The sequence below is a fragment of the Emticicia fontis genome (genome assembly GCF_054779675.1).
Map to the genome: position 1 here is coordinate 1 of NZ_BAAGXU010000001.1, position 115,343 is coordinate 115,343.

At 38.5% G+C, this 115,343-nt stretch carries 88 protein-coding genes (1 of these 88 running past the window's edge); 37 read left to right on the forward strand and 51 right to left on the reverse strand.

The window, feature by feature from the left end:
• Positions 1 to 30 precede the first annotated feature (30 nt).
• Positions 31 to 1,515 carry a DUF3500 domain-containing protein gene (locus tag ACYVFA_RS00005; protein WP_460469722.1) on the reverse strand — a complete coding sequence of 495 codons (1,485 nt, stop codon included), beginning with the start codon at positions 1,513 to 1,515 and terminating at the stop codon, positions 31 to 33.
• A 247-nt stretch (positions 1,516 to 1,762) separates the two neighbouring features.
• On the opposite strand from ACYVFA_RS00005, the gene ACYVFA_RS00010 reads away from it, so the two are divergent.
• The 6 genes from ACYVFA_RS00010 (at position 1,763) to ACYVFA_RS00035 (ending at position 9,991) form a co-directional block, all read left to right on the forward strand.
• On the forward strand, positions 1,763 to 3,100 hold the full coding sequence (locus ACYVFA_RS00010) for a Gfo/Idh/MocA family protein (protein ID WP_460469723.1): 1,338 nt from the start codon (positions 1,763 to 1,765) through the stop codon (positions 3,098 to 3,100).
• A gap of 289 nt (positions 3,101 to 3,389) precedes the next feature.
• Positions 3,390 to 3,782, forward strand: coding sequence for a response regulator (locus ACYVFA_RS00015; RefSeq protein WP_460469724.1), 393 nt, complete (start codon positions 3,390 to 3,392; stop codon positions 3,780 to 3,782).
• Positions 3,783 to 3,793: 11 nt separating this feature from the next.
• Positions 3,794 to 7,927, forward strand: coding sequence for an ATP-binding protein (locus ACYVFA_RS00020; protein WP_460469725.1), 4,134 nt, complete (start codon positions 3,794 to 3,796; stop codon positions 7,925 to 7,927).
• Between the two features lie 104 nt (positions 7,928 to 8,031).
• On the forward strand, positions 8,032 to 8,634 hold the full coding sequence (locus ACYVFA_RS00025; protein ID WP_460469726.1) for a hypothetical protein: 603 nt from the start codon (positions 8,032 to 8,034) through the stop codon (positions 8,632 to 8,634).
• A 42-nt stretch (positions 8,635 to 8,676) separates the two neighbouring features.
• Entirely contained in the window at positions 8,677 to 9,312 is a 636-nt protein-coding gene (locus tag ACYVFA_RS00030; RefSeq protein ID WP_460469727.1) for an NUDIX hydrolase, read from the forward strand.
• Between the two features lie 79 nt (positions 9,313 to 9,391).
• Positions 9,392 to 9,991: a hypothetical protein gene (locus ACYVFA_RS00035; RefSeq protein ID WP_460469728.1), complete on the forward strand. Its 600-nt coding sequence runs from the start codon at positions 9,392 to 9,394 to the stop codon at positions 9,989 to 9,991.
• A 74-nt stretch (positions 9,992 to 10,065) separates the two neighbouring features.
• Here the strand turns inward: ACYVFA_RS00035 and ACYVFA_RS00040 are convergent, their stop codons facing one another.
• The 4 genes from ACYVFA_RS00040 to ACYVFA_RS00055 all read right to left on the reverse strand — a co-directional run bounded on the left by ACYVFA_RS00040 (position 10,066) and on the right by ACYVFA_RS00055 (position 18,534).
• Positions 10,066 to 12,705, reverse strand: coding sequence for an FtsX-like permease family protein (locus ACYVFA_RS00040; RefSeq protein WP_460469729.1), 2,640 nt, complete (start codon positions 12,703 to 12,705; stop codon positions 10,066 to 10,068).
• An 82-nt stretch (positions 12,706 to 12,787) separates the two neighbouring features.
• Complete coding sequence (locus tag ACYVFA_RS00045; protein ID WP_460469730.1) at positions 12,788 to 15,433, reverse strand: ABC transporter permease; 2,646 nt, start codon at positions 15,431 to 15,433, stop codon at positions 12,788 to 12,790.
• 81 nt (positions 15,434 to 15,514) lie between these two features.
• Positions 15,515 to 18,199, reverse strand: coding sequence for an ABC transporter permease (locus ACYVFA_RS00050; RefSeq protein ID WP_460469731.1), 2,685 nt, complete (start codon positions 18,197 to 18,199; stop codon positions 15,515 to 15,517).
• Positions 18,196 to 18,534 (reverse strand): PadR family transcriptional regulator, encoded by a 339-nt coding sequence (locus ACYVFA_RS00055; protein ID WP_460469732.1) that lies wholly within the window; start codon positions 18,532 to 18,534, stop codon positions 18,196 to 18,198. Before ACYVFA_RS00055 ends, ACYVFA_RS00050 begins: the two co-directional genes overlap by 4 nt.
• A 202-nt stretch (positions 18,535 to 18,736) precedes the next feature.
• Here ACYVFA_RS00055 and ACYVFA_RS00060 point away from each other — a divergent pair, with 202 nt between their 5' ends.
• Positions 18,737 to 19,231 (forward strand): GyrI-like domain-containing protein, encoded by a 495-nt coding sequence (locus ACYVFA_RS00060; protein ID WP_460469733.1) that lies wholly within the window; start codon positions 18,737 to 18,739, stop codon positions 19,229 to 19,231.
• A 251-nt stretch (positions 19,232 to 19,482) separates the two neighbouring features.
• Entirely contained in the window at positions 19,483 to 26,517 is a 7,035-nt protein-coding gene (locus ACYVFA_RS00065) for a beta strand repeat-containing protein (RefSeq protein WP_460469734.1), read from the forward strand.
• Between the two features lie 165 nt (positions 26,518 to 26,682).
• On the opposite strand, the gene ACYVFA_RS00070 is transcribed toward ACYVFA_RS00065, so the two are convergent.
• A complete protein-coding gene (locus tag ACYVFA_RS00070) occupies positions 26,683 to 27,615 on the reverse strand; it encodes a helix-turn-helix domain-containing protein (RefSeq protein ID WP_460469735.1) in 933 nt (310 codons plus the stop codon).
• A gap of 74 nt (positions 27,616 to 27,689) precedes the next feature.
• Positions 27,690 to 28,454, reverse strand: a complete 765-nt coding sequence (locus ACYVFA_RS00075; RefSeq protein ID WP_460469736.1) for a class I SAM-dependent methyltransferase — start codon at positions 28,452 to 28,454, stop codon at positions 27,690 to 27,692.
• 280 nt (positions 28,455 to 28,734) lie between these two features.
• On the opposite strand from ACYVFA_RS00075, the gene ACYVFA_RS00080 reads away from it, so the two are divergent.
• On the forward strand, positions 28,735 to 32,487 hold the full coding sequence (locus tag ACYVFA_RS00080) for a CheR family methyltransferase (protein WP_460469737.1): 3,753 nt from the start codon (positions 28,735 to 28,737) through the stop codon (positions 32,485 to 32,487).
• A gap of 27 nt (positions 32,488 to 32,514) precedes the next feature.
• On the forward strand, positions 32,515 to 32,907 hold the full coding sequence (locus ACYVFA_RS00085) for a hypothetical protein (RefSeq protein WP_460469738.1): 393 nt from the start codon (positions 32,515 to 32,517) through the stop codon (positions 32,905 to 32,907).
• On the opposite strand, the gene ACYVFA_RS00090 is transcribed toward ACYVFA_RS00085, so the two are convergent.
• Positions 32,908 to 33,192: an osmoprotectant transporter permease gene (locus ACYVFA_RS00090; RefSeq protein ID WP_460469739.1), complete on the reverse strand. Its 285-nt coding sequence runs from the start codon at positions 33,190 to 33,192 to the stop codon at positions 32,908 to 32,910. It abuts the gene before it with no gap.
• 243 nt (positions 33,193 to 33,435) lie between these two features.
• Positions 33,436 to 34,554 (reverse strand): hypothetical protein, encoded by a 1,119-nt coding sequence (locus ACYVFA_RS00095; RefSeq protein ID WP_460469740.1) that lies wholly within the window; start codon positions 34,552 to 34,554, stop codon positions 33,436 to 33,438.
• A gap of 278 nt (positions 34,555 to 34,832) precedes the next feature.
• Between ACYVFA_RS00095 and ACYVFA_RS00100 the strand changes: the two genes are divergently transcribed.
• Complete coding sequence (locus tag ACYVFA_RS00100) at positions 34,833 to 35,231, forward strand: hypothetical protein (RefSeq protein WP_460469741.1); 399 nt, start codon at positions 34,833 to 34,835, stop codon at positions 35,229 to 35,231.
• Positions 35,232 to 35,314: 83 nt separating this feature from the next.
• Here the strand turns inward: ACYVFA_RS00100 and ACYVFA_RS00105 are convergent, their stop codons facing one another.
• The 13 genes from ACYVFA_RS00105 to ACYVFA_RS00165 form a co-directional block, all read right to left on the reverse strand.
• The gene (locus tag ACYVFA_RS00105; protein ID WP_460469742.1) at positions 35,315 to 35,842 is read right to left on the reverse strand and encodes a YciE/YciF ferroxidase family protein; all 528 of its coding nucleotides are present in this window, start codon (positions 35,840 to 35,842) and stop codon (positions 35,315 to 35,317) included.
• Between the two features lie 127 nt (positions 35,843 to 35,969).
• Entirely contained in the window at positions 35,970 to 36,239 is a 270-nt protein-coding gene (locus ACYVFA_RS00110) for a hypothetical protein (protein WP_460469743.1), read from the reverse strand.
• 54 nt (positions 36,240 to 36,293) lie between these two features.
• Positions 36,294 to 37,427, reverse strand: coding sequence for a DUF4932 domain-containing protein (locus ACYVFA_RS00115; RefSeq protein ID WP_460469744.1), 1,134 nt, complete (start codon positions 37,425 to 37,427; stop codon positions 36,294 to 36,296).
• Positions 37,428 to 37,764: 337 nt separating this feature from the next.
• Positions 37,765 to 38,943 carry a hypothetical protein gene (locus tag ACYVFA_RS00120; protein ID WP_460469745.1) on the reverse strand — a complete coding sequence of 393 codons (1,179 nt, stop codon included), beginning with the start codon at positions 38,941 to 38,943 and terminating at the stop codon, positions 37,765 to 37,767.
• An 18-nt stretch (positions 38,944 to 38,961) separates the two neighbouring features.
• The gene (locus tag ACYVFA_RS00125; RefSeq protein WP_460469746.1) at positions 38,962 to 40,572 is read right to left on the reverse strand and encodes a hypothetical protein; all 1,611 of its coding nucleotides are present in this window, start codon (positions 40,570 to 40,572) and stop codon (positions 38,962 to 38,964) included.
• Positions 40,573 to 40,924: 352 nt separating this feature from the next.
• On the reverse strand, positions 40,925 to 41,374 hold the full coding sequence (locus ACYVFA_RS00130) for a hypothetical protein (protein ID WP_460469747.1): 450 nt from the start codon (positions 41,372 to 41,374) through the stop codon (positions 40,925 to 40,927).
• 503 nt (positions 41,375 to 41,877) lie between these two features.
• Positions 41,878 to 42,093, reverse strand: a complete 216-nt coding sequence (locus tag ACYVFA_RS00135; protein WP_460469748.1) for a hypothetical protein — start codon at positions 42,091 to 42,093, stop codon at positions 41,878 to 41,880.
• 119 nt (positions 42,094 to 42,212) lie between these two features.
• On the reverse strand, positions 42,213 to 43,940 hold the full coding sequence (locus ACYVFA_RS00140) for a CocE/NonD family hydrolase (protein ID WP_460469749.1): 1,728 nt from the start codon (positions 43,938 to 43,940) through the stop codon (positions 42,213 to 42,215).
• Positions 43,941 to 44,327: 387 nt separating this feature from the next.
• Positions 44,328 to 45,179 carry an isocitrate lyase/PEP mutase family protein gene (locus ACYVFA_RS00145; protein ID WP_460469750.1) on the reverse strand — a complete coding sequence of 284 codons (852 nt, stop codon included), beginning with the start codon at positions 45,177 to 45,179 and terminating at the stop codon, positions 44,328 to 44,330.
• 4 nt (positions 45,180 to 45,183) lie between these two features.
• The gene (locus ACYVFA_RS00150; protein ID WP_460469751.1) at positions 45,184 to 45,561 is read right to left on the reverse strand and encodes a nuclear transport factor 2-like protein; all 378 of its coding nucleotides are present in this window, start codon (positions 45,559 to 45,561) and stop codon (positions 45,184 to 45,186) included.
• Positions 45,562 to 45,675: 114 nt separating this feature from the next.
• Positions 45,676 to 46,494: a VanW family protein gene (locus tag ACYVFA_RS00155; RefSeq protein WP_460469752.1), complete on the reverse strand. Its 819-nt coding sequence runs from the start codon at positions 46,492 to 46,494 to the stop codon at positions 45,676 to 45,678.
• 21 nt (positions 46,495 to 46,515) lie between these two features.
• The gene (locus tag ACYVFA_RS00160) at positions 46,516 to 48,459 is read right to left on the reverse strand and encodes a WG repeat-containing protein (RefSeq protein WP_460469753.1); all 1,944 of its coding nucleotides are present in this window, start codon (positions 48,457 to 48,459) and stop codon (positions 46,516 to 46,518) included.
• Between the two features lie 146 nt (positions 48,460 to 48,605).
• A complete protein-coding gene (locus ACYVFA_RS00165) occupies positions 48,606 to 50,687 on the reverse strand; it encodes a helix-hairpin-helix domain-containing protein (RefSeq protein WP_460469754.1) in 2,082 nt (693 codons plus the stop codon).
• A gap of 184 nt (positions 50,688 to 50,871) precedes the next feature.
• On the opposite strand from ACYVFA_RS00165, the gene ACYVFA_RS00170 reads away from it, so the two are divergent.
• The 4 genes from ACYVFA_RS00170 to ACYVFA_RS00185 all read left to right on the forward strand — a co-directional run bounded on the left by ACYVFA_RS00170 (position 50,872) and on the right by ACYVFA_RS00185 (position 55,701).
• A complete protein-coding gene (locus ACYVFA_RS00170) occupies positions 50,872 to 52,674 on the forward strand; it encodes an alpha-amylase family glycosyl hydrolase (RefSeq protein ID WP_460469755.1) in 1,803 nt (600 codons plus the stop codon).
• A 62-nt stretch (positions 52,675 to 52,736) separates the two neighbouring features.
• A complete protein-coding gene (locus tag ACYVFA_RS00175; protein ID WP_460469756.1) occupies positions 52,737 to 54,452 on the forward strand; it encodes a hypothetical protein in 1,716 nt (571 codons plus the stop codon).
• Between the two features lie 87 nt (positions 54,453 to 54,539).
• A complete protein-coding gene (locus ACYVFA_RS00180) occupies positions 54,540 to 55,124 on the forward strand; it encodes a Crp/Fnr family transcriptional regulator (RefSeq protein WP_460469757.1) in 585 nt (194 codons plus the stop codon).
• 61 nt (positions 55,125 to 55,185) lie between these two features.
• Positions 55,186 to 55,701 (forward strand): DinB family protein, encoded by a 516-nt coding sequence (locus ACYVFA_RS00185; protein WP_460469758.1) that lies wholly within the window; start codon positions 55,186 to 55,188, stop codon positions 55,699 to 55,701.
• A 23-nt stretch (positions 55,702 to 55,724) separates the two neighbouring features.
• Here the strand turns inward: ACYVFA_RS00185 and ACYVFA_RS00190 are convergent, their stop codons facing one another.
• Positions 55,725 to 56,954, reverse strand: coding sequence for a hypothetical protein (locus tag ACYVFA_RS00190; protein ID WP_460469759.1), 1,230 nt, complete (start codon positions 56,952 to 56,954; stop codon positions 55,725 to 55,727).
• A 141-nt stretch (positions 56,955 to 57,095) separates the two neighbouring features.
• On the opposite strand from ACYVFA_RS00190, the gene ACYVFA_RS00195 reads away from it, so the two are divergent.
• On the forward strand, positions 57,096 to 57,614 hold the full coding sequence (locus ACYVFA_RS00195; protein WP_460469760.1) for a DUF4385 domain-containing protein: 519 nt from the start codon (positions 57,096 to 57,098) through the stop codon (positions 57,612 to 57,614).
• Positions 57,615 to 57,677: 63 nt separating this feature from the next.
• Here the strand turns inward: ACYVFA_RS00195 and ACYVFA_RS00200 are convergent, their stop codons facing one another.
• From ACYVFA_RS00200 to ACYVFA_RS00210, 3 genes are all read right to left on the reverse strand, one after another.
• Entirely contained in the window at positions 57,678 to 60,149 is a 2,472-nt protein-coding gene (locus ACYVFA_RS00200; protein WP_460469761.1) for a ribonucleoside-diphosphate reductase large subunit, read from the reverse strand.
• 518 nt (positions 60,150 to 60,667) lie between these two features.
• On the reverse strand, positions 60,668 to 61,339 hold the full coding sequence (locus tag ACYVFA_RS00205; protein ID WP_460469762.1) for a thiamine pyrophosphokinase: 672 nt from the start codon (positions 61,337 to 61,339) through the stop codon (positions 60,668 to 60,670).
• 133 nt (positions 61,340 to 61,472) lie between these two features.
• The gene (locus tag ACYVFA_RS00210; protein WP_460469763.1) at positions 61,473 to 62,072 is read right to left on the reverse strand and encodes a transposase; all 600 of its coding nucleotides are present in this window, start codon (positions 62,070 to 62,072) and stop codon (positions 61,473 to 61,475) included.
• 119 nt (positions 62,073 to 62,191) lie between these two features.
• Here ACYVFA_RS00210 and ispE point away from each other — a divergent pair, with 119 nt between their 5' ends.
• Genes ispE through recO form a run of 3 tightly spaced genes read left to right on the forward strand, consistent with a single transcriptional unit; the run spans position 62,192 to position 64,297 of the window.
• Positions 62,192 to 63,010 carry a 4-(cytidine 5'-diphospho)-2-C-methyl-D-erythritol kinase gene (gene ispE / locus ACYVFA_RS00215; protein WP_460469764.1) on the forward strand — a complete coding sequence of 273 codons (819 nt, stop codon included), beginning with the start codon at positions 62,192 to 62,194 and terminating at the stop codon, positions 63,008 to 63,010.
• Between the two features lie 20 nt (positions 63,011 to 63,030).
• The gene (locus tag ACYVFA_RS00220) at positions 63,031 to 63,639 is read left to right on the forward strand and encodes a cytochrome c oxidase subunit 3 (RefSeq protein ID WP_460469765.1); all 609 of its coding nucleotides are present in this window, start codon (positions 63,031 to 63,033) and stop codon (positions 63,637 to 63,639) included.
• Complete coding sequence (recO, locus tag ACYVFA_RS00225) at positions 63,608 to 64,297, forward strand: DNA repair protein RecO (protein WP_460469766.1); 690 nt, start codon at positions 63,608 to 63,610, stop codon at positions 64,295 to 64,297. The genes ACYVFA_RS00220 and recO overlap by 32 nt, the downstream gene beginning before the upstream one ends.
• A 4-nt stretch (positions 64,298 to 64,301) precedes the next feature.
• Here recO and ACYVFA_RS00230 read toward each other — a convergent pair whose 3' ends face one another.
• On the reverse strand, positions 64,302 to 64,598 hold the full coding sequence (locus ACYVFA_RS00230; RefSeq protein WP_460469767.1) for a hypothetical protein: 297 nt from the start codon (positions 64,596 to 64,598) through the stop codon (positions 64,302 to 64,304).
• 748 nt (positions 64,599 to 65,346) lie between these two features.
• Between ACYVFA_RS00230 and ACYVFA_RS00235 the strand changes: the two genes are divergently transcribed.
• The 4 genes from ACYVFA_RS00235 (at position 65,347) to ACYVFA_RS00250 (ending at position 73,676) form a co-directional block, all read left to right on the forward strand.
• Complete coding sequence (locus tag ACYVFA_RS00235) at positions 65,347 to 69,558, forward strand: 3-coathanger stack domain-containing protein (protein ID WP_460469768.1); 4,212 nt, start codon at positions 65,347 to 65,349, stop codon at positions 69,556 to 69,558.
• A gap of 118 nt (positions 69,559 to 69,676) precedes the next feature.
• Positions 69,677 to 69,922, forward strand: coding sequence for a 50S ribosomal protein L31 (locus tag ACYVFA_RS00240; RefSeq protein WP_460469769.1), 246 nt, complete (start codon positions 69,677 to 69,679; stop codon positions 69,920 to 69,922).
• 160 nt (positions 69,923 to 70,082) lie between these two features.
• Complete coding sequence (locus tag ACYVFA_RS00245) at positions 70,083 to 71,153, forward strand: helix-turn-helix domain-containing protein (RefSeq protein WP_460469770.1); 1,071 nt, start codon at positions 70,083 to 70,085, stop codon at positions 71,151 to 71,153.
• A 144-nt stretch (positions 71,154 to 71,297) separates the two neighbouring features.
• Positions 71,298 to 73,676 carry an outer membrane beta-barrel family protein gene (locus ACYVFA_RS00250; protein ID WP_460469771.1) on the forward strand — a complete coding sequence of 793 codons (2,379 nt, stop codon included), beginning with the start codon at positions 71,298 to 71,300 and terminating at the stop codon, positions 73,674 to 73,676.
• Positions 73,677 to 73,679: 3 nt separating this feature from the next.
• Here ACYVFA_RS00250 and ACYVFA_RS00255 read toward each other — a convergent pair whose 3' ends face one another.
• Positions 73,680 to 74,561: a DMT family transporter gene (locus tag ACYVFA_RS00255; RefSeq protein ID WP_460469772.1), complete on the reverse strand. Its 882-nt coding sequence runs from the start codon at positions 74,559 to 74,561 to the stop codon at positions 73,680 to 73,682.
• 220 nt (positions 74,562 to 74,781) lie between these two features.
• Here ACYVFA_RS00255 and ACYVFA_RS00260 point away from each other — a divergent pair, with 220 nt between their 5' ends.
• From ACYVFA_RS00260 to ACYVFA_RS00270, 3 genes are all read left to right on the forward strand, one after another.
• The gene (locus tag ACYVFA_RS00260) at positions 74,782 to 75,684 is read left to right on the forward strand and encodes an epimerase (protein WP_460469773.1); all 903 of its coding nucleotides are present in this window, start codon (positions 74,782 to 74,784) and stop codon (positions 75,682 to 75,684) included.
• Between the two features lie 77 nt (positions 75,685 to 75,761).
• Entirely contained in the window at positions 75,762 to 76,151 is a 390-nt protein-coding gene (locus ACYVFA_RS00265) for an HIT family protein (RefSeq protein ID WP_460469774.1), read from the forward strand.
• A gap of 103 nt (positions 76,152 to 76,254) precedes the next feature.
• Positions 76,255 to 76,440, forward strand: a complete 186-nt coding sequence (locus tag ACYVFA_RS00270) for a hypothetical protein (protein ID WP_460469775.1) — start codon at positions 76,255 to 76,257, stop codon at positions 76,438 to 76,440.
• A gap of 43 nt (positions 76,441 to 76,483) precedes the next feature.
• Here the strand turns inward: ACYVFA_RS00270 and ACYVFA_RS00275 are convergent, their stop codons facing one another.
• The 4 genes from ACYVFA_RS00275 to ACYVFA_RS00290 all read right to left on the reverse strand — a co-directional run bounded on the left by ACYVFA_RS00275 (position 76,484) and on the right by ACYVFA_RS00290 (position 81,317).
• On the reverse strand, positions 76,484 to 77,119 hold the full coding sequence (locus ACYVFA_RS00275) for a carbonic anhydrase (RefSeq protein WP_460469776.1): 636 nt from the start codon (positions 77,117 to 77,119) through the stop codon (positions 76,484 to 76,486).
• Positions 77,120 to 77,268: 149 nt separating this feature from the next.
• Positions 77,269 to 78,255, reverse strand: coding sequence for an NAD(P)H-dependent glycerol-3-phosphate dehydrogenase (locus ACYVFA_RS00280; RefSeq protein ID WP_460469777.1), 987 nt, complete (start codon positions 78,253 to 78,255; stop codon positions 77,269 to 77,271).
• A 118-nt stretch (positions 78,256 to 78,373) separates the two neighbouring features.
• The gene (locus ACYVFA_RS00285; protein WP_460469778.1) at positions 78,374 to 79,777 is read right to left on the reverse strand and encodes an efflux RND transporter periplasmic adaptor subunit; all 1,404 of its coding nucleotides are present in this window, start codon (positions 79,775 to 79,777) and stop codon (positions 78,374 to 78,376) included.
• A 73-nt stretch (positions 79,778 to 79,850) separates the two neighbouring features.
• Positions 79,851 to 81,317: a TolC family protein gene (locus ACYVFA_RS00290; protein ID WP_460469779.1), complete on the reverse strand. Its 1,467-nt coding sequence runs from the start codon at positions 81,315 to 81,317 to the stop codon at positions 79,851 to 79,853.
• Between the two features lie 237 nt (positions 81,318 to 81,554).
• Here ACYVFA_RS00290 and ACYVFA_RS00295 point away from each other — a divergent pair, with 237 nt between their 5' ends.
• The 3 genes from ACYVFA_RS00295 to ACYVFA_RS00305 are packed head-to-tail and all read left to right on the forward strand — an operon-like array spanning position 81,555 to position 85,033.
• Complete coding sequence (locus ACYVFA_RS00295) at positions 81,555 to 82,322, forward strand: hypothetical protein (RefSeq protein WP_460469780.1); 768 nt, start codon at positions 81,555 to 81,557, stop codon at positions 82,320 to 82,322.
• 26 nt (positions 82,323 to 82,348) lie between these two features.
• Positions 82,349 to 83,794 carry an Asp-tRNA(Asn)/Glu-tRNA(Gln) amidotransferase subunit GatB gene (gene gatB, locus ACYVFA_RS00300; protein ID WP_460469781.1) on the forward strand — a complete coding sequence of 482 codons (1,446 nt, stop codon included), beginning with the start codon at positions 82,349 to 82,351 and terminating at the stop codon, positions 83,792 to 83,794.
• Between the two features lie 42 nt (positions 83,795 to 83,836).
• Positions 83,837 to 85,033, forward strand: a complete 1,197-nt coding sequence (locus tag ACYVFA_RS00305; protein WP_460469782.1) for a redoxin domain-containing protein — start codon at positions 83,837 to 83,839, stop codon at positions 85,031 to 85,033.
• Positions 85,034 to 85,093: 60 nt separating this feature from the next.
• Here ACYVFA_RS00305 and ACYVFA_RS00310 read toward each other — a convergent pair whose 3' ends face one another.
• Positions 85,094 to 86,959, reverse strand: a complete 1,866-nt coding sequence (locus ACYVFA_RS00310) for a glycosyltransferase family protein (RefSeq protein WP_460469783.1) — start codon at positions 86,957 to 86,959, stop codon at positions 85,094 to 85,096.
• A gap of 178 nt (positions 86,960 to 87,137) precedes the next feature.
• Between ACYVFA_RS00310 and ACYVFA_RS00315 the strand changes: the two genes are divergently transcribed.
• The 3 genes from ACYVFA_RS00315 (at position 87,138) to ACYVFA_RS00325 (ending at position 89,908) form a co-directional block, all read left to right on the forward strand.
• Complete coding sequence (locus tag ACYVFA_RS00315; RefSeq protein WP_460469784.1) at positions 87,138 to 88,043, forward strand: DMT family transporter; 906 nt, start codon at positions 87,138 to 87,140, stop codon at positions 88,041 to 88,043.
• Positions 88,044 to 88,130: 87 nt separating this feature from the next.
• Positions 88,131 to 89,048 (forward strand): hypothetical protein, encoded by a 918-nt coding sequence (locus ACYVFA_RS00320; RefSeq protein WP_460469785.1) that lies wholly within the window; start codon positions 88,131 to 88,133, stop codon positions 89,046 to 89,048.
• A 71-nt stretch (positions 89,049 to 89,119) separates the two neighbouring features.
• Positions 89,120 to 89,908: a hypothetical protein gene (locus tag ACYVFA_RS00325; RefSeq protein ID WP_460469786.1), complete on the forward strand. Its 789-nt coding sequence runs from the start codon at positions 89,120 to 89,122 to the stop codon at positions 89,906 to 89,908.
• Between the two features lie 78 nt (positions 89,909 to 89,986).
• Here the strand turns inward: ACYVFA_RS00325 and atpG are convergent, their stop codons facing one another.
• The 3 genes from atpG to ACYVFA_RS00340 all read right to left on the reverse strand — a co-directional run bounded on the left by atpG (position 89,987) and on the right by ACYVFA_RS00340 (position 92,959).
• Complete coding sequence (gene atpG / locus ACYVFA_RS00330) at positions 89,987 to 90,871, reverse strand: F0F1 ATP synthase subunit gamma (protein ID WP_460469787.1); 885 nt, start codon at positions 90,869 to 90,871, stop codon at positions 89,987 to 89,989.
• Positions 90,872 to 90,926: 55 nt separating this feature from the next.
• Positions 90,927 to 92,504 carry a F0F1 ATP synthase subunit alpha gene (gene atpA, locus ACYVFA_RS00335; RefSeq protein WP_460469788.1) on the reverse strand — a complete coding sequence of 526 codons (1,578 nt, stop codon included), beginning with the start codon at positions 92,502 to 92,504 and terminating at the stop codon, positions 90,927 to 90,929.
• Positions 92,505 to 92,674: 170 nt separating this feature from the next.
• Positions 92,675 to 92,959 carry a hypothetical protein gene (locus ACYVFA_RS00340; RefSeq protein WP_460469789.1) on the reverse strand — a complete coding sequence of 95 codons (285 nt, stop codon included), beginning with the start codon at positions 92,957 to 92,959 and terminating at the stop codon, positions 92,675 to 92,677.
• A 386-nt stretch (positions 92,960 to 93,345) separates the two neighbouring features.
• Between ACYVFA_RS00340 and ACYVFA_RS00345 the strand changes: the two genes are divergently transcribed.
• Together ACYVFA_RS00345 and ACYVFA_RS00350 are read left to right on the forward strand one after the other, a co-directional pair.
• A complete protein-coding gene (locus ACYVFA_RS00345; protein ID WP_460469790.1) occupies positions 93,346 to 95,100 on the forward strand; it encodes a hypothetical protein in 1,755 nt (584 codons plus the stop codon).
• Between the two features lie 262 nt (positions 95,101 to 95,362).
• Positions 95,363 to 96,013: a hypothetical protein gene (locus ACYVFA_RS00350; protein ID WP_460469791.1), complete on the forward strand. Its 651-nt coding sequence runs from the start codon at positions 95,363 to 95,365 to the stop codon at positions 96,011 to 96,013.
• Positions 96,014 to 96,227: 214 nt separating this feature from the next.
• On the opposite strand, the gene ACYVFA_RS00355 is transcribed toward ACYVFA_RS00350, so the two are convergent.
• On the reverse strand, positions 96,228 to 97,478 hold the full coding sequence (locus tag ACYVFA_RS00355) for a PQQ-dependent sugar dehydrogenase (protein WP_460469792.1): 1,251 nt from the start codon (positions 97,476 to 97,478) through the stop codon (positions 96,228 to 96,230).
• Between the two features lie 247 nt (positions 97,479 to 97,725).
• Here ACYVFA_RS00355 and ACYVFA_RS00360 point away from each other — a divergent pair, with 247 nt between their 5' ends.
• Complete coding sequence (locus ACYVFA_RS00360) at positions 97,726 to 98,727, forward strand: SMP-30/gluconolactonase/LRE family protein (RefSeq protein ID WP_460469793.1); 1,002 nt, start codon at positions 97,726 to 97,728, stop codon at positions 98,725 to 98,727.
• Positions 98,728 to 98,764: 37 nt separating this feature from the next.
• Here ACYVFA_RS00360 and ACYVFA_RS00365 read toward each other — a convergent pair whose 3' ends face one another.
• From ACYVFA_RS00365 to ACYVFA_RS00420, 12 genes are all read right to left on the reverse strand, one after another.
• The gene (locus ACYVFA_RS00365) at positions 98,765 to 100,048 is read right to left on the reverse strand and encodes a M16 family metallopeptidase (RefSeq protein WP_460469794.1); all 1,284 of its coding nucleotides are present in this window, start codon (positions 100,046 to 100,048) and stop codon (positions 98,765 to 98,767) included.
• A 131-nt stretch (positions 100,049 to 100,179) separates the two neighbouring features.
• Positions 100,180 to 101,538, reverse strand: a complete 1,359-nt coding sequence (gene ftsZ / locus ACYVFA_RS00370) for a cell division protein FtsZ (RefSeq protein WP_460469795.1) — start codon at positions 101,536 to 101,538, stop codon at positions 100,180 to 100,182.
• Between the two features lie 250 nt (positions 101,539 to 101,788).
• A complete protein-coding gene (gene ftsA / locus ACYVFA_RS00375; protein WP_460469796.1) occupies positions 101,789 to 103,207 on the reverse strand; it encodes a cell division protein FtsA in 1,419 nt (472 codons plus the stop codon).
• 78 nt (positions 103,208 to 103,285) lie between these two features.
• Positions 103,286 to 104,053 carry a cell division protein FtsQ/DivIB gene (locus tag ACYVFA_RS00380; RefSeq protein ID WP_460469797.1) on the reverse strand — a complete coding sequence of 256 codons (768 nt, stop codon included), beginning with the start codon at positions 104,051 to 104,053 and terminating at the stop codon, positions 103,286 to 103,288.
• Positions 104,054 to 104,248: 195 nt separating this feature from the next.
• Positions 104,249 to 105,031: a GNAT family N-acetyltransferase gene (locus tag ACYVFA_RS00385; protein ID WP_460469798.1), complete on the reverse strand. Its 783-nt coding sequence runs from the start codon at positions 105,029 to 105,031 to the stop codon at positions 104,249 to 104,251.
• A gap of 18 nt (positions 105,032 to 105,049) precedes the next feature.
• A complete protein-coding gene (murG, locus tag ACYVFA_RS00390) occupies positions 105,050 to 106,150 on the reverse strand; it encodes a UDP-N-acetylglucosamine--N-acetylmuramyl-(pentapeptide) pyrophosphoryl-undecaprenol N-acetylglucosamine transferase (RefSeq protein ID WP_460469799.1) in 1,101 nt (366 codons plus the stop codon).
• 25 nt (positions 106,151 to 106,175) lie between these two features.
• Positions 106,176 to 107,360: an FtsW/RodA/SpoVE family cell cycle protein gene (locus tag ACYVFA_RS00395; RefSeq protein WP_460469800.1), complete on the reverse strand. Its 1,185-nt coding sequence runs from the start codon at positions 107,358 to 107,360 to the stop codon at positions 106,176 to 106,178.
• 317 nt (positions 107,361 to 107,677) lie between these two features.
• Positions 107,678 to 108,004 (reverse strand): large conductance mechanosensitive channel protein MscL, encoded by a 327-nt coding sequence (gene mscL / locus ACYVFA_RS00400; RefSeq protein ID WP_460469801.1) that lies wholly within the window; start codon positions 108,002 to 108,004, stop codon positions 107,678 to 107,680.
• A gap of 48 nt (positions 108,005 to 108,052) precedes the next feature.
• Complete coding sequence (locus ACYVFA_RS00405) at positions 108,053 to 108,997, reverse strand: DUF3078 domain-containing protein (protein WP_460469802.1); 945 nt, start codon at positions 108,995 to 108,997, stop codon at positions 108,053 to 108,055.
• A gap of 358 nt (positions 108,998 to 109,355) precedes the next feature.
• Positions 109,356 to 110,186: a mechanosensitive ion channel family protein gene (locus ACYVFA_RS00410; protein WP_460469803.1), complete on the reverse strand. Its 831-nt coding sequence runs from the start codon at positions 110,184 to 110,186 to the stop codon at positions 109,356 to 109,358.
• Between the two features lie 22 nt (positions 110,187 to 110,208).
• A complete protein-coding gene (locus ACYVFA_RS00415) occupies positions 110,209 to 110,406 on the reverse strand; it encodes a hypothetical protein (protein ID WP_460469804.1) in 198 nt (65 codons plus the stop codon).
• 102 nt (positions 110,407 to 110,508) lie between these two features.
• Complete coding sequence (locus ACYVFA_RS00420) at positions 110,509 to 111,111, reverse strand: RNA polymerase sigma factor (RefSeq protein ID WP_460469805.1); 603 nt, start codon at positions 111,109 to 111,111, stop codon at positions 110,509 to 110,511.
• 273 nt (positions 111,112 to 111,384) lie between these two features.
• Between ACYVFA_RS00420 and ACYVFA_RS00425 the strand changes: the two genes are divergently transcribed.
• Positions 111,385 to 111,693, forward strand: a complete 309-nt coding sequence (locus tag ACYVFA_RS00425) for an SCP2 sterol-binding domain-containing protein (RefSeq protein ID WP_460469806.1) — start codon at positions 111,385 to 111,387, stop codon at positions 111,691 to 111,693.
• A gap of 52 nt (positions 111,694 to 111,745) precedes the next feature.
• Positions 111,746 to 113,536, forward strand: a complete 1,791-nt coding sequence (locus tag ACYVFA_RS00430) for an acyl-CoA dehydrogenase (RefSeq protein WP_460469807.1) — start codon at positions 111,746 to 111,748, stop codon at positions 113,534 to 113,536.
• Between the two features lie 82 nt (positions 113,537 to 113,618).
• Here the strand turns inward: ACYVFA_RS00430 and ACYVFA_RS00435 are convergent, their stop codons facing one another.
• Together ACYVFA_RS00435 and ACYVFA_RS00440 are read right to left on the reverse strand one after the other, a co-directional pair.
• The gene (locus tag ACYVFA_RS00435) at positions 113,619 to 114,299 is read right to left on the reverse strand and encodes a head GIN domain-containing protein (protein WP_460469808.1); all 681 of its coding nucleotides are present in this window, start codon (positions 114,297 to 114,299) and stop codon (positions 113,619 to 113,621) included.
• Between the two features lie 375 nt (positions 114,300 to 114,674).
• A protein-coding gene (locus ACYVFA_RS00440) for a hypothetical protein (RefSeq protein ID WP_460469809.1) crosses the window boundary here: on the reverse strand, positions 114,675 to 115,343 show its 3' portion. Its footprint extends 390 nt past the window's final position; only the last 669 of its 1,059 coding nucleotides appear in the window; its start codon lies off the right edge, out of view — the gene reads right to left on this strand; it ends in the stop codon at positions 114,675 to 114,677.

Below are 115,343 nucleotides of genomic sequence, written 5' to 3' on the forward strand. Positions count from 1 at the left end.
GTTGGAATGACCAATATCTCTATGGTATCATTAACAATATTTAAATGCGTTTAACCTGGTATTATAAGGAATCCTTGTAATGGTATGTGTATGGTTATAAGAGGCGATACCTGAGCCTACCGGATTTTCCATAGCATATTCAATCCAGAGATAAGGATTATAGACGCGATAATAAAACTGGGTAGTAGCACTTGGTGTATCAACCTGGTCTTTCCAGGCAAAATAGGTATTATCTATGTTTTTCTCAATCAATGCCCACCATTTATCCGCAAACTCGGTTTTCATATTGTAGACATACTCTTTCATAATTGCCACTACATTCGCTTTAGTAGCAGTGCTCATATCTGAGTATCTCAAACCATTTGCAAATGCAGTATAGCTATAAGTACCTTTGTAAGGGTCGGTTTGTCCGGCCTGAGCTGCCGGGCCTGCACTCATAGCACTTGGTGAAGCCGCTGTTACCGCCAAACTTTTTTCAGTCGAAGTCATGGCATTATACATAGTAAGGCCTAGTTCTCTTTCATCTTTGACTATATCAAAGGCAGTACCATTATAAGTGCCAGCGCAAGGTTCACATGCTATAAATGCCGGAACAATACTCACATTATCACCATGCACCAGAAAGTTGATAGCACAGTGGTGCCCGTCTAATTGAAAACCCCATGAACCACTTGAGGCCGGGTTACCATATAAATCCAACCAGTAATAGTTAGGGTCCCACATACCTGCATTGAGGTTGTTCAGATAGGCTTCTGCCAGTGTCGTAATTTCATTTACTTTCTTATAGCCTGCCTCACTCAAAAAGGCTTGTAGCAATGTTTTGAATAGGATTAATTGTGTGCTGCTCAAATCTCCATAACGAAGTGCGCCACGCGCGGACCCTTTGGCAGGGGTATTATGCCAATACGTAAAGCCAAGGATTGAGGTATTATCCAGACATTTCGCTAAGGCACTTATCTGAGCAGTAGTTAATGAGTTTCTGAAATTAATCATGGCAGTTTGTAGCGCAACAATACTCGCACTAGTTGAAGCAGCCACCGTTCCGGGAGTAGTACAAGAAGGAATAGCCGCATAAGAATCTGTATTAGTACCACTACTGGTTGATGCGGCTACGGTCAATACCAACGTACAAGACTGGCCACCCAAACTAATAGCAAAAGAAGCTGAACCTTCTGTATCAGGAGTACCTGCAATAGTAAATGTCGCCGAACCCGCATCACTCGATAAGGTACCTGCCTGTAAAGTGGCTGTGAGACCTGTAACTCCGGTTGAAGAAATGGCGATTCCTGACGAATAAGCTGCACCATTACCGCCCGTGTAAGGGACTATAGCCGTTCCTGAATAAGTAGTACCCTTAGTAGAGGTAGCTGAAAATGTTGCAGATGCACAGGCTAACGCATTGACAGAGGCAGTTGTAGGTGTTACATTACCTGTGCTCTCTTCTGACTTACAGCTTTGCAACAAAACTAATACAAATAAAGAGATATAAAGAAATAGCTTTGGGCTGGTACGCATAATCATTATCGGTTTGATTGTACCTATAATGACGCTGACATATAGGCTGAAGTTGTTTTCGAAGGACGGAAATCGGTGATTTGAAGGAATGTATCGGTGAAATAATAAAGAGCATATACTAAGCCTCTCAGTTAAATTGAGGCATCAGATCTTTTCTAATTGCTATATTCTCAACTCATCTATCTTGAAATATTATCATAATCTCATTTTAATTTTCTATTTTTGAATAAATAAACAATACCTACCTATGATTAACGACCGCAGAAAATTTTTAAAAAATCTAAGTAAAACTACCCTTGGCGCTGCCGCCATCGCTTCTACTCCACTCATTGAAACGCAAGCTGCTACCAACTCTAATACTGCCGCTAATGTTGTAAATGTCGCACTGATTGGTGTACGAGGCATGGGCTGGGCAGATTTGCATTCTTTTCTTAAAAATGCTGATACGAAATGTATTGCCTTATGTGATGTAGACGCTGATTTACTGGCCACCCGAGCAGCCGAAATAGAGAAAAAATTTGGCAATAAGCCACAGACCTTTAACGACCATCGGGAGTTACTCAAAGTAAAAGACCTGCAAGCCGTAATGATAGGCTCGCCTGACCATTGGCATTGTATTCATGCCTGTGATGCCCTTGCTGCCGGAAAAGATGTATATGTAGAAAAACCTATTTCACTGAATCCGGAAGAGGCTGATTTGATGGTGAAGATGGTAAGAAAACATAATAGAGTGCTACAGGTAGGCCAATGGCAACGCAGCGACCGCCATTGGATTGAAGCCCTGAAAGAACTAAAATCAGGCTCAATCGGCAAAGTAAGACAGGTGAAAGCCTGGGCAGATGTAAACTATGGCAGAGATTTTAATGTAGTGCCCGATTCGGAAGCACCCAAAGGTGTGGACTATGACCGTTGGTTAGGGCCCGCTCCAAAAAGACCATTTAATAAAAACAGATTTCATGGTACATTCCGATATTTCTGGGATTATGCCGGTGGATTAATGACTGACTGGGGTGTGCATATGCTGGATATGGTGTTGGCAGGTATGGATGCTAAAGACCCTAAATCGGTAATGGCCATTGGTGGGAAACTTGCTTTCCCGAATGATGCAGCCGAAACACCTGATACTTTGACTACCGTTTATGATTTTGGTCATTTCAGTCTGGTTTGGGAGCAGTTTATGGGTATGGGTACCTCGCCTTATCTGGATGATGTGAGCGAACCTGGAGTGGCTTTTATCGGAGAGAAAGGTATTCTGGCTATCAATCGTGCTCATTGGAAGATTCTTCCATTGGAAGACAATGGCAAATATCTAATGAACCCTATGCCTCCACGTAGAAGCTGGGATTCAGGTCTGGACGCACATACCAAAAACTGGCTTGAATGCATCAGAGACCGCAAAGATCCTAATTGTACTATTGAAATGGGTAGAAACACAGCAATAGTAGCCCAATTAGGAAACATTGCTTATCGAACAGGTAAAAAACTGGAATGGGATGCTGACAAACGCCAGTTCAGCAATGATACTGAAAGCAATAAGTTGCTGAAAGCCCATTATCGTACGCCCTGGGAATTGCCAAAGGTTTGATTTATAGGATAAAGAGTAAAAGGATTTACTTGCTTAAAATAGATTGACAAAAACTTAATTTATTTTAGGCAAGCGCGCTCTCCATCTCTTCCCTTCGCTCCATGCAACTACCTAATGTTTCACGCACTCTTCCCTCTGCTCCCTTCTGCGAATAATTTCATACCCTTTTTTTGAAAGGAAACAAAAAATATATAATTTTGATTGTGGGTATAATTACTACCCTACCATTCACCTGAACCTAAAAACTTACCCTGCTTAACCATCTTAGTATTTTCAGCTAAATCCGATAATGCAGAGAATTATTGTCTTTCTGATTGACGACGATATAGACGACCAGGAAATTTTCACATTTATTTTTTCGGATGCTTATCCGCTAGCCGAATGTGTATTTGCAGACGATGGTCTATATGCCTTAGAGAAATTGCAAGATGTTTCATTTAATCCCGATATCATTTTTATTGATATTAATATGCCTCGTCTGAACGGACTGGAGATTCTGAAAGAACTCAAAAAAATTGAGCGTCTTTCTGAAACGCCCGTTTATATGTATTCTACTTCTAAAGAAAATGTGGTTGTGGAAGAAAGTATAAGACTGGGAGCTACGGGTTTTATTAAGAAACATATTGATACTGACGACGCAAAAGAAGAGTTTCGAAGTATTATTGCCAAGCTCAAATTGTAAAAGAAAAGCTTATGTCTGAAAAGAAAATCCATGAGTTCCTTGCCGGGGGCGGAGAAATGGGAGAACGTATCCGCAACTTCGACTGGAGTAAAACCTCATTGGGGAGTCCTGAGCATTGGCCACAGGAGCTAAAAACCTGTGTGCGTATCATGCTCAGTTCGCAACAACCTATCTGGATAGGCTGGGGTAAAGACCTGATTAAGCTTTATAACGATACTTATATTGATATTGTGCGGGGTAAACACCCAAACTCGTTGGGTCAACCAGCATCGGTTGTCTGGAAAGACATCTGGAAAGACATTAGTCCCTTGCTTTCAAAGGCCATGCAGAAAGACGAGGGTACATATGTGGAGTCACAGTTGTTGATTATGCACCGAAGTGGCTATCCCGAAGAAACCTATTATACTTTTTCATATACTCCTGTATTGGGTGATGATGATAAACCCGCAGGTATTATCTGTTACAATACTACTGATACCGAAAAAATCATCAACGAGCGTTCGCTCAAAACTTTACAGCAATTAGATAGCCTTGTTCAGAAAAAAACCGAAAGGGAAGTATACAAACAGGCAGCCAAAGCCGTTGAGTTCAATCAATGGGATTTCCCCTTTGCGCTCATATACAAAATAAACGACGAGGGAGATACCGGAGAGCTAGTAGCGACGGCAGGATTTGAAGAAAAGCACGCTACTTTGCCTGGTATTGTTGACATAACTAAACCGACTGCTAATACTGAAAATTTCTGCAAGGCTGTTACCGAAAACAGGCTGGTAGAATCCGAAAATAATGGCCGTTGGGGGAATTTACCTAAAGGTGCCTGGGATATTGACCCGCATCATTTCATTCATGTGCCTATCAGGGGGGCAAATAAGAAATTCCCGCTGGCTATTCTGAGTATCGGTTTGAATCCTTACCGACAATTTGATGAAGTCTACAAAAACTTTATTCAACTCACTGCCGACCAGATTTCTTTAGGTGTCAATAATGCTATTGCCTATGAAGAAGAACGGAAACGGGCAGAGGTACTGGAGGAATTAGATAAAGCCAAAACCCTGTTTTTCTCAAATATCAGTCATGAATTCCGTACGCCCATTACGCTGATGCTAGGGCCTCTGGAAGAATTACTCAACAAGCCTGATATTCACCTAAGTGCTTACGAAAGGCAACACGTAGAAGTAACCCACCGCAATGCCTTGCGCCTGCTGAAACTGGTAAACACTTTACTCGATTTCAGCCGGATTGAAAGTGGTAGGCACCAGGCGCATTTTGTGCCTACCGATATATCAGCTTATACTAAAAACCTTGCTTCTAATTTCCGCTCGGTGATGGAAAAAGCCGGGCTGGAGCTGATTGTTGAAGAAGGTACTATAAAAGAGCCTGTTTATCTGGATAAACAGATGTGGGAGAAGATTGTATTCAATCTATTATCTAACGCTTTTAAATATACGTTAAAAGGTCGTGTAACAATTAGCCTGAGCACACATGGGCCAAACATTTTGTTGAGTGTAGAAGACACAGGTGTCGGGATTCCGGCTAAAGAATTGCCACATATGTTCGACCGCTTCCATCGGGTGCAGAATACAGCAGGTAGAACGCACGAAGGAACGGGTATTGGTTTATCACTGGTAAAAGAGTTGGTGCAGTTGCACAATGGAGAAATAAGTGTAGAGAGTAAAGAAGACGTAGGGACTAAATTTACTGTAAGCATTCCGATAGGCAAATCTCATTTACCTGCTACACAGATACAGGAAACCACTGATTATATAGATACTATTTCTAATGTTTATGTAGACGAGGCTACCTCTTTTTTAAAAGATGAATTGGAAAAGGCCACAACAGAACCAAAAGCTTTTGATGCCAGTCTGGCAACGGTTCTGATTGTAGATGATAACACCGATATGCGCCAGCATATTGAGTCTATTATCGGCACTAAATACAATACACTTACCGCAGGCAATGGTGTAGAGGCGTTACAAATTATTAAACAACATCAACCATCCTTGATTCTGAGTGATATTATGATGCCTGTGATGGATGGGATTGAGTTGTTGAAAGCAGTAAAAGAGAATCGCGAGATAGCGCATATTCCGGTCATATTAATTACTGCCCGTGCCGGAGAAGAATCAAGAATAGAAGGCTATGAAACAGGGGCCGATGATTATATGACCAAGCCCTTTTCGGCCAATGAGCTATTATCTAGGGTAAAATCGCAGATAAAAATTGCCCATGCCCGTCAGGAAGTGGAACAAAGACTGAGAGGATTCTTAATGCAGGCACCTGCGGCTATTGCCATTCTTGAAGGCCCAGAACACGCCTTTAGTCTAGCTAATACCAAATTTCAGCAATTAATTGGCCGTTCTCCTGATGAGCTTTTAGGTTATGGTCTGAAGCAATTATTCCCGGAACTTGAGGGGCAAGGCATTTATGAGATATTCTCTTATGTCTATAACAGTGGTGAGCCTTTTGCTGCCAACGAGTTTTTCGCTTCTTTTCTGTATGAAGGCAATATCCGTTCGGGTTTCTGGGATTTTATCATTTATCCGATAAAAAACGAAAATGGGATGATCAACGAGTTGATGTTGCACGTGATTGAATCTACAGCACAGGTTGAAGCCCGCAAGAAAATTGAAGCCAGTGAAGAGCAGTTCAGAACGTTGGCTGAAACCTTACCACAATTAGTCTGGATGACCGACCCACAAGGTAACCAGCAGTACGCTTCTGCTCGTTGGGTTGAATATACAGGTTATGAATCATCGGCAGAAAACTGGGTAAAAACTTTGCATCCAGATGACTTTGACAGGATGTCCAGAGCATGGAATCATAGTTTAACTACGGGCGATACTTATAAAATTGAATTAAGGCTCAAAAACAAGAATGGTGAATATCGCTGGCATTATGGGCAAGGCGAGCCTATCCGTAATGAACAGGGAGAGATTCTCAACTGGATTGGCACTTTCATGGATATTCATGAGCAGAAACTCTTTACCAATAAGCTGGAAACTATTGTTCAGGAGAGAACTGCTGAGCTTCTGGAGAAAAACACAGCTCTTGAAAACTCTGAATCGTTCTTACAGCAATTAATCGATTCTTCGGTAGAGTTCATCATGGTTATAGACAAAAATCTGAAAATCATGACAATCAATAAACGGTTCGAAGAAGGAATAAATAGACCCAAAGAGGAAATTCACGGCCAATATTTATTTGATTATAATCCTAAAGCCAAAGATACCATTGAGCATGAAGCCATTCTGAAAGCCTTACAAGGAGAAACGGTTCATTTTGATAAAAGGCGCTCTATTGCCCACGAGGATTTTTTCCTGGATACGTACTTTATTCCGCTGACGATTCAGAACCAGATTGAAGGCGTAATCATTATGTCGAGAAATGTAACAGATATTGTACATTCTGAAATCATGCTCGAAGAAAAGAATAAGGCACTTGAAAACTCGAACAGAGAGCTTGAATCATTCAATTATATTGCCAGTCATGATTTACAGGAACCTCTACGAAAAATCAGAACCTTTATTCACCTGATTGAAAAAAGTGGTTTTGATAGTGAAAGCTCCCGGAAATATTTCGAAAAAATCAACTCCTCTGCCCAGCGCATGAGCGATTTGATTCAGTCGGTATTGACTTATAGCCGACTATCTAAAACAGGCGAAGACTTTGTAGAAACTGATCTGAACAAAATACTATTAGAAGTACAAACTGATTTTGAATTATTGATTAAAGAAAAGAATGCTACGATTAAGACTGGTAAATTACCGGTTATCAAAGCCAATACTTTGCAGATTAATCAGCTTTTCTCTAATCTTATCAGCAATTCGCTTAAGTTTTCAACCGAAAAGCCGAAGATTACCATCTCGTCAAAAATAGAAAAGGGTAAGCAGGTAAATCTATTAGCTAATCTGGATCAATCGTTTGTCCATTTGATATTCAAAGATAATGGTATTGGTTTCCCCGATGAGTTTAAGGATAAAATCTTTAATCTTTTCCAACGCCTGCATGGTAAGTCTGAATATTCAGGAACGGGCATCGGGCTTAGTATTGTGAAGAAAATAGTTGAGCAACATAAGGGCTTTATCTCTGCTGAATCAGTAGATGGTGAGGGGGCGACTTTTCATATATGGTTGCCGGTTGAATAACTATTTAGTGATTTAGCGAATGCGTGATTGTGTGATTGAGCGGTCGCCGTGTGGTGATTATTAATGCGTGATTAATTATTATAAATATTTAAATGTTTTGCCAGATGAAAAAAGTTATTTCTTATGTATGCCTAGCCGGGCTGTGCGTTTTTCTTTTCAGTTGCGAAAGCGAATCAAAATCTCAAGAAGTTGACATCATTGAAAAAGCCATTGAATCTTCAGATACTGAAGCAAGATATGGAAGTACCCCCGATGTACTTAATAAAATATATGAAGAATTACTCAAAAAGGATACTACTTTAGCTAAATTAGATGGGACAATAGATTTATTGATCTATGAAAAAGACAGACTTGAAAAACCTTTCAAATCGTATGACGAAAAGAATACAGTTTATTATGACAATGCAAATGCTCTTTTAAATAGTTTTAGCGACTCAGTTTTAAAACAGAAATATGCAGCCATGATTCAGAAAAGTCTGGAGAGCTATCACAATAAAACACAAGACTTAAGGGATGTTATTAATGAGCATGATTTGAAAACAAAGAAAATTGAAGAATTGAGATCTATCTTAAAAATTACAAAAACATTAGTCTATATAGAAAAGTATCAGAATAAATCTAAGCCAAATAAGGACACTTTGCTTAATATTGACAAAAAGTTAGATAGTAAAATAAATGAAATACAGAAGTTTATACCCAATTACTAAGTAAATTATCTGTTTATCACCTTAAATTCTACCAAATTAAACATGAACCCACTCAACTGGTTGCTTGTTGCTCAGCGTCTGCAAGCATTAGCGCAAACCGGATTGGCTTATTCGGAAATTGAATATGACCGCGAGCGTTATCAGGAAATCAATGACATTGGTCAGCAGATTCTGGCGCAATTGAGTAATGTTGATATTGAACATATCATTCAACTCACCCCTGACGAAACAGGGTATCGTACACCCAAAGTGGATATACGCGCCATCGTTTTTCGTGGAACTGACGAATTACTGATGGTACAGGAGAAAATAGACAATAACCGCTGGACAGTGCCGGGCGGATGGGCAGACATTGGCTATACGCCCTTTGAAGTAGCCGAAAAAGAAGTATGGGAAGAAACCGGACTCCAAGTAAAAGCTACACGACTATTGGCGGTATTCGATAAGAAAATGCATCCTCATCCGTATCAGCCGTGGTATGTCTATAAATTATTCATCCTATGCGAAGTAACAGGTGGTGAATTATTAACCCAAACCAACGAGACTTCGGGAATAGGCTGGATATCTCAAAAAGAACTGCCGAATCTATCCCTATCGACTGACAGAGCTACTTACTCACAATTAGAAAAGATGTTTGAGTTTCAGGCTAATCCTGATTTACCTACTTTGTGTGATTAGTATATGAATAGTAGGGAACTTCAAATACTATAATTATGAATCTTTTAGATTTAAATCAAGACAAAACTTTGCTTAGGCTATGGCTTTAAAAAACTGCTTTTTGATATTTTCACTTTCAATCGTTTTACTTTCATGTAATAGAAAACAAAGCCAGTTATTTTCTTATCCACCCAATACAAAACCACTAGTCAATGGGAAATTTTTGGATGTATCCTATATAGAATGTCTGCATATACTTGAGTTTCTTTATTGCCTCCAGCAAGACCCAAATTCACAAGAGCTTTATAAACGGATAAAACCAAAAACTGATAGTCTCGTATTTGGGCAATATATTTTAAACTATACCGATTATAGGTTCAGATTATATCCCATGCCTGTTAGTCAGGAATTTGCCATTGAATATTGCAAGTGGAGAGGTGCGGTAGTAACACATTTGAAGAATTTTGGAGAAAAACGTCCACATACACTATATCATGATATAATCACGCAAAACAAAGAAGCCAAATTTATTATAAAATATAGCATTCCTACAGCGGAGGAATTACAAATACCTTACAAGTATAAAACAGAATTTAAGAATTATGACACGAGATTCATGACTTATGAGGTGCTAAATCAGGAATCAACAGATACAACTAAACTCTATCTTTTAAGATGTATTGCTACTATTGAAAGATAGTGTTTGCATGAGGCAAAGGGCATAGGACAACTTTTTCACCCTGTGCCCCATGCCCTCTGCTCCATGCTCCCAACTTACTCAATCTTCAAAGACTTTATCGGATTCAGTAAAGCGGCTTTGATACTTTGAAAACTAACTGTCAGCACTGCAATGCCTATGGCCGATAATCCTGCTACGGCAAACATCCACAGTTGAATATCAATAGCATAGGCAAATTCTTTAAGCCATTGACTCATGGCCCACCAACCCAACGGAAAAGCAATGATGGTAGCGAATACAACTAACCAGAGAAAATCTTTAGATAATAACACTACTACTCCTGCAACCGAAGCACCTAAGGTTTTACGGATACCGATTTCTTTGGTACGCAATTGCGCTACATAAGCCGACAATCCGAATAATCCTAAGCAGGAAATAAAGATGGCGAATATGGCAAAAACTTTCATAATATTCCCGATACGTTGTTCGGAATCATACAGATGAGTTATTTTTTCGTCCAGAAATGAATAACTGAATACGCTATTAGGTGAAACACGTGCTACTGTATTCCGGGCGGCTTCTATGGTTTCAGTTAAATGATTGCCTTTTACTTTCATCAGAAAATAAGTGGTTTCCCTTGGGAAATTCGCAATGACCAATGGTTCAACAGCGTTGTGAAGCGAGGCAAAATTAAAGTCTTTGGCGATGCCCACGATTTCACCCGGCTTATCCCAGAAAACTAATTTCTCTCCTAAAGGATTTTTTATTTTAAAGGCTTTTGCTGCTGCTTCATTTATAATAAATGTTGGCGGAGAATTGTCAGCATTTCTCAGAAAGTTTCTTCCCGATTTTAGATCAATTTTCAGTACAGACAATAAGTTTTCGTCTCCAAACACAAAGCGCATTTGTACGTCTTCCTTCGGTTTCGACTCCAGACTAAGCATATCCATGCCTATTCTATCACCCGGCAAACTGGAAGTTAAGCCTACTTGTGTGATAGATGCATTTTTTAGTAATTCATTTCGTATGGTATTCACCTTGTCGTGCATATCTCCATAAAGTTTAAAAGCTACTACCTGCTCCTGCTCAAAACCTAGTTTCTTGTTCTGAAAGAATTTCATTTGCTGATATACCACAATGGTACTGAAAATCATAAACACTGAAACCACAAACTGAAATACAATGAGCCCTTTGCGAACGATTGTCACTGATGAGCCCATCAGTTTTTTACCTTTTAATGACTTTATTGGTTCAAAACTTGAAATAAACCATGCAGGATACATACCAGCCACAAAGCTGATAAAAACTACAATGGCTACCATTGTGAGGATATTGACAGGTGTGAATAAAGTCAAGACAGAAAGGTTTTTGGCTGTCAGATCATTATAAAAAGGCAAGGCTAGTATAGATATCAACAAAGCTATGGCAGCTGCAACAAGGGTCATTAAGGTAGATTCACCTAAGAATTGCTTAATCAGTTCTAATTTTCTTGCCCCTAATACTTTGCGCACTCCTACTTCTTTCATGCGGTTGAAAGCCTGTGCAGTAGCCATATTGACAAAATTAACTGATGCCACCAAAAGGATGAGCAATGCTACTATTGAGAAAATATAGACATATAATATATCACTGTTTGGTCCCATTTCTTTTTCGAAATGTGAGTATAAATGAATATCTGTTATGGGTTGCAGATACAGTTTCCGGCTTTTCAGAATATCATCGCGCTTCTCACCATTAGCTTCAAAAAATTTCAGCATGAATTGTGGGATTTTGGTCTCTACGCTCGAAGCTGATACATTCTTATTCAATACGATGAAATTATAGAATCCAGACCAGGTTTTACTTTTGAGCCTATCCTGCACAGGTTCTTTATAAATGGTAGACATGGAAATCAGGTAATCAAAAGTCAGGTGCGTTGGGAATGAGAAATTCTCGATTACCCCAGTCACCATCAACAGGTGATTATCTAAATCATCCTTAATATATTTTCCTATCGGGTCTTCATTACCAAAGTATTTCGTAGCCATGTCTTCGGTCAATATAATGGCATCCGTCTGGCTCAAGGCAGTTTTTGGATTCCCTTTGATAAAAGGCAGATCAAATACTTCTGTTACGGTTGAGTCAGCATAAAACCCGCGTTTTTCTTCAAACTGTCTGACATCACTGGTAGATGATGCCTTATAACTAAATACGCGATCAGGATAAGGACGATTAAAACGGGCAACAGTCTGAATAGCCGGAATTTCCTTTTGCATTTCAACGGCTATTACGGGGGCTGTGGCTGTCCAGCGACGAGTATTTTCACCAATATTTTCCATGTTAATCCGATAAATACGGTCGGCATTGGCGAAGCCTTTGTCGTAACTCAACTCATCTTTCACATGCAGGATAATCAATAGCACACAGGCTAAACCCAAAGCCAGTCCCATAATAGTCAGTGAGCTATTGAGGCGGTGCTGTAATAAAGTTCGAAAGGCGATTTTAAAGTAATTTCGTAACATAGTAATAGCTAAATTTGAGGTTTCATAATATTGTTTTTTCTTCCGACGGCGAACAAAAGGCGGTAGCACTGTAAGCACACTAATCACATAGCGAACATCTGCCCGGAACGTTCCATGTTTTTCACACCAATAGACATACATTTCCTCCAAATCCCCTTCTACCTCCTCCAAAGTATCTTCGGGGTGGAAGCGGGAAAGTAGCGTATGTGCCCATTTGGGAGGTGTGTTTTTCATAATTTTATATTTTGGCATGGGGCATGGAGCAGAGGGCATGGGGCAAATTTCCATCCTATGCCCCATGCCCTTTGCCCCTTGCTTATTCACTTTTCAAAGACCTCACCGGATTGACCATTGCGGCCCGGATTGACTGGAAACTGACGGTAAACAGGGCAATTGTGATGGCTAAGATGGCCGCTCCTATAAATAGCCATGCACTGATTTCGATGCGATACGGATAATCTTTTAGCCATTCGCCTACTGCATAATAGGCCGCCGGAAAAGCAAAGACAAATGAAAGCGCTACCAGTTTCAGGAAATCGGAGGATAATAACTGAACAATGCTACTGACTGAGGCACCTAATACCTTACGGATACCTACTTCTTTCATACGGCGCTCGGCTGAAAGGGTAGCTAAGCCAAATAAACCAATGCAGGAGATAAAAATGGTAAGTATCGCACCAAATAGTAGAATCTGTCTCCATTTAGCCTCCGATTCGTAATTCTTCCGGTTTTCTTCATCTATAAACTTATAGACATACGGATTAAACGGAAATAACTTTTTATAAGTAGCCTCGAGATGGTTTAAACTGGCTGTTTCAGAACCCGGTTTGATTTTTAAGAAGACTTTACCGTATTCCTGGCTTGGCTTCATGGTAAATAACTGTGGCCCTATTTCTTTATTCAGGGCATTATAATGATAATCCTTCACCACACCTATTACCTGAAACTTCTCATTATTTTCATACCAGAAATTTACATCTTTCCCTATCGGATTTTTCCATCCTGCTTTTTTGACAAAAGCCTCATTGACCACCACTGCATGCATCGAATCGCTCGGAAAATCGCCTGAAAAATTGCGGCCTTTTACTAGTGGAATTTTAAAAAACGGCAAATAACCAGAATCTATAACATTGTAGTTGAAGTCTATCATGGTTTCACCATTGACTTTAGCTACTGTTCCCCAATTCCCGCCATTTTTAGGTACGACTGCCTGAATATTCGGGTTTTTCATCAATTCATTACTCAATAACTTAAACTCTTTCAGGTTTAACTCTCTTTTGGTTACACTAATCACGTGCTTATCGTCATAACCTAAATCTTTATGTGTCAGGTAGTCGAATTGTTGGTAGATAGTCAGCGTGCCGATAATCAGAAAAGACGCAATAGCAAATTGCAAAACCACTAAAGATTTTTGCAGATAGTTTTTCCCTGACAAATTAAATCGACTATATAAGGTTTGCACAGGACTGTACCCTGATAGTACCAGTGCCGGATAGAAACCTGCCAGTAAGCCAGTCAGAATCAGGAGTAATACATAGGAAACAATTAATTGAACATCAAATAAAAGGTTAATGGTTAATGCTTTATTTGCCAGTTGGTTAAATGTAGGTAATACTGCCCATACCAATAAGAGCGCAAACACAAATGCAAAGAAACATAGCAGGAATGATTCGCCTAAAAACTGTAAGGTTAATTGCATTCTGCTACTACCCACTACTTTGCGCACCCCAATTTCTTTGGCTCTTTTGAGCGAACGGGCTACCGTAAGGTTCACGAAGTTGATGCAGGCAATAACCAGAATAAATAAGGCAATACCCGATAAAATATAGCCATAAATCGGATTACTTCTGTCTTGCAGGCCATTATCTGCCGGTAATTCTTTACTGAGGTGCATTTCTGTAAAAGGCTGCAAGGCATACTCCACTTTATTGACAACTCCAAACTCTTTGGCTACATGTTCAATTCCTTCTTTGGCATCAGCTACATAAACTTTATTCATTTTAGCTTCTACTCTGGCAGGATTTGCCTTAGGATTAAGCACCACGAAGGTATTCAGAAACACATTAAACCAGGTATTACTATTCGTGTATTCTTTTCCATCAACCACCATAGGTAGAAGTACGTCAAACTTGATGGAAGAGTTTTGCGGACATTTGGCAGCTATTCCGGTTACAGTATAGGGTTCGAATTTGGGCTTGTCCTCAACCGTATTTTTAAAATAAATGACTTTGCCTAATGCATCCGTTGTGCCGAACTGGCTTTCAGCCATCTCTTCTGAAATGACTACCGATTTAGGGTCTTTGAGTGCTGTTTTAGGATTGCCGCTTAAGAGTGGAAAAGTGAAAACAGAAAAGAATGAAGTATCTGTGAGGTATACTTGCTGGCTTTTTATTTCATTGCCTTGTTTCATGTCTTTCGTATTCCCCTGATAACGCACAAATGTTTGTATTTCAGGCACTCCGGCCGCAAACTTGGGGCCTTGCTGATAACCAGTATTGCCAACACGCTCTTCTAATACGCCTTTGGGTGTAATACGGTTGCTGGTAATTCGATAAATGTTTGGATTATTGGCCTGAAACTGGTCGTAGCTTACTTCGTCTTTGGTATAGAGCAGAATGAGCATAGCAGCGGCCAGACCGATGCTTAAACCTAATACATTGATGCCTGAATAAACCTTGTTTTGAGCAATGGTTCGAAAAGCGATTTTGAAATAGTTTCGTAACATAGCAGGGTGAAGGATTGAAGTTTGATAATAGCTTTTTTCTTTTTTTCTTCTCAATACAAAAGGTGGCAAAACGGTCAGCACGCTCAAACAATAACGCAAGTCTGACCAGAATTTCCCGGACTTCTGAAACCAATAAGCATACAGTTCTTCCAAGTCACCTTCTACTTCTTCCAGAGTTTCCTCCGGATGAAAGCGGGTGAGTAAATATGTTACCCATTTGGGAGGGGTGTTTCTCATAATTTTATATTTTGGCAGGGGGCATGGAGCAGAGGGCATGGGGCAATTTTACCCTCTGCTCCATGCCCTCTGGCCCCTTGCTCACTCATTTTTTAATGACCTAACCGGATTCATCATGGCTGCTTTGATTGACTGGAAACTTACAGTAAACAGGGCAATCATAATAGCTAATACAGCTGTGCTCACAAACAACCATGCACTGATTTCTATACGATATGGATAATTAGTCAACCATTCACTCACAGCATAATAAGCTGCTGGAAAGGCGAATACAAACGAAAAAGCAACCATTTTCAGGAAGTCAGATGAGAGTAATTGAACAATGCTACTTACTGATGCACCTAATACCTTGCGGATACCAATCTCTTTAGTACGACGCTCGGCTGAAAGGGTTACCAGACCGAATAAGCCAATACAGGAAATAAAGATGGTAAGAATAGCCCCAAAAAGCATAATTTGTTTCCATCTAGCTTCTGAGCCGAATCTAGCCAGATTATCCTCTTCCATGAACCAATAACTATAAGGGGTTAGTGGAAACAGCTTTTTAAAAGTTTTCGCTACATGATTCAAGCTGGCTGTTTCAGTACCAGGTCTGATTTTCAACAATATTTTCCCATAACTGTTGTCGGGTTTCATTGTAAATACTTGTTGACCTATCTGCTGATTTAAACCTGCAAAGTGATAATTTTTTACTACTCCTATTACTTTATATTTCTTATTTCCATCATTATGAAAATTGATTATTTGCCCCAATGGCTCTTTCCAACCTGCTTTTTTTACGAAAGTTTCGTTAACCAGAACAGATTCTGTTGAGTCAGACGGAAAATCGGCGGAGAAATTTCTGCCTTTTATAAGCGGAATTTTTAGTGTAGAAAAATAACTCGCATCTATCGTTTCATAGATAAAGCTCAATTGGGTGTCGCCATTAATTTTAGCGGCATCAAACCAAGTGCCTCCATTTTTAGGCGCTACTGCCAGAATATTCGGGTTTTGCAATAATGCCTCTTTCCATACGCTCATTTCGCTCCGGTTCAGACCTGGTTTTTCAACAATAATCACTTCTTTATCATTATACCCCAGATCTTTGTTTATCAGGTAATTGAATTGTGAATAAATACTCATAGTGCCAATTACCAGAAATGAGGCAATTGAAAATTGCAGTATAACCAGGCTCTTTTGAAGATAACCTTTCCCCGAGAGATTAAACCGGTTATAGAGTGTCTTAACAGGGCTATAATTGGATAACACAAGAGCAGGGTAAAAACCCGCCATTAATCCAGTTATGATAAACAGGCTCATATAAGCCCCAATTAATGTACTATCAAACAAATAAGAAAGCGACAATGCTTTGTTTGATAGTTGATTAAAAGTGGGTAATACCACTTGTACTAATAGTAGAGCAAAGCTGAATGCTATCAGGCACAACAGATAAGATTCTCCTAAAAACTGGAGAATCAATTGCTTTCGTCCCCCGCCTACTGCTTTTCTGACACCAATCTCTTTGGCACGTTTCAATGAACGCGCCACTGTCAGATTAACAAAGTTGATACAGGCTATCAGCAATATAAAAATAGCTATACCTGATAGTATATACGAAAACATCGGATTACTTCCGTCTTCTAATCCATTATCAGGAGGTAAAGCTTTATTGAGGTGAATGTCGGTCAATGGTTGAAGCCCATACTTAACATAGCCACTCTTGCCCTGTGTCTGAGCCATTTCTTTAATTACATCTTTTGCATCAGTCACATATATCTGATTCATTTTACGCTCAATAGTTTTAATATCTGCGTTTGGCTGTGTCAATACAAAAGTGTTAAGCGAAATATTAGACCAATTATTTTTATCTTCTATTATGCCTTTTTCAACCATCAACGGTAGTAACAAATCAAATTTAATGGTAGAGTTCTGCGGACATCTTTTAGTAATTCCGGTTACGGTATAAGGTTCAAATTTGGGATTGTCGCCATAAGCATCTTTTAAATAAATGATTTTCCCCAGCGCATTCGTTGTTCCAAACTGTTTTAGCGCTACATCTTCTGAAATCACTAATGCGCGTGGGTTTAGCAAAGCAGTTTCGGGATTTCCATTAATAAAAGGGAAAGAAAATACAGAGAAAAAGGTCGGGTCAGCTTCAAAAACTATTTGTTTTTTTACATCAAGTCCCTGCTTTATATTCTGCCATCCTGCTTTGTAGCGAACATAATGCTGTATTTCAGGAATACCTGCCATAAATTTGGGTCCCTGCAAAAACCCTGTAATGCCTTGTCTGTATTCCAGTCCACCCTGGCCATTGTAAGAATCAAAAAAAATTCTGTGGATATTCGGATTATTCGTGTGAAAGCGGTCATAGCTTATCTCGTCTTTTGTATACAACATAATGAGCATGGCAGCGGCCAGACCGATGCTCAAGCCCATTATATTGATAGCAGAATAGGCCTTGTTGTGCGTAATGGTTCGAAAGGCAATTTTGAAATAGTTTCGTAACATAGCAGGATTAAGGATTGAAAGTTTATAATAGCTTTTTTCTTTTTTTCGTTTGCGGACAAAGGGTGGTAAAACCGATAGCACATTCAATAAATATAATAGGTCAGCCCGCCATTTGCCCGATTGTTGAGCTCGATAGACATACAGTTCTTCTAAATCTCCTGTTACTTCTTCCAGGGTTTCTTCCGGATGAAACCATAGGAGCAAACGGGTTAGCCAGCGGGGTGGCGAAACCTCCTGATTCATTGGGTCTTGCTCGGTCAAGTCAGGCTTTTTCATAGTCCACTCAGGCGAAGGGTATGTGGTGGTATCATTTGCCATAGTCCCTGGCGCAACTCGTGCACTTCCTGTAAGGTTCTGCTACCCAAAGCCGTTACTTTAAACAGGCGCTTCCGGCGGCCTCCTCTTTCGTTGGTAGCCCCACCCAATTCTGAACTCACAAAGCCTTTTTCCTCTAAACGAATAAGAGTATTGTGTACCGTACCAAAGGCCACTACCCGCCCCGTATGTTCTTCCAAAGCCTGATTGACTGATACGCCGTAAGCTTCCTTATCCAGAATGGCCACCATGAGTAAAACCATCTCTTCAAATTCGCCCAAATTTGCTCTATGCATAAGACTAGGTGATTAGTTTCTATTTTGTCGTACAAATATAATGCCATATGGCAAAAACGGCCTTACAGGCCATTCTGAGGCATATTTACATAAAAGTGTCCGTCCGCTGGCGGACAAAATATGTCCACTTGCGGACGGCGGACATTCACTTTTTACTTTGAAGAAATAAGCTTATTTTTGACAGATACATCTATCAAAATTTATGATAAAGCCCAGAATCGAAACATTACCAGAAAAGAAACTGATAGGCAAACACCTGACAATGTGTTTTGCTGATAATAAGACAGGTGAATTATGGAGAAGTTTTATGCCCAACCGCAAAGCTATCACGAATGCTGTTGGCGCTGAACTTTATTCTCTGCAAATATATACGCCTGAGTTTTTTAAACCGTTCAATCCAACCGCCTCTTTTGAGAAATGGGCAGCCGTTGAGGTAGCGGATTTTGATACTATTCCGGAAGGGATGGAATCTTTTACATTGGTGGGTGGACTATATGCGGTTTTTCTGCATAAAGGCTCGAGTAATGATACGAGTATATTTCAATATATATTCAGCACATGGCTGCCGAATTCAGAATATTTGCTTGATGATCGACCGCATTTTGAATTGCTAGGTGCGAAATACAAAAATGCTGACCCGGATTCGGAAGAGGAGATATGGGTACCGATAAAGCGAAAGATGAGCAATTTTATATAGAATTTTATAGAATTTTTTTAAATTCGCATCTGATTCTTGCTTGATGTGGATATTGAAGTTTTATTAAAAGACCAAAGTTCTTTTGAAAAATCTTTTTTATTATTTGTTGGCTAAAATCTAAAGACTCTGGTGGCTAAAAAATTATCGACTTCTCTAAATTTCCAATATCTTTTCTGCTTTTGAAGAAATCTTCAGGCGCTTAAAATAAACCGGGTTAGTCATAAAAATTCCACCTACTAATTCCATAAACTATGAAAAAGAATTTACTGCTTTTTTTACTGGCAATGGCAAGTCATGCCTTATTTGCTCAATCTTATACACTTACCCGTGGACTACCTGTGGCAGAAATTTCGGGTACTGGTACAACCATTTCAGGCCTGGGTTATAATAATTCTGTTGGCCCGTTTAATATTGGCTTTAATTTTCCTTTTTTCGAAAATACCTATACGCAGTTTTATTTAAGCTCATCTGGTATTATTACATTCGGAAGCGGTGCTAACTATATGGTGCATACCATTCCGGATACATTTCAGCCTAATAATGTTATTTCTTTTGGTTCAAGTGACTGGAATTGTGGGCGGGATACTCCCACCATTAATTATTTTACTACCGGAGTTGCACCCAATAGAATACTGGTTGTCAATTTTAAGAATGTTAAACACAATTATTCCGGTGATGGTCTGTTTTCTGTACAGATTCAGTTATATGAAACGAGCGGAAAAATAGAATCACATTATACTGTGTGTAACCCATACAGAAATAAACTAACCATCGGTTTAGAAAACTCCACTGGAAGTATTGGTGTAACCAATAAAGATTTAAATAGTAGATTCGATTTAAGTATTGTTAACGAAACTATACGTTTTGAAAGATTCACTCCATGCAATAATACTGTTTCTGTTACAAGCTCTTCAAATCTTTTATGTCATGGTTCATCAACGTTAACAGCCAGTGTTTTTCCTGCTGATTCCTATAGCTATCAGTGGTATAAAAATTCTGTTGCTATATCAGGAGCCACTAATAATACCTATGAAGCAACCAGTATAGGTACCTATTTTGTGCGGGTTGTAGGGCAAAATAATTGTATCATTCAAAGTGAAGCTATCGAAATTGTTTCTTCTGTTAACCCTACACTAAATGTTAACTCTACTTACGTATGCAATGCCATCTCTGTTAATACTGCTTTAGAAGGCAACTTTACCTATCGGTGGTTAAAGGATAATACTGTTGTTGCAGGTCAAACCTCTATTTCTACTATCCCTCAGGCAGCTGGCATTTACAAAGCTGAGGTAATTTCGGGAAACTGCTCAGAATCCAGCAATAGTATAAATATTTCTGCTAATAGAGTAGAAACGCAAAATGTGAGTACAACGCTTTGTAATAATATAAATCTGAATGCAGGCCTTTCCAGTCAGCCACAAGGCAGAACTTATCTCTGGACTGGCCCCAACAATTTTAGTAGTACGATAAGCAATCCGGTTATTACTAATGCTACAGTCGCTAATGCCGGAGTTTATACAGTTACCGTTAATTTTGGTTGTGGTGATACACAAACCGCTACTACAAAAGTAACTGTAAACCCAAATACTATTTCTCTGAATAACTCTTTTTCGACCAATATATGCGGTACCACAAATTTTAATATTAATACTAGTTCTTCTGCTACCACCAGCTATTCATGGCAAGGCCCTAATAGCTTCAGCAGTACCTTGCGTAACCCAACCATTAATAATACTGCTTCCATCAGCGCAGGTATCTATACTGCAACTGTCAATTTTGGCTGTGGTGATATACAAACTGCTACTACCGATCTGACTGTTAATCCTAATTCGCTATCTATTAACAGATCTTTTTCAGCCAACCTGTGTAGCACAGCTAATTTTTATCTAAGTGCCGGCTATACAAATTCCCGTACTTTTTCATGGGCAGGCCCTAATGGCTTCAGTAGTTCGTCAAGTAGCCCAACTATCAATAATGTACCCGCAGCAGCGGCTGGAATTTATACGGTTACTGTCAACTTTGGCTGTGGCGATTCACAAACTGCAACTACTAATCTGACCATTAACCCTACTAATTTATCTCTAAACCCCTCCTATTCATTACGCTATTGCAATACTGCCAATATTTTTCCTGAGGCTACATCTACTCAATCGCGTACTTACTTATGGAGTGGCCCCAACGGATTTAGTAGTACAGCCAATAACCTCACAATTACTAATGCTACTGCAGCTAATGCCGGCATCTATACAGTTACCGTTAATTTTGGTTGTGGCGATAGCAGAACTGCAACTACTAATATCACCGTTAACCCCAATGATTTATCTATTAATCCTTCTTTCTCGGCTAATCTTTGCAATACAGCCAATTTATATGTTAATGCTGACCATACTAATAACCGTACTATCTCCTGGGCTGGCCCTAATGGCTTTAGTAGTTCGTCGAGCAATCTTATTATCAATAACGTACCTTCAACAGCAGCCGGGATTTATACGGCTACGGTAAATTTCGGGTGTGGCGACATACAAACTGCTACTACCAGGCTTACGCTTAATACCAACAATATTTCGATAAACTCTTCTTTTTCGGCAAATCTTTGCGGCACTGCTAATTTATATATCAATAATAACCCAACAGCCTCTATGACTTACCTCTGGACGGGGCCAAATGGTTTTAGCAGTACAGCCAGCAATCCGAGTATTACAAATGTGGCGCCTGCCAATACCGGAATTTATACAGTTACAGTTAATTTTGGCTGTGGAGACATCAAAACAGCTACTACGAGTCTTACAGTTTCTTCTAATACGCTCACGGTAAATCCAGCTTTTGCAGTAAGTAATTGTTCGACAGTAAATTTATCAGCCAATGCCAATGCCACGCCGACTACTACCTATTTATGGACTGGGCCTAATAATTTTACTAGTACACAACTAAGCCCGAGTATTACTAATGCCACATCTGCAAGCGCCGGAATTTATACAATTACGGTTAATTTTGGTTGTGGAGATATCAAAACAGCTACTACCAACCTTACTATTAATGATAACGTTTTAACTGCCGGGATATATAATCCCGTTACTATTTGTGGTACCACCAGTTTATATGCCGCTGCTAGTATCGGGCCATCCCATACTTATTCCTGGGCGGGACCCAACGGTTTTAGCAGTGCATTAAGTAATCCGACTATCAATAATACAACCACTAATAACGCCGGGGTTTATACTGTCACGGTTAACTTCGGCTGTAATGATATCAAGACAGCCACAACCAATCTGACAGTTAATGCTAATACTATAACCTTAAATCCATCTTTTTCAACTAATTTATGCGGTCTGGTAAACTTATCTGCTACTACAACCACAACTTCATCACGAACCTATTCATGGGTTGGACCAAATAGTTTTAATAGCACTCTGGGCTCTCCTTTTGTTTACAACGTTACAAATGCTGACACAGGAATTTATACACTCACCGTTAATTTTGGTTGTGGTGATATACAGTCGGCTACAACTCAGTTATCTGTTAATCCTAATACTATATCTATTAATCCGTCGTTTTCAGTGAATCATTGTGGTTCAAAAAGCCTGTATGTCACCACTAGTTATACCTCTTCAACAACTTATGCCTGGACAGGACCCAATGGTTTTAGCAGCACTTTAATTAGTCCATCTATCAACAATGCGGATAGTGACAACGCGGGTATCTATACTGTCAGTGTTAATTTTGGTTGTGGAGATATACAAACTGTCACTACTAACCTGACAATCACGCCAAATACTATCTCTCTTGAGCCTTCTGTTTCTGTAGAAATCTGTAAAACAATCAATTTATACGCCACAACTTCGTATACTTCTTCCCGTATATATTCATGGGCAGGGCCAAATGGTTTTAGCAGTACTGCACTTAGTACTTCTATTACAAATGTCACGAAAGCAAATGAAGGATTTTATACACTCACAGTTAATTTTGGTTGTGGGCAGACCCAGACAGCCACTACCTTTGTAAAAGTTAATCCCAATACATTTTCACTACAATCAGCGCATTCAGCCCTCCTTTGTGGTGGAGCTAATTTCTATCTCAATACCAATTCAACCTATGGAACTACTTATGCCTGGGCAGGTCCTAATGGTTTTACAAGTACTGTAAATAACCCGTCTATCAGCAGTGTCACAAATGCCAGTGCGGGTATATATACTGCAACTGTTAATTTTGGCTGCGGTGATATACAGACAGCTACTACACAATTGACTGTAAATACCAATAGCTTGTCTCTCCCGGCAATTACACCTGGTAATATTTGTGGTATAGTAGATATTTCCCCCTACGGAAGCACTACCTCTTCGATGACTTATTCGTGGGTAGGGCCAAATAACTTTAGCAGTACCAGCCGTAATCTTACGCTTAATACAGTTTCTAATGCGAATGCAGGAATTTATACGCTTACCGTTAATTTTGGCTGTGGTGATGTGCAGACAGCAACCACCAGGTTAACAGTAAACTCAAATACTTTATCGCTCACTTCACCTGTGACAGCCAATCTTTGCGGTAATATTAATGTAAATGCCTCTGCTTCTTATACGCAACAAAGAACTTATGTCTGGACAGGGCCTGATGGTTTTAGTAGTTCAATGCCCAATCTATCTATTAATAATATTAGAAATGCGAATGCAGGGATTTACTCATTAACTGTCGACTTTGGCTGTGGAGAAACAAGAACCGCAACCACCTTTGTAAATGTAACTCCTAATACTTTATCAGTAGAGCCTTCTACATCAGCTTATCTTTGCGGTACTATTAGTTTAAATTCAAATACCACTTATAGTTCAAGAAGTATCTATAACTGGAAAGGGCCGAATGGTTTTACCAGTTCTCAGGCTAATACCAGTATTTCTACTGCGACTAACGATAAAGCAGGAATCTATACACTCACAGTAGATTTTGGCTGTGGAGAAACTAAAACAGCTACTACTGAGGTTATAGTTAAGCCTAATGTAATATGGGTCAATCCTGCTAATTCAACTAGTCTTTGTGGTACAATCAATCTGGTTGCAAACAGCACTTTTTACAATGCAACTTATGCATGGAGAGGCCCTAATGGTCTCAGCAGCGACTCACAGAATCCTACTATTACGAATGCAAATAGCTCTCATGGGGGTATATATACTGTTACTGTCAATTCAGGGTGTGGAGACATTCAAACGGCCACTACTCATTTAAGTGTCAATCCTATTACTTTAAATGTGTCGCATAATGGGGGCTATAGTAGTTGTCCCGGCACAAATACTGAGCTTAAAGTAGCGTGGAATTCTCCGGTAAATTTAACTGCGACTTATGCATGGACTGGTCCAAACGATTTTTCAAGCAATAAACAAAATCCGTCTCTACTACTGACAGAAAAGTCGGGAGGCACTTATACTGTTACTGCCAATTTTGGTACCTGCGGTATTTCTACGGCTACTACAGCAATAACCATGAACCCGCCCACAATAAGTGCTGGTGCATCTACAAGTGCAATGCTTTGTGAGAGCAATTCGGTAGATTTATTTGCGTTTATTAATGGCTCTTCTACTGAAACAATTGCAGGTTCAACTATTATTAACTACACCTGGAACGGTCCTGATAATTATATCAGTCATGAAAGGAATCCGACTATTAACGACCTTACTACGGCCAAGGCCGGTTTTTATACGCTAACGGCTGATTTAGCCAATGGTTGTAAAGGCACTTATACATCTGAAGTAGCAGTTAACGTAGGTAAAAATCCCGAATTGCTTACAAGTTATTCAGCTCCATATACTTGTGCAGGCAACTCTGCTACCCTATTATATTCAACTAATCCTTTAGGAAATACCTCAGTAAATTATTTATGGACAGGCCCCGACGGCTATACCAGCACAGATGCCCGACCGACTGTTAACAATATTGGTTCAGGTGGAATTTATACCTTAACTGCTACTTTTACAGGCGGTTGTGACGGTACTTATACTTCATCTGTTCCTGTTTTTATTAAGCGGCAACCTGGGATACAGGTAGACTCAATTCAGACAGCTTGCTTAGGAAGAGATCTTACACTCCGATTATATAACGCATCTCTTCCCAACAATCTCAGTGCTGTCTGGACAGGCCCCAATCATTTCAGAAATGAAACCAGCCAGCCACTAATTTCATACAATGCTACGGCGGATATGGGAGGAATCTATACGCTTACATTAACCGATATAAGCGGAGCTTGTTCAGAACCATTTGTAGCCACTACAAAGGTAGTAATCAACGATTGCTCTTCTACCTGCACTCTAACAGCCTCTAGTAATGGGAGCTCAACTTTTCTCGGTTGCCCTGGAAGCCATGTTTATTTAAGCGCCAGATTGACTTCTTTAGGAGGTAATTACTCGTATACCTGGACAGGCCCGAATAGATTTACAAATAATAGTGATTATGTTTCTATTACTAATTTAAGCGAATCTGTTTCGGGAGTATATACGGTAACTGCAACATCAACTGCATGCATTGGCACACTCACTGCTACTACATTTGTTGGCATCAACACTAATACAACTACTCCTGAGCTGGATTTTTCGGTAAACAGTAATTTATGTGAAGGAGGAAGTAGTCTATTTATTATTAAAGCTACCAATGGTTCTATACTTTCTTACTCATTCGAAGGACCTAATGACTATAAATATTATGGAACTCTATCTTATTCATCTGCTGCAGGATATGATCAGATTGCTAATATTAATACTCATATGAGTGGTGTTTATACAGTAAATGCTACTTTCCAGAAGCTTTGTAGTGATAGCGTTTATCAACAAAGTGCCTCTCTTAATGTTACCGTTCATCCACGTCCTGCTCCGCCTGTTATTATCGCAAATCCAACGACTTTAGAACAAGGTGAAACAACTACTCTTACAGCCAGTAATTGTAGCGCTGGTAATACTTTAAAATGGTTTAATTCTTCAACTGTCAATCCTTTAGTCGATATGCCTCCTGTCTCTACCAGTTACTGGGCTGTTTGTCAGTCAGCAGGTTGCATGAGTCTCAGTTCGAATCGTGTGATGCTTACACTTGATAGCTGCCCACAAGCATTTGTATTGGCAAATCCTAATCAGAATTATACCAATGGAACTGTTTTAAAAAGAGCAAAAGCAGACAATGGCAATATTACGGCTACTAACTTTGTTACGGGTACTGCTAATGTTACCTATCAGGCAAAAAGCATTTTATTAAATGCCGGATTTAAGGCTGATAATGGTACAGTATTCAAGGCCGAGACAGGAGGGTGTAATTAAATACCTACAAGATTAACATAGAATGAATAAACTGGTAGTAATTGTATTTTCTTTGATAACCTTCTGTTGTTTTGGGTTTGATGACGATATGTGGAAAGATACAAGTTCCTATAAAAATAGCGCTTATCTATTACAATTATCAATTCATTATTTGCAAAAATCAAATCATGCACGAAAACCCAGTGGCGTAAGCGAGGTTTGCTTCTTGAAGAAGTTGGAAAAATGTGCTACTTCTTCAAAACCTAAAGAATAGGCAATCTCTGACACATTCCAATCGGTTTGTTTCAATAATATCTTGGCTTCTCTGATAATCCTGCCGCTAATCAGGTCAGTGGTCGTTTTGCCTGTATTTTCTTTCAGAACCTTATTCAGGTGATTTACGTGCACGGCCAATCTATCGGCATAATCTTTCGCAGTGCGCAGGCTCAATTTCTGTTGCGGAGACTCAATCGGAAACTGGCGCTCTAATAATTCAATAAATAAAGAAGACACGCGGGCAGCGGCATTGTGGCTGGTATAAAGTGCCGTAAGCGGTTGTAGTTTTTGCCCGTAATGAATCAATTCAAGCACATAATTACGAATCAGGTCATACTTGTAGGTATAGTCAGACACCAATTCTTTGTGCATTTTTTTGAAGATATAATTTATTTCCTCTACCTCTTCGTCCGTCAGTTGGAAGACCGGATAGCCACCTGATTTAAAAATCGGCAGGTCGTCTAATACTACTCCACTTTTGTTTTTGATTAAAAACTCATCGGTAAAAACACAGAAATGCCCTGATTGGTTGGTGTCTTTTGGCACATAATGATAAGGGATTTTGGGTGAAGCAAATAACAGGGCATTCTTGTCAATATCAATCACCTTATCGGCATACTCAGCCTTGTTTCTGCCTCTGATCAGACTTATTTTATAATAAGCCCGCCGATTATAAGGCATTACCTGTTTTTCTCTGATTTGTCGGGTCATTTCAGCAATGCTGAATACATTAAAATGCCCTATTTCGCGACTATAATCTTTAGGTAGAAGCGAAATCACATCGCCATCATCATTCTTGTAGCTTGTTTGCTTGTAAAATTCTTCAATTGAAACTGCTTCCATATGCTTGTTGTAAAATTCAAATATAAAATCTTTCAAAGATACTATATGAATGAATACAATCTGAGCTAAGGGGATTAAAATTTCGACTCCATAATTATCCGCTTAAACGGGTAGAATACAGGCGAACCCGTGAATCTGCTTCTCAAACGGGCTTTATAGGCCGCAATAAATTGTTCTTTCACTTCTCCGTTCAGTCTTTCTATATAAGGAATCAGGGCTGTGCCTGATACCCAATCAAATAGTGCATCAGAATCTTTTAGCACCAACGGATAAATCTTTTCGAAGACGGTCATTTGCTGGCTGCCATTTTCAAAAAATATCTGAGCATATCTTTCAATATCCAATACAGGAGAGTTTCGTGTCCATCCTTGTAAGGCTGTGCAAAAGGGTTCTTCTGCTGCCAGTTCATCCAGAATAAGGTTGGATAAATTCTGGTTCTGGTTAGGTAGTTGAATCACCAATTGTCCGCCGGTTTTTACCATCCCAATAATCTTTGGCAATAATTCTTCATGGTTGTATACCCATTGGATAGCGGCATTTGAAAAGACCAAGTCCCACTTTGTATTCCGGTTTACTTCTTCCTCAATAGTTCTCAGTTCAAATTGCACACGGTCATTCTCAAACGCCTTTGAGTCGTTCAGCATTTCCTGCGAAAAGTCTATGCCTGTTACTTTTGATTCCGGTAAGGCATCCGCCAGTTTTCTGGTCAATTCTCCTGTCCCACAACCCAGGTCTATTACCTCAATTCCTTGCCTGATTGTAACGAGATTCAGACAATCATAAAACGGAGCAAATCTTTCTGATTTGAATTTATTATAGGTATCTGGATTCCATGCCATGTTTGTGCGATTTAAGATGGTGTCTGTTTATAGTACAAATTATCGCCTAAAAAGATTTGCCACACACTCGGGTTTAATCAAATAAGACAATATCAGGTTTATAACTTGTTTATAATCCGCTGAATGATACCCGAAATATAAAATCAGTATGGGTGTACTGAATAATTTTAAGGAAAATTTAAAAAAAATATCTAACTTTGGTTTCTCCTAAACATGAAAGTTTTACTGAAATTTTTCAGCAATAAGCTTACCCATTAGACTTGACTAACCCTTGTCCATTATGAGTAAAAAACGTCCTGCATCTCTGCCGAAAGCCCCACACGATTTCACAATAGTTGGTTTGGGAGCTTCTGCCGGAGGAGTTGAAGCATTTCAAAAATTTGTCGCTGCTATTCCCAAAAACTCAGGTATGGCTTATGTATTGGTATTACATTTGCCACCCGACCACGAAAGCCTCCTGCCCGAAATATTATCTAATGATACCGATTTACCGGTTGTGGAAATAACAGATGAGGTCGATATAAAACCCGACCACATCTATACCATTCCCGAAAACAAGATATTAATCACTGATGAGGGCACTTTAAAATTATTGCCTCGCAATGAAGAGAATCCAATCGTGTATTCTATTGATATTTTCTTTCATTCTTTAGGAGAAATACATCAGAATAATGCCGTAGGGATTGTGTTGTCAGGCAAAGGAAACGATGGCACTTTAGGATTGGAAGCCATTAAAAAATGTGGAGGTATCACCTTTGTACAAGAGCCCGAAACAGCTAATTTCCCAGATATGCCTCAAAGCGCTATTGAGGCTAAAGTGGTAGACTTTGTGCTCCCTGCCGAAAAAATGCCGGAACAATTAATGAAACTACAACAGGTAGTCAATAAAAACTATCCTGATGAAGACGAGAAGGCAATTCCACGTAGTTATGAAGAGGTATTAAAGCAGATTATCTTCTTTATCCGCCAGCACAAAGGCATTGATTTCAGCTATTATAAAGAATCTACCCTACGCAGACGCATTGCCCGCCGATTGGGCCTTTGCCGTTGCGAAGATGTAGCAGAATATTACGAATTACTGAAAACCAATAAAGAAGAACTGGAACAACTCTTAAAGGATTTTCTGATTCCTGTTACCTCTTTCTTCCGTGATTCTAAAACTTTTCAGGCTTTAACTGAAAGGGTATTTCCACACCTGCTTGAGAATAAACTAAGCCAGAGTACTATCAGGGTATGGGTAGCAGGCTGTTCGTCAGGTGAAGAAGCCTATTCTATCGCCATTAGTCTGCACGAGTTTCTGGCACACACAGCCCCAGACATCAGGATTCAGGTCTTTGCTACCGATATATCGGAGAGTAATATTGCAAAAGCCCGCTCTGGTGTTTATAATGCCTTGGATGTAGCCACAATTCCTCCGCATTTACTGGATGCTTATTTTATTAAGCTTGACAGTAGTACGTATCAGATAAACAAGGCTGTAAGAAACAGTTGTGTATTTGCCGTGCATAACTTTCTGAAAGACCCTCCGTTTTCAAAGATAGATCTGGTCTCATGCCGGAATGTGCTCATTTATATGACTACATTCTTACAGAAAAAAGCCCTTACCACATTTCATTATGCATTGAAAGAGAAAGGGGTCTTGTGGTTGGGCAAATCTGAAACAGCCAATGTAGTGTCAGATTTGTTTACACTTATCAGCAACCATGATAAATTCTTTAGCCGAAAATATACCACTAGTCATTTTACCCAAGACACTCATGAAAGTATGGACGAAACCAGAAACTATAAACCCGATACCATCCATACACCCATGATAAGTCAGACTGATTTCCAGAAAAATGCTGATGAGATACTATTAAATCATTATACCCCACCATGTGTCATTGTCAGCGATCAGAACGATATTATTCATTTCAGGGGCGATACTTCTTTGTTTTTTATGCCGTCGCCGGGTAAGGCTAGTCTGAACGTATTGAAAATGGTTCGCAAAGAACTGGCATTTGATTTACGTAACCTGTTGCACAAGGCACATATTGAGAAAGAAACCGTAACCAAAGAAAATATACTGGTTAAACATGGCAGTGACTCTTATCTGGTTTCGATAGAGGTGATTCCTCTGCTGCAATCGGTTGCGCTGCATTTTCTGATTGTATTCAGCAAAAGAGCCATTCTTCCAGTTGAACAGGAAACTTATAAAAGAGGTAATACTAAAACCAAAAAGAGTCTGGCTGAGCTCCATATTGAGCAATTAGAGAAAGAACTGGCCCAGATACGTCAGGACATTCTGAATATCACCGAAAGCCAGGAAGCGGCTAACGAAGAATTGCAGAATGCCAACGAGGAATTATTGAGTAGCAGCGAGGAACTGCAAACCCTGAATGAAGAGCTGGAAACCTCTAAGGAAGAGTTGCAATCGGGTAATGAAGAACTGATTAGCATGAATCAGGAATTGATTAACCGTCAGGAACACCTGAGCCGCACGCAGGCGCAGTTAGAGGAACTGAATAAACAGTTGATTATACAAAATAAAGCGTTTGAGGGTGCGCAGGTAAGTTCTAAAATGGGTAGCATGACCTGGAACCTGCAAACCGATGAATTTACATACTCTGATAACCTGTTCCGTATTTTTGGGTATAAACCTAAGGAGTTTACTCCGACAGTAAAAAAACTCGCCAGTTTTGTACACCCTGATGATCTGCCGGATATTGAGAAAATCATTAAAAAGCCGCTGGGTAAGAAAAAAATCAGTGAGCTTTCGTTCAGGGCTTATACCAAAGATGGGGCGCTTAAGTATATTAAAGGTACGGGCAGTATTCTGAATCTGGGTACAGAAAGTATGCTGGTGGCCAGTTTGCAGGACATTACTGAAGACGTATTACTGAACAGAAATCTCCAGCTACGTGAGGCGCAGTTGTCAGAATCGCAACGTATTGGTAAAATTGGTAGCTGGGAGATTGATTTTGCCACAAATACCATTCAGTGGTCAGACGAAAACTATCGTTTATATGGCTATAAGCCGAAAGAAATTGTGATAGACTTCATCACTTTTGGTCATGTTCATCCGGATGATATTGAGAAGTTGGGAGAGGCTATTGAAAAATCGAGAACTACAGGAGAGGCTTTTGAAACGGAGTATCGTCGCTACGATAAGCAAGGCACGCTGCGCTACATTTATTCAAAAGGTGATGTGCGCAAAGATAAAAAGGGAACTATTACGGGTATGCTTTGTATCAGTATTGACCTTACAGAGTTACGATTGAAAGAGCAGAAATTATTAGAAACCTATCAGCAACTCGAAAGCAAAAATATTGAACTAGAGCATAGCAATGCAGAACTGGCTTCATTCAGCTATATTGCTTCTCATGATTTGGGTGATCCATTGTATAAGATTGAAGCATTTACTGAGCGTATTCTACTGAAAGAAGAGTTGTCTGATACTGCCAAAGATTATTTCTCACGCATTATCAGATCAACACAACGGATGAAGAGTCTGTTGGCAGATTTGCTGAATTTCTCACGTATGACAACCGATGAGGCCATTTTTGCCAAAACCGATTTGAATGTTCTGCTGGATGAAGCCAAGCAAAGCCTGAGCGAGAGAATTGAAGAGAAGAAAGCAATTATAGATTCAGATGATTTACCGACGCTGAATATTATACCCACACAGTTTTATCAGTTGTTTTCTAATATTCTTTCTAATTCAATTAAGTATAGTAAGAAAGACGTAGCTCCACACATTGTAATTAAGGTTACGCTGATGATGGGCGAAGATATTAATGACCCGAGGGCTATTAATAATAGGAAATACTGGAAACTGAGCTTTACTGATAATGGAATAGGATTTGAACAACAATATGAGAACAAGATTTTTGAACTTTTCCAGCGTCTGCACGGAAAGACAGAATATTCAGGTACGGGTATCGGCCTGACTATCTGCCGCAAGGTGGTTCAGAATCATGAAGGACTTATTGAGGTTTTTGGTAGACCAAATATTGGTGCTACTTTTCATGTGTATATACCTGATAGGGAGTAGAAGAAACTAAGTAATCGATACTTAGCCATGTATAAAAACTATCTATACGCCATAGTTGCTGGTATAGCCATCGGGCTGTTTACTATTTATGTATTAGTTGCCGAATTTGAGCTTTTTCTATGGCCTGTGTTGATTGTAAGTATTGGCTACTTTGCAGCAAAAGCAGATACAAAAAAACATTTCTGGACAGGTTTCTGGTATGCTTTGGTACTTAGTATTAGTATTACGCTCACGCATCTTATTTTAACGAAAGATTATCTCGAAAACCATCTGGCCGAAAAGCAACAGATTAATGCCCGTAACCCTAGCATAGTTCCACAATTGGTCTTACTAATAGATGCACCGATTTACTGGCTTATGCTAGGGGTGCTATCGGGGCTTATGACCGTTTTATGGACAAAGGTAAATAAGAGCCAATGATCAATTCCATTTCTGACCAGAGGCAATCAGGATAAGAAAGAACAGTGCAAAAAGAATGGCTGGTATGGCTAAAACTCCGGCCAGTATTTTTGCAAATAATAAATTACCTGCGGCTTTCAGGGCAAGTGTACCGAAGAGTATTGCTGCCAGTGCTCCTAATAAAACCAGCCAGAGACTCATATTGACAGAAGAAACAGAACCATCTGCCAGGCCAATAAAAAAGAAATACAAGGCTATTAGAGCCACAATGGCATCTATCCCCCAGAAAATCCAGAATAATATCATATCCGATAATAATTAAAGTATGTATAGCTATTTCGGAACAAATATGGGGGGAGTAAGCAACAATCAATAATTTAATCGGGCTAATAGCACTATAATTCTATTGAGTGGCCAAAAGAAAACCCTGAAATGTTCCCAACAAAGCATTTCAGGGCATCTAACATTTACTACACTTGTTTCATTTGATATATTTTTCCAGCACGTAAGCAAATCGCGCTTCGCTGTTTCACCGATTCAACAAACAATCTATTCTTTACAATTGCCTATTTCTTTTAGTTTTACTACTACCCTGTTAAAAGTCACTTTTACGCGGGTTCGTGTTCCGGCTTCATCACCGTCTGTATCACCTACAAAGGCAAATCTTTGAATCAACTCTCCATTTCCTTTCTCAAAGAAATCTTCAGAGTGCCCACTATCTATATAACTTGTACTGGTTTCTTTATCACTTACGATACCTAGGATCCTTCGGTTTGATGGGGCAGTATAAATCGTATAAATACCAGAACCCATAGCCGTTGACCAATCGCTTTTGGTTTCGCTGGCTTTCATATAAACACGGGCTTTAATGGTATTGCCATCTACGTAAATATTCACACTTGCTGTTACATTCGGGCCATTTGCATTAAATTCTCTATCTCCCCGGGTATGTGGCGGTACGAATGTAATTACATCAGGTGCAAATGATTTTTCTTCTTGTTTACAATCAGGAATTACAGGTTGGGTAATAGCAATAGAAGACATCTGGTTGTCTTTGTATTCTAAAACCAACCGGCCGCTATTTTCATTCAGCAATACACCATTGCTTCCCAGGTTCAACACTATATGGTAATGCGATAAGCGATTAATGGCATTTGTTACATCGATTTTCTGATTATTATTGGTAATCAGAAAGAGTTTTAAGGGCTGGTTATCAAAATCATATCCTGAAATATCTACCTTATTCCTTCGGTTAGGTGTCAGGTTCATATCAATAGCTGTGGGTATTACCTGACAAATGGCAGGTGTACGCTCTGGAATGGGTTGCTTTAATAACTCTGCTTTTATACGTTGCAGGGCTTGTATTACTCTTGCTCCTAAAAAATCGACATTACACCGGATTTCAGAGCCTGCGGCCGCAATTGTACGGTTGGCAAGATTCTGCACTTCGGTGCGTATAGTACTCTGGGCTTCGTCTGTGAGTTTTTCACTCAACTCCTGCAAGGTAGACTGCCATGATTCTGATTGATGTGAGATTTCATCAATGGCATCGTCTATCATTGCTGCTGTATTATTAGTAAGATCCTGAGCGGTGTCCTGAATGGTTCGTTTCAGCCCACAACCCAGTACAAAGAATACAAGAATGGAAGACACTACTATTTTATTCATGATTATCTGGTTTAAGTTTCATGGCTTCAACAGCAGATCGGGCAACAAAAATAGATTTAACTACCCAATTTTAATAGAGGGAAAACCCGTATTTCATAGCGGAAAAACACGGAATCTGATTATTTCTAATGCCACCAGTATTTGGCTGAATAATTATAAAATGCCTCAACAGCAGAAACAATTATATCTATGCGTTTTTTGGGGAAATAAATCCCCAAAACATAATGGAATATAGTTTTCGGGTAGATTTCGTAGAATTATCATAATCCTCTCATTCTATGGCACTTTACACACAAATCATCTGGCTTTTTGTATTGGCAATTCCTATCGCTTGCGTTGCATGGACAGTTACACATGAAGAGATTTTCAGAGAACCCCGCGAATACTGCCAAAAACAGAGTCAAACAGCCAAAAAGCTATTGCAAAGGAAGTTTTTTTATATTTTCACCTGTGAATACTGCTTTAGTTTTTATGTCAGTATACTATTTATCATTATTACGGATTATCAGCTTTTATTTACCGACTGGCGAGGGTATGTAATTGCCGTTTTTTCATTAGTCTGGATAGCTAATATATATATGAGCCTGTTTTTTAATATCCGTTTAGGCATTAAAAAAGAGGGTTTAGATGCCAAAGTAAAGGAGAAAGAATTAGATGAAATTAATAAAGCGGGGTGAGAAATTCCGGTATATACGCATAAAAAATAAACCTTGCTTAGTAGCAAGGTTTATTTTTTGAGCTATAAAACCTGGTATCTGCTTTATTCGAGCACTGCTTCCATATTGATATATGCTTCTGCCAGATCGGTTAATTTATTATCTGCATAAATCTCTTCGTCTAGTGTTATTTGCAGTAACCCGGCAGCCTCTTTGTATCGCAACATATGTGCAATGGTTCTTAAAGTACCATAAGAGGCAATTTCATAATGCTCTACTTTCTGGGTAGAAAAAATAAGCCCGCAATCTCTTACAATACTGTTTTCTTCGGTAGAAGCAATGATTTCGTTACATTCGTCTAATAAACCTACCATAGCCGGACATTTCTTTGTTTTTGCCGGTTCATGAATCATTTTAAATACTTTTTCAAGACGATTTACATGCTCTAACGTTTCGGTATAATGTGTTTCAAAAACTACCTGTAAGTCTTCTGATGTAGCTGCTCTGGCAAATTTGGGTAAATATTGTATGAGTTTTTTTTCGGCCCAATATATATCTTTAAGACTATCTATGAATAGTTTCCTCAGTTTTTCACCCGTTCGTTTAACAATTTGTGTGATGTGGTTTTTCATGGCAACTTGTTTTAAAAGTTAAATGGATTTAATAATCCCCATAAAAAACCTGTACCACCAAAGGAGAATCCAAATAGATTTAATATGCAAAACAGTTATTTATATCCTGCACTATCACCTATATATTTCAAGTCAGCCTATTACCTTCTCTCGAAGCAAGCTCTGTTTTAATACCCTCAAGATTCTTCTTATTTACTAAACAAAGTGTTATTAAACTCAACAAAACTACCGACAATGAAATAGGGATAGCCGATACTCCGGTTCTGGTAATTAAAAAAACGATGGCCCCTGCCAGAACAATTGCCATACCGATCAATCCTCCCAGAACTCCTTTCAATTCTTTCTCTTTTTTCTTTAATTCTTCTACGCTCAGTTGGTTCAGGTTTGTGTTTTTCATAAAAGTAGTCTTTAGTAATTAAAACTCGTGGTTGCTGCTTCAAATATACGTTAGCTATCCTTGCTTAGCAATAGCATTCATAGCAGCCAGCACGGCTTCATCATATGTTTTGTACTGACCGCTTTCATATTTCCTTAATTCTATCAGGATTATCGGGATATAGTTGAAATGTCTTTCCTGCATATACTCATTCTGGAGTTTTTTCGCGCCTTCGGTATCACCCATTTTTCCGGCAATCATAATCTCTCCCGCTCTTGTAAAATGTTCATATAAACAAGCCCGCCAGGTATTATATCCCTGATTCGACATCGCCTGTCTTATAGGCTCCAACAAGGGTTCAGTATCTACAATTAATTTCTCAGGCAATTTGTCTACACTACGATTTACAAACGAATGCCCGAACTCATGCACACTCAGTTCGCGTATTTCCTGTTTATTGGCAAAACCCATTTGCAGATTGCTGGTATTCTGGAAAGTCTGGAAATCAAGTGCACCAAACACATTAAAAACATGGCTCTTTCCGGCGGAAGTATATTTTACACCAAAACCCATGCCCTTCGGAATTGTCAGACTAGGCACTAAAGTATAGGTATCAAAACTACTCTTATAAAACCCCTCCATTGTGCTGATAAAATCTGTTTTTGGAAGACCTTCTCTTACTTCTTCAAGTGCTGTATCATAATATGTTTTTGAATCAAGCAGGTATTGGTTGAAGTTGATTTGAGTATAAAAGGTGTTGAGTGCATCAAGAAAGATTTTGGTATTCTCTTTGGCTTCTGCAAGGTTCTTTTTCTTGGAGAAATTGATATAGTAAGATTCAGGGACGGCAACGGTTAGTTTAGCATTCGGGAAATCATCTACCTGCACTAGAAGGGCAATCAGGTAATCTAGCCATAAGTGGTCGGCTACTGTAAAGCCATTCAGCAGGCTTTCGTTGGCAGCATATTTCTTGTACTTTTCATAGATGAAATACCCGTAATTGTGCCAGTCTTTTTTAGGCATTTTCTTGCCCCTTACATCCATAGTTTTGGTTTCAATGTCAACACCTTCAAAACCAATAAAATAGGCTAAGCCTAACAATTCGACATTCTTGTTTATCCGGATGTTCAGTTTTTTATTGGGGAGGTTCTGAGCGAATGAATTGCTTGCCAGAAGGGTAAAGAGAATAAATGCAATAGTTTTTTTCATAAGAGGAGAAATATAAGCTGATAAATGAAAAGTTATGGCGGCTTAGAAATAATTGCAGAGAATGCTCGCAATTATACAAAAAAGCCTTTGGTTTAAAAATTTGATTGTAAATAAATAGCAATGCCTCCTGCAAAAGTATGCAAGAGGCATTGCATTTATCTAAAGACAATTGTGTGGGTTTTATCCCCTACACAATAAATAAACTAAATAGTCTTATCACCAGTATATAAAATAGCACTTTTAAAATATTCCTGATCCTTATTGTATAGAAGAATAAAGGCGACAACTTAGTAAAGTCATCGCCTTTAATAATTATGGTTTGAAAATTTATAAACCTTTACCAGGCATACAAGAATCGCATTCCTGCATGAGAAACGGTACTATAAAACACCCCTATGGTTAGTTTTTTAGTATTGACAGAAACTCCAAAACTTACCCCGAATTTATTCTCTTTTTCCTTAACCGGTGGTTTTACGTTCATATTAATAACCGATTTTGAGAAATAATCTAATCCAATATTGGGCATTAGTTTGTTTTTAAACAAATATCCTCCTGCAATTCTGACTCCAAAAGCATTTTTAAAGTCGGGGTTTTGAAAACTACTCCATGTTTCAAGGCCGAGAATAAGTTTCTGAAAATTTCTCCAATAGCTTAGCCCAATTTCAGTACTGCTATGCAATAAAACACCTACGTAATTCATGATTTGTGCGGTGTCTTTTAATGCCATTATTTTGGTGTCTAATTCTCTCAGACTATCGGAATATTTCACTAAAATTGGGGGGATAATTTTTAATGTACTATCAAGCATATGAAAGTCTTTTTTTCTTGCAGCATCAATTTTTATAATATCTAAAGACTTTTTTTTAAGAGTATCATTAAGTTGAGTTATAAACTTAAAATCTTTCTTAGGGTTAGACAGATTAAAATAAGAATTAAGTGTGTCATTTAATGCTTTAAATTGTATAAGGGGTTGAGTAATCCTGCAACAAGAATCTAATTTATTATTAAGCTCTTGAAATTGTTTAGCTACACTGCTTGAATCTATTTTTTTGTTAAGCCTTACTACGAAATACGTAGAATCATTATGATACTTTTTTTTAGTGATTTGCTCTGAAATTAATAATTTTATTGAGTCTATCTTTTGCCTGATTGTTGCTAAACTTTTTTCAACAGTGTCTTTGTCTGCTTTTTTTGAATCTTCCAGTTTCTTGATTTGCTTTTGTATTGAAGCGATAGAATCAGCTATTTTCTTTATAGCTATATCTTGATTATTGTTTTGCTTATATGAGCTTTCTAATACATTAACTAATATCCTTTTCATGGAGTCTATATTATTATAATTCTCCATAATCTGATTTCCATAATTGAACAAAGTTTCGTTACTTCTAGGAGCAACAACCCTAAAATTTTCAATTTTAGAAATTTTTATATCTTTAAACTCTTTAATAAGTTTTTTCTCCTGTGCGAAGAGACAATGTGAATACATCATCATAATAAGTACCAGTACTCTTTTCATCTCATTAATTAAATTAATTTAATTGTTTTTAGATACATTGTTTGGTTTATTCCTGTAAAGAGTGTCTTCAAGTTTTCGCTGATAATTATATAAATCCACTTTTAAAGCATATTTTTCAGGATTTGGAGGTTCAGTATTATAAGAATCAGTATTCCCTATGATTTTTTTAGATGAATCTGAGGATACAATAAAATTACCCAACTGCAAAAAAGGTCTGTCGAACGAAAAAGTCTCTACATTATAAGGCCGGAAATAAGGTAGAATAAGCATTAAAAGCAGATATATATGATTTTTTATCAAGCCTATTTCAGGATAGGTTTGAAATGAATCTTTTTCTTCCACTACATATTTTCCTGCTGCGTTATCCAAATAAAATGTAGTCCTTGTCTTTACGAATGTTATGTGCTTTTCTATATTATAATAGTTGATAATCAGCCATAAAGTCATTAAAACTATCAGACCAACATTAAATAAAAGCAAGCCTTTGAATTGTACCAGACTCAATAAATTTACCCATACTGATTTATAAATTTTGTTTTCAAGCTCCTGTTCAAGGTACTTGGTTACCGTGTTGATTTGATGTGTATATTCTTTATTAAGATAAGCTTTGGAAAGTTGGGTAATATCAGTAGTAATAGTGTCTTTAGCATATATATCTGTGAAGTTCATTAAACATATTTTCAGTTTATCTTTTTCTATTTCAATCTTATTTAATTCTGTTATTGAAAAGACACTATCAGTCCGTTTTATTTCAGCAAGAATTTCTTTGGTACTCCTAAGAATATCAGGTATCAAATTGTCTTTTCGATATTCTGAATCAGCTTCTGCAATACTTGTTTGACTTAGTCTATCTGCATACACCTGTTCATTATTTTGTGAGATAATAAAATGGTAATTGCGTATAGCTCTGGCTTCGGCATTTGAGGTGATAGCGGATAAATCCTTTTTTGGGTCAAACTTAATAACTTCAGGGGCATTAATATTAAAGTCTAATTGCGTTTTTCTTACTTTTTTCGTTTTTTCATCTATTTTAAAAAAGTTATTATAGAAAAAAATACTACAGATGGTGGTAAACAATATAGTAAGTAAAAAGTACTGAAACCTTACTTCTGTCCATTCTTTATGATGCTGGGTTTTCTCCTTTTTATTTGAAATCTGTTTTTTCACTGAGTAATATGTAGCCACAGATAAACAAGCCAGTATTAAAAATAGAGCGCAACCAAAGAAAATAAAGGTGTAGTATTTACTATTATAAAATAAAAAAACACATAATAAAATAAAGGATATCGCAATGATAAACAGCGCAATTATGCTATATTTCTGATATTTAGGTTCTATCTTTTCTTCTTCTATTTTATCATCACTGAAAGTGCCGCCTTCATAGTATTCAGTGTCTTTTCTATAAAACCTCCAGGCAAAATTCAGACAAGCCAGAGTTGGCAATAAGAGCGGCAAAACAAAATAAAGGGCAATAAAAATCCGGTAACTCCAGATTTTATCAATGCCAAAAAACTCTTCCGACTGATTAATAATACTTGGAACAAATGTGTATAAAGAGGCTAATCCAACCACAAATAATAGTAATCTTGACTTTATGTCAGAAAAGAAACCAAAACTTTCTTTCTCCATTTTTTTATTTTTTGGAGCAAGGTAGAGTAGGTATTAGAAAGACACAAGATTTTTTTATCTTACGGTTCCCGTACAAGAGCAATTAGTTAGTAGAATCCATTATTATTGAAAAGTGATGATTAATTTCAGGTATCTATTCAAAAGAAGATTCTGAATAAAGTATATCGCTTGGAAGAAGTATAAAGCAGATTCAGTGAATTTCGGGCAAAGCACAGGAGGTTACAACAATTGCTCTCCTAAGATGACAATAATTTATCCGTTAGCAGTCAAAAGGCTAAATAGTCTTATCACCACCATATCTATCAGGTATTTAACCTTGCTGAGTTTTTTCGTTTTCATAAGCAAAACCTATTTACCGGGCTCTCATCGCGTCGTTATCCGTAAATACATATTCTACTCCTCCGCAACTTCTGTTGAGCATACTGCTCTGGTATCTTGAATAGGCTTTCGGATTAAAGAAACTTCGAGAATCCTGTTTACAATTAATATCTCCGTTGAGTATCTCACATTGCTTGACATCTATGATTCTCTTACCATTGGCCAGAACCACAATAATAGAATCGCCATCCTGCGGAAAACTACCCATAGGAAGTTCATCTGTCCAGAAGCTAAAATCAATGGTGTTTTCACCTTTTACTTCTACCATTTTTACTTTACCGGCCGTGCGCTTGCCCCATCCAAACTGAACGGGCTCGCTTGATTTATTGGTGAAACTTACATAATACAGACATGCTTTGGGGCCTATACAGGCATTACAAAGAAAAGCACCACTTATTAAAAGAATTACAGCTCTGATTTTCATACAAGCACTATTTTGAGTATTCCTTACTACTAAACTACACCCGATGCAGTTTGTTCTTAAAAACACAGATTCATTTCAAGAATCTGCCAAATGAATATATGCAAAAACATACCTGATTGAATAATCTCTTAAAAACAACCATTTTGTAGCAGAATAGCAACAGATAACCAATCTATGGGGAAGAACAAACACACGTATAATAGTCGGTTTTTAGAAATGGGAAATCATTGGCAGACAATAAGCCATTCAGTAGCTTTTAAAATAAAAATCTACTCAAATGTCTGCACTGAAGCATTTTGGTATAATTTTTTAGGGCTTATATACAGGAGTCATTAAAAACAAAAACGCGATAGAGATTATCGCGTAATTAAATTCTTAAAGCTATGCAGCCAATCTTTGAAAATACTATCCAACATAGATTTTATATCTTACGGACTGACCAGCATGTATTTTATTATTCAATTATGACGAGCTCTGAATCGCGTTTTTGCTGGTATCAATTGCTAAAGCCGGTTATCTGAACGAGCACCAGTTGTTTTGGCATTCGCATCTGATTTTAAGCCTCTTAAACGATTTACACTTCCGGGGTTATTAATAGTTGCCTCTGACTCTCTGTTTCCGGCATATTCTTTCTCTTGTGTTCCCGAGAAATCATCATTTGTTGCATTAGAATACTTATCCTTTGTATCCTTTTTTGCTTTTGCGTGTGTTGTTGCCATAATTTTAATCAATTGTGTTGATAAATATTTTTGCTGGGTAATAGCACAAAAACTCTATGCCAAGCCCCTGAAAATCTATTTAAGCATCGATTAAAATCATGGTAAGTGTACCTGATTTATTATTTCTGCCGCCACACAGGTATATTCACATAGCTATCGTTTTGCCACTCAATCTGAATGGGTTCGCCTGAATCTTTTATAGTCTCAGCACTGACATCTTTACCTGTACCATAATTAATCTGTTCGAATGGACTTTTATTGATGTTCAATACCATTACTATTTTGCTACCCTTCTGGAGTTTTTTACTGGTCATATACGTATTACTAAAAGGGAGAACGCTTATTTTACCTGGAGTCAATAATTTTCTTTGGATATTGTCAGTAGTATGACTGGCTCGGCCCATAAAATAGCTGAGGTAGAAATAATCGCCTTTGGGTGTCTGCTCAAATAATACGAGGCTATAATCCATGTCTTTTTTATTAACAATGGCTTTGATTACTCCGGTGAAGGCGCCATTCAATTCCATATCCTGTTCTAATGGCTCAGATATATATACTTTCCCACTCGAATAAAGGGTATCATAAATTATTTCATTTGCATAAAAATAGCTATTCCGGCCTTCTCTATCTTTAAAGTCTACTTCCTGCAATACAGCGCCTTTAGTTTTAGGTTTTTGCTTACTAAGCGTAAAATCTTCTCCCTTTGGTAGATTGGCAAAATAGAATCTTAATGTATCATTACTCACACCTTTCAGAGTAGTACTATGTTTCCAGGTATTAGCGCCCATTACCTGATAATTGATTTTTTCTTTCAGGATTTCAGGTTTTTTGCCTCCTTTCAATACGTAATCAAACCATTCATAAATTACGTTTTTGATAGAAATATTAGCCACCGAATCTATCTGATAACCCTTATAATTGGCTTCAGGGGAGCCTTGTGAACCAAAATGCCCGTAAGGCCCGATAAGCAGATAATGCTCTGCCTTAGGATTATATTTATAATGCTCGCGCAAAAAATACAGCGCTCCTACTTGTCCGCCATCATAATATCCTGTCGTGCTTAAAACGGGAATATTTATTCTGGCAAAATCATTTTTATACGGAATCATCGATTGCCAGTAAGTATCATAAGTAGGATGATCCAGCCATTTACGGAAATATTTATTAGCGGTTCGCCCTAATAAACTGTCACGGGAACGAAATGATACGCCTTCTTCATACCATTTGATGCTTAAATCAAACCATTTCCGGCTATTATAATCGGTGGTATCAAGCCATTTATTATTGGTTACATAATAGGTCCATGAGAAAGGGAATTCCATAAAAACATTGTTCATCATAGGCGAATCAATGCCGGGGGCAGCAGAAGCAGACGGAACGATGGTTTTCAATGCCGGATGCAAATGCTTTGTAGCCGCCCATTGTGTGAAACCATTATAGCTTCCGCCATACATGGCTACTCTTTTATCGCTCCAGGATTGTTTGATTATCCAGTCAATCACGTCGTTTACATCGTCGCCATCTTTTTCATAAGGTATAATTTCACCGGTGCTGTTTTTCTTGCCTCTGGTATAAGCTACTACCCCAACATAGCCTTTATCAGCTGCCTCTCTGGCTCTTTTTATATCGGTTGTGCGGGCATAAATCGTAAATACCAGTATAGTTGCCTGAGGTTGGGTAACTGCTTTTTTCCGTACGATTAATGCTGAAACGTTGGCGCCATCTCTGGTAGTAATCAGAACACTATCCTGAATGATATAATCATTATTGCTGGAGGGAGCTGATTGTCCGTAAGATGTGAAAAAGCAAATCAATACGAAACAAAAGGTAGTAAGCAGGTTTTTCATAATTTTAGTTATACGTTGAATGAGTGTTGTATGCTATTATTAGCATAATGGGTCAATTCATCACAAATTGTATAAAATTCATTTTGTACAATTGTATTTAACATAAATTAACAGTTTTGCATCAGTTAATATCAATGATGGTTTATTGAGGATGGCATATGTTATTGAGGAGGGAAAGGTGGGAAAAGTAATATAACCTGCGTCTATTAATCGTCCCAAAGTAACAGCGAATGAAACGGTCCGCCGTCGCGGTCGCCGTCTAAAATAACAACGAAAAAGTCATCTTTCAAGTGCAGACTAAAGTCTGCACGAGCATAAGAATTATTCTTTACAGGTCGTCATTAACGTTAAACAAGTTCATTAAGAAAACAATAACAATCAACTTAACTATTTATCTTTATTTACCAATCCTTTTAGATAATCGCTGGTTACGTCATTATTTACAATTTCACTCAGTCCATCATAATTTTTTAGCTTCAAAGCCATGTCTTTCATGGTTTTGAGGGCTAATTTTAAATAGTTTGGGCCCAGGCTTACTCTGGCCACTCCTATTTCTTCGAGTGTTTTCAGTTCCGGTATACCAGCAAAGGTCAGCACATTGACAGGATATCCAATGGTGGTAACCAAAAGCCTTAAATCTTCTTCTTTTTTCATCAGAATCGGATAAAACCCATCGGCACCTGCCTCTTTATAAGCCAGCCCGCGTTTAATTATCTCTTCAAACTTTGCTTTTTCATCTGAGAAAAGATTACCATTAATCAATACGTCTGTACGGGCATTTACGAAAAGTGGAATATCTCTTTCTTTGGCCACTTCTTTAATGATGCTGATTCTATTACTTTGCTCTTCAATAGAATAAAGGCTATGCGTATCTGTTTTGGTATCTTCAATATTGATACCTACGATTCCGGTATCTAACAGTAAGTTTATATTCTCACGCAATTGCGCATCTGTTGTGGCGTAGGCGCTTTCAATATCTGCCGTTACGGGCACATCTACGCTTTGGGCAATCTGTTTCAGTCGTATCAATACATCGTTAAATGGTATCTGCTCGCCATCGTTATATCCATTTGAATAAGCCACCGAGGCGCTGGCCGTAGCAATGGCAGGGAATTCAAGACTTTCTAGTAGCAAGGCTCCCAAGGCATCCCAGATATTGGGTAGAATCAATAGTTTGCCTGTATGATGGAGAGCATAGAGTTTCAGTGCCTTTTCTTTTTGTGTTGGTTTTGTTGTCATGATTTTAGCTGATGTCTGTAATTGCTATAATTTTTGAGCCATCAAATACGAAAATAGATTTTCCTTTAAGATTGAGTTCATCTCCTTTTTTTAAGCCATTAGGAAAATCAATCGCCAGAACAGCATGGTAATCAATCTCAATTTCAGCCTTATTATCGGTGTGTTGAAAGCTTTTAATTGTTTGTTTTCGGGAAGAGAAAAAAGCTTTGGCTTTTTCAGCCTGTTCTTTCGGCGCTGCCAATCCTTTAGTACTTAAATTTACTTCTCCATTGGAAATATTTTCAAATTGCACGTTTTCATCTAAATCCTTTAACATGCCCTCTATATCGAAGTTGTTGTAAGACTCAATATAGTGTTGGATTATCTGTTCTCGTTGCTCCATTGTTTCTGTTTTTGTAATTGCCTAAAGATATACGATTTTGCCTGGAATAGGCCCATTATCAGGTCTTATAATGACAGCAATCAACTATACCTTGTGGTTTATCTAACCAAATAATTATTGCTCAATATAATTTTCAGGAGTATAAGTAACTCTTGCGAAATTCTTTGTAAGCAGCTCTGTCTCAACCACTTTGCCACCCTGATATTTCAGGATTTTTTCGCGCCATATCTCATTTTTTCTATAAAACTTATCTTCTATTTTAAGAAACTGATGGTCTTTCTCTAATACATGATAGGCATAGTCCAGGTCTTTGTTTATCCGAAGTTCTCCTTCCAGACATTTGTCAGAAAACCAGAGGTTAATCTGGAAGGTATATTCAGTATTATTGGTAAACTGATAATCAAGATAATTATAAAAAACGGTTGCCCCGCTACCAAAAGGCAGCACTCGTCCATCATCAGGAAAGGGGTCAAAAGAATGATGATATCGCTCGCTTACTGTCAGCGGGCTGTGCATCACCAGCCAATGAATCAGGTTTGAAATCTGACAGATACCCCCACCGATACCTGCCCGTGCTTCTCCGAACGAAAGTTCCATTCCATGCAGATAGCCTTTTCTCTTTGTAGGTAAACCAACTAACTTGCAAAAGGAGAAGGTCTCATTGGGTTTGATGATAATTCCATCCAGATTTTTTACTGCAATCTGCAAGTTCGTTACTTTATTTACCTGCAAGTACATATTATTCTCGCCCAGTTTTTTCAGCAAAACAGACTGATGCTTCTTGATTCTATAAGGCAGGTTCTCTTGCGAACGGGTATGGGCATAGGTTCTTCCATCAAAATACCAATCAAAATAGCGCCTGAATCGCCTTGCCCAAACAGCCAGAAAATATAAAGCAGGATGTATTTGACTTAAGAGTTTTCTTTGTTTCATCGAACGAATATAGCGCTATTATTATTCAAGATACGGATCCATAATCCCTCCTGGAGTGTAGTCCAGTTTTCTCCAGAACTGTCCGGGATTTACACCGCCAATATATTCATTGCTATAAATAATCTTCTCTTTTCTGTTTCTGCCTTTTTCAGATTTGTCGTCAGGGTCAAAGTATTTCAATTCTACACGAAGTTTTGTCTGAAAATCACCTTTATATGCCGGTGATTTAAATTCCCAGTATTCATCAGGTTTGAGACTCAGGGTATGATAACTGTTTCCGCACCAACTATTAGGTAAATATTCAATATCTCGCCATACGCCTTTTTTATCCAGCGCCTGTACCTTCATATATAAGCGGCTATCCTGTGCATAAAAGTCTATTTTCCCATTCGTAGTATTACTTACTACAACACTTATTCCTTTATTATCCGGACTAGGCTTAGCCACTATGTTTAATTGATTAACTGGAAAATTATGCGATTTTCCAAGAACCTTTACATTATTAGAAGAACCACCAAAACCTCCTAAATCATGTCCATTACGTTCGGAAGTGGCATAAAAATAGCCTCTGTTCATACAGTCCAGATTTGTGTTTTCCAGTGGTTTATCTTTTCCAGCTTGCCAGATGATTTTACCCTTTTTGTTTAGATAAGTAAGCCTCTCATTAATATAACATTGCAATAGGTCGTTATGAAAACCAGTTAAATCTACCTGTTGCATAGCAGGCATTATCAACACTTTTCCGTCTGTTTTGGCAACCCCAATAAGATTATGATAGTTACCTTTTTTATCTGGCTCTTCTGACTCGAAAAAAAAGTAATCATCAACAATTTCTCCAGTAGTGATGTCTTCAAATATGGGTTTCAGTATAAAATTTCCGGTTGTATCAATCAATCCCCATCCATCTTCTGTTTCTACAAAAGCTTTCCCATTTCTAAATTTACCCTTTATATTCACATAAGCTGTATCTGCTAATATCTTCCCTTTTGTATCAATCAATGAATACTTATCATTACTTTTCACAAAAGCCCTGTTTTCTGAAAAGTCTTCTACATCATAAAAAGTAGTGTCGTTGATAACTATCTCTCCTTTTAAATTCATAAACCCGTCATAGCTTTTATCGTCAGAATAGGTAAATCTTTTGTCTTCAGACAACCAAGGCTTATTAATATTTATGGCAACAAGCCCGGAATTTACATCTCCATCTATCTGTGAACTATTACGATAATCTCTTGCTATAATTAATTTTCCTTTCTTATCAACAAAACCTGTTTGTAATGTAAACCCTTCAAGTGTGTCCCAGGGTTCTTCGGGAATGTCTATCTTAAAATACCCATTTACTAAATCTTTTATATCTTTATATTTTCCATAAGGAATAATAAACCTTCCTAATGTATCAATCACCCCTACTTCAAAGTTTTTTTTAAGGCCTTTTTCTTCATCTTCATATTCTTGATGATTAAGTCCTCGTACTACAGCTAAACCTTCTATAAAGGAGTTGATTCTCTTAAAAACAGTATCTATTACCAACTTCCCTTCCTGATTTATGAATCCGGTTTTACCCGCATAGGTACCAACCTGTGCTCTTCCGTATTTAAAAGGTCGTATTCTTGGGTAATGAACATCAAACGGTTTCTTTCCTTCCTTATCTATATAAAAAGGCTGACCATCAAGATAAACAATAGCTAGTCCTTCCTGAAATGGGGTAGCATAATCATATTTGGCTTCAATAGCGAATGCACCCGTCTCATCAATATATCCATAAGTGCCATTGATACGAGCTGCTGCAAGCCCCTCCGAAAAATTATCGGCATTTAGGAATTGTGGTTTGATAATTACTTTTCCGGTCGAGTCAATAAAACCAACTTTATTATTTTCAATAATTCTGAAGAGTGCGACATCTATTACCCGAGGGCGTGTGCAACAGCAAACACCTACAATTAATAATAGGATTAGATTTTTCATACGGAATGGTTTTTATATTAGTCACTTTAAGAATACTTTAGGTCAGTCAGTTATCTTCAAAACGTATAAGCATCTATCAATATTTATTTTATTGAGTAAGATTTTTATACTTTATTCTACCCTTATACGTTTTGCTCTTTCATTACTCAAAACCTATACCTCACCTGCAAACTCATATCTGATTTATGATTGCCTTCAATCAAATCATTTCCGCTTCCCATAGTATCTTTATTTTTCAGTTGGGTGCGGGCATAGCGTAGCCATAAATCCAGATGTTGGTTAAGTACGTATCTGCCAATCAGGTATATTCTTGTTCCTTTGCCATAATACGCAGGGAAAGAAACGGCATATAGTACTGTATTTTCAAAAGCATAAACCCGTGAGTCGTAGTCATCGGTAGAAAAATAGGCTACTCTGCCTTTCAGATATAATCTTTTGATAGAGCCCTCTACATCCTGCATAAGCGCATAGCCTGTCGATTTGGCTCTTCCTTCATACTGAAAAGTATTGACCTGTACCCTACTTTGCCATTTAAAATTGCGGCTGATTGTATAATCAAAATTAGCCAGCATATTCTCCCGAATGGTACTCACCACCACATCAGCCGGAGTAGTATTGTATGGTAGATTTTTACCTTTATGTTCGGCATGGTATTGGGCATATAAGAGTGCTTTCTTATTGATTTGATACGACGCTCTTAATAAATAATCGTATCCGCGAGAAGGAGCATCAACCAGATACTTCAACCAGGGGAAACTGAATCTATCATAAAATCCACTGAAATTAAGATTCTTCTTTGGTGAATATTTTAAACCCCAGTAAATCCCCTGCTCATTGATATTCCGGCTTCCTTCTGCCAGCGCATTGCCATAAAAACTATGGAAATTTTTATCATAATGCCTCAAATGCATCGCCCATTCTATTTGTTTGTTCAGGGCAGCAACCCAACCACCGGTGAGCCCAAGCCCACCACTACCACTTCGGGCAGCTTCGCCAAAAAAATTAAAGTTCTGCCAGGTATAACTAAAATTGGCACCTGCTAGTGTATTCTCTTTTCCTGTAAATTCAAACTTATTATATAATCTGGGTCTGCGCATCAGAATAGCATCGAATTGGGTATGTAGCAAAGTAGCTCCTATGTATCCATTTGAAAATCTAAAAGTCGCATTCGCGCCTATATTCTGCTCTGTCAGTTGATTCTTTCGGGCTAATTCTGTTTCAGTCCGGTGGTAACCAGAAGTCAGAATAGAACTGAAATACTCTTCTCTTTCGCCATCTGTTTCATCAATACTGGCGTCTCTTTTGGTATAAGAGTAGAAGGCAGTCAGGTCAATTTTCTTCAATTGATACGTAGCGGCAGCACCTCTGAAATTCCCCCCTTCTAATAAAGAGCCATAAGGTCGGATGCCCATATTGCTCCGCCGGATGGTCGTAACAGCTTCGCTACCTTTTCCTAAAAAGAAGCCTGCCCCTAAAATTAGTCCTTGTCCGAATTGCACCTGATAATCTCCCAAAACCAGGTTTTTCAAGTTGCCTTTGTTCTTTAATTGCAGGTGAAAACTATAGAAATCGAGGTAATTTTTCTCACCTGCATCTTTTTCAGCTACTAAGCCTATCTGAAAATCGCGCGGGCTGCTCAGCCGGTAACGGGCATATAATTGCTGCGGTGAGCCGAGATATTTGTTCTCTATATAGCCTTTGCTTTTTTCTAAAGTCTGACTACTTCTCAGAACCAGGTAATGGTCGCTTGCATTAGTTATACTATTAGATAAAGCTTTGGCGCTGAACTTCTGCCTGACTTCGACAAAAGGTAATAATTGCTGAATGGTAGCCAAATCAAAGCCCGATACGGCTTGAAGCTCATAAATACTCAGCAAATCTCCGTATTGCTGCCGATGTGCCAGCAGGTTTTTTATTTGTGAAACTGACAAAACGTATAAAGAAGAAAGTTCTTCGTAAGTAGCTGAATTTAAGTCGATTGGATTCTGATACAATTGATAGAGGTTTTCGTATAGGTCTTCATAATTGATATTCTCTTGCTGCAACGGGAAAATCCTTTGTATCAACTCATCCAGATTGATTTCGGGCCTTGGCCGGGTTTGGGCAAGCGATTGATACGTTAGAAAAAAAAGCCCGCTCAATAAGAAAATCTGCCCCTTTCTGAATGTTTGAAAAGAGGAGATGAATTGAAAAAAATCAACAGAAAAGCAGGCGTCTTTTTTAATCACGTTTAGTTAGTAGTTATTTATACCTCACCGCAAAAGTGGGGAATATTTCTGCATTCAAAATTAAAGAATTCTTAAAGATAAGCAACTATCTGACGGATTGATGTAGACTTTTTTTCCCAAGAACAGATAATCTGTGATGGCATAGATTTTTAATAAATAGATACACACAAACATCTGCTAGAATATGCGAAATGTAGAAAATCAAACTGAAATTTACATCAATTGTATGGGAGCCACTCCCCACCAACACGGCGTTTTTTTTAGAGTATGGGCACCACACGCAGACTATGTATCAGTAGTGGGTGACTTTAATGACTGGAACGAGGGTGCAAATCCATTGATTGCCAGCGAGGGTGGTTGTTGGGGTGTAAATATTGAGAATGCGAAAGAAGGCGACCAATATAAGTTTTTTATTAAAAATGGTGAATTGAATCTTTATAAAAATGACCCATATGCCCGACAAGTAACCAATTCTGTCGGCAATTCAATTGTATATAATCCTAAAGCCTATGACTGGGAAAATATTACTTTTCAGATGCCTTCGTGGAACGAACTGGTGATATATGAATTGCATATAGGTACTTTTAATCGTTCTAAACCAGATAAGGTAGGTACATTTCATGATGCCATGAAAAAATTACCTTATCTCAAAAGCCTTGGTATTAACGCCGTTGAAATCATGCCTCCTTTCGAGTTTGCCGGAGCGCTTTCATGGGGTTATAATCCTGCGCACCCGTATGCAATTGAGACCGAATACGGTGGGCCAAGAGCGTTTAAGGATTTCATCAAAGAGGCTCATAAATTAGGCATAGCTGTTATACTAGATGTTGTTTATAACCATTTCGGGCCTTCAGATCTTGATTTGTGGCAATTTGACGGCTGGAGCGAAAACGGCAAAGGCGGTATCTATTTCTATAACGACTGGCGCTCAACAACTCCCTGGGGAGATACCCGTCCGGATTATGGACGCCCGGAAGTAGGCCGATACATTAAAGATAATGCCATGATGTGGCTGGAAGATTATAAGGTTGATGGTTTGCGTATGGACATGGTACCGTATATCAGAAACGTACATGCCGATGATAGCCCAGCCAATGATTTACAGGAAGGGCTAAATATGATTCGCTGGATTAATAGTGAAATCAAAGAGCGATTCCCGAATGCTTTAGTAGTGGCAGAAGATATGCACGGGCATAATTTTATTACTGACCCCGTGCAAATAGGTGGTTTAGGTTATGGCTCACAATGGGATGCCGACTTTGTTCATCCGCTTCGTAATGTATTGACACAGGCTTCTGATGAATATGTAGATATGAATCTGGTTTGTACAGCTTTATTTAAACGATATAGTGATGATGCTATGCGTCGTGTGGTTTTCACCGAATCGCATGATGAAGTAGCGAATGGCAAGGCAAGAGTAGCTGAGGAAATAGAGCCAGGAAATGCCACAGGTTGGTATGCCCGCAAAAAAGCTACGCTAGGGGCTATTATGGCGCTAACTTCACCTGGAATCCCGATGATTTTCCAGGGGCAGACCATTCAGGAAGATAGTTGGTTTCAGGATACCGACCCTTTAGACTGGGGACGTTTGAAAACCCTGTCGGGTATCTCTAATATGTACAAAGACATGATTCACCTCAGAAGAAATCTGAGAGGTGTTTCGGCTGGATTGATGGGGCAACATACAGAATTGCTGGCTTTAGACCACGATAAAAAACTGATCGCTTTCCAAAGATGGCATGAAGGTGGTAGCCGCGATACGACTGTTGTAATCATAAATTTCTCGCATGAGACTATTCTCAATTACCCTATCAGATTTCCGTCTGAGGGTAAATGGCTGGTGCGTTTTAATGGAGATTCTAAATCATATGAATCAGATTTTACGCATACCGAATGTATGGAAGTTGATTCAACAACAGATAATGAAACTATGACGGGCGAAATATCTATAGGCCCCTATAGTGCTTTGGTACTTTCACAAGACTAGGAAACCGATGAGCCAGACAGAGCATTCTTTCTGGCTCATTTCTATAAAATTTCACAACCACTATGAAAATCAGACATCGATGGCAGAAAATTACAATTGGAATCGTAAGTAGCATTTTAATCTTGTTGATTATTCTGACCATCGTTGGTTTCTTCTTTCTAAAACCCATTGTAACCAGCCGTATCGAAAAAGGTGTGCTTAAAGCCACCAATCGCCTATATCATATTTCTTTTTCAGATATTACCTATAATCCTACTTTAGGCAATATCGTTATTTCTGATGTAGATTTCGTGGCTGATACGCTCATCTATCAGCGTCTCCATGCTATCCAGAAAGCTCCTGATGATTTACTAAAAATTCATGTTCCAACGGTAAAATTTACTGGAGTATATCCTTTATCCGTCATTTTTACCAAGATTCTGGATATGGGGACAGTCGACATCTATAAGCCTACCATTACAGTCTTCCATAAAAGTCAGCCTTATAATAAGGCAGTAGATTCGGTTGAAAGAAAAACTCCTTATCAGCTTATTTCAAAATTTGTCAAATCATTGGCAATTGACAGAGTTTTACTAAACGATGTCGATTTTACCTATGAAAATCAGGAGTTTAAAACCCCCAAGAAAAATGTCATCAAGAATATATCTGTCGAAATCACCAATATATTACTTGATTCTCTCTCTGATAAATCGAAACAGAAAATCTATTATGCCGACGATTACACATTCATGATTAAAGATATTACTCTGCCCGATAAGAGTCAGCTGAATGATAATCTTTTCCGGAATGTGGTTTTTTCTCTAAGAAACCGACAACTAAAGGTAGATGAATACCATCTGAAACCGAGAGCCGATAATATGACTTTTGGCAAGATATCGGGTGGCCGTGACCGGACGGAGGTATTATTTCAGAATATTATCATCAAAGATATTAAGCCTGAAATGCTTTTCCCCGACAATAAGTTGTATGCACCTAATATGCGTATCAATGGAGGGTATGTAAGAGTATTTAATGATAAGCGATACCCAAGAAAAAAACGTAATAAAGTTGGCGAGTACCCTCATCAGATGTTGAAAAAACTTGATATAAAACTCAATATTGATACTGTTCAGATAAGCAATGTAAAAGTCACTTATTCTGAATTTGACCCGGAAGCTAAGCTAACAGGTTATATTAGTTTTGACCGGATAAACGGTAAAATACTTAATGCTACGAATGATAGTCTGCCCCTACTGAAAAATCCGATTTGTACGGCTCACTTTCATACCTATTTTATGAATAAGGGTAGTCTGGATGTGCATTTTGCTTTTAATACGCCTTCGCCCAAAGGGGATTTTACTGTTGAAGGTCAATTAGGTTATTTTGAAGGTACTTCAATCAATAAGATTACGATTGCACTGGCCAAGGTAAGTATCCAATCGCTTCAGGTGAATAAATATGTTTTTAAGCTAAAGGGGGATGATTATCGGGTAACAGGCACGGGTACATTCTATTATGAGAACCTGAAAGCGACTCTTCTGAAAGTACAAAACAATGAATTAGAAGAGAAAAAAGGAGAACCCAGAAAACGATTATTCGGCATATTCAAACGGAAAGCGCTCCCTACTTTTATCGTCAATAATCTGATATTGAAAGATTCCAACCCACGCAAGAACGGGAAACTTGTAACGGGGAATATCAATCTTGAGCGTGAACCCACCAAATCATTCTGGGGCACTATCTGGGGTGGATTGGGGCAGGCGCTTTTTCAATGCGCTACTGGTACTGTTAAAGATTAAAAAGTTTACTCTGCGGCTATAATCATATATCATATTTTTGCATATTCTGGATAGATTTTCTAGGTTTGATTTATATAAATCCTTTTTGTGGAAAAAATCAAGCAAGAACTCCAATCATTATTTGAAATAAGCGAAACAGAAGCTGGTATTTTTCTAGCTGAGTTCAGGAGAGGAGAACTGAAGAAAAATGAAGTCTTTATTGCTGAGGGAGAGGTTTGCCATGTGGTAGGTTTGATAGAAAAAGGCTTGATGCTCTGTGTTTATAATAAAGATGGCGAAGAGATAATTGATGAATTTGGCTTCGAAAACGGCTTTATTACGAATTACTATAGTTTCCTTACCCAATTGCCTTCTCAGAAAGAAATCCGGGCATTAGAGCCTTCTGTTGTTCATGTCATTACTCGACAAAGCTTAGAGAAATTAGGTAATCAATACCCATTTATTGAGAAAATGAGCCGGATGATGAATGAGAAATTATTCCTGCGGGCACATGACCGAATCCAGTCTTTATTGCTTGAATCGGCGCAGGAACGGTACGAAAAAATGATTGTACAAAGGCCAGATCTTGCGCAACGAATTCCTCAATATATGCTGGCTTCGTATCTGCATGTAAAACCTGAGACCATTAGCCGAATCAGAAAGAAAATCAGCAATACTGCTTTATTGACCTAGGTCAACGAATATGCTGAAATGATTTGATAGGTTTGCAGAAGAAACCATAAACCTACTACCAATGAATCAGATTGAATTATTGACCAGACAAACCGAAAGTGCCTATGCGTGGGCTGATAAGCTTATTGAGACTATTCCGGATGAACAATGGGATACTATTCCGGAAGTGATTGAATCAAGCATAACATGGCAAGTGGGGCATCTGGTTATCAGTTATTATTACCATACAATTATGGTTACGGTCGGGCATCAGGTGGATATATTGCAACAGATACCTATCAAAGAGTATTCTCAGTTATTTCATAATACCGCTTCGCACCTGTCTGTGGGCAAAACGAAACCGGAAGATTTGAAAAAGCACTTGAAACTGATGGCGCAGAAATCAATCAGTATCATACAATCTTTAAACCCCATCAACCTCGAACAACCTTTAGTACCAACCCCTATGCCTCACCCCATTGCTAAAACTAAATTTGAAGCCATAGACTGGAATATCAAGCACACGATGTGGCATTGCGGGCAATTAGGTATGCTAAAACGAATTGTGCACGAGCGCTATGATTTTGGGTTGAGGTAAATAAACTATCTCTATTTTGTCTTTCAGACAGTATTAAAAAGCAAATAGGTCAGACTGAACTGGAAATTAATTCTCTGATATCTTATAACATCTACTACCTCTGCTACATTTTTATACAGAACGGATGTATCTTCAATATTCGCTTTAGGTTTCACTTTAATACGCACAGAGAAAAGCAGATTATTCCATCTAATACCTCCTTCAGTCATTACATATAAATTCAACCGGTCGCCTGTAAAGATTTCTTTATCAGGATAAGAAATTAAATGCTTAACAATAAGACCAGCTCCTACAAAGGGTTTGATTGCTTTTTGATTAACAAATTGGCGTCTATAAAGTGGGACAAAATTCAGATAATTAATACTCTTTGAAAAGTTAGTTGCCTTATCCCTCACATTTTCTTTATTGAAGAAAACCTCAAATCCAAGAATATTCCGATTCAGATTTCTTTTGGGCGAAAAAGATGCACTTATACCAAACAGCATATTAGGTACAATTGTCTTTGTTTCAAAATAACTATAATCAAAATAATCTTTATGCGAGAAAAAATTTCTATCTGTGCCAGCCCCTGCCAACACACCCAACGTAAAAACACTTTTATCTTCCCTTTTCTTCACATAACAGGTATAAGTACAGCCGATACACTCGCTAAATTCAATAAATTTATCAGTTAATGGCAGAATCTCATACGTCAGATTATTGGTAGATATTTTTTTACCACATAGATTAAAGAGCATCTCTAACTGCTTCTGATATAATTTATTATTAAACTCAAATAATTTATCTCCTCGTTGCTGCAAAAACTTATGGTTGGTTAGTTCAATTATCTTTTGACCATCTTTATAAAAGAAATGCTCTTTATCTGTAGCATCTTTTAGATAAAGCAGGCTATAGTCTGCTTTCAACAAGACCAAAAACGCCTGTAAAGTATCTTTAGCAATTATCTGATTGCGGTCTTTTATTAATTTGTTTGTTTCAAAAGGGGTAATATCTAAATCTGTTTTCCCAATTAAATAACTTTCTTTATCTGTTACTCCAAACGAACTTAATTTATTAATGCTATAAGATTGCTCACGATTATTAAAATCCATAAAATTTATACTGGTTGGGTTGACAGTCCAATCCTGGTCGTCAATCAAACCCTTGAGTGTATCTGTTTGATTTTTTAAGATGATATAGCCCTTGACATAGTTTTTTTGTGAGAATGCAGAGAAAGCAATACAAGCAAGAAGGAATACTTTCAGGAATTTCATCGGGCGTGTTCAGCGGTTTAAAACTGTCAGTCAACAGCAGTGGTTAATATATACGTAATGGGCTCCAATTTAATAAAAAACATCCATAAGCAAATGCAGGTTATACAATAATAGTACAGAATTATTAGAAAGTAATTACCTATGAATAAATTCAACTACAACTTAGATTTTAAAAAGACTGATTTCAGGAAAAACCCTGAGTTGTATCGTATTGGTGTGGGAGAACAAGGTGTCTTGTTGGTAGAACCCTATAAATCAGAAATACTTCCCTTATGGCGGTTTAAAACAGTGGAAGTGGCCAAAGAATCAAGCAAAGCCATTTATGAATTGTTTGAAAAATATCTGAAAGCAAAAGATTTTGTAGGGGCAGATATGGCTCGTAAATATCTGCAAATGGGTTTTACTCGTGCCCGCCGCTATGCTAACCATGCCAGCGGTCAAAAATATGCACAAGATAAGCCAAGAGAAGAAGCAGTTGAATATCCGTATTCGAGTGGGAGTCAATTTAAAGAAAATGAGATTTTGCCACAAGAAGCTGATGCTTTGACCAATGAAAAGGCCCAGGCGGCGCAGGTATTTAAAGAACTTTGGTTTAAGGCTAAAGATCATGCGGAGTATAAGGCTTTGAAGGAGGGGTTTCGAGAGAGGTATTATAAATAGCAAAAACCACCCTTTTGGGGTGGTTTTTTCGGTAAGATTAAGAAAGAAAGAAAGTCGGAATCCCTATGAGCCACACATCTCGCAACCCTCAGGGTCGTCGAGTGAGCATTGCATAGCGGCGTATTGATACTCGTCATCACTATTAAAAGTTGCTGCGGCTGTTGCTTTAGCCGTTTGTTCTTCGGCATATTTAGCATAATCCAATGGTTTTTCCTCTACGGTTGTAACGGCTGGGACTACCTCTGCAATCGCTTGTCTGTCTACCGTGAATTTCACAGCATCAGTAGCGGCTTTTGTGCGTAGATAATACATACCGGTTTTCAAACCTGCTTTCCATGCGTAGAAGTGCATAGAAGTAAGTTTACCGAAATTAGCGTTTTCCATGAAGATATTCAGAGACTGACTTTGGCAGATGTAAGCGCCACGGTCAGCAGCCATATCAATAATAGTTTTTTGCTTGATTTCCCAGGCAGTTTTGTAAATGTCTTTCAAATTCTGCGGGATTTCAACGATAGCCTGTACCGAGCCATTGGCAGCAATCAACTTGTTTTTCATGGTATCGTTCCAGAGACCAATTTTTACCAAGTCTTTCAACAAATGTTTGTTTACTACTACAAACTCACCCGATAAAACCCGACGGGTATAGATGTTTGAAGTATATGGTTCGAAACATTCGTTGTTGCCTAATATCTGGCTGGTTGATGCGGTTGGCATCGGGGCCACTAAAAGCGAGTTACGCACACCATTCTGCTTCACTTTCTCACGAAGTTCTTCCCAGTTCCAACGACCTGAATCAGGTGAAACACCCCACATGTCGAACTGGAAGATACCCTGCGAAATTGGAGAACCCTCCCATGTAGCATAAGGTCCCTCTTTCACTGCCATTTCCATCGATGCTTCCATGGCTGCGTAGTAGATAGTCTCAAAAATCTCTTTGTTTAATCGACGGGCTTCGTCAGATTCAAAAGGCATTCTTAAAACAATCAACGCGTCGGCTAATCCTTGTACACCTAAACCGATTGGACGGTGACGAAGATTGCTTTTTTCTGCTTCCGGAACAGGATAGTAATTGACATCAATTACTTTATTTAAGTTACGGGTGATAACCTTCGTAACTTCATACAATTTCTGGTGATCAAATTTCAAAAAGCCCGATTTTGCATCTTTTACAATATATTTTGGTAATGCAATTGATGCCAGGTTACAAACAGCTACTTCATCTGGTGCTGTGTACTCAATAATCTCAGTACACAAGTTTGAAGATTTGATTGTACCTAAGTTCTTTTGATTTGACTTCTGGTTAGCCGCGTCTTTGTAGAGCATGTAAGGTGTACCTGTTTCTACCTGCGACTCCATGATGGCAAACCAAAGATCCTGAGCTTTAATGGTTTTACGGGCTTTACCTTCAAGCTCGTATTTTTGATATAATCTTTCAAATTCTTCTCCGTAACATTCTGACAGACCCGGAGCTTCGCTAGGGCAGAACAACGACCAGGTGTCGTTGGCTTCCACACGCTTCATGAATAAGTCAGAAATCCAGAGAGCATAGAACAAATCGCGAGCACGTAGTTCTTCCTTTCCGTGATTTTTCTTTAATTCTAAAAAGTCAAAAATGTCGGCATGCCATGGTTCAATGTAGATAGCAAATGAGCCTTTGCGTTTTCCACCGCCTTGGTCAACATAACGGGCAGTATCATTGAAAACACGAAGCATCGGCACGATACCATTAGAAGTACCATTAGTACCTTTAATATAAGAACCTGTTGCACGGATATTATGTATTGCCAGACCTATACCACCAGCAGATTGTGAAATCTGGGCAGTTTGGCGTAGGGTATCATAAATACCTGTAATGCTATCTTCTTTCATCGTCAATAAGAAGCACGACGAAAGTTGTGGTTTAGGAGTACCTGCATTAAATAATGTAGGCGTAGCATGTGTAAACCAGCGTTCTGATAGTAATTCGTAAGTTTCTAGTACACGGTCAATATCATCGCCATGAATACCTACTGATACACGCATAAGCATGTGTTGCGGGCGTTCAACAATTTTGCCGTTTAGTTTCAATAAATACGATTTTTCAAGGGTTTTGTACCCAAAATAATCGTAGCCAAAGTCTCTGTCATAAATAATGGCAGAATCAAGCGTTGCTGCGTGTTTCTGAATTACCTTCCAGGTTTCTTTAGCGATTAATGAGGCATTTTGATTAGTCTTTGGGTCAACATACTGATACAGCATTTTCATTGTCCCTGAAAAAGACTTCAAAGTGTTTTTGTGAAGGTTTGAAATCGCAATCCGAGCAGCTAAAATAGCATAGTCGGGGTGCTTTGTCGTCATCGAAGCGGCGGTCTCCGCAGCAAGATTATCTAATTCCGAAGTACTCACTCCATCATAAATTCCTGCTACAACTTTCATGGCTACTTCAACGGGTTGGACAAATGCCGGCTCAAGGCCATAGCATAAACGCTCGATACGAGCAGTAATTTTGTCGAACTTCACCGACTCGCGGCGTCCGTCTCGTTTAATTACATACATAAGGCAGTCAGTAAGGGGTTTGGATTCGAAAAAATATTTTTATGACCACGCACGTATGGTCGGGACAAATGTTCAAAATACAGCAACATAATCATTTATAGGTATGGTGACCGCCAGTCACTTTTTGGGTTTAAATTTTTTGGGTTATGAGCAGTCATAGCTATTAACTTTTTATCTTTTACACAAGTCTGAAATACACTCATATTCAGAACAAGTATGTAAAATTAACAAATTCTAAAGGCTTGAAAAAACCGCACTTCTATACCATTTTAGCAACAGTAAAAAAGTCTAATATTAAGAAAATGTTAAGACCTAATAATCAGCCAGTTAGTATATGCGAAGGTAGAAAAAATCAAACTAAAAAGTTATCCACAAAAGTTATGCACACTTTCTATTTGCTTTTCTAGTAAAAACTTACGTAGTGGTTAGGAAGGAAAATATATTAACAAATGTAAATATTTAATTTTCAGAAAAAAAAATTATTTCTGAAAAAGTTATCCACATTGAAAATTCCTCCTTTAATCATGACATTCCATCAACAAAAGGTCGCCGGTTTCATAAGAAATCCTGACAATTCCGTCGTCAGCGGCCTCATTGCTGTTTCCTGCCCGATAACCAAGTATAAGTGATTCATTATCAAGCCTATACAGTAAGTTTTCGGTTCGTATACCTGTAACAGTTCCTATTGGTATTAATGAGATGGGTGAACCTTTGGTAAACCACTTCTCAAAGATGTTCGGGGTAGGTAGTAAGGGGTAAATTATAGAGTAATCGTCTATTACGACGATCTGAAGTTTACTTTTGTAACGGACAATGTTAGTCATATTAGTGATAGAGTGGTCGGCTCTGCGACCTGTAGCCCAAACTACGTTGGCAGCAGGGAAACCCCTACTTATCAACATATCAAAGGCTTTTTCCAGGTCTGTTTTCTCCTGGTCAGGCGTATGAATAATCTCAATAGGATATTGACTTTTCTCGATTTCTGTTAAGTCAATGTTAACATCAAAGTCGCCTAAAAGTACATCAACCTTAATACCCAATTCGATTACCCGATGAATAGCCTGATCTAAGACTACGACGAAAGGACTCCACTCCAGCAACTGTCCCAATAACTCAAAACTACATGCCTCGCCATTGGCGATAATCAATGCAGGTTCTTGTTTTTCTCTTACGATATGATGAGACGACATTCAACAAAACTAAATTTCAAACTAAGGTAAATAGTAAACCTCAGAATTCTGTGAGAAGTTCTTAAGAATAAGGAATAATTTTTCAGTCAGCTATATTCCGATAGCTAACCTGCTAAGTATAAAGAGATAATAATTATTTCATATCAGCCAGTTTGCCTAAATCAATATCATCGAGCGTAGCTTTGATTTTATCCATAGCAACATCGTTGCCTTTTACACTTACCACAAAGCGGTTGGCCAGCAATACGGCTATCTCACCGTCTTTGCTTTCTTTATCATATTTTTCGAATGATTTATGACCTTTATAAGTAGTAGTTTTTTCGTAACCCGTATCAGTTTCTTTGTCTACATCAACCATTGCCCAGGCTGCCATACCCATAATGGCTCCTGTGCCTGCTACATCTACAATACTTACTTCGATAGAACTGTCACCCTCACGATATTGGGCAGTAGCAGTAGAAACCTGAAAACCCATCGCGCCAGTTTTCTCGCTTGAGGCTTCTTTTCGGGGCAATCCATCGGCATCGGCTGGTAATAATTCCTTAAGTAGTTTAGCATCTACTGCCTCTTTAGGGCCGTCTTTAGCCATTTTTTCGGCTTCATCTGTTACGTTTTGCAGAGCTTCGGCGGCGGTTTTAGGTTCTTCTTTTTCTTCTTCCTCTTTTTTACCTCCGCAGTTTGATAATAAAAAAGTAGTGGCCAGCAGAATGGCGAGTAGTCTGGTAGTTTTCATTTTATAGCTTTAGTTAAAGGGTAAATTTTTGAGAAATATATACACTTTTCTAAAAACAAAAAATAGCTTGCTGTAATTTTAATCTCGGTTGCTACCTTTGGTTTTTATTATGAGAACAGATGCTTAGTTTCCCAAACGCCAAAATAAATATCGGGCTGAATATCATAGAAAAACGCCCTGATGGATTCCACAACATTGAGTCAGTTTTTTATCCCGTCGACTGGCGTGATGCCTTAGAGATTGTCCCAGCTCAATCCTTTCAATTTCAGAGTTCCGGCTTGCCGATTCCGGGCGATGAAAGCAATAATTTATGTATCAAAGCTTATCATCTATTACGCAATAGTCGGCCTGAAATGGCAGATAAAGCCGCGCATTTTCATTTACATAAGGTCATTCCGATGGGTGCAGGCCTGGGTGGAGGTTCGGCCGATGGCGCATTTGCGTTGAAAATACTGAATGAGATTTTTGAGCTAGATTTAAGCATAGCCGAATTACAGCATTATGCGCGTCAATTAGGTTCAGACTGTGCTTTTTTTATTGAAAACCGTCCTGTATTTTGTTTTAATAAAGGAGACGAATTTGAAGAATTTTCGTTAAATTTAAAGGGTAAATTTATCGTACTGGTAAATCCTGCCATTCATATCTCAACGGCTGAGGCTTATGGCGGAGTAAAGCCTCAAAAAGCGAAAATTCCGCTCAAAGAAGCATTAAGTTTACCGTTAAATAAATGGAACGGGATTGTCAAAAACGATTTTGAAGAAAATTTGTTATCGAAATATCCGGTTATTGCAGCCACTAAAAAGGGGCTATATGATCACGGGGCTATGTATGCTTCTATGACAGGCTCAGGCTCAACGGTCTATGGTATTTTTGAGACAGCAAAAGACTTAAAAGCACAATTTCCGGACTTTGCCCTTTGGCAGGGTCATTTAAAATGATACAAGAATTACCAAAGAGAATGTTGAATCAATTAACAAAACGCCGTGAGCCTCTTTCGTTCATGCTCTATCTGGGTATTCTGGGGAGTAGTTTGCTGTTTTTTTTCATTGTTCTTGTATTTGTTACCAAAGAGTTCAATAACCAGCAGATCAGGTTGAAAATTCCCGGTGTTTTCTGGGCAAGTACTTTTGTGATTCTGACGAGTAGCTCAACCTTGCAATGGGCTAATAAGGCTTTCAAAGAAGAGCGATTCCGCAGTTATCGCCTCAATATCAGCCTGACACTCATTTTTGGCATTGCCTTTATGATTTTACAGGCCTGGGGCTGGCGCCAGATGATTCTAAGAGGCATTACGATGAGTAATAATACCGGAGGAATGTTTATTTATATCCTGTCGGGTCTGCACCTGGTTCATGCCTTAGGAGGTATTATTGCATTAGGCATAGCCAATAATGATGCTTTCAAGCGGATGGAATATGTAGAGTCTTATGTATACAGTGTTAATCCACCTAATCAGCTAAAATTGAGGCTGATTAGCATTTACTGGCATTTTATTGATGCCTTATGGCTGCTTTTATTTATTTTCCTGCTTTATCATGCTTCACAAAACCCGGGGAATAGTCATTAATTATATTCGTTACCGCGAAACGTCTATTATCGCCAAAATTTATACCGAAAAGTTTGGGATACAATCGTATATAGAAAATGGCGTAAGGAGCAGTAAGGGGAAAAACAGAATCGCACTTTTTCAGCCGTTTACGCTTTTAGATCTGGTTTTGTATCATGATGATAAAAAGGAGATTCATCGTATCTCTGAAATCAAATCGGCCTATCCGTTCAAGACTCTTCCTTATGATGTCTATAAGTCGAGCATTGCGATGTTCTTAGATGAAGTGCTGAACAAAACCCTGAAAGAAAGTAATGAAAACCCTGTTTTGTTTGAGTTTCTTTATCATTCTCTAATCTTTCTCGATGAAACCGAGCAACATTTTGAGAATTTCCATCTGATTTTTCTACTGAAATATAGTTTCTTTCTGGGCTTTTCGCCGAATGATGCCAACGAGATTCTTACTCAATTCAGGGAAGCCAATATTGTGATTCCGTTTGATTCAGATTATAAAACTTTAATGAATAATCTGATTGCGGCAGATTATCAGACACCTATACCTATGAGCAGAGGTGCCAGAAATCATTTATTAGAGTTTATTATTCTGTTTTACCAACTCCACGTAGAAGATTTTGGTGAGGTGAAATCCTTACAGGTGCTACGTGAGGTATTGAGCTGATATCCTATTTATTGCTCATAGAAACAAAACAGATAAATATAAAAACTACGTCAATCAACGGTATCAATCCTATTTTTAATGATAAAGGATAATTACCTGCAAAAAATTTGATCCAGGCGAATACCTGCGTAACCAGAATCAGAACTGGTAATAGGAAGGTTGCCCATAAAATTACCCAAAGCAAGGTATTTTTTTCTGAGCCAGGGGCATCAAACATCATCGGCGACATCATGGCCATCATCACTACCGGAATCAGGGCAAGCACCCATAAAACATTATTAATCAAAGCAATTGTTTTCATAGATAGGATATTTTTAAAAGTAACAGCGAATAAAATTCGCCGTCTAAAATAACAAAGTGGCCGCCGCGCGGGAAATTTCATCTTTCAAGTGCAGACTAAAGTCTGCACGTAACATAAAAATTATTCTGTTAGATAAATAAGGAACATGATAACTTATTAAACTAAAAAAAGTACAATTTGTTAAAACTGATTAAGATTCAAGGGCCTATGGAATTAATGCAATTTTATTTCAGGGAACAATTAATATTACAAATGACGTTTTTCTCTGTTTATCGGCCCGGGAAGATACCATGCATCGCGCGGCGAATCAATCGTCTCTATGAGATAATGATAAATCTACTACCCCAACAGTATGATTTTAGCAGAAAACTACTCAAAAACTTTAAAAACAGAATCTTAAGTCGGAAATTTATAGGACAACTATCCGCATAACAAGTATTGAAATGGCCAAGACCAGGTGTCTCCAGAGAAAAAGAAAATCAAAACAGGTGACCATTATGGTGGTAACCTGTTTGAATGAAGACAGAAATAATTTTCAGAAAATCAGAATTACGAGCACTCAAACGGGGCCGAAAAAGGTAGACGCTACGGTGACTACCTTTTTGGCTGAAGGCAGTGATAGGTTACAGAAAATCAGTGTATGCCTATTGTTTTGCCGTCTAATCAATTCGTAAATGCCTTCTATTGTTTTCTTAATATTAAATCTCCAATTTTGTCTTCTTATTTTCCTATTAATTTGTCTGTAATTATGAAAAAATCTCTACTATTTCATGCACTTGTTTTAATCCTTTTTACTTTTACTCTACAAGCGCAGCAAATTAATTTTACACCTCCTCAGGGGCAAACAAAACTCAAATTAGGGCTCGCGCAGGTGGCTACTGCCGCAGCTAATAACCAGTTGATGGACAAAGAAAATGTAAGCAATTATAACCTATTTGTTTTTAAAGAAAAGAATGAGAAAATACTGGTTGATGTGGTAGCCAAAGCCGATGTAGCTGCCTTGCAAAAAGAATTGAGCAATGGCGCTATTGAAATGATAGGAGCCTCGAAAAAACGGGTGACCTGCTGGGTAGAAGTAGATAAGATTAATAGCCTGGCTGCCAATTCAAAAAATATCTCGTGGATTCAGCCTGTAATAAAGCCTCTCAATAATTCTGGACCTATCATGACACAGGGAGACTCTGCGCAGCGCTCAGATATTGCCCGAAAAATGACTGGGCTGAATGGAAATAATATAAAAATAGGCGTTCTTTCTGATAGTTATAATCTCCTGAATGGCGCTTCGGCCGGTGTCAGTGCCGGAGAATTACCAGGGCCGGGTAATCCGAATGGGTTTACCACCCCTGTAACGGTCTTGAGTGAATCATTAAGCGGTGGTGCCGATGAGGGCAGAGCCATGATAGAAATCATTCATGATGTAGCACCGGGCGCACAAATCTATTATTATTCTGCCTTTAATGGTGAGGCTGATTTTGCCAATGGTATCAGAGCATTAGCCGCGGCCGGTTGTAAAATTATTGTAGATGATATTACTTACCTGCTCGAACCATTTTTTCAGGACGGCATGATTGCTCAGGCTGTAGATGAGGTGACGGCCAATTATGGCGTATCTTATTATTCATCGGCCGGAAACTCCAGTAATGGTTCTTATGAAGCTCCGTATCAGGCATCCAGTTTTCAACCGTTCACCAATAGCTCAGAAACTGCTCATAATTTCGGAACAACCGGAAGTCCGGTTTATCTGCTACCCATTCAGATTATTAATGGGATGACAATGACGCTGGAATGGGATGATCCTTATTTCAGCACTGGCAATGGTTCGGCTGGTGCCACTTCAGACCTTAATATTTATCTGGTTATAGAAAATCAGGGCAATTATCAGGTAGTAGCATCCAGTACCGACAGCAATATAGGAGCAGACCCGGGAGAAATATTCCAAATATCCGGAACAGGCAATGCTTATATATTGATTACTAAAAAAGCGGGAACTAATCCCAGAAATATTAAATTTCTGGGCTATCGTGGTTTAAGCTGGGCTGTTACCCCTACGAATATTGTAGGAATTAAAGCTTCTACCATTATCGGGCACCACAATGCTACCAGCACCATGTCGGTAGGAGCGGCCAGCTATGATAAGACTCCTGCTTATGGAATAGATCCTCCTGAACCGGAATATTATACCTCGCGCGGAGGTACACCTATTTATCGATCTATTTCCGGCGATTTATTGCCTACACCTATTATCAGGCAAAAACCTGAGATAGTAGCACCTGACAACGCCAATACTTCTTTTTTCATTGCCGGATATGATTATGAAAATGACGGCACACCGAATTTCAGCGGAACATCTGCTGCTGCGCCACATGCCGCTGCAGTGGCTGGATTGATGTTGCAGGGTAATCCGGAATTAACCCCAGGTGCCATAAAAACAGCCTTGATTAATTCTTGTGTAGATATGGACGACCCCACTACACCGGGCTTTGATACTGGTTTTGATTATGCGACTGGTAATGGCTTAATCAGAGCAGATGCGGCTGTTTTAAGTACGTTGAACCCCAATTGCCCTAATGTTAATGTCACCATTACCCGCTCCACTACTTTTTGCGAGGGTGATTCAGTGATTTTTGATGCTAATACAGCTTCAGGTTATACCTTCCAATGGAAAAGAAACAATACTGATTTACCGGATCAAACACAGGCTCGACTGATAGCGAAAGAATCGGGTCAATATACAGTTGCTATTACAAACCTGAATTGTACGCTGGCATCTACTGCCATCAGGGTTACAACACAATTAGGTGTTCCCGCTCCTACTACTATCAGCCGAAGCATTAGCCAGGGCACAACTATTACTACCGGAAACGGCTTACAAGCCAGTAGCAACTGCCATCCGCAACAAACAGTTACCTATTCAGGCCCTACGATAGGCTATGATGGAAACACCAAAAGTGGTGCCGACCCAACAGTAACCGTGGCTGGTGTCAGTGGTAATATTGCTCTCACCAGAATATCAATCAGATGGCGCAAAAGAAGTGGTGGCTCGATTAACGATTGTGGTACAACTGGTGGCAGTGAGAATCCTTTCAATGATGAAGTATCTTTTAAAATAGTAGCGCCTGGTAATATAACCGTTAACCTGCTCAATGCCAATACCTATGCGTTTTCCGGAAGCTATGCAGGGCTGGTGACAACGGTATTTGAAGATGGTGGTGCTGCGGTGGGTGCTATACCTGCATCCGGCACATTTAATCCTGCACAAAGTTTAGGCATGCTGGATGGCATAAACCCTAATGGTGTCTGGAAACTGATAGCCAATGATGATGCGATGATAGACCCACTCTGTGTAGAAAGTTTCTCGGTTACGGTTTATACCAAAGCAACAGGCGCGGCAAGTACCATTACCTGGTGGGATAGCCAATCAGGAGGAAATCAGGTAGCTACGGGTAATGAATATATTCCGGGTAATACGGCTCCCGGCACTTATACTTATTATGCTGAGGCTTCATGCGCAGGCAGTGGCTTAAGTTGTCAGGCGAGCATCCGGGTACCTGCTACCTTAACTATTGTGCCGGGTTGTGTAACACAAGCGGGAAGCGTAGGCGGTGGGACAAATGTTTGTGCTGTCAGCAATAGCGGAACTTTAACTTTGACTGGCTACACAGGAACTATTCTCAGATGGGAATCATCAGTTGATAATTTTAGCACCATTACTACAATCAACAATACGACTGCCACGCAAAACTATTCTGGACTTACTCAAAATACACAATTCAGAGCCGTTGTTAAAAATGGCTCCTGTACTGAGGCTAATGCAACTCCTGCAAGCATCACGGTGACAACTGTTCCGGCTGCTGCCAGCAATACGGGTCCTTATGATATAGGTCAAACGATTCAGTTAACAGCTTCGGGGGGTAGTTCTTATAGCTGGACAGGGCCAAATGGGTTTAGTAGCGTCAATAATCCTGCTAGCATCAACAATGCTACTCTTGCCATGAAAGGCACTTATACGGTTACAGTTACACAAAATTCATGCACAGCCACGGCCACAACCTTTGTTAATGTGAGTGATACCAATCCTTGCAGCAAAGTAGTTGATTTTGATTATGTACTTGCAGGTAACCCTTTCGATTATAAGTTCCCACTAGTCAATAATATGGTGATTGCGCAAGTGCCCGAAGAAACTTCAATCGTATTGAATCCGATTTGCCCGTCAGTCATGATTGAGAGTTTCAGAATAGTGCTTCAAGGCCCTGCTCCTTTCCAGAATCAGGAAACGATTGAGAATGTACCGATTTATGCGCTTTTTAATAATTCAGGCAATAATGTTTTTGGCCGACATTTGCCTACGGGCAATTATACCATGACCGTGACGGGTTATAATCAGGATAATTTACAGGGCAATGTCACTTATGGCCCAATGGTTATTAATTTCAGTATTGTTGCCAGCAATGCCAGCATTGCTACCCCGACTTTTGATATTAACGCCCTTTGTGCAGGCGGTACTAATACTTTTAATGTCAATTTTGGTACCACAGGTGCATTTAATCCGGGTAATCAGTTTGAGGTGCAATTATCTGATTTGTATAGTTCGTTTGATAATCCGGTGGTGATTGGTACATCTAACACAGCCGGAAATGTGGCGTGTACGATTCCAGCCAATGTAATAGCGGGAAATCAGTATAAAATCAGGGTAGTTTCTACTAATCCTACTATAAATGGCAATTCGAACGGAACAACCATCAGCATTACTTCAAGTGCACTAACACTGGTAAGCCCTGCTGATAATTACACCGGAGCGACATTGATTAAAAAAGCCGGAGAAACCATTAATGCGACTAACAAAATATTCAGTCCGTCAAATATCAGCTACGAAGCCGGGAATGCTGTGATTTTAGGAACAGGTTTTCAGGTAGATAATAGTGCGGTTTTCAAGGCGGAGATCAAAGCCTGTTATAATTAACAAACGGGAAAACAAGTTTTTTCTATTATTTTATGGAATATGCTTTGCTTTTTGTTTAAATATTTCTAAATTTGCAACCCGTTTTAGCGATTTTAAGAAGTTCAATACAAATACAGCAATGAAAAAAGATATTCATCCAAATTATAGACCAGTTGTTTTCTGGGATTTGTCAACAAATTTCAAATTCGTAACACGCTCATGTGTGAACACGAAAGAAAGCATCGTTTGGGAAGATGGTAAAGAATACCCTGTTTATAAAGTAGAGGTAAGTTCTGACTCACACCCATTCTATACTGGTAAAAACGTATTGCTTGATACAGCCGGACGTGTTGATAAATTCAACAAACGTTATGGTAAAAAATAATTATCGAGTTTACCTACTGAAAAGGTCTTTTAGAAAATTCTAGAAGACCTTTTTTGTTTTTACTCACTGTATGATAATCTCAAAAAAGCATATCGGGCTTATGCTAGCTTGATGAATTTTAGATATTTTTGTAGAAAAGCTATGCTAGAATTTCGGAATCATGAACCTCAGGCAAGACATACTATTTTTCTTTAGTGGACTAGGTGCTTTCAATGGCCTGCTTTTAGCTGCTTATTTTTTATTTTTCAAAAAGACCAAGACTTTCACAGGTTTCTTATTAGGTTTATTGCTCCTATGCCTGAGTGTAAGGGTAGGCAAATCTATTTTTCTGGTTTTTAAACCTGATCTGGCTAAAATTTATCTGCAAATAGGCTTATCGGCCTGTTTCTTTATAGGGCCTACACTCTTTTATCTGATAAAATCTATCCGTGAGCATATCGTTGAAGTGCCAAAATACTGGAAGCTGAATTTTGCTATTCATCTGGTAATTATCATTTCAGTGGGTGTAACGTTGCCGTATCAGGACTATCCGCAACTTTGGGGGCCTTATTTTATTAAAATCATTTACCTGCAATGGTTTTTATATACACTTGCTACAGGGATAAAGATAAAACAAGTTTTTGCGAAACTCTTCAATCGTCAGGAAAAACTAAATCTGCCCGAGCAGTTTCAATTATTACTATTCTCGGGTAATACCATCATTTTTCTTAGCTATTTTCTTTCTTTGCTCAATATCCAGCAAGGCTTTTATATAACCGGGCCTCTTTCGTTTAGCTTTATTCTCTATATCAGTATTCTGTTCTTGCTGAAAAAAGAGAAAATGGATACTTATGTGTTTACCACGCAAGATAAATATGCCAATAAAAAAATCGGCAAAGAACTGGCAAATCCATTAATTCAGAAATTAGAACAAATTCTGCAAGAGCAGGAATTATACAAAGATGCGAATCTTAAACTGAATGATTTATCGAAGAAAATCAATATTTCAGGGCATCAGCTATCACAATTATTGAATGATAATCTGGGTAAAAGTTTCTCGACTTATATCAATGAGTACCGCATTAATGAAGCCTGTAAAATGATTATTGAACAGCCCAACCTTACGCTCGAAGCCATCGGATATGAGGTAGGCTTTAATTCTAAATCTACTTTTTATACAACTTTTAAAAAATTAAAACAAACTACGCCGATGATTTACAAAGAAAATACTGAGAAAAGCATTAGTTCATAAACCATTACTTATCAATCTATTATAATTTTATCAAAATCCATGCAAGTCCAGATTTATAATTCCGAACTCCTGAATATTAGATTCTGAACCTTGGTTATTTCTACAAAAATTACATTTGACAAGTATTTGTAAAATGTATATTCTATGTCGAAATCACTTATTGCAATCATTCTATTCATTTTTGTTTATTCGTGCACATTTGCTCAGATTACGCTCTCGGGAAGAGTTTCTGATCACACCACAAGCCAAGGCATCCCTTTTGTGAATGTATCTTTGCTTTCGGTGAAAGATTCGTCTTTCATAAAAGGAAGTGTTACAGATTCATCGGGTATTTTCCAGTTCGCATCCATTTCAAAAGGTAGCTATCTCTTGTTATTCTCTTCCATTGAATATCAGAAGCAGTATCAGGCTATATCAATAGAAAATAACAGTCAGGTTACTATAACATTGGCAACCAACAATCAATTGCTGAATGAAGTGAATGTGAGGGCAGATAAAATACAAATACAGAAAACAGATGAAAAGCTGATTGTGAATATTGCCGATAATAAGTTATTTAATACCTCAACCAATGGTTTTGATATATTAAAGAAAATGCCCGGAATCCAGATTAATAACGATGGTAGTTTGTCAATGGCCGGAGGGGTAATGCCAACTATTTTTGTGGACGGCAAGCCTATGCCTATGAGTGTCGAGCAATTACAAACCTATCTGAACAGCCTCACCCCAGAAATGATTGCTTCCATTGAAATCATTGCTAATCCGTCAGGCAGATATGATGCAGAATACAAAGCTATTATCGATATCAGATTACAACGAGATAAAACACTGGGCTGGATTGGGAATTATGTAGGTACTTTGCAACAAGGCGTTTATTTGTATAATAACAATAACCTCACTTTAACATACAATACGCCCAAGGTGGCTTATACGGCAAGGTTGGGGTATCAGGCAGGTGCTACCGTTTATCGTTATCGGGCATTGCAGCATCAGGCCAATACTAATATTATGCGAACAGACACCTGGCAGAAAATCAATCATGCTAATTATACTATACAATTGGAGGCGGACTATCATCTGAAAAAGAATCAGAATCTGGGCCTTATCTTGCGCACCAACCTGCTAAACAGAAAGGCATGGGCTGATAATACTTTGCACTTCACCAATTCGGCAGATGAGCTTGTATTATCCAACATCCATAGCTTGAATAATTATATTCCCACACAAAGCAATTATGGCATCAATTTAAGCTATGATGCCCGCTTGGGTAAAAATGAATTGCATGTATTAGGTATAGTCTCTCAGGTAAATAACCGTCGGAAAGAAGACATCCAGAATACACAGACGCTTACGGGAGACTTATTGAATTATTGGAAAACCAATCTGCTCAATGCCATTTCTATCCGTTCAATTCAGTCAGATTTTATCAATACTATCGGAAAAGGAAAATTAGAAATAGGAGGCAAATTTGCGGCAATCAGCACCAAAAATAATCTGGTGTATGACACACTCGGTAATGATAATACTTTTGTGCTCGACCTGAGCAGGACCAACAATTTTCATTATGATGAATATATATCGGCCGCTTATGTAATCTATGGACAAAAGTGGGGTAACCTGAATTATAAAATAGGTTTGCGTACTGAGCATACACATAGTATCGCCAATGCGATTACCAGCAGACAGATTACAGAAAGGGATTATTTCAGATGGTTGCCAAGCATTAATCTGTCTTATCTGTTGGCGAATGAACAGCAGATTACAGCTGCCTATACGCATCGGATGACACGTCCTACTTTTGAATCATTGAATCCTTTCCGGTTTTATTTAAGTCCTTTGAATTATTGGGTAGGCAATCCCTACCTCCTACCCTCTACTACCAAGCAATTGAGTGTAACATATACCAAAAAGAATTTCTATACCTTACTCAATATTGGAAGGGAATTAGACCCAATGGCTCGTTATCCTGAGTACAATCGGGTGACAAATGTATTAGAATACTTGGGCACAAACCTACCTTATAATGATTTTGCTACGCTTGAGGCTAATTGGGCTATCAGTGTAAAAAAATGGTGGCGCATGAATCATAATCTGGGCCTATATTATAAAAAAGAGCAGACACCTTATCAGGGATTGGTTTATCAGATTCCGATTACGAATTATATGATTAATGGAAGCCAGGTTTTTACGTTGACTAAGGATTTTACTTTTGATATTTATTATTACTATGTTTCTAAGCGAGGAAATGGACTTTATATTTTCAAACCTATTTATTATATTGATTTAGGTTTGCAGAAAATATGGTTGAAGGGCAAGCTGAATACGAAAATGAGTTTTTATGATATTTTCAATACCAATTATCTCCAATTGATTTTCAGAGAAAAAAGCATTATTGATAATGAGTTTTCACATTGGGGGGGTAATCAGCGCGTAATGTTTTCACTCACCTATAATTTTGGGAAATCAGGTTATAAAATCAAGCAGGATACCAGAAATGAGGAGGAGAGCAGAGTTAGTAATTAAAAGTTACTTAGCTGGTTTCAAAAACGGATGTAGAATCACCGATAGCAGTATCAAAACGCCTCCGATATAAAAACCGGTAGTCATGCGCTCTTTTTCACCAAAAATAAAATAAGCTAACAAGATACCATAAATAGGCTCCATATTGATAGAGAGATTGAGGGTAAAGGCAGAGATTTTCTTCAATAGCTTCACCATTTCGTTGTATGGATAAACTGTACAAACCAAGCCTAAAATGGCTATCCATATCCAATCGGTTGGACTGGGTATTAATTGAAAATGAGTCTCTGGCGAGGCATAAACAATGATTGGAATAAATACCCAGGAAGCTACAAATGCCCCGACCATTTCGTAAAAAGTAATGGTTTGGGCTTCATATTTTTGCGCCAGTTGGGCATTGAGTACAGAGAAAATGGTGGCTAATAAAGCAGCAATGATACCGATAATGATTCCGGTAAGATATTGGTATTCAAACTTAAATACGAAGTACATCCCTGCCACAACAAGAACCCCTAATAGTACCTCTACGCCACTGATTTTTGTTTTCTTAACAAGAGGCTCAAAGATACTCGTAAAGAAAGAGGTAACCGAAAAAGTCACTAAACTTATAGCGATGGTAGAAGCACGTGCCGAACCAAAAAAGCACATCCAATGCAAGGAAATGATTGCCCCAACACCCAGTAATGGCAGACTTTCTTTAAACGGAATAAGGATATTTTTCTTTTGAATTCTGGCCACTATATACATCCCTGCTGAAGCTAGTAAAGTACGGTAGAATACTACTCCCAAAGCAGATACATCAGTCAAACGGCCCAGAATGGCCGTAAAACCTAAAATAATAACAATTAAGTGAAGTTTCAGGTAATCTTGTGGTGATGCTTTGGTCATAAGTTTTAAGGAGCTTAGGGCTGTTGTATAGAGGCCATCTATACGAATAGCCAAAGGTAATCAGATTTTGAAACATATTGGTAGCTATTGACTGGGGTTATTTTGCAGCTTCCGGTTAGCAGAGTTCCAACCTATGATTTGAAAAATGTTTACTTATAGGATTACCACAAACATTTCTATCGATTTCTCTGTTTAAAACTAAACTAATTACTAAAAAGACGTGAATATTTTAATAACCGGAGGTACAGGGCTTATTGGTAAGCAGCTGACCAGACTTTTATTAAGCAAAGGCCATAAGGTCTCTTTGCTGAGCCGAGAAAAAGTAAATATACCGGATGTAAAAGTATTTCTATGGGATATAAAGAAAGGACTCATAGATGACGAAGCCTTCAAAAATATCGACTATATAATTCATCTGGCTGGTGCTGGAATTGCAGATAAACGGTGGACTGATAAGCGCAAGCAAGAGATTATTGACTCTCGTGTAAAGCCCATTCAATTGCTGAATAAGCATCTCAAAGATCAGAAAATCAAACTCAAAGCATTTATTTCGGCCTCAGCTACTGGCTATTATGGAGGTGATACGGGAGAGGCAAGATTAGATGAAAGCAGCCCTGCGGGTCATGATTTTCTCGCTACTTGCACAAAAATATGGGAAGAAGAAGGTGAGAAATTTACTCAGGCTGAAAGAATAGTAAGTCTTCGTACTGGAATTGTATTAAGCGAAAAGGGAGGAGCTTTACCACAACTTTTACAGCCTATTAAATTAGGAATCGGCTCAGCACTTGGTAGTGGTAAACAATGGATGTCTTGGATACATATTGATGATATGTGCCAGTTGTATTTACAAGCCATTGAAGACGAAAAAATGCACGGTGCCTATAATGCAGTAGCGCCTGCCCCTGTGCGAAATGAAGAAATAGTGAGAATTGCCGCTGATGTCTTAAGAAAACCACTATGGGCGCCAAATGTTCCCGCTTTTATACTGAAATTACTCTTTGGTGAGATGGCTATCGTAGTTGTAGGAGGAAGTTATATAAAAAATAAAAGGGTTTCGGAGGAACTGTCATTCTCATATAAATTCACAACTATCAGAGCGGCATTAGAAGATTTATTAAAGTAATTTCTCTAAAGCAAGTTTTTCGCAGAACTCAATTGCAAAATTTATTACCTTGCGCTCAAATCCATAAATGATATATCATGCCTTCTATCTTTTCAAAAATAGTAGCAGGAGAAATCCCGTCTCATAAAATAGCTGAAACTGATGAGTTTCTGGCCTTTCTGGATGTTTTCCCATGCGCGATTGGCCATACTTTGGTGATACCCAAAAAGGAAATAGATTATCTGTTTGATTTGGATGATGATCTATATACAGGCTTAATGCAATTTGCTAAACAGATCGAACCGGCGATCAGAAAAGCTATCCCTTGCAAACGCATTGGCGTAGCAGTGATTGGTCTGGAAGTCCCTCATGCGCATGTTCATCTGATACCGATGAATAGTATGGGCGACATGAATTTTAATAATAAATTAAAGCCTACACAAGAGCAACTAGCTGAAACAGCAGAAAAAATCAGAAGTTTTTTATAGAAGTATGGAGATAATTTACGCAGTTGTTATCTGTATTTTACCACTCTTTTTATCCGTCAGATGTATTTATTTGCTGAGAAAGAATCCGAAGATTTCAGGATTTATGAAGAGCATAATTAACGCCATTCTCTCTGGCATTATTATCGTTTCTATCAGCGTAAGTATCCATCATTTCATGACTGATGGTATCAGCGAAAGATCAAATATGAGTATAGGAGTTTTGACTACCGTGCAAGGTATTATGTCGGGAGTAGTATTTTTGGTGACACGGTTTTTAGGGAAGATCTAATAAGTACAGAGGGTTTTCATTTAGAAAACCCTCTTCATTCTAACTATTCGCCTAAATAATAAATCTCCTGTATATCTTTCAATAATTTGTTGAAATCCAATTTCAGATCTATTAGCTTTCCATTTTTTATATCGAAAACCCATCCATGCACAGTAGGGAAACCTTTTTTCGAATATTCCTGCTGAACGCTGGCCAGTTTAATTACATTGATACATTGCTCCTGAACATTCAGCTCAACGAGACGATCGTAACGTTTGGCTTCGTCTGTAATAGCATTGAGTTCATCTTTATGTAACCTGTATACATCTCTGATATTTCTTAGCCAAGGGTTCAGAATCCCCATATCTACAGGCTGCATGGCGGCTTTTACACCTCCACAATTATAATGCCCACAAACAACTACGTGTTTTACACCCAAGTAGCGTACGGCGTAGTTAATTACAGACATCACGTTCAAATCAGTTGCATTTACCAGATTGGCAATATTGCGGTGCACAAAAACTTCACCTGGGCCGGCACCCATTAGGTCTTCTGCTGTCACACGGCTATCACTACAACCAATATAGAGGTAATCAGGGCGCTGTTCCTTTGCCAGATTTTCAAAAAAGTCTTTATTGGTTCTCTTTTTTTCATTCAACCAGATCTGGTTGTTTTCGAATACTTGATCGTAAGTAGGCATATAGTAAAATTCAAAAGTTGGAAAATTCTTTAATTAAAGTCAAATGAGTTTATGTAATCGAGAGAGTCGTTTGTACACAAATATTGAGAAAATATCAGCTATTTCAACATATACACCGAATTATTTTTCGTGCATCTCAATGCAGAATCCTACTTCAATTTCTCTTTCAGATTCTCAAACTCCTTCTTCAAAGGTGCACTCTCATAAAGAATCTGATAGGCAAAGTTGGTAATAGGAATATCTATATCATAACCTTTCAGCATTTCGTAAATACACTTTACTGCATAATACCCTTCAGCTACCATATTCATTTCCAATTGGGCCGCTTTTACGCTATATCCCCTACCTACCATATTACCAAAGGTACGGTTACGGCTGAATTGTGAGTAAGCGGTAACGAGTAAATCACCCAAGTAAGCTGAGGCGCTTAAATCCCGTTTCATTGGGTCTATCACATCTACTACACGACAGATTTCCTGCATGGCGTTTGATACCATCACGGCCTGAAAATTATCTCCACCACCCAAGCCGTGCGTAATTCCACAGGCCAAGGCTACAATGTTTTTCATCACGGCTGAATATTCCACCCCATACAAATCTGCTAAGGCCGACGTGCTTACAAAACGGCAACGCAATAAATCCGCAAAATCATTCGCCAATTGCAAATTAGGTGAAGCTATGGTGAGGTAAGAATGTTTTTCTAAAGCTACTTCTTCCGCATGGCAAGGTCCGGCTATCACACCAATGTTATAGGCAGGCACTTCATAGATTTGCTCTATCCAGTCAGTTACCAATTGGTTAGTGGCCGGAATCATCCCCTTGATAGCAGATATAATCTTCTTACCTTGAAGATGGCTTTTGTCAACGGTTTTTAGGGCATCTGAAAGAAAAGCTGCTGGAACTGCCAGCACTACCCACTCAGTACCACGTAAGGCTTCCTTTAGGTTGGTATAAGGCTTTACCTTTGAGGGGTGAATCTCTACACTACTCAGATAGTTTTTGTTATGGTGAAGTCTTTTGATGTGCTCTGCGTCTTCACTGCTCCGCATCCACCATTTAATTTGTACATTTCCCTCGCTTAAAATCTTAACAATAGCCGTTGCCCAACTGCCGCCTCCTATAATCGTTATTTTCATGTTCGTCCCTTCAAGGATTTAGTTCATGATGCTAAATAAACCAAAAGCCTTGAAAAAACAAAAAGACCGCATTTCAGCAGTCTTTTTGTATAAGTATTTATTGATGCGTATGAATAAATTAATTCTTCTTAGCTTTATCTTTCTGCTCTCCTTTCTTGGTAACTAAGTCACCGTCTTTCAACTTCTTCGATACAGCGATAAACGGTCCTGATACAATTTCCTCTCCTTCTTTCAAGCCATCTTTAATTTCAATTGTTCCGGCGGCTGTATCAGTAATACCTGTTTTTACTTCACGCATTTTTACTTTGTTTTCTGCACCAGCTACAAATACCACCTCTTTAGGCAATTCTTTTTTCTTAGGTTTTGCCGGTTCGTTAGCACCTTGATCTTCGCTTGGTGGGCCTTGCTGGTCTTTCTTCTCTTCATTGTTGCTTCCGTCACGGGTAGTTACAGCAGCAATAGGTACGCTTATTACTTTTTCTTTTTTCTCAGTAATAATATCAACCGTTGCCGTCATACCAGGTTTGAATGGATATACTTTTTTCGCTTTTCTATCAATTAAATCACGGTAAGATTCCGGTAGAATTCTGATTCTTACCTCAAACTCTGTTACGGCATCAGTAGCAGACGAAGCAGCAGCCAAAGTACCTCCTGCGCCATTGGCAGTATTGGCAATCTGAGTTACGATTCCCTTAAATTTCTTACCTGTCAATGAGTACGAGTCTACATCAATATTAGCAGTATCACCTAAGCTTACACGCACAATATCATTCTCGTTTACGTTGATTCTAACCTCCATATTATTCAGGTTGGCAATGCGCAACATTTCGGTACCTGCCATCTGTGAGGTACCCACTACTCTTTCTCCCAATTCTACGGCCAGTTTAGAGACAATACCATTCATTGGGGCATAGATACTGGTTTTACGTAGGTTTTCAGAGGCATCTTTCAAACCTGCTTCTGCACTTCTGATATTAAAGGTCGAAGCCTCCAGGTTAGATTTTGCAGCAGCAACATCTTGTTTGGCAACCTTCAGATTGGTTTCAGCAATTTCTAAATCAGAAGCTGAAATTACTTTATCAGCAAATAGTTTTTTCTGACGGTCATATTCTGCCTGTGCACGTATCTGGCGAGCTTCTGATTGTGCAATAGTAGATCTTGCTTGTTCTGCGCTGGCTTTTGACTGGTTCACAACGGCTTCAGCACGTTGAGTAATTGAAATATAGTTTTCAGGTTGAACTTTCAATAATAACTGTCCTTTTTTCACAGAATCACCTTCTTTCACATATAAACCGATAATCTCACCGGGTACGTCAGGTGTTATTTTTACTTCAACTTCAGGCTGGATTTTACCCGATGCCGAAACTGTTTCAATAATATCTGTTCTTCCTACTTTTACAAATTCAACTTCGGTAGGTTTTTCTTTACCTATCCAACCCGCCGATTTCGCAACGAATAGAAATATTACAAGTAGGACGACTACGCCGCCCAAAATCAACCAGATTCTATTTGATTTTTTCATTGAGAAAATAAATTTGTATACAATTAGTAATAAGGTAAGTAATTAGCTCTATGCCTGGAAAAAGGTACAAGGCTTAGAAATTAAGTGGTTTGTTCTGATAATAATCTAAAATCTTGATTCTGAAAATATAATCATATTTTGCCTGAATCTGGTTGGCTCTGGCGCGATCCAGGTTAGTTTTTGAAATGCTATAATCCAGTGAATTCAACGAACCTACATTAAATTTAGATTCTGCTGCTCTGTAAGATTCTTCTAAAGCACGCACCTGATTGCCTAAAGCTGAGTATTTTTTTGCCGAGTTACTCATGTTTACATACGCTGTTTCGATATCCTGACGTAGACGTAAACGTACATTCTCAGCCTGTACTTCTGCTTGTTTCTTTTGAATCATAGCTCCGGTGGTACGATACTTGGCATTAAATCCATTGAAAATCGGGATTCTTGCGCTTAACCCTAACGAATAGTTTATATTACCACTTAACTGACGGAAATAACCGATTTTTTCGCTAGTAGTAGAAGTAGTTGGCAATAAAGCGATAACCGGATAACGCACGCCTGCTACATCAACGTATCCAGCTTCAGTCTCAACTATTTTTTGTGATACTAATACTTTTTCGGCCGCTGTAGAAGTAGAACTATTTGCATTAGCAAACGCTGAAACTACCGGGGACTTTAATCCCTTAGCTATATCAACTGCTTTCTGTGCCGCTTTTACGCGCATATCCGCTGCTTGCACATCAGCCAGGAAACTTTGTGCAATTTCATATACTTCTGTAGAAGAGTTCGGATATGGTGCGATGTTCGGATTCGGAACCTCTATTCTTACTACATCCAGATTTCTTTCAGCGGCCACATTCAACAATTGTTTTAAAGTTAGTTTCGCTGTAATAATAGCATTTTCTGCATTTACTACCTGTACTTCATCATTCGCCAATTGTGCTTGAATATCAAATAAATTAGTTTCAGGAACGGAGCCTGCATTGACTAATTTCTGTGTACGCTCTAATTGTATTCTCGATACCTCTACCTGTCTTTGAGAAATCGCCAACAAATCCTCTTGTGAAAGAATATTCAAATAAGCTACTACCACATTCAGGGTAATAGAATTTTTCATCGCTTGTAAGTCTAACTTCGCTACTTCGACATTTGTCTGGTTTAAAGCTATATTATTCCGTGTCTGGTAGCCGTCAAAAACGGTAACACCAGATGAAAGCCCGAAACCATTAGAACCCACAGTATTGGTAATAATACCGTTGGTATAAGGGTTGATGTTTCGACCTGAAAACAGGTTCACGTTGGCACTCCCATTCAGGTTAGGGTATCTGGCCCATTTTGATTGGTCGAGTGTATTGATATTGCCTTCAACTGTTAGACTACTTTGTTTGATAGAAAGGTTGTTTTTCAGAGCCACGTCAACGGCCTCTTGTAAACCTATTTTATCTGCCGGATTGGCATTAGCACTCGTAGCAGTAGGCTGTTGTGCCTGAACAAAGACATTTACAAGTAATAGAGCAGGTAATAAGATTTTAACAAATTTCATAAGGAAAATATTTTTTCATATTCGATGGACCAATTCGATGAAACTTATGAGGCTTTATACGAGTTTTGATAAGACAATCTTACGAAACATTCTTATATACCTGCCACAAGAAATGGATAAGCGGTTTTATTGAAGTTTAGACTTAATACTTTAAGGTTTGAACTTCTTAAAAAATAGCTTTAAGTTTGAAGTATATTTCATTTGTTGTTTAAGAAAGGATTGAAAATGAGCAGTCAAATGCCAAAGGATTTTTTGAAATTCCTGAAAAATCCAGACTTTATAGACGGGATTTACAACTACTGTGATAGTTGGTGTGAGCGCTGTGCCTTTACCAATAAGTGTATGAATTTTGCCATGCGCAAGTATAAAGAAGAGCAAAGCGGTGAGGCCAGTATAGAGGATAGTCTGACAGAGGTTTTTCAACAAACTACGGATTTGATTAAGCAGATTATTGAAGATAAAGGCATGAGCTGGGAAGATATGGTGGGCCAGGCAGATACTGAAACACCCACAATTGATCCACACAAAGAAGCCGATAATCACAGGAATGTAAAAATTGCTAAAGAATATACGTACTTATATGGCTCATTTCTGAAAACCGAACAAGGCTTTATGCAAGGCAAAGGGCTGGAATTTCAGAAAGATTTGAATAAAGGAATTATTTCAGTTGAAGAGGCAGAAGAAGCATTATCACAAATTGAAGATGCCTTTGAGGTCATTAACTGGTACCAAAGCCTTATTTACATCAAAATCAGAAACGCCTGTCAGTTGTTCTTCGAAGAAGATTTAAGTGATTTTATGACCGATTATTATAATGGAAAAGCCAAACTAACGCTTATCAGTATAGACAGAAGCATTGCAGCCTGGCTGGTATTGCAAGTACATTTCCCTGAAAAAGCGTATAAAATTACCGAAATCTTGTTTCAATTAGAAAAACTACGCCGACAAATAGAAAAAGATTTCCCTAATGCTCGTAAATTTGTGAGACCGGGCCTGGACAAATAATTTGCCCTCATATTTAACCTTTTTTCATGCAATACGAAATTGTTATAGGACTAGAAGTACATTGTCAACTTTCGACTGAAAGTAAAATTTTTGCTTCAGATTCTAACCAATTTGGCAGCGAGCCAAATACGAATATAAGTGTAATTACTTTGGGTCATCCAGGAGTATTACCAAAGTTGAACAAAAAAGCCGTAGAATATGCTATCAGAATGGGTCTGGCCTGTGGCTGTGAAATAAGCAGGAATAATTATTTCGACCGCAAAAACTATTTCTATCCCGATCTTCCAAAAGGCTATCAGGTATCACAGGATAAATACCCTATCTGCAAAGGAGGTGGCGTAACTGTGCGCCTGAAAGACGGTAAACAATTCAAGGAAAGATTTCTTGAACTGCATCATATTCACCTAGAAGAAGATGCAGGAAAATCTGTACACGAAGGAGAAAGTGCTTATACTCGTCTGGATTATAATAGAGCTGGTACACCTTTGGTTGAGATTGTGTCGGAACCATGTATGAGAAGTGCTGAAGAAGCTGGGGCGTATCTAACTGAGATAAGAAAGATTGTTCGTTATCTGGATATTTGTGATGGCAATATGGAGGAAGGCTCTATGAGGGCCGACTTGAATATATCTATTCGGCCGATAGGAACTAAGAAATTAGGTACCAAAGTAGAGATAAAAAATATGAACTCTATCCGTAACCTGCAAAGAGCGGTTGAATTCGAGTTTAAGCGCCAAGTACGTATGGTAGAAGCTGGTGAAGAGATTATTCAGGAAACACGTAGTTTTGATGCCGATACAGGAGAAACCTTTGGTATGCGTGTAAAAGAAACCATGAACGATTATCGTTATTTTCCTGAACCAGACTTAGCTCCGATCAGAATTTCGGAAGAATGGCTTCAATCGGTTAAAGATAAAATGCCTGCTTTACCTCATGAGTTATTCAAGCAATTTACACAGGAATACGGAATACTAGATGAGCATGCAGTAGTATTGACTGATAGTAAAGATATCGCAGGGTATTTTCTGGAAACGACTCAGTTCACCAAAAATCACAGAGCCATTGCCAATTGGCTGACCTCTACGATTAAAGGTTATCTCAACGATAAAAGCATGGAGATTAATGGATTGCCTCTGAAACCTAATCAATTGGCTGAATTGATTAGTCTGGTTGACGAAAATAAAATAAGCAGTTCTACTGCAGCGCAGAAGCTTTTTCCGTTATTATTAGAAAATCCTGAATCATCAGCTTTATCATTAGCCGAATCTAACAATTTAATTCAGCAAAGCAATACTGACACCTTGCAAACGTTAATCAACGAGATTCTATCTGCTTATCCTGATAAAGTGAAAGAATTTAAGAGTGGCAAAAAAGGTCTACTTGGCATGTTTGTTGGAGAAGTAATGAAAAAATCAAAAGGTACTGCCGACCCTAAACTCACGAATCAATTGTTGATGGAAGCTCTAAAGTAAGCGATTCAACCTGAATATTAGAATAATTGAATTAACACATATATGAAACAATCTCTTTTTGCTATATGCTTTCTGGCCTTTGGTCTGGCTTGTCAGTCTCAGCCGCAGAATGCACCAGCTGATACCAAAGCAAGTACTACCAACGGAAAGCCGTTTACCATAAAAGGTAAATTAAATAATTCGGTAGCTGGTAAGGTTTATCTGGAAAGAATGAACGACAGAAATATTCCATTGAAAGTAGATTCAGTGAAGATTGCTGCAGATAATACTTTCATAATCAATGGGAAAGCAGCCGAACCAGGGATATATCAGGTCAACATAGCTAATCAACAGGTAATTGGTTTGATTTTAGACGGTGGTGAAAACCTGAGTATAGTAGCGGATGGCGTAAGCACTCCAGACAAAGCCGCTACTTTCAGTGTTGATGGGTCTCCTGCCATGGCTAAATTTAATCAGATAGTAGCCGAAGCTCAGAAATTCCGTCAGACACAAACTACCTTACAAGAGCAGTTTGATGCCGTCTCAAAGAAAAAAGACGAGAAAAAGAAGAAAGAACTTCAAGCACAATACATAGCAGCAGAAGAAACCTATTCTAATACGATCAAACCAATGATTGCTGACTTAGGTACTTCGTTAGCGGGTTTGATTGCTATTAACAATTTTCTGAATCCTGAAAAAGACTTTGAGGTATTTGCTAAAACTGCCGCTCAATTAGAAAAAGAAGGTCAAAATCACTTCTTTGCTAAGCTTTTTAGAGAAGACGTAAAACGCAGAAGCGCGGGTTCGGTAGGCTCAGAAGCACCTGATTTTTCTTTGGTAGATTTATCAGGTAAAAGTGTGAAATTATCAGAACTGAAAGGTAAAGTAGTAATTCTTGATTTTTGGGCTACTTGGTGTGGACCTTGTATCATGTCTTTCCCTGGTATGAAACAGGCAATGGATAAATACAAAGATAATCCGAATGTACAGTTTTTATTTGTAGATACTTTTGAAAGAGTTGATCAAAGCCAATGGAAATCAACCGTTACCAACTTTGTTAATCAAAGAGGATGGAACTCTTATCCTGTTATTCTTGATATGGGTGGAGAAGTAGCCCTCAACTACGGCGTGAACGGCATTCCGGCAAAATTCTGTATTGATAAAGAAGGGAAGATTAAATTCAAAAGTACTGGCTACATGGGCTCTAGCGAGCTGATAGTACAGGAAATGACGAAGTGGATTGATGAAGCTGGGAAATAGAAAATAGCCCCAATAAGATATTAAAAAGGGAAGATTTTAAAATCTTCCCTTTTTAATATCTTATAATCTGGTAACACCTTTACGTTTCAATGCTAAATCATGAGCAGTGTCATAATAAGAACGTAGGTTAGTCCAGTCAAATATCTCTGAGATATTTTCTACACGATTACGTTGCATAATACGGTCACGACGGTTCATTGTCACGAAATTAAACATGATGTCAGCCAACTGGTCGGCAGCCTCATCATAGCTTTTTTCCTTGCGATCTACTACATATACTCCTACGCTTTCGTAATCTTTCATCAATTGAATCATAAAGTCTCCAAAGCCTGATAAATCACTTGTTACAGTTGGTATACCACGAACCACGCACTCCAAAGGTGTATATCCCCATGGCTCATAATAGCTTGGAAAAACCCCCAGATGACAACCTCTTACAAACTGGCTATACTCCATACCAAACAATGGATTGGTAGGCGAAATAAAGTCAGGATGATACACAAATTTTACACGATCTTGCTGATGGTTCAGTAAGTTAGTATGTTTGAGATAATTTGTAATTTCATCTTCTTGTTTTAATAAGTGCGTAACTGTTTGCGGTAACTTCTTAGTCTTCCAGGTCTGAATCGTGCGGCGCAATCTTAATCGCCAGTATTCATCTACAAACTCGTTCAAATCCGGCAAATTATGGTTTTCGTCAGAAGCAGACGCGTGGAATAAGTGCTCACCTACTTGTTTCTCAATTGCCTCACAAGTTTCTCTTATTTCTTCCATTACAGCTCTTGATTGCAAGACCTCAGGATTAATTGAATAGACAGGATTTTTTGTAATAATAAACATCACAATAGTCGTATCAAGTCCCGCCTGTACAATTTTAAAGTTGAGCCTTTTCAATGCTTCCAAGGTCAAATCGTAGCCTTTGTTTCTAAACTCGTAACGTCCTGAAGTAAAGAAATAAAGTGTATTATCTAAATCCCATGAATAACTCTGGAAGAAATGCCCCATCACAAACTGATGGATTTTCTCTTTGTATTTCATGTGAAGATTCTGGAACTCGTGTGTAGCAGCAAAACGAGTTACGTTCAATCCATTTGGTAAAATTAAATCACAGGTACGCCCAAAAAACACTTCGCATTCTTTGGCTGTCACATCGCTTACAGTTGTTAATACATGGCATTTCTGAGCAGCAAAGCGTTCAATTTTTGCCTGCGCTTCTACGCCATAATGTTGTGCTTCATATTCCCAATTGTAGTAACGAAGTTTCTCATAGAAATCTGGCTCATTACCTGCTATATAACGACCCAACATAGTAGCGTGGGTAGTAAATACAGTAGAAATAGGCACATTATCTGCACGAATATCTATCAAAGCCGTTGCCACCATCCACTCATGGAAATGCGCTGCTATATCATTCTTATGCCCATAGGTTTCGCCAAATTCTGTCAGAAATATTCGAATCATTTCACCTAACACAATCACCTGATCGACCAAAGGTTCTGCATTTAATGTCGAAATCTGATGTTTGTTCCAGAGAGCATGTTTCAGGTCATTGCTTTTGTATAGTAGATTCTTGAAGTCCAATAAAACAATTTTGGGTTTGCCTGTTACCAGCCATCGGCCGTAATGTGCTTCATAACCCATTTCCTGCATTCGCTTTACAATCCTGCCAAAATATGACTCTTCCAGATCTTCGATAGGTTCAAACTCAACCATGGCAGTGTTCTGAAAATAGGGACCTATCAGACAGTAATTCTCGCCCCATTCTTCTACCATCGAAGGCACTTTAGAACGGATAACTGTATAAATTCCACCAACTTGGTTACATACCTCCCAAGCTATTTCCATCAATAACGGCTTCTTTTGCTCACGGGGCTGGATACTAATAGTTTCTTCTGATTCTTTTCTTAGTTTTTTGGACGTTACCATGTGGGTTAATTAATTTAATCTATTCCGAATGAGTGAATTATGTAATTATTTTCAACAATAGCAATAAAAAATTTAACTTTTCAAATATTCGTGAACTTAATAGTTGGTTGGAATGTACAAAATAAAAACAAAGCTATCATTTTTACCTTTTTGAAAATCATAAGAGGATTTATTTTTTATGACAGACCGCGCAAAGTATTTGATTGGGGCATTTTTGGTATTTGGAGCGGCTTTTGGATTTGCATTAAAAGGTATTTTTATTAAATCAGCCTACCAATATGGTATTGATTCTATCTCGCTTTTATCGCTGCGTTTCCTGTTCTCTGCGCCTTTTTTCCTGTTCATTATTCTCCGCAAAAGATACAAAGAAGAATCTCATCCTATCTTTGCCAAAAAGCGTTGGCTTTATGTGGTTCTGGTGGGTTTTATCGGTTATTATATATCTGCTTACGTCAATTTCTTAGGGCTCGAATATATCTCTGCCAGCTTGGAGCGGATTCTTTTATTCATCTATCCTACTTTCGTTCTATTGATTAATGCTTTTCTGGTTAAAAGAAGAGTAACAGGTTTACAATGGCTGGCTCTCCTAATTACTTACGCAGGTATTACTATAGCTTTTATCAAACATTTTGAGGCGCATCAGCAGAAGAATATTGCCTTAGGGGCTTTTCTGGTTATTTTAAGTGGCCTCACATATTCATTCTATCTGGTTAGCAGTGATAAACTCATCGGTAAATTAGGCACAACCCGTTTTACTTCCTGGGCTATGCTATCAGCTTTGGTACCGACCTTGATTCATAGTTTTTTTTATAATAGACTCGATATTTTTCAATTTCCACCTCAGGTTTACGTTATAGCTTTATCAATGGCCATTTTTTCTACGGTACTGCCAACCTATATGTTTTCGGCAGGTATCAAGCGTGTTGGTTCAGGTAATGCTTCCATCATTGCCAGCATAGGCCCTATTTTCACCATTATATTAGCCACTTTGTTTTTGCACGAACCCATCTGGTTAGAACAAATCATAGGCACGATTTTAGTACTAACAGGAGTATTTCTGGTAAGCTGGAAAGGCAAAAAATAATACAATTCATTTATCAATTAGAAGATTTAATGCACTTAAGGCATTTTATTAACTAAATTTGAAAGATATTTTACGAAACCGATATTTATGAGATACGTGTGTTTCCTTTTCGGGGTCTTGCTATTGGCCTCATGCAATAAAAAAGAATCAAATCGACAGCCACAACTTTGCGACAATCAGGACTTCCAAAAGTATTGGTATACAGCTAATGCCGAAATCAGTAGTTATAGCCTGAAACAGGCACAATTTGGTAACCTGCACGATGGCGAAGCTATTATGATTTTCAATACGGAAGATTTTCGTAAAGATAAACACGTAAAGTTGGAGTCTGATGCCAAGGAGAAAGCAGTGAAAGTAATGAAACTAAACTTTATCAGGCGTTTTGTTACTGGTATCCACGACTTCTCAATGTATACTTCTGTTTTTACGCCCGTTCATACACAAGATATTACATCTACCTTAAAAGTATCTAATACCAACCAGGATTGGAGTGGGCAAACATTCCTGCAATTGAATTTCCGCCAGAATGGCTATCAGGTTTTAGGTAAATCTTATTTCGAAGAAGAAATTGAAGATGATTACCATATAGATAAAGCAATTCTGGAAGATGAGCTCTGGACACGCATCCGGTTAGTGCCTTGTCAGCAATTACCAGTTGGTAAAGTCATCCTGATTCCGAGTCTTGGTTCACTTCGTCTGAGACGAGAAAAGGCTGCACCTGCCATTGCGGACGTTACTTTAGAGCCTTATAAAGGCGATTCAACTTTCAGAGGAGACTCTTTATTTGATTATCGGGTAAATTATATTGAAAGCAAACGAAGCCTCAGAATTATATTCGAGAAGAGTTTCCCTCATAAAATTGTAGGTTGGGAAGAGAGTTATCGTGCACATAATAAAACCTTAACTTCAAGAGCGGTTTTAAAAGCCACCATTCAAAATCCTTATTGGCAGAAAAATATGCCTGCTGACACCATTTATAGAAAAAAGTTAAATTTGAAGTATTGATTTCATAATTTTGTGCTGTATTTTACGTTCAAGGTTCTGTATTCGGTTCATATCTAAGAACATAAACAATTATGATGAAAAAGAGCAATTTTGTTTATTTAATCGCTACTTCCTTTTTTCTATCATCGGCACTTTTCTCTTGCGGAGACAAAGAAGCCCAAAAAACTGATACCCAAGCTAATAGTCCGAGCATTCATACATTGATTTTCATTGACAAAACTGCAAGTGTTGATGTGCAGAAACCATTTGTTGCACAAAAATACCAGCAGGCACTCACTTCTATAATCGAACAGAATTTCAGAAAAGCAGGCGATACTTTCCAGATATATTATATCCACGAAAATACCTCTAAGGCTCGCACCTTATCGCTTGTCTGCCGTACCGAAATGGAGGATACAGAAGGCGTGAATGCTACTGATTTAGAAGCTATCAAAACCTCTTACGACTTATCAATCCGCAAAGAGCGTAACTTCGTTACTCAGCAATCTTTTAATCGTCTGAAAGCCCAAAACGATAATGCTTCAAACCTTGAAACCAATATCACAGCAAGTATCCCGGTGATTGCCAAACTAGCAGAAAACCCAGGTGATGTAAGGGTTTATTACCTGAGCGATATGGTAGAGAGTGTAAAAAATGGCAGAGATTTTCAGATACGCCCGCCAAAAGATGATGCAGAAGCAGAAGCATGGGCAACAACTGATGCAGCCAAATTGAAAAACTACCAGCTAAGCGGTCCTGAAATATCTATGATTCTCCCATTCGAACCCACGAGTTCATCTAAAGAAAATAACCCTACTGTTACACACTACTGGCAGAAATTGTTTGAAAGCCTTGGGGTAATGAGTGTGAATGAAATGTGATAAATAATTCAACTCTTACTCAACAAAAATAGGCAAATCTTCCGATTTGCCTATTTTTTATATCTTTCTGACAAGAAATTAGTTTCCTTTCAAAGCCTCGGCACCACCTACAATCTCCAAAATCTCTTTGGTAATGGCGGCCTGACGACTACGGTTATATTCAATTTTCAATGAACGAAGTAGCTCGTTTGCATTGTCAGTTGCTTTATCCATCGCTGTCATACGAGCACCGTGCTCAGAAGCATTCGATTCTAATACTGCCTTAAACAATTGCATTTTAATCGCCTTTGGTATTAACTCCAATACAATCTCCTCTTCCGAAGGCTCAAAAATGTAATCAATTTTGCTGGCTTTAGCCTCATTCGCTTTTTTATCTACCAATGGTAACATCTGCTCTACACGAAGAATCTGTGTAGCCACGTTTTTGAACTCGTTGTAAACCAATTCAACTACGTCGTATTTACCTTCCTCGAAAGCAGTCATGATTGCTTCAGCAGCCGAACGTGCATGCGCAAAGTTCAGGTTCTGAAAGATACTCATGTAAGTATCGTTCACTTTGAAATTACGACGTTGCAATGCCTCTCCACCTTTCTTTCCTAACGCCAGAATTTCAACATTGCCTTTAGCCGCCTGCGAAGGGTATTTTTCATTAATCGCAGCCAAAGCCGCTTTAATGATATTTGCATTAAATGCACCGCAAAGTCCTCTGTCTGAAGTAACCACTACTACCAATACTTTCTCTACCTGACGTACCGTTGTAAAAGGGCTTGTAGCACCTACTTCGGTATTGGCAGAAACCGTAGCAATCAGCTCGTTCAGTTTGGTAGCATACGGACGCATCTGAAGGATAGCATCTTGTGCTCTACGCAACTTCGCCGCCGATACCATTTTCATGGCTTTTGTAATCTGCGTCGTTGAGTTTACTGAGACAATTCTATTTCTAACTTCTTTTAATGAAGGCATCTTTCTATATAATTAAGAATGAAAAGAGCTTTTACACTCTTTTCATTCTATGTTATTAAGCATATTTTTGAGCTAACTCTCTACCAACTTTCTTGATAGTATCGGTAGCTGAATCATCTAATTTACCAGCAGCAAGTCCTTTTAATACATCAGGATATTGCGCTTTCAATAAAGTAATAAATTCAACTTCAAATTCTTTTGTTCTGCTTACCGAAACTTTGTCGAGTACACCATTAATAGAAGCATAAATGATAGCTACCTGCTCACCTACCGCAGACGGAGAGAACTGTGCTTGTTTCAAAATCTCCTGGTTACGACGACCACGTTCGATAGTCAATTTCGTAGCAGCATCAAGGTCTGAACCGAACTTCGCGAAAGCTTCCAATTCACGGAACTGCGCCTGATCCAATTTCAAAGTACCTGCTACTTTTTTCATTGATTTAATCTGAGCGTTACCACCCACGCGAGATACCGAGATACCTACGTTGATAGCCGGACGGATACCTGCGTTGAACAAGTTTGACTCAAGGAAAATCTGACCGTCAGTAATCGAGATTACGTTAGTTGGGATATAAGCCGAAACGTCACCCGCTTGTGTTTCAATGATTGGAAGGGCTGTTAATGAACCACCACCTTTTACTTTACCTTTCAATGAAGGAGGAAGGTCATTCATGTTTTGCGCAATCGCGTCATTGGCAGTTACTTTAGCGGCACGCTCCAGCAAACGGCTATGTAAGTAGAATACGTCTCCTGGATAAGCTTCACGTCCTGGAGGACGACGAAGTAATAATGACACCTCACGGTAAGCAACCGCTTGTTTTGATAAGTCATCATATACAACTAGTGCAGGACGACCAGTATCACGGAAATACTCACCAATGGCAGCACCTGTAAATGGCGCAAAGAACTGCATTGGAGAAGGATCTGATGCACCAGCGGCTACGATTACTGTATAATCCATAGCACCATATTTACGTAAAGTTTGCTCAACCGCTTTGATGGTAGATGCTTTCTGACCACAAGCTACATAAATACAGAAAACTGGTTCGCCTTTATCGTAAAATTCTTTCTGGTTGATGATAGCATCGATACAAACCGCCGTTTTACCTGTCTGACGGTCACCGATTACTAACTCACGTTGACCACGACCGATTGGAATCATCGCGTCAATCGCTTTAATACCTGTTTGAAGAGGCTCTGTTACAGGCTGACGATAGATAACACCCGGAGCTTTACGCTCTAAAGGCATTTCGTAAGTTTCGCCTTGAATCGGGCCATTACCATCGATTGGCTCTGCAAGTGTGTTTACCACACGACCAACGATACCGTCACCTACTTTCACAGAAGCGATTTCGCCAGTACGTTTTACAGTTGCACCTTCTTTGATACCTGTTGCATCTCCTAAAAGTACCGCTCCCACGTTATCTTCTTCCAGGTTCAATGCAAGGGCTTTTAAGCCGTTTTCGAAAGCCAGCAATTCCCCGGCTTGTACTTTTGATAAACCATATATACGTGCTACACCGTCTCCGATTTGTAACACAGTACCTATTTCTTCAAGTTCCGCTTCGGTTTTTGAACCTGCTAGTTGTTCACGTAGAATCGCCGAAACTTCATCTGGTCTGACTGATGCCATATTATATTTTGATGAGTTTTTAAATGTAGATTCGAAAATAGGTAGTACACCTTCATTTTTCGGGTGCAAAAGTACGACACATTTTTCACAATTCCGATATTTTAGGTAAAAAAAGATACATAAAAGTAGGACTATTTTTAGAAAACGGCTTTTACGCTTATCGGAGCAACTTAAATGCTGAAATATGGGTATTCAGAATATTCTTTGTTCCGCAAGAAATGATTCTTCTTTGAAAGATTCATTGGCTGAAATTGTTTCAATATTTCATTAAAGCATTTGTTTACACTGATTATCCAAAGGCCATTATTATCTTTTTTCAAAAAGGTAGTCACCGTAGCGTATACCTTTTCCGGTCCTGTTTTAGTGGTCGTAATATTGATTTTTTGAAAACCAATGTTGCCCTCATTAAAAAAGGTTCCCACCATAATGGCTCTATTACCTATTTTGATTTTCATTCTCGTTTTAGAAATTTTAATAATTGTTATGCGAATGACTAATTGTGGACGACCAGCAGAGAACAGTTAGTTCTGGATGGTCATTCATGACTTGGCTTTTCCTAAATTTCGGAATTAGAATTGAGTTTTGAAAGTGTTTGGGAAGTTTTTAGCTAAAATCGTACTGTTGGGGTTATTCTAGCTTACAGCTAAAGTTGCATACGTCGTGTAGTCGAAATGTCCTGCCATGTCTCGCCCTGAAATAGGTTTGTGTAAACCTATTTCAGGGCGAGACATCTAAAAAATCACCGAATAATAACTTTATTTGTTTAATGCAATACATATACGTACTATTGATTTCTTAATGTCAATTTATATAATGCTTAAACACCTTACGTCCCTAAAATATGGTAAAAATTAAATCTATTGAAATAACAAATATTAAAGGAATAGGAAATCGCTCTTTCAATTTAGATTTGATACCTAATAAACCTCATATTCTAGTCGCGCCAAATGGATTTGGAAAGAGTTCATTTGCTATAGCTTTTAAATCTCTTAAAAAGGGGAGAATTGATTTAGAAGATAATCATTATTATTTAAGAAAGGAATCTAATCGTCCAATTCTGGAATTAGAAATTGATGAAGACGGTAGTTTAAATCAATTAATAGCTGATGACACTCAAAATACGATTTTAGATAAATTTGACGTATTCGTAATTAACAGCCAAGTTATAGCAAAAGCATCATTAAGGAAAATTAGTGGTAAAACTGTTGCAAAACCCTCATTAGAAATTGAACCAACTGTTTTAATAAGCACAATTCCAGAAAAAAAAGAATTTGGATATAATTATGCTGGTACGAAAAAAAAATTTGGTGCAGTTGGTAAAATTTTACCTGATATTAGTGAACTTCTTTCTAATTCATCGTTCCTCCATGATTTAGAGAATGAAATTATACTTGAAAAATTTGGGCAATTAAAAATATCAAAAGAAATTAATAGAATAGAGTCTGAAATTAAATCGCAAAACGGCACTGTTGAGGAGATAAAAACCTGGATTCAAGTTAATAAAATTACAGAACTTCAAGGAATTGAAGAATTAAACAGATTGGCAGTGCTTATTAAAAGGCTTAATAATACTATTAAAAATGAAATTGACAGTTTCCTTGCCGCTTTTCAAATAATTGAAATATATAAAAATTCCAACTCCGACTTTAAAAAATCAGTTAAATACATTCATTACTTCGCTTTAAAAAACGATTTTACTCAAATGCTTCACGCATTTAATACTACAAGATTAAAAATTAAACCCATAGAAAATAAGCAAAAGGGATTAATAGTAGAATGGCCAAAAGTCTATGAAATTTCAAATGGTGAAAGGGATATTTTATCTTTTGTTATTCTACTAATGAAAGCAAGAAATACTTTCAAAAAGAAGAACTGTATTTTAATAATCGATGAAATATTTGATTATTTAGATGATGCTAATTTAATTTCGCTTCAATATTTTATAACAAATTTAATTGAGGATATGAAAAAAGAAGGAAAAAACTTTTTCCCTATTTTAATGACTCATTTAGATCCAGTTTATTTTAGACATTTTTGCTTTAATAAGCACAAAATGAAAATCTCTTACTTAAAGAATGTTGCTAGTACAGCAAATCCGAATTTATTAAAGCTCGTAAGGAAAAGAGGTGAAGATTCAATAAAAACACAACTTGATAAACACTATTTTCACTTTCACCCTATTGACATAGATTTAACTACAGAATTTACCGCCTTAAATTTAGATACAGTTTATGCTCAATCGAATAACTTTCACCGAAAAATTCAGCAAGAGATTACAAAATATCTTAATAATCAAACAGACTTTTGTCCTTTAGCAATTTGCTTTGGAATTAGAATAAAAATTGAATCTCTAATATATGATAAAATTAATCTCGGAGAGGACAAGCAAGCGTTTCTTGATGAACATGGAACCTCAAAAAAATTAGATTTTTGTGAAACTCTTGGGATTGATATACTTGAATCATTTTATCTACTGGGAATTATATACAATGACCCGTTACATTGGAATGATTGGTCTGACATAGTTCTACCATTAGCAATAAAGCTTGAAAACTTAGTAATAAAAAAATTAATACGTGATATATTTAGTTTATAAATTCTGTCATAAGCTATCATATTGCCCCCTAATAAAACAAAGAACCAAGAGCCTTGTGTTTCCTCTGAGTCTTTTTGTGAAGCTGTAGCTTGTATACAACGTAAACTCTGAAGGAATATAAAAAGGTAGTACTTGGGAGAATTGCTTTGAGGGGATTATCCCCCTTGGATGAAGAATATGCTTCTTATCAACAGACCGTTTATTTGAGTTCGAAATGACTAAATAGTATTTTCTGTATTTTAGAGTTATTAAAACCAAAAAAATGTCTAAAATTAATGATATTGCCAATACCATAGGCTACATAGGATTAAGAATAAGCCACCTTGCTGACGCTTTTCACACTATACTCGTTAATCAAGAAAATTTAAAAAATATTCCAATAAATCAAAGAAGTGGTATTCCGCATAAGCAAGGCAATTTAGTTTCTGCTATGATTGCTTCAATAGGGGAATTGGTTATGATAACCTCACTTTCTTGGTTAGAAGAATATGAAGAACAAATAACTCCTATTAATCTTCCAGAATATCAAGATAAAGTTTCAAAATACAAGCACATATGTAAGCCTGTTGTGAAAAGAATTAAAAAATGGAGTGGACTTCGTGAATATAGAAATGTGGTATTAGCACATAATTTAAAAATATCTGGCGTATCCGTTTTTAGCCCTAATTTTAAGCCAATTGAATTGAAATTACCTGGAGATGAAGCGGAAATGATTTTGCTGATAAGCCTAATTGAATTTGCCTGTTATCTATTTATAGAGATATTTCATGATGAGAATGAAATTAAAATAGTCTATTTGTTTGATAAATTAAAGCGAATTACTGAAAGAATTGATTTTAATGATGAATTTATTGATATTCAAAAATCTGTATTAGAAAAGAAAAAAGAATGGGCAGCTAATAATGGCTCATAAATAAAAAAATATGCCTATCGTTATTTTTTCGGGAGAGTGGAGAGTCTTTTGTCCCATCAATGTCCACTTAGAGATGAAGAGGGCTCCGAGGCAGGTATCGAGCTATAAGGACTGTCTAGTTCTAAAATAGGTTTGTGTAAACCTATTTTAGAACTAGACAAACCAATAAATAGTCAACTTATCTTAGGACGATACAAAGGTATAATATTCGCTATTACTTCGCCCCCTTATAACTAATCTTATAAATAGTCCCATTTAAATCGTCAGAAACGTATAGAGAACCGTCAGGGCCTTGGGCTAAGCCACATGGACGGTGTTGTACCGGGCCAGTTGGTTTTGCTAAGTCAATACCTGCGAAATTATCAGCAAATATTTCCCACGCACCAGATGGTTTACCATTTTTGAAAGGCACAAATGCTACCATATAGCCTTTTTTCAATTCTGGTGATTGACCGTGAAACGCAATGAAAGCCCCATTTTTGTATTTAGCCGGGAACATCTTTCCTGTGTAAAACAACAATCCGTTTGGCCCTAAGTGAGCCGGGAAAGCTGCCGCAGGGTTCAATGCTTTTTCTCCACCTGTTTTTTTGCCATCGCCACCGTATTCAGGGCATAAGATTTTTTTCTTCTGGAATTGGTCATAATATACATAAGGCCATCCGGCGTCTGCCCCCTCGTGCAATTCATACATCGTTTCTGCAGGCAGTTTCGTACTCATTTCCGGTGTATAGTAGTTCGGGAATGCCTCATGGAATTGTCCTCTCCCATGCATCATCACAAATAGCTTGTTAGATTGAGTATTCCAGTCGATCCCTACAATATTTTTCAATCCGGTTGCATATCTTACGCCGTCGCTATAAGACTGGTTCAGTTTATTGGTTTTAAAACGCCAAACCCCTCCTACCGAATCAAGCAAAGCACAAGGTGAAATACCCTTGTTTGTTCCTTTTTCTTTGCAGGTTTCGTCATACGAGCCTACGGTTACATAGAGATTACCCGCATTGTCTAAAGCAATAGATTTCGACTCGTCACGACCTTTAGCCACTAATCCGGTTACTAATAACTCAGGACTATCAATATTTGTGATTTCGCCATTTGCATCTAATTGGTAACGATACACGCCAGTATTAGACGAAGAGTACAGATAATTGTCTTTAATGACAATACCTGTGCCTTTATAATCTAATAAGTTCTTTTGAGCATCTATTTTGCCATCACCATTAGAATCATACAGGTAAACCATACCCTTCGCTTCTTTTGGTTTAGATATTTTGGCATAGATACCCCCTTTGCTGGTAACAGCCAGGTGTCTGGTTCCACCTAAGTCGCTTCCGATAATGGTAGCGGAGAATCCGGCAGGAACTTTGATAGCTGGGGCAGGGGTTTCGTCATAATTGTAGGCAGACAGTAGAGATACACCCACTGCCGCAATGAGCAGATGGCGCATCTGGAAAAAGGTTCGCATGGTAGTATTTTTCGATTATGGTTGAAAACAGGAAGTGGGTTTAGCCACTTGAAGGCAAAGATAGAGAAATATTAATTGTATCACGATTTTTCAAATCGTCAAAATTCGACAGAATTTTATAAAGCCATCCAATTCGCTAAAACAGATAACATAGTTATTTGAAAGACGATTTAAAAAATAGTGATACACAACTATTTTCATAAAAATTCCTTTAATTTCGCTACTGAACCTATTCAAAGCCTATTCTATGAAAACATTAGTATTATTCGCCTTAATCATTACTATGAGCTATACCGCAACAGCCCAACAAAAAACCCTTGGCAAGGTAAATCGCCTTGACCCCGCATTAGATAATCTGATAGATAAAGATGCTAAAATCGAAATTTTAAGTGAAGGATACGACTGGTCGGAAGGCCCTGCATGGGTCAAAGACGGCAGTTATCTGCTATTCTCTGATGTACCAGCAAACACCGTGTACAAATGGAAAGAAGGTGAAGGTGCCAAGCCTTTCCTGAAACCATCAGGTTATACAGGCTTAGGTGTTTATAGCGACGAACCCGGTAGCAATGGCTTGATTATCAATAAAGAAGGTATGCTGGTATCGTGCGAGCATGGTGACCGCCGTATTTCGGTAATGCCCTTGACAGTTGGTGGCAAACGCACCCTTGCCGATAATTACCAAGGGAAACGTTTCAATAGCCCGAATGACATCGTACAGAAATCAAACGGGGATTATTATTTTACTGACCCTCCGTATGGCTTGATGAAAAAGGCCGATGACCCTACCAGAGAGACTGAGCTTTTCGGAGTATATCGTAGAGCGACTAATGGTACGGTTACCTTGATTGTAAAAGACTTAAGCCGTCCGAACGGATTGGCCTTCTCGCCTGATGAGAAAATCTTATATGTAGCGCAATCAGACCCTGATAAAGCGTATATTATGGCATATCCTGTGCTGGCTGATGGAAAAGTAGGCAAAGGCAAACTATTGTACGATGCAACTCCGATGGTAAAAGAAGGTTTGCAAGGCTTACCTGATGGCTTGAAAATTGACAAAAAAGGAAACATCTTTACCACCGGGCCAGGCGGAATATTGGTATTAACGCCACAAGGCAAATTATTAGGAAGAATAGAAACAGGTGTTCCAACGGCTAACTGCGCCTGGGGCAATGATGGCTCAACACTATATATCACTGCCGATATGTATTTGTTACGTATTCAGACGAAAACGGTTGGTGTTGGGTTTTAAGAAAAAAGGGTCAGGTTTTAGACCTGACCCCATCATATCACTTCCCCCCCACAACCACTTCACATAAATCTTCTTGCTTAAAGTAGGTATTTGCCATTTCTATCACATCTAAAGGCGTTACTGCTCTTATCTTCTGGATATAATTATCATAAAAATCTTCAGGCAGTTCGTCTAGAAGTATGATTTTTTGTCTGTCTGCTACTTCGAAAGGCGTATTTAATGACCCTACCAACGAACCAATCATATAGTTTTTGGCAGTATCCATTTCATCTTCTTCTACCGGAATCGTCTGTAATCTGTGGATTTCTTTGGCAATTTCATCAAGGGTTTGCTGCGTAAATTCTTTCTTTACATCAGTACCCATCACCAGGTATCCGCCATATCGTTGAGGTATCAGACCTGACGAAATACCATAGGTAAATCCTTTCTCCTCCCGGATATTCTTCATCAGACGGCTACCGAAATACCCGCCGAAAATCGTATTAGTGACAATGAATTTGAAGAAATCAGGGTGCGTACGGCCAAACATACGTTTCCCTAAACGAATAGATGATTGCACATTATCCAGGCGTTCTACCAAAACACTTTCAGGATGTTTGATTGCTGAAATATTATCAACAATGGCGCTATGGTTTGGCGATTCCAGAGGTGTTTGTCCCAGATATTGATTCAAAGCCTTTACCTCTTCGTCACTAAATTTACCGGCAATAAAGATTCTGAAAGCTTTGCCACGAATCTGTTTCTGATAGAAATCATTCACAGCATCGCGCGTAATGCTATCAATTGATTCTAAGGTCAAAGTTTTGCCGTAAGGATGATCCGTTCCATAGATTTGTTCTCTGAAAACCTGCCCGGCTACATAGGAGCTTTTTTCAAGGCTAATTTTAAGATTCTGAGAGCTGATATTTTTCTGAACCTGTAATTCATTTTCAGGAATGATAGAATCAGCAATCATTTCCTGCAACAAAGGCAATAGTTTAGCAAGATGCTTGGTAAGCCCATGAACAGTTATGGCCAACCGCTCTACCGACTGACTGATTTCAAGAAAAGCACCATATTGGTCGAAGTATTCACTAATTTCAGTAGCAGTATGACTCGAAGTTCCTTCTGAAAGCATTTTTGAAGCAAAATAGGCTTCTCCGATATGATTTTCATAGCGGCTGCCGGCCTCAAAAATTAGCTCTAAACGCACTACGGGTTGTTCTCCTGCCTTCACCATATACACAGGTACCTGATTATCAAGTAGCATATGCTCCGCTTTGGGAATGCTCACTTGCTCTATTGTCTGCGAGGGAGGTGCTATCGTGCGGTCTAATATCATAGGTTTTAATTAAATATATGTCGTATACTCTTTGGTCTCTAATACAGAAAAAGTAAAATGAATAACGAACTATTCAATAAAAAGTTCATTACTCATTTTACTTTAACGAATGTCTGGCTATAACAAAAAAATTATCTGGCAGATTCCATCAGATTCAGCAAATGATCTAATTCATATTCCAGCACCTTATTGCTTTGTTTCAATTTTCTTACATCCTGCAACTCAATGCCATTGCGGGCATAAGTAGGATGATTCAGAGCGGGATTACGGTAACCTTCACGCATGAATCGCTGAATCATGGTTCTGATTTGCTCCATATCGTCTCTCTTCGGTGGCTCCGGAACAACTACCTGAACAAGGTCTGGTTGTTGTAATTGTGGTTGCACCTGACCTTTTTGAGCTTGTACCTTCGCTTCGTTGGTAGTAGTGGTACTAGTAGTAGTATCAGTATTAATTTCTGTTACTACTTCAAATTTCACTTCTTTTGCTTCCTCCTGTTCTGGCGAAAGATGGAAGCCTGCTGCTACGATCGTTACCCTTACTTTTTTACCCAGCTGGTCATCCACTGCAAAACCGTGTTTAAACAATTGGGCTTTTGCCTGAATCTGACTCTCGATAAATTTGGTTACCAGTGTCTGGTCAGACAATTTGATTTTATGTTCAGGGCTATACGCAATACTCACCAGGATTCTTTGTGCACCACTGATACCATTGCTCTCTAGTAAAGGAGAAGAAAGTGCCGCTTTAATCGCTTCTTCTGCTCTTTTATCACCTTCGGCTTCTGCTGTACCCATTACGGCTTGTCCGGCACCGCCTAATACTTTCTTCACATCGGCAAAGTCAAGATTGATAATACCCGGACGGGTAATCAATTCGGCAATACTTTTTACACCATTTGCCAATACATCATCTGCTTTGGCATAGGCATCTTCAATATCCATATCACCATATTGCATTTCAAGACGCTCATTCTTGATAATCAATACAGTATCACTGTGTTTCTTCAGTTCTTCAATACCGGCTCTTGCCTGCTTGATTTTTTCCTCGCCTTCAAATGTAAAAGGGTCGGTTACAACAGCAACAGTCAGGCGACCCATGTCTTTGGCTATACGTGCAATCACTGGTGCAGCACCCGTTCCGGTACCACCACCCATACCTGCCGTAATAAATACCATTTCTGTCGGTTCTTTCAAGACTTCCCGAATCGCTTTTTCGCTTTCTTCGGCGGCCTTTTTACCCATACTGGCTTCTGTACCTGCTCCTAAACCCTTGGTTAGTTCAATACCTATCTGCAAACGACGGATTTCCGACGGGGCAGATTCCAGCGCTTGCTGGTCGGTATTACAAATCACTAAACCAATATCGCGAACGCCCAAATGATGCATATGCTTAACAGCATTACAACCTGCACCACCAACACCAATCACCTTGATGATGTTTTTAAATTTGTTTTTGCTCGAAACAATTTCGAATTCTGGCTCTGGAGACATTTTAGTAAGAATTTATGTAGATTAGGAAAGTTTGGTACTTTTAGTCAACAAAAATATACAGGTAAACGCAATGATTACGCCTGAGAGAATAGTTTCTAAAAAGGTCTGGCATTATCGTTTAGCAGCAAATACGTTTGTTTTCTAATTAGTTTTTATGGTTTGGTTTATTATAAAATATATACTCAAAATGCACGCAAATTGTTTTAAATATATACCCCGCTAGCACGCTCGTCTTATTAATTCTTACTCCTTAATTCGTATAGTTTTTATCATCTCCTACATTACCTGCCGAAGAAACCTTCTTTTTAAACCAGCTGAATATCCCGCCTCCGCTTTGCTCTTCTTCCTGTGGTGGTTCTTCTTTTTTACCGTTCACCCGGTTGTTTGGCGTATCATAACCATTGTTATAAGACCCCGCTGTCACCTGGCTTTCTGGCACGTCGCCCCAGATTACCTCTTCAGGTACACGCTCATCCATTGGCATAAAGCCCGATAACACAAGCCCTACTACAGTAGCGTATTTAGGGTCAGTTATTTTAGCTACGGCTGTCTGACCAATGTTTCTGACAGTGTTGCCTACCCGGATATTCATTCCATTGGTTACTTTGGTAAATACTTCTTTGATCATGGCGATATTAGATGTACCACCAGTCAACACTACTCCGCTTATCAATTGTCCATCATAGCCTGAGTGCATAATCTCGGCCATCACCATAGAGGCCAGTTCTTTTACACGTTCTTCTATGATGATGCTCACATTCTGTGCAACAATCTCTTTATCTGGTAAACCTTCTACACCCGGAATCTTGATAATATCGTTCTTACCAACTTCATCCGGTGGAATCGCTCCCATAATCAATTTCAGTTTCTCAGCATGATCTGGCAATATCTGGAAAGCCTTCACAAGATCATTGGTAATACTCTTACCAGCAAACGGGATCACTGAAATATGACGCAAACCACTCTCGTGGAAAATAGCTATCTCGGTAGTATCGCCACCGATGTTTACTACGGCTACACCTAGTTTTCTATCTATCTCGCTCAATACTGCCATGGCATCGGCCAATGGTGTAAATAAAGTATGAACGATTTTAAGCGGAATAAACCGATGATTGTTCTGTACCTTTACCCCAACACTTTCAATGGTGCGGCGTAGCGCCAGGTGCGGATCGTTAGGGGTTGAAATCAAAAAGAAATTACCTCCTAATGTAATACCGAACCGGCCTACCGGATTATCAGGCACAATGGCTCTGTCAACAATAAATTCTTGTGGGAAAGTGTGAATAATTACATTTCCTGCAGTCGGACGGAAAGACTTCCTTATATCAACAGCTAATCTTTCTATTTCTTCTTTACGAATCGTACTCCGGCTATCATCTCTCGTCAGAAAACTCTGATGCGCTTTGCCCTCTACATTCTCACCCGAAATATTAACAATGACATTACTAATATTGATTTCGGCCTTATCTGAAAGTATATTCAGGATACGGTCGATGTCTTTCGCCGTAAACTCTAAATTCACTACGGTACCATTCGATACCCTTCCCCTCTGGGTAGGCTCTTCCACGATGTCAAGAATTTTTACCTTCCCAACCTCGTCCATTATGCCAGCAACGGCACAAATCTTCGTGCTGCCAATGTCAATACCTACTATTACGCCTTTACTCATTTTGTTATATTTTAAGGCATTTATCCATGACCATTTAGCTTTATGGAGGTTATCATAAAATTATAAATGCCGACCTCTTTACTTACAAACTACCTGTCCATCATACTTTACACTCACGTGCGAGAAGGTGTCCCAGCCCTGTACAGGTAAAATCTGTTTGTAAAATATTTTTAAGCGATTCAATCGATTCTGAACGTTTTCAGCTTCTCCAAACTCAACTACGTGTTTCCCAAGTAGAGGAACAATCGTGATATTTCCGGCTCGGTTAATATCTAATTGGGTAAATTGAGCTCTTAAGAAAGCGTCATCATTTATTAAATTGATGAAATTTAATAATTTTTCCTGACGTTGTTGCTTTAAACTCGGCAAATTTCGGAAATATTCGCCCGAAAGCAATATAATTCTTGCGGAATATCTTTCAGAGAGGGGAAAAAAATACCCTTCTTTATCTACATACACATCTTCGCGCCCGTCAGACATCAGAATTCTGGCTATCGGAATATGCTGCTCTATATCTATATTAAGATTACCCTCTATACCTCTGAAAACCTGACAGCTCCTGATTTGTTTATTTTTTAATACTCTTTTTTCAATTTCTCTTAAATCTATCTTTTCGAAAAGTTTCCCTGTCAGTTGGTCACTACCCTGTTTGGTAGCCAGATTTTCGATTTCTTTTTTATCGATAAAAAATTGCTCGTCAGCATTTTTAATGTTCACCTCAATCTTTTTGCAACGGTCAGTCGAAAAGGTATTACTCGAAAAAATAATCAATACGACAACCCCAGCCAAGGCACTCCCAGCCATGACCCATCTGCCTATTTTCTTAAAATTAACTTTCCTTTCCATTTTCAATTAGCACGTAAAATTTATTGAGCGATTGTGTGATTTAGTGAATGGTGAATTAGCGAATAATTGTGTCACATAGTGCATCTTTGTGTACATCGTGGCAGAAAACTCAATTTAGAATAACTAATTATTTTAATATTCGCTAATTCACAATTCGCTATTCACGATTAAAACAATCACTAAATCACTCATTCACTAAATCACTAATTTCTTCAAAAACCCATTCTTATCGCCCATTAGCTTAAAATGGTCGGCTTCTTTGGGTTCTAAATCGGTTTTGCAAAGTTCTTTTAATTTTTCAATATCCTTGCTCCATTCATACCCGTTAAAGTAGGCTAGCCCCTTATGGTCTCTGATTTTATATAGAGCCCCCGGTTTATAGGCTGTACCCAGATACACAAATTTCAACCCATTGTCTTTTGCCCAGCGTATGGCTCTCCACATCATCCATTTACCCAACGAGTGCGTACGCATATATTCGGTATCAAAGAACGCAAACCAGTAGTGTAATAGAGTTTCGTCCAGAGCCGTCAAAATAAATCCTAAAGACTTACCCTCTGATGAAAAACGAAAAATATGCGTTCCTATTTCTCTCGACAGGATATATTGCCAACGCTCTATACTCATATTATCGTCGCCTATACGTTGCGAGATATATTCCTGACAGAAATCAACAAAGGCCGGATCGTTTAAATCAAAATCTTCTTTTCTGATTACCTCCAGTTCTACCTTTAACGGTTCCACTAAACGATTGACTCTTCGGTTCTCAGAAGTATCATCAAAACTATCCAATTCTACCCGTAAACTTCTGGCCAGGTAAAAAATATCTCCCTCTATGCTCAAATCGCCTGTATAAGGTAAAAATCCTTTTGCATATATTTCAGGCATTTCCTCCTGCGATTCTTTATAACAATAAATCGCGTAATCGAAGGTATAATTTGAATAATCAACTCTGTTTTCAGAAAAGAAAATTTTCATAAAGGATTTTCAGGTATTCTATATTAAACGTAAGACTTCTTCGGCTATCTCCTGCCCTGCATTCGGTTTCGCTAAAGTCTTGATGTTTTTACTTAATTCTTGCATCGTTTTCGGATTATCCGCCAGTTCAATGGCTTTATCCACCAGTTTTTCTCTTGCCTCTACATCCTTTACCAGCCATGCGGCGTTTACATTTACCAGGCTCAAAGCATTCTGTGTCTGGTGGTCTTCTGCGGCAGCCGGAAACGGTACTAATATGGATGGCTTAGCGGCCAGACATAATTCAGAAACCGATAAAGCGCCCGCTCTTGAAACCACTAAATCGGCCGCGGCATAGGCCAGATCCATTTCATAGATAAAATCAGATACATATACCCGATTAGTCTGCAAAGCCTCAACCGCTTCTTTTGCCTGTTCAATAAACAATTTGCCGGTCTGCCAGACAATCTGTAAATCATTCGAAATCAAATCATTCAAACCGGCTTTAATAGACTCATTGATGGTTTTCGCTCCCTGGCTACCTCCGATGATCAACAATATCTTTCTATCATCGCTTAAACCGAAATGCTTCAATGCCTGTTCGCGCTTAGAGGCAGTTTCGAGTATATCTTTTCTTACCGGATTTCCCGTCACTACTATCTTCTCAGCCGGGAAAAACTTCTCCATGCCCGGGTATGCTACACATATTTTCTTTGCCTTTTTGGCTAAATTTTTATTCGTAACTCCGGCAAAGGAATTTTGCTCCTGAATCAGCGTAGGTACTTTCAGGAAATTAGCCATAATCAAAGTCGGCCCACTTGCATAACCTCCTACACCGATAGCCACATCTGGCTTAAAGTTTTTGATAACACTATACGTTTTCCATAAACTTCTGATCAGCTTGAAAGGTAGCCCTATATTGGCCAGCATATTAGAACGATTGATACCTGCAATGGGTAAGCCTATGATATCATAGCCCGCTTTAGGTACTTTCTCCATTTCCATCTTCCCCTCGGCACCTACAAATAAGATTTCTGTATCAGGGTTTTTAGCTTTCAGTTCATTGGCAATTGCCACTGCAGGATATATGTGCCCGCCTGTACCTCCACCCGAAATAATTATTTTAGCGCCTTTATTCATTCAGAATTTTATCGAAATTAGTTCATTATTTTAATGCTGCCACCTTACCCTCGTCGTGCTCGCCTTTGGTTACACTCAATACAATACCAATGGCTACCGAAGTAAACAAGATGGAGGTTCCTCCCATACTCATCAAGGGCAGCGTTTGTCCGGTTACAGGGCCTAATCCTACATTGATAAACATATGAACAAATGCCTGAAAAACAATACTAAAGGTAAGCCCCACACAGAGCAGCCCCCCAAAAGCCCGATTGGTATTTTCGACATTTTTCAGCCCTCTATACAAAAGCCAAAGGTACATAAACATTACCACAATTGCCCCTACGAAACCATATTCTTCTACAATAATGGCATAGATATAGTCTGAAAAGGCCTCTGGCAGATAATTACGTTGAAAACTTTTTCCGGGGCCGATACCTATCGCTCCACCTCTGGCAATGGCAATCATGGCCTGGTCTCGCTGATAATTATCGTCTCTATCGACATTACCTATTACTTTATCCTTATTCAAATCTACATTCATGAACGCTTCAATACGTTCTAATACCACTTGCCCACGGCCAAAGTCTACACCCCTGTTGTATAAGAAAATACTAATACTTACCACTATCACAATAGCCCCTATCACAAAGCCCGCCATACGAAACAGGTAGCGCGCAGGCACACGGCCAACCCACATAATAATAAAGCAGGTAAGCCCCAGAATAACTGCCGTTGAGAAATTGGTAATAGCCAGCATGCCACACAATAAACCACACCAGAAAATCAGCCCTAACAAAGTCTTGGGATTATACTCCATGTTTTGTCTACGGGCCAGCATGGCAGCCAGATTGGTAATTAAAACCAGACGTACCAGGTCTGACGACTGAAACGAGATTCCAAAGATGTTGATCCAGCGTTTGGTGCCCCCTACTGTTGTACCAAAGAAAAAGGTATACATCAGCAGAACGGGTGTAATCCAGAGCAATAATCTTGAAACTCCTGCAAAGTTTGTGTAGTTGATCCGGTGCATACACCAGATTACTCCCAGCCCTAATAATAGATGGATAGTATGCGATAGCAGGTAACTTTCGGTGTTGCCACCGGCTCTTTTATAAGCAAGAGCAGAACTGGCGCTATAAACGACCAGTATACTGAATAACGAAAGCACGGCGATAATAAACCAGATCTGCCAGTCGCCACGCAGTTTGTCTTTTAACCACGTTTCCATGACGTAATGTGCGGAACACCGCAAAAAGATTATAGGATATAAGCACGATTGACTTAACTCAGGGCAGTTTTATGCCCAAAATTAAACCTGATAACAAATGTAAATTAATTATGATGGAAAGTAAAAGAAAAACAGGAAAATTTATTCTAAGGCCACTATCCTGCAATAACTATCGGTTTCACCCATATTTCTCTCTAATAAACCAAATAATGTTTGGTTTGTTTTATATTCCCAGTCCTTTTTTACCGGACACCGATTAAAAAACCTCTTGCACGTGGGTCAATACATACAAGAGGTTTATCTTAAGTCAGGTATGATTATTTGTCTGTCAGTTTCATTTTATTGGCTGCTTTCACAATCAGGAAGAGTACAAAAGCAATAATAAAGAAGTTGATTACCACACTCAAAAAGTTACCATAGTTGATTGTAATGGCAGGTATTGCTTTACCTGCGGCATCAACCGTGGCTGCTTTTAAAACAATTCCACCCGTAACTCCACCTCCTGTCAATACATTGACGATAGGCATAATAATATCATCTACCAAAGAGGTTGTGATTTTGCCAAAGGCAGCACCAATCACCACACCAATAGCTAAGTCAAGGACATTGCCCTGCGCAATAAAGGTTTTGAATTCTTTCAGCATCGATTTTCAGGCATTTAAAGGTTTATAAAAATTTAACTCAAACTGTCTCTAGAGTGTAAACAATAATCCTGCGGCAAACCCCTGACTTATCTGGAACTTATCAATCTGGTCGCGGTCATAGATTCCTAAAAGCGTAAAGTTCACGTTCAGATATTTATTCACTTTAGCAGTGGCAATCAGGTTTATATTATGGTCGATTGAGTTTTTATCAGGCGCTTCTCTTTTGGGTGTATAGGCCAGGAATCCCTGATAGCGCATTTTCAGATTCACATTTTTAGCAATATCTTTATCAAAAGCAGCTACTAACTGTAAACCTGTTTCAAACAATACTTTCTTACCCTTTTTCACGCCATAAGCCTCATCTTTTTTATTGTATTCGGTAAAATCGGTAAAGACTTTATCGCTTGAAACAAATGTCTGACGAAGGGTTGCACCGCCTAATTGTAATACAAAATACGGAACTGGTTTATACTCAACCCCTATGCCCTCAGCCAGATACCCCGGCGCCATAAAGCTCGAGATAGTTCTTTTGCGTTGGGTAGGCAAACCATCATTCTCATAAGCCACGCCATTGGCAAATTGTGACAAAAAGTTAGCTCCCGCAAACCAATTGATTTTAGGGCTGATTTTATGTGCATATTTAGCTTCCAGAAACAAACGGTCAATACTTTTGGCGCTTCTTTGTCCTTTATTATTGATGGTTCCTAGCTGAAATTGTATGTCACTGATAAAAGCCCCTTTGTTTTTATAATATTCTGCATGGTTGTTGAACAAGGCTCCAATCGACCAGTTGTTGATACCACCGCCTTGCCAGTTATTGAATGCTGCCTGACTAAAGTTAATACCAAATTGTGTATTTCTAGGTTTCCAGAACCCGATTTTTAATGAATCAGCCAGAGTCTTGGCATTCTTCAGGCTAAGTGTATCAGTTCTTTGCGCCCATAAGCTGGAGGCTGATAAAAGAATGGTTGTGATAAGAATAAACTTTCTCATTGGATTAAATTTGGGTTAGATATTTTGGTCAAAAGCTTTACGACTGCCCATACAATAGATGAACAGTGTAGTTTGAAAAGATTATAATCTCAGTTTGGATTATTGAGAAGAGTTACAAAATTAATAATTGCCTCATTTGCGAAATAGATTTAAAACATCTTAATATACCGTCCTTACGGGACTTTATTCTTAAATATGTTAGTTCTCTCTACCGATATAACATCCCTAATGGGATATTTTAGTCCCAGAGGAACGATATATCGGTAGTATAATTGAACCTTTCAGAGTCAGTATCCAGTAGGGATAATATATTCTGTAATTCTAATAATTTCCCAAAAGATTCTTAAATAATTTTTGTTTAGTCAAAAATTACAACTTTCTTCGATTGAAGCACTTGCAGTGGAAATACTGTTTTCGATTCTTCGGTTTGTAGTGTTAAAGTAGTATTATCCATGGCAATAATCTCACCTTTTACTCCGTCTATCTCTATTACCTGCCCTTCCTTGTATTTATTTTTACTATAAAACGACGAGATAATATTCAATAATATTTCTTTAGAAGCAAAACCATAACCGATGGCAAAGGCAAAGATAATTCCGCCGATGAAAAGGTTAAAGCTTGATTCCAACAGGCTCGTGTTAATACCCACCTGCGCTACCGACTGAATCACAAAGATGATCAACAGGAAAAAGAAAACGGCTGTTCCTATCAGTTTTCCGGCAGCAATATTGAAAGACTTACAAAGCGATACCACAAAATTACGAAGCGTGTCAGCCAGCCAGATACCTACAAATAGCATAATACCTGCCGAAATCATCTTCGGAATAAACTCAACCAGCAATTTCACCATATCCGAAATTGCAGGCACACCTAAAGTATCTGCAGCCGGACGCAAGATGAATATCAGAATAAAGTAGTATAGAATTTTAGAGATAATAGTGCTTATTTTTATCTCTACCTTCATGCTTTTAATTGGCTCAATCTGCGTCAGCTTTTCACCAATCCTATCAGCACCTATCTGCTGAAGCATTCTTTTAGTGATAGCCGCTACCGCTTTAGCCACTAACCACCCAATGATTAATATAGCTAATGCCCCGATCAGGTTATATATAAAGCCCATAAAGCTCTTAATAAGATTATTAAAAGTCTCCATAAGGGTCTCAACAAAACTTGGTACTTTTCTATCCATAAACTAATGCAATCTAAAATTACTACTTTCCGTCTTTTTCTTCTTCTTTATTCTCCAACTCCTGCAACAATATCACTCCCGTCACCATGGTTTCTCCTAAAAACATTTTTACAACCTGCATAATATCACGGATAACGTCAATTTCCGCAGTGATCATCCCTTTCAGGTGCGCGGGGGCTTGAGCGTCATCGTCAAAATCTTGAAATGTATCGTCGGTCATAACAAATATTTTTTAGAAAATCGAATTCGACATTTCAAGAATCTCTCTTCTAATTATATCTTTCAACAGGTTTAACTTTCTTAAAATGTTCTGTCCGGCCAATTACTTTCTCCAGAACCAGATAGCTTTTATGACAATAATCAGGAAGAATACAATATTCTCGGTATATATTTTCTTCAGTTTCTCTTTCGTGCGCATCAGACGCATCTTCACGGCACTCTCGGTTATTTTAAAAGTTTCCGATATTTCTTTGATACTGAAATCGTCCTGATATTTCATGAGCAAAATAGCTCTTTCGTCAGGATCAATTTTTTGCAGGGCTTTTTTAAGTCCTTGCGTTTGCATTTCTACTAATTCTAAATCATCTCCGTCGTCTGCCAGGTCAAAGTTTTCATCCAGCGCTACCTCTGCCTGTTTCTTGGTCTGCCTTACCTGATCCATACAATAGTTATAAGTAATCGAGTAAAGCCAGGTAGAAAACTTGGCGTGTTCTTTAAAAGAACCCAATTTCAGCACCACTCTTAAAAAAATATCGTGTGTAAAGTCTTCGGCCTGTGCTTCATTTTTTACAAACGACAAACATTTACGGTAGACTTTATCAACATAGCGATCATAAATTTCCTCAAAATAGCCATTACGTTGGGTGTCGATATACAAACGGACCAACTCCTCATCTGCAATTCCTTTAAAAGCTTTGTTTTTCAATTTTGACAGTATGATTAGGGAAAAGTAACTATACGGAAAGAATTTTTTATTGGGTTATTGACAGCACGCAAAAATTCTTGCTATTTTATTGGCTATTTCGCAATTGAAATAATATACGTAAGTATTACGAAACAACCATTAAATAAGTATCAAATATTTATTTTTTTAGTTGAAATGTCAAATTTTTCATAAAATTATTAGTATGCTTGCATAATATCTATCTTATTTTGTTTAACTTCGCCAGTCAATTTTTCCTTAAAAAATCATATAAAAATGTCTGCAAAAGAATATTTAGAGAATACCGCTGCCAAACTCGGCACAACAGAAATTGGTGATGTAAATACCACATTACACTTTGATTTTGGTGGATCTACTTACACAATGCAAGTAGCTGACGGCAAAGCTGAGCTAAAAGATGGCCTGGTTGGAGAACCAGAATGTGTAATTAAGGCCAATGACGATGATTTTGTAAAAATAGCAACCGGCGATATGAACCCGATGATGGCGATGATGATGGGCAAGCTGAAAATATCGAATCCGGGTGCGATGATGAAATATGCTAAAATGTTAGGATTGATGTAAGAATCTAATCTGTTTTCTATTCAACACCATAAAACCCCATAGGAACAGTATCATGGCAACGAAATTTTTCAGTAAACGAAATGTGGATTTTCTACTCTATGAAGTACATGAGGTAGAATCACTGACCAAGCATAGCTACTTCGCCGACCACAACAAGGAAACATTCGATATGACGATTGATGCGGCTACCCAGATTGCCGAGAATCTGATGTTCCCGTTTGTGAAAGACGTTGATAAAAATCAGCCTGAACTGAAAGATGGGAAAGTGAAAGTTCACCCTTCCATCAAAAACTACCTGAAGGCGGTGGGAGAATCAGGTATTATCGGTGCTGATTTTGACTACGAAAATGGCGGCGCTCAATTACCGGTTTCTATTACCAGTGCCGTAGGCTATATTCTGATGTCGGCCAATAATGGGATGATGTATATCGGTCTGACAGCCGGAGGTGCTCGCCTGATTGCCAGTTTTGGATCAGATCAGTTGAAAAAAGATTATATCGAAAACATGATTTCGGGTAAATGGCAAGGCACTATGTGCCTCACCGAGCCACAAGCCGGAAGCTCGTTATCTGATATTACTTCCTCTGCCGAACCTTTGGAAGATGGCACATATAAAATCAAAGGCCAAAAGGTATTTATCTCAGCCGGCGACCATGATGCTACCGATAATGTAATCCATTTATTTCTGGCTCGTATAAAGGGAGCCCCAAAAGGCACCAAAGGTATTTCATTATTTGTGGTGCCTAAATTCCGTCTGGATGGCACCGATAATGATATTACTTCAATGGGCATTTATCATAAAATGGGTCAGAAGGGTGTTCCGGCCATGCACTTAGGCTTTGGCGATAGAAACGATGACTGTATCGGTTATCTGGTTGGCGAGCCTAACAAGGGACTAAACTATATGTTCCAGATGATGAATGAGGCGCGTATCGGCGTAGGTCTGACGGGTATTTCTATCACTTCTGCCGCCTATTATGCTGCTTTAGAATATGCCAAAGAACGCCCACAAAGCCGTAGATTGAATGCTAAAACAGCTTTAGATACACCGCAAATACCCATCATTCAACACCCTGATGTGAAGCGGATGTTGTTGTTCCAGAAATCAGTAGTGGAAGGTGGACTATCCTTGTTATTAGAAACTTCTAAGTTTTTCGATTTATCAGAAGCCAGCGACGACCCTGAAGAAAAAGAAAATGCCCATTTATTGGTAGAATTATTAACGCCAATCGCCAAAACATTCCCTTGCGAGTATGGTGTAAAATCTATCAATGACGCCGTTCAATGTTTTGGTGGGTATGGCTTTACAGAAGATTTTCCTGTTGAGCAATATTATAGAGATGTTCGTATTACGCCTATTTATGAAGGTACGACTGGCATCCAATCGCAGGATTTATTAGGCAGAAAAGTAATGCTGGCCGGAGGAAAAACCATGAAACTTCTGGCGCAGGAAGTAGGTAAAACTATTCAGGCAGCTATGGGAATCAGCGAGTTGAAAAAATACGCCACCTTGCTTACTGAAAGCAGCCAACGCTTGCAGGGAGTTACCATGCACCTATTAGGCATTGCCGGAACAGGAGATATAGAAAGATTCTTGTCTGATGCCACCTTATATATGGAGTTATTCAGCTTGAATGTAGTAGCCTGGCAATGGTTAAAGCAAGGGTTTGTAGCACACCAGAAGCTAACAGCAGGAACCGATGACGTGGATTTCTACGAAAGTAAAATTCATACCATGAAATATTTCTTCCATTATGAGTTGCCTAAAACCCAGGGTTTAGAAACCCGTCTAATGGATACAGAAGTATTAACTATTATGACAGAAAAAGAGTTGGTGATGTAATAAAAAAGGGGAAATTATTTCCCCTTTTTCATTATATAAATCTGTGAAACTTAATCACACAATCGCTCATTCACTAAATATCTCAATTCGCCGATTTCACCGAACCTGCACCAGAAGTATTTGCTACTACCGAATTAGCGCCTCCTTTATAACGTACAGTACTTGCACCACTTGCTCCTGCAATAATTTTGCTCGAAACATTTACTTTCACTCCACTTGCACCAGAAGCATCAACATTAGCATTAGTCACTTTAAAAGAATAAGCATCAATGCTTGAAGCACCTGATACATCAGCACTCAGGGTTTGTCCGTCACCGGTAATGTTTAAGCCTGAAGCACCTGAACAATTCAGTAGCAGACTCTTGGCATCTACATTAAAAGTAGCCTGAGAAGCACCTGATACACTTATATCCAGTTTATCGCTGCTGAAGCCAGTAACTTTAGATTTACTCGCACCTGAGAAATCAACCTCAGTTAATTTCGGCATTGTAATAGTAATGTATACTTCTTTGCGGTTTTTCCAGCCACCCCAGTTATTCGGATAACCAATATTTAACTTACCACCTGACACTTTTACAACTAAATCTTTCACGTCTTGCTCGCGGCCTTCTACTTCTACTTTATAAGAGCTGGCTTGTGTCACATTTATCACAAAGGCACTTCCCATGTCCAGTTTATCAAATCCCGACACGTTGAATGTACGTTTATCTTGTGCAAAAACTGTTGTTGAAAAAAAGATGAATAAAATGAATAGTCTTTTCATGATTTTGGTATAGTTTATGTATGTACTAAAATAAGATGATAAAAATATAAAAAGGTTGCATAATTCCTTAAATATTTTTTCTCTCATATGATCCTTGCTTTCCGATATCTACACTGCTTTATTTCGTGTGTGTTTTTCGTAAATCAACTTTCGGCCAAAAACTATACATCTATTTTTACTAAAATTCTTACTAAAAAAACATTTTGAAGACAGGAGTCTTTATTGATACCTGTGCAGAAAATTTGTTTACGTTAATATTGTCAGTAAAAAGCTGTCGCCTGGCTTTTTGCACAATATTTCTATGAGTTTTAGTAAACAAAAAAGCTACCTTCATGAAGGCAGCTTTTCTGGTAATGTATTTTTTTCAAATAATGATTATTTGTTCAAAATCATTTTTTGGAATAAAGCTTTGTTGTCTGCTTTGATAACTCTTACAGTTAATTCAGTAGCAGCAAGGTTTTCAGGTAGTAAATATGCTTTACGTAGGTCTTTTACGAAACCTTCTTTGTGCATAATTTTAGAACCGTCTTGATTAGTGATATCTACAATAATCTTTTCGTTTTCGTTCATACCTGAAAGTTTCAAGAAAAATTCACCTTCGGTTGGGTTTGGATATACCCCAATTGCTGGTTGAATGTTACGGCTTCTTGCTAAAGTAAAAAGAGCACCGTCTTTCAGGTTAGTAGCAGAAGAAAGATTAGCATCTTCTGTCATAGACCATGTTCCTTTATCCAAGAAAGCGATTCCATCTAAATCAGATTTGCTGTTTACTGAAACCGTTGCAGAAGATTTTAAAGATTCTGATCTTAACGACCAGTATTCAGTCTGGTTGATAGCGTCAACGCCTTCTGATACTTGTTCTGAAACGTTTAATGGGCTTTTATATAAATAAGCAGCTGTTAAAGTCTGGCTTTCGTTAGATCTTGCTACTCTGAAAGAGCGGAAGTTTGTACCGTCACCTAATGGGAACTCAAAAGCATCGTTTCCTTCTTTGCTTACTACACCTCTTACGTGTGAGAAGTCAGAAGCGCCATCATATTTACC

Excerpts from the sequence above, each read along its gene's own strand:
- ACYVFA_RS00255 (WP_460469772.1), bottom strand. The coding sequence starts at position 74,561 with ATGACCAAAGCATCACCACAAGATTACCTGAAACTTCACTTAATTGTT.
- ACYVFA_RS00065 (WP_460469734.1), top strand. The coding sequence starts at position 19,483 with ATGAAAAAGAATTTACTGCTTTTTTTACTGGCAATGGCAAGTCATGCC.
- ACYVFA_RS00230 (WP_460469767.1), bottom strand. The coding sequence starts at position 64,598 with ATGAAAACAATTGCTTTGATTAATAATGTTTTATGGGTGCTTGCCCTG.
- ACYVFA_RS00150 (WP_460469751.1), bottom strand. The coding sequence starts at position 45,561 with ATGGAGCAACGAGAACAGATAATCCAACACTATATTGAGTCTTACAAC.
- ACYVFA_RS00355 (WP_460469792.1), bottom strand. The coding sequence starts at position 97,478 with ATGCGAACCTTTTTCCAGATGCGCCATCTGCTCATTGCGGCAGTGGGT.
- ispE (WP_460469764.1), top strand. The coding sequence starts at position 62,192 with ATGCTTAGTTTCCCAAACGCCAAAATAAATATCGGGCTGAATATCATA.
- ACYVFA_RS00145 (WP_460469750.1), bottom strand. The coding sequence starts at position 45,179 with ATGACAACAAAACCAACACAAAAAGAAAAGGCACTGAAACTCTATGCT.
- ACYVFA_RS00395 (WP_460469800.1), bottom strand. The coding sequence starts at position 107,360 with ATGGAAACGTGGTTAAAAGACAAACTGCGTGGCGACTGGCAGATCTGG.
- ACYVFA_RS00135 (WP_460469748.1), bottom strand. The coding sequence starts at position 42,093 with ATGGCAACAACACACGCAAAAGCAAAAAAGGATACAAAGGATAAGTAT.
- atpA (WP_460469788.1), bottom strand. The coding sequence starts at position 92,504 with ATGGCATCAGTCAGACCAGATGAAGTTTCGGCGATTCTACGTGAACAA.
- ACYVFA_RS00090 (WP_460469739.1), bottom strand. The coding sequence starts at position 33,192 with ATGATATTATTCTGGATTTTCTGGGGGATAGATGCCATTGTGGCTCTA.
- ACYVFA_RS00095 (WP_460469740.1), bottom strand. The coding sequence starts at position 34,554 with ATGAATAAAATAGTAGTGTCTTCCATTCTTGTATTCTTTGTACTGGGT.
- ACYVFA_RS00070 (WP_460469735.1), bottom strand. The coding sequence starts at position 27,615 with ATGGAAGCAGTTTCAATTGAAGAATTTTACAAGCAAACAAGCTACAAG.
- ACYVFA_RS00285 (WP_460469778.1), bottom strand. The coding sequence starts at position 79,777 with ATGAAAAAATCAAATAGAATCTGGTTGATTTTGGGCGGCGTAGTCGTC.
- ACYVFA_RS00425 (WP_460469806.1), top strand. The coding sequence starts at position 111,385 with ATGTCTGCAAAAGAATATTTAGAGAATACCGCTGCCAAACTCGGCACA.
- ACYVFA_RS00340 (WP_460469789.1), bottom strand. The coding sequence starts at position 92,959 with ATGAAAATCAAAATAGGTAATAGAGCCATTATGGTGGGAACCTTTTTT.
- ACYVFA_RS00130 (WP_460469747.1), bottom strand. The coding sequence starts at position 41,374 with ATGAAAATCAGAGCTGTAATTCTTTTAATAAGTGGTGCTTTTCTTTGT.
- ACYVFA_RS00240 (WP_460469769.1), top strand. The coding sequence starts at position 69,677 with ATGAAAAAAGATATTCATCCAAATTATAGACCAGTTGTTTTCTGGGAT.
- ACYVFA_RS00190 (WP_460469759.1), bottom strand. The coding sequence starts at position 56,954 with ATGAAATTCCTGAAAGTATTCCTTCTTGCTTGTATTGCTTTCTCTGCA.
- ACYVFA_RS00365 (WP_460469794.1), bottom strand. The coding sequence starts at position 100,048 with ATGATATTAGACCGCACGATAGCACCTCCCTCGCAGACAATAGAGCAA.
- ACYVFA_RS00085 (WP_460469738.1), top strand. The coding sequence starts at position 32,515 with ATGTATAAAAACTATCTATACGCCATAGTTGCTGGTATAGCCATCGGG.
- ACYVFA_RS00380 (WP_460469797.1), bottom strand. The coding sequence starts at position 104,053 with ATGGAAAGGAAAGTTAATTTTAAGAAAATAGGCAGATGGGTCATGGCT.
- ACYVFA_RS00185 (WP_460469758.1), top strand. The coding sequence starts at position 55,186 with ATGAATCAGATTGAATTATTGACCAGACAAACCGAAAGTGCCTATGCG.
- ACYVFA_RS00350 (WP_460469791.1), top strand. The coding sequence starts at position 95,363 with ATGTCTAAAATTAATGATATTGCCAATACCATAGGCTACATAGGATTA.
- ACYVFA_RS00245 (WP_460469770.1), top strand. The coding sequence starts at position 70,083 with ATGAACCTCAGGCAAGACATACTATTTTTCTTTAGTGGACTAGGTGCT.
- ACYVFA_RS00220 (WP_460469765.1), top strand. The coding sequence starts at position 63,031 with ATGTTGAATCAATTAACAAAACGCCGTGAGCCTCTTTCGTTCATGCTC.
- ACYVFA_RS00160 (WP_460469753.1), bottom strand. The coding sequence starts at position 48,459 with ATGAAAAATCTAATCCTATTATTAATTGTAGGTGTTTGCTGTTGCACA.
- ACYVFA_RS00075 (WP_460469736.1), bottom strand. The coding sequence starts at position 28,454 with ATGGCATGGAATCCAGATACCTATAATAAATTCAAATCAGAAAGATTT.
- ACYVFA_RS00345 (WP_460469790.1), top strand. The coding sequence starts at position 93,346 with ATGGTAAAAATTAAATCTATTGAAATAACAAATATTAAAGGAATAGGA.
- ACYVFA_RS00205 (WP_460469762.1), bottom strand. The coding sequence starts at position 61,339 with ATGTCGTCTCATCATATCGTAAGAGAAAAACAAGAACCTGCATTGATT.
- ACYVFA_RS00295 (WP_460469780.1), top strand. The coding sequence starts at position 81,555 with ATGCCAAAGGATTTTTTGAAATTCCTGAAAAATCCAGACTTTATAGAC.
- ACYVFA_RS00415 (WP_460469804.1), bottom strand. The coding sequence starts at position 110,406 with ATGACCGACGATACATTTCAAGATTTTGACGATGACGCTCAAGCCCCC.
- ACYVFA_RS00050 (WP_460469731.1), bottom strand. The coding sequence starts at position 18,199 with ATGAAAAAGCCTGACTTGACCGAGCAAGACCCAATGAATCAGGAGGTT.
- ACYVFA_RS00030 (WP_460469727.1), top strand. The coding sequence starts at position 8,677 with ATGAACCCACTCAACTGGTTGCTTGTTGCTCAGCGTCTGCAAGCATTA.
- ACYVFA_RS00200 (WP_460469761.1), bottom strand. The coding sequence starts at position 60,149 with ATGTATGTAATTAAACGAGACGGACGCCGCGAGTCGGTGAAGTTCGAC.
- ACYVFA_RS00410 (WP_460469803.1), bottom strand. The coding sequence starts at position 110,186 with ATGGATAGAAAAGTACCAAGTTTTGTTGAGACCCTTATGGAGACTTTT.
- ACYVFA_RS00125 (WP_460469746.1), bottom strand. The coding sequence starts at position 40,572 with ATGGAGAAAGAAAGTTTTGGTTTCTTTTCTGACATAAAGTCAAGATTA.
- ACYVFA_RS00320 (WP_460469785.1), top strand. The coding sequence starts at position 88,131 with ATGAGATACGTGTGTTTCCTTTTCGGGGTCTTGCTATTGGCCTCATGC.
- recO (WP_460469766.1), top strand. The coding sequence starts at position 63,608 with ATGCTTCACAAAACCCGGGGAATAGTCATTAATTATATTCGTTACCGC.
- ACYVFA_RS00175 (WP_460469756.1), top strand. The coding sequence starts at position 52,737 with ATGAAAATCAGACATCGATGGCAGAAAATTACAATTGGAATCGTAAGT.
- atpG (WP_460469787.1), bottom strand. The coding sequence starts at position 90,871 with ATGCCTTCATTAAAAGAAGTTAGAAATAGAATTGTCTCAGTAAACTCA.
- ACYVFA_RS00435 (WP_460469808.1), bottom strand. The coding sequence starts at position 114,299 with ATGAAAAGACTATTCATTTTATTCATCTTTTTTTCAACAACAGTTTTT.
- ACYVFA_RS00210 (WP_460469763.1), bottom strand. The coding sequence starts at position 62,072 with ATGAAAACTACCAGACTACTCGCCATTCTGCTGGCCACTACTTTTTTA.
- ACYVFA_RS00265 (WP_460469774.1), top strand. The coding sequence starts at position 75,762 with ATGCCTTCTATCTTTTCAAAAATAGTAGCAGGAGAAATCCCGTCTCAT.
- ACYVFA_RS00020 (WP_460469725.1), top strand. The coding sequence starts at position 3,794 with ATGTCTGAAAAGAAAATCCATGAGTTCCTTGCCGGGGGCGGAGAAATG.
- mscL (WP_460469801.1), bottom strand. The coding sequence starts at position 108,004 with ATGCTGAAAGAATTCAAAACCTTTATTGCGCAGGGCAATGTCCTTGAC.
- ACYVFA_RS00100 (WP_460469741.1), top strand. The coding sequence starts at position 34,833 with ATGGCACTTTACACACAAATCATCTGGCTTTTTGTATTGGCAATTCCT.
- ACYVFA_RS00290 (WP_460469779.1), bottom strand. The coding sequence starts at position 81,317 with ATGAAATTTGTTAAAATCTTATTACCTGCTCTATTACTTGTAAATGTC.
- ftsA (WP_460469796.1), bottom strand. The coding sequence starts at position 103,207 with ATGAGTAAAGGCGTAATAGTAGGTATTGACATTGGCAGCACGAAGATT.
- ACYVFA_RS00035 (WP_460469728.1), top strand. The coding sequence starts at position 9,392 with ATGGCTTTAAAAAACTGCTTTTTGATATTTTCACTTTCAATCGTTTTA.
- ACYVFA_RS00280 (WP_460469777.1), bottom strand. The coding sequence starts at position 78,255 with ATGAAAATAACGATTATAGGAGGCGGCAGTTGGGCAACGGCTATTGTT.
- ACYVFA_RS00115 (WP_460469744.1), bottom strand. The coding sequence starts at position 37,427 with ATGAAAAAAACTATTGCATTTATTCTCTTTACCCTTCTGGCAAGCAAT.
- ACYVFA_RS00080 (WP_460469737.1), top strand. The coding sequence starts at position 28,735 with ATGAGTAAAAAACGTCCTGCATCTCTGCCGAAAGCCCCACACGATTTC.
- ACYVFA_RS00235 (WP_460469768.1), top strand. The coding sequence starts at position 65,347 with ATGAAAAAATCTCTACTATTTCATGCACTTGTTTTAATCCTTTTTACT.
- ACYVFA_RS00055 (WP_460469732.1), bottom strand. The coding sequence starts at position 18,534 with ATGCATAGAGCAAATTTGGGCGAATTTGAAGAGATGGTTTTACTCATG.
- ACYVFA_RS00195 (WP_460469760.1), top strand. The coding sequence starts at position 57,096 with ATGAATAAATTCAACTACAACTTAGATTTTAAAAAGACTGATTTCAGG.
- ACYVFA_RS00315 (WP_460469784.1), top strand. The coding sequence starts at position 87,138 with ATGACAGACCGCGCAAAGTATTTGATTGGGGCATTTTTGGTATTTGGA.
- ACYVFA_RS00110 (WP_460469743.1), bottom strand. The coding sequence starts at position 36,239 with ATGAAAAACACAAACCTGAACCAACTGAGCGTAGAAGAATTAAAGAAA.
- ACYVFA_RS00140 (WP_460469749.1), bottom strand. The coding sequence starts at position 43,940 with ATGAAAAACCTGCTTACTACCTTTTGTTTCGTATTGATTTGCTTTTTC.
- ACYVFA_RS00040 (WP_460469729.1), bottom strand. The coding sequence starts at position 12,705 with ATGAAAAACACACCTCCCAAATGGGCACATACGCTACTTTCCCGCTTC.
- ACYVFA_RS00005 (WP_460469722.1), bottom strand. The coding sequence starts at position 1,515 with ATGCGTACCAGCCCAAAGCTATTTCTTTATATCTCTTTATTTGTATTA.
- gatB (WP_460469781.1), top strand. The coding sequence starts at position 82,349 with ATGCAATACGAAATTGTTATAGGACTAGAAGTACATTGTCAACTTTCG.
- ACYVFA_RS00120 (WP_460469745.1), bottom strand. The coding sequence starts at position 38,943 with ATGAAAAGAGTACTGGTACTTATTATGATGATGTATTCACATTGTCTC.
- ACYVFA_RS00275 (WP_460469776.1), bottom strand. The coding sequence starts at position 77,119 with ATGCCTACTTACGATCAAGTATTCGAAAACAACCAGATCTGGTTGAAT.
- ACYVFA_RS00325 (WP_460469786.1), top strand. The coding sequence starts at position 89,120 with ATGATGAAAAAGAGCAATTTTGTTTATTTAATCGCTACTTCCTTTTTT.
- ACYVFA_RS00025 (WP_460469726.1), top strand. The coding sequence starts at position 8,032 with ATGAAAAAAGTTATTTCTTATGTATGCCTAGCCGGGCTGTGCGTTTTT.
- murG (WP_460469799.1), bottom strand. The coding sequence starts at position 106,150 with ATGAATAAAGGCGCTAAAATAATTATTTCGGGTGGAGGTACAGGCGGG.
- ACYVFA_RS00060 (WP_460469733.1), top strand. The coding sequence starts at position 18,737 with ATGATAAAGCCCAGAATCGAAACATTACCAGAAAAGAAACTGATAGGC.
- ACYVFA_RS00015 (WP_460469724.1), top strand. The coding sequence starts at position 3,390 with ATGCAGAGAATTATTGTCTTTCTGATTGACGACGATATAGACGACCAG.
- ACYVFA_RS00250 (WP_460469771.1), top strand. The coding sequence starts at position 71,298 with ATGTCGAAATCACTTATTGCAATCATTCTATTCATTTTTGTTTATTCG.
- ACYVFA_RS00045 (WP_460469730.1), bottom strand. The coding sequence starts at position 15,433 with ATGAGAAACACCCCTCCCAAATGGGTAACATATTTACTCACCCGCTTT.
- ACYVFA_RS00155 (WP_460469752.1), bottom strand. The coding sequence starts at position 46,494 with ATGAAACAAAGAAAACTCTTAAGTCAAATACATCCTGCTTTATATTTT.
- ACYVFA_RS00105 (WP_460469742.1), bottom strand. The coding sequence starts at position 35,842 with ATGAAAAACCACATCACACAAATTGTTAAACGAACGGGTGAAAAACTG.
- ACYVFA_RS00360 (WP_460469793.1), top strand. The coding sequence starts at position 97,726 with ATGAAAACATTAGTATTATTCGCCTTAATCATTACTATGAGCTATACC.
- ACYVFA_RS00430 (WP_460469807.1), top strand. The coding sequence starts at position 111,746 with ATGGCAACGAAATTTTTCAGTAAACGAAATGTGGATTTTCTACTCTAT.
- ftsZ (WP_460469795.1), bottom strand. The coding sequence starts at position 101,538 with ATGTCTCCAGAGCCAGAATTCGAAATTGTTTCGAGCAAAAACAAATTT.
- ACYVFA_RS00010 (WP_460469723.1), top strand. The coding sequence starts at position 1,763 with ATGATTAACGACCGCAGAAAATTTTTAAAAAATCTAAGTAAAACTACC.
- ACYVFA_RS00170 (WP_460469755.1), top strand. The coding sequence starts at position 50,872 with ATGCGAAATGTAGAAAATCAAACTGAAATTTACATCAATTGTATGGGA.
- ACYVFA_RS00385 (WP_460469798.1), bottom strand. The coding sequence starts at position 105,031 with ATGAAAATTTTCTTTTCTGAAAACAGAGTTGATTATTCAAATTATACC.
- ACYVFA_RS00270 (WP_460469775.1), top strand. The coding sequence starts at position 76,255 with ATGAAGAGCATAATTAACGCCATTCTCTCTGGCATTATTATCGTTTCT.
- ACYVFA_RS00305 (WP_460469782.1), top strand. The coding sequence starts at position 83,837 with ATGAAACAATCTCTTTTTGCTATATGCTTTCTGGCCTTTGGTCTGGCT.
- ACYVFA_RS00310 (WP_460469783.1), bottom strand. The coding sequence starts at position 86,959 with ATGGTAACGTCCAAAAAACTAAGAAAAGAATCAGAAGAAACTATTAGT.
- ACYVFA_RS00405 (WP_460469802.1), bottom strand. The coding sequence starts at position 108,997 with ATGAGAAAGTTTATTCTTATCACAACCATTCTTTTATCAGCCTCCAGC.